Raw genomic sequence first — 115,343 nt, 5'->3', positions numbered from 1 at the left:
CGGCCTCCAGGCTGAGGGAGGGCATTGGGGTGGAGTCACCGACCAGCACCAGTGCGCCCTGGGGGTGGATGCCGTCGGCCCGGGCGAAATCGTGCAGGAGTGTGAAGGCGGAGCCGTCGGTCTTCAGGCGGAAGAGGGTGCCGAAGTCGTGGCTGCCTTCCTCGCGGGTCATGCCGTAGAGGAAGCCGTCGGCCCCGAGGGTGAGGCTGCCGACCGGTGCGCCGCCGCTGGTGGGAGAGAAGTCGTAGAGTTTCTGAAAGTCGAAGCCGTTGGTCTTCAGGCGGAAGAGGGTGCCCAGGTCGTGGGTGCCGCCGGCGCGGGTCATGCCGTAGAGCATGCCGCCAGGACCTTCGATCAATCCTCCGAAGGGGAAGGCCCCGTCGCTGCCTGCAAAATTGTGGAGGTTTTGCTTCATACTTCCGTCTTTCGACACTCTGACGAGGGCTCCCTGGGCGTAGGCACCTTCCGAGTTGAACATTGCGTAGAGCAGGTCGTCGCTCCCTTCCATCAGTTCGTGGGGCTCGAAACCGTATTGAGAGATGTAGTCATTAGGAAACTCTGAACGGAATGAGACAATCTCGGTTACAGTATCGCCATTCAGGGTTGCTTTAAGGATGGCAGCATCGTCACCGTAGCTAGCATCGGAGTGGCCTCCATTAGGAATGTAAAAATAACCGTCTGAGCCATAAATCAATCCAGACCACGGGTTTCGGGCGTATCCCCCCCCGCCATACGGAGGATAAAAGTTAGTGAGCTCGGTGAAGTTGCTGCCGTCCAGTCCAATGTGGTATACATTGATGGCAGAGCCATACGAACTGATGTCAACGCCGTGCAAATAATCGTTGATCACCACGCCGTAGAGCTGATCGTCGACCAGCGCCAGTTTTCCGCCCGGAAAACTGTAGGAATCGAAATCGTGTAGCTTCTCGAACGTACCGGACGGGATATGGTACCGAAAAAACGTTCCCCCCAGCGCCATGCCTCCCTGTCGGCAAGCACCGTATAGGTAATCGCTTACCTGGATTAACGTCTGCGCGTCGCAGTTTTCGCCATTGAAAGCACCCAGGCGATGCACTACTTCGGAGGAGTTGTCCTGCGGGTTGATCCGAAGAAAGAAACCGCCACTTTGCCTGGGGGAGGACAAAATACCCGATATGTATCGGTCGGTCAGTATGTACATCAAGCCGTCGTCGCCTACGGTGAAGCTACCGATCGGATGGTCGTTGACGCTAAGCTTTTTAACAAGTGAATACTCATCGTTTGCTTCGATGCGGAATATTACCGTCGCTCCTGCATAGCTGTTGCGTCCGCCATCGTACAGGCCTTCGTAAAAACCGTACAGCAATCCGTCCGGGCCGATGGTCAGGGACTTTAGGATGCGATCTGTTACGTAATTGGTTGCGGGAGTAAACACATCGTCGGCATCTAGATTTTCCCTGCCCACAATTGTGTAGTCTGAGCCATCGGGTTGCATTTTGTAGGTAACGTAGATGGACACATCCGCTGAAATGCGCCGACGCGCAATGCCGTATAAGTAGCCGTTGGGTGCCTGCACCACCTCGCCGACCGGGAAATAGGGAGACGCAAACAGGTGTACGGGTTCAAACTCGGTCCCGTCGGGACGCATGCGGAATACGCTGCCGGGCGTAGTATAACTCCAGTAAATGCTTTGGAAACTGCCCAAGGCCACCCCGTAGAAGTAGCCGTTCAGTTCCAGAAACTGGCCGATCGCCCGCCCCCCGTCTGCCTCCGACATATCCCGGAGCTTCTGGAACGCTGATCCGTCCGGCTTGAGGCGAAAGAGGGTACCCAGGTTGTTGGCACCGCCCCACGTCGTGTTCCCGTAAAAGTAGCCGTCCCGATAAATTAGACTGCCCACCGGTGCCTGGCCCTCCGACATGGAAAAGGAGCGTACGATACGAAAGTCTCCGTCCGGCGTGATCCGGTAAAAGGCGGTCGTGGTCATCCCGTACAGCGCCCCGTCCGGACCCTGGGTTAAGCCGGTCGCCCCGGCACCTTCTTCGGCCGAAAAAGCGTGCAGACGGGTGTAAGCGCCCGACGGGGCGGTGCTGAAAATGAGGCCATAGCCATAGTCACCGTCTTTGGTGGTGACGCTGTAGAACAGGCCGTTACTCGCCTGTACCGGGCGGTCGGCAGGACCGTAACTCAAATCGGGAAATACGTATTCGTTTCGATAGTCGCTCCCGTCCGGATTGATCGAGAACAGAGAACCGGTGCCCTGTGCGCCATAGGTGGTAGCGCCGTACAGGCGTGTTTGTGCGTACGTTGTGTGCAGGGGCAGATAAAACAGGCCTACCAGCAAAACCAGTACGATGCGGGGGAAATGGAAAAAGTGCGTCATGGTGAAAGTTGGGGTTGATGCGTAACGGGGGTGTTGCAAAAAGAGAAAGAACGGAACGCGTAAAAAGCGACCCCTTTATCGCGTGCGGTCACTGACCGGGGCGGTGAAGGAGAGTGCAGGGGAGGTAACAAAAAAGTCCCTGACTAACAGCGGATTAGTGACCAAAAGGTAATGAAATTAGGAATATGAGTTGACGGATGTTGGATTTATTTTTTAGCCCAGACCCCGGCATGCCACCACCGACAAAGGACCGGGCCGAGGGTGCGTACAACCCCCGTTTTTAAATGCACGTAGCTTACTCTAACGTCAATCGGCCGAGGTGAGTCAACGGCCCACCCTCGGCCACTTCAAACTCCACATTCCATGAAAATCGGATTCGTCATCAACAGCCTCGAACTGGAAGAGGCTGAATACTATACCACTACCTGGCTGGCACTGGCGGCACACCAAAAGGGCCACACGATCTACTACATCGAGGTGGGTGACCTGACCTACTACTCGGCGGGGCACATGGGGTCGCTGGCGCGGGTGGTAACCCCCCGTCAGAAATTTAAAACGCCGCACGAGCTGCTCGGTGCGATTAAAAGCGAAGATGCCAAACAGGTCACCATTACGTCGGAAGACCTCGACGTGCTGTGGCTGCGCTACAACCCGGTCGACGAACGCGACGACCGCGAGTGGATTCGCCAGGGTGGCCTAGTGTTTGCGCAGGTCGCCTCCGACGCGGGCGTGCTGGTGCTGAACGATCCCTACACGCTGTCGCACGCCATCAACAAAATGTATTTTCAGCATTTTCCGGAACTGGTGCGGCCCAAAACCATCATCACCCGGCGCAAAGAAGAGATCCTCAAGTTTTACGAAGAGAACAACCAGCACGTCGTCCTCAAACCCCTGATGGGCAGCGGCGGCTCTGACGTCTACATGCTCAACAAAGACCTGGCGAACATGAACCAGATCGTGACGGCACTGGGGCGGATGGGCTACATCATCGCGCAGGAGTACCTTCCCGAAGCCGCCAAAGGCGATGTCCGCATGTTTCTGATGAACGGCAAGCCGCTGATGCGCGACGGGAAATACGCGGCCGTGCGGCGTGTGAACGCCACGAGCGACTTCCGCAGCAATATCTCGGTGGGAGCGACGATCAAGAAGGTTAAAGTCACGAACAAGATGCTGGAGCTGGCCGAAGCCGTGCGTCCTAAAATCATCCGCGATGGGCTGTTTCTGGTCGGGCTGGACATCGCCGGCGATAAAATCATCGAGATCAACGTGATCAGTTCCGGCGCGCTGCAGTTCTGTGGCCAACTGGAAGAAACCGACTTTTGCGCCACCGTCATTGAGGCCATCGAAGAGAAGCTACGGATGCGCGACTATTACGAAGGAAAAATCAGCAACCGCGAACTGGCCGTGATGGAGTAAATACTAATCACCAAAAGCTAATCCCGGTGGGCACTTCTGTGGCTTACCGGGATTTTTGTTTGTAGGAAGTTAGGTGAAAATTCTAAAGAAGTGCTTAGATGCGTTTGATTGATTATCTTCCAGTGGAGAAATGTGCCACTTTTTGGTGTAACCTATACCCGATTTATGAAAAGGATCTGTGCAATACTCATTTTTGGGATACTGTCGACTTTTGGTAAGAGCAGTTACGCTCAGATAGATGAGCGTAAGAAGGTTGATACTGCTTACAGAATATCCGATCCAGAGCTAAAACAAGTGCTCGACAGTTTAATGGCACAAGGGTACTCTCTTGATACATGCGCAGCTTGTACTCCACCCGGAATGCTCGAAAGTCATGAGCTGGCCGGTATTACAGCATTTAATGAAAAAGGAATTTATTACAACAGACACCTGCCTATTTCTGAATTCGAGATCAGTGCTTTCACACTCAAACGACTAGACTCTGAAATTACGACGCGTTGTCATTGCTACAGAGACTCTAGTGAACTATCTATTTACCATTGGAAATTTATGGATGATGTACAAAGAGAAAAGTTTGAAAATCATGTTGAATACATCAACCGATATTTGTGGAAATACAAGGAGTGGTCAGCATTCTTTAAAGTTGGTAATCAATGGTTTCAGTATCAAGAAATGAGGTTCATCAAATAAGAGTGAAGAAGGGAGAGGTCTGTAAGTCAACCTTAGATAAAGGTACTTATGGATGAGGATTAACAAGAGAATCCTTTAAATTGTATATTTCTGAAGTGAATTAGGAACGCTGTCTCTATTGTATGACTTTTCAGTTTTAGTCAATAATCTATGAAACTACCTTTTCTCGTTTTTACCTTTTTACTGACGTTGCTGGTCGGACCGGTGGCGGGGCAGGCGTGGAAAACCTACCCGTACGCCCCGGAAAACAGCCGGATCTCGTTCCCTCAGGACGAGGGTGCGCACCTCGACGAACCGATCGAATGGTGGTACACAATGGGCCACTTGGTCGGCGATAGTTCAGGAACCCGGTACAGCTTTATGCTTACCTACTTCGACTACGAGGTGTATGGGTTCGATGGCTTCCGCATCCTGAACCTGAGCAACGATGATGCGGGCGAATTTTACCAGGAAACGCTACCCATCAACTTTACCGAACTGGCAGAAGACAGCCTCTACATCAAGGCCGCCGTCTTTAGCGGAAAGACAGAAACCTGGACACACAAAACGGCGGCCGACGGCCGGATGATCCCCTTCGAGTACGTGCTGAAAGCCTACTCGAAAAAAGGAGCCCTTGACCTGGCGTTTGTGGCGGAGAAACCTCCTCTCATTCTGGCCGACAGCGGCTTCTTCCACCAGGGCGCGGCGTCCTATACCTACTACTATTCCCAGACCACCAACCGGGTGACCGGCACGCTGACGATCAACGGCGTGCAGGAAACCGTCACCGGCACGTCGTGGATTGACCGGCAGTACGGCTCGTTCGATCCCAATAAGGGCGAAAACTACGAATGGTTCAGCGTACAGCTGTCGAACGGCATGGACCTGAACATCTTCAACATCTTTACGAAGGAAAATACCACGCCCGACACCCTCACGTACAAGACACTGGCCGCTTACGTAGATACCGCGCACCAGTACACCACGGCCGATTACCAGCTGGAGCGCCTGGCGTTTGCCTACACACCAGACAGCACGAGGTGCTATTCGCAGCGGTGGCGGCTCACCTCCCCCGTCAATCAAGTCGATCTGCTGATCGAGGCCGAGCATCCGAACAGCGAGGTGGCGCTGCCGTTCCGCTTTTACGAAGGCGCTACCCGTGTTTCCGGAACGGTCAACGGCGTGGCTGTAACCGGTTATGGGTTTGCCGAACTTCTCCATTCCTACGCCAGACCCGACATCACCCTCCTCGATCCCCAACCGGCTACCTGGGGGCCGGAAGTGCCAATGACCTGGCAATTGCACAACCCGGACGACGGCAGGGCGGTGTGGTACGATCTGGACTACAGTGTGGAAGGGAAGCAGTTTTTGCCCGTGGCCACGGCCCTCACGGATACCTTTTACTACTGGCAGGACATGCCCGCCCTCGCGGCAGACAGCCTGTGGATCAGGGTAACGGCCTATTCGGTGGATTCGACCCTGACGGGTTCCAGTACGTTGGGTGCCGAGGTAATCGCAACGCAGATTGCCGTGCAGCCGCTCCGTGCTTCCGGCATGGTCTATCCGAACCCGACGTCTGACTTCCTGTTGATTTCTCTGGACACGCCTGTCGAGCCAAACGCGCTATTGGTTACTGACGTGCAGGGAAGGGCCGTTGCGACAAAGGTGGTGCGGGAAGACAACGCGTTGAAGGTGGACGTAACCCGCCTGATGCCCGGCGTCTATCGGGCGCAGGTGACTCTGCCCGGTCGTGTACACACTTTCCGGTTTCTGGTGAACTAGAAGCCAGGGCCAGATCAAATCCGATAAATCGGCAGGCGCCGGAAGAGGGGAGACACGTGGGGTGGCGGCGTTTGGGTTCGTCTCCCCATAGGCTTCTTCATGAGCGAAGAAGTGCCGCAGCCGACATTGAACGTCGCCTGTGCGTTGCGGCTCCTGTAAGTAGGTGATGACTGAACGGCGGCAGAACCACTCCCGTGCCGAACGGCATCACGCCATCAATCAGTTACTTGTTCCTACCTGCGTCCTTGCTTCGTCAGGGGCATTCGATTCGGGCAGCCAGATGTGAAACGTGGTGCCAACGTCGAGTTGGGACGCGACGTAGACGGTACCGCGCAGCTTTTCTACCGATTCTTTCACGATGTAAAGCCCGATGCCCGAGCCGGTCGAGACCGTGCTGGCCCGGTAAAACATCTCGAATACTTTGTCGACCTGAGAAGGATCAATGCCCATTCCGTTGTCTTCCACGCGGATGTCGACGCCACCTTTGACGGCATTGGTGGTAACGTGGGTCCGCACGTACGAGACGGGCCGGTGCAGGTGCTGGTATTTGATGGCATTGGAAAAAAGGTTGCGGAAGATGATGTGCAGCCGCCGGGTATCGTTGAAGAAAGGCTTGGCGAGCGTCACCTCGTGGGTAAACTCGAGGCGCTGTGCATGCTGCATGTACTGAAGCTCTTCGGCGGTTTCCTGCAACAGGCGCAGGAAATCGATGGGCTCATGTTCCACCTTCAGGCGCGAGTTGCGCGAGTAGTTCAGGATGTCGTTGACGAACCCGTCCAGCTTGTGAATGCTCTGGCGTGCCATCTGGACGTAGACCTGCATCTGTTCGGAACACTCTTCCAGCTCCATCAACTGAATCAGCCCCAGCACTGACGCCAACGGCGCGCGCACGTCGTGCGAAACGCGGTAGACGAAGTTGTCCAGCTCTTCGTTCGATTTTTTCAGGTCGGCCGTTCGCAGCTCGACGCGTTCTTCCAGCTGGTGGTTGATCAACTGCACTTCGTAGTGGGTTTCAAACAACTCTTCCGCCTGGCTCTCAATTTCTTCCTTTTGTTCCTGAATCAGTTGGTTCATCTCGCGCAGCGTATCGTTGGCCTGTTGCAGGCGCAGCGTACGTTCCTGCACAAGCCGCTCCAGTTGTGCATTGCGCCGCCGGACAGCTCCCATCCGCAAGCGGTAGATCAGCGCCAGCAGGGCGAGGAATCCCAGCACCATCAGCACACGCGCCCACCAGGTGCTCCACCACGGCGGCAGTACGCGTATGGCCAGCGTACGCACCGGGCTCGACAGGCCTTTTTCCGGGACGATGGACACTTTGAACCGATAATCGCCCGGCCGCAGGTTGGTATACAGCGCTTTGCGTTCCTGCCCGACCTGCTGCCAGCGCTCGTCCACAAAGCCTTCGAGTTTGTACTGGTACCGTACCTGATCGGGAGCGTTGTAGCATAACGCCGCGTATTCGATGCTGAAGACCGAAGCGGTATGCGGCAGTTCGAGGTAGTGCGTCTGGTTGATGTGGGCCGAAAGCGGCGAACCGGGCGCACCCACCGGGACGGGCCGGTTGAACAACTGGAGGTCGGTGAACACCAGCGGAATCTGCGTTTGGACTTGTTCGAGGCTGTCGGGATGGAACAGGTTGAAGCCGTTGTTGCCGCCGAACAACATCTGGCCGGAAGCCAGCGTCAGGGACGCCTGCCGGTTAAAGTGCAACCCTTGCAAGCCATCGGGCAGGCCGTACGTACGAAGCACACCGGTTGCCGGATCGAAGTGGGCCAAGCCGTTGGTCGTGCTGATCCACAAAAAGCCCTGATCGTCTTCTTCAATGGCCTGAATGCTGTTGCTGGGCAAGCCGTCGCGGGTCGTGAAGGAGCGAAACGTTTGGGTATCGGGCTGAAACAGTTTCAGGCCGCCGCCTTCCAGTCCGACCCAGATGCGCCCTTGTGAATCTTCGAAGAGGGTGATCACCGAATAGTCGGCTTCGCCATGAAGCGGTTCCGAAAAAAACGTGCTTTGTTGTGTGATGGGGTCGATGCGTGCCAACTGCCCGCTGCCCGTGCCTACCCACAGGTCGTGTTGCCGGTCGACCAACAGCGACCAGATCATCCGGTCGTTGTGTTGCTCCGATGCGCTGTCGGTTCCGGCGGGCAACAGGGTGTAGGTGCGGAAAATGCCCGTCGACGGATCGAAATGATGCAGTCCGCCGCCGTATGTGCCGACCCAGAGGGTATTGTGGGCCGCCGGAGCAAAGCACATGACGTTGTTGTTGGTCAGGCGATGTGGACCCGGTTCGCGTTGGTAATGCACAAAGCGTTGAAATTCGGGATCGAAGTAGCCGAATCCGCCGCCCCAATACCCGACCCAAATGCGGCCGAGGCTGTCCTGCATCAGGGTTTTGACTTTGCCGTTCCCCGCCTGGGGGTTCTGCGGGAGGGGAGTCGTACGACCGGTGCCCTGTTCGAATACGTTGAGCCCCCCGCCGTCGGTCCCGACCAAGACCTGTCCGTGGGGAAGTTCCAGGAAGGCGCTGACGTCGTTGAGCGAAAGGGTGGGGTTTTCCAGCCCTCTGAAGTAATGGGCGAACTGTTGCGCGTGGACGTCGAGCAAACTGACGCCGCCGTTGTACGTGCCCGCCCAAAGGCGCCCGTCCCGGTCGACCGCAAGGCACTTAACCGAATTGGCCGTCAGGCTTTTGGGATTGACGGGATTATGCCGATAAACTTGAAACTGTTGGCTTGTAGGATCGAATCGGGCTAACCCGTTGTCGGTACCGACCCAGAGGCGCCCCTGTAGGTCTTCGGTCAGCGCCCAGACCTGATCGTTGGGCAAGCTGCGGGGTTGCGTAGAATCGTGCCGGAAGTGGACAAAGCCCTGCGTCGGTGTTGCCATCATGTGCAATCCGGCGTCCCAGGTCCCGACCCAGAGGCGATCCTGGCGGTCGAAAAAAAGCACGTATACATCGTTACTGCTCAGGCTCTTCGGGTCTTGTGGGTGGTGTTGGTAGCGGACAAACGATCCCGTTTCTGGGTCCAGTTGGTTGACGCCGCCGCCCAGGGTTGCGACCCAGATGTGCCCGTTGGGTCCTTCGGCAATGGAATAAACGCGGTTACTGCCCAGGCTGCGGACGTCGGCGCGGGCGTGCTGGTAAGCGGTCAGCCGAACGAGCGAATCGGCTCCGGTGGGTAGATCGCAGCGAACCAGACCGCCGCCGCCGGTGCCGATCCACATCCGGCCCTGCCGGTCGCAGAAAAGATCATAGATGTAGGGAGAAGGCAAAGGCACGTCGGTGGCCAGGGCATGAAAACGATCGAGCTGCCGGTCGTACACAAACACACCTCCGCCCCAGGTGCCTACCCAGATGTTGTGCGCCAGATCTTCGGCCAGCGCCATGATCGGATGGTCGGTAAGCGCCCCAGGCTGCCCCGTGGAGCCTCCCCGGTATGTTTGGAACTGGTACCCGTCGAACTTATTGAGGCCGTCTTCGGTCGCCAGCCACATCAGCCCGGTCGAATCCTGCAACACCTCGCGTACAAAGTTGTGAGAAAGGCCGTCGTCTACGCTGAAGTTCCGAAAAACAACCGGTGCGTTCGCCTGTGCCTGAAGCGTGCCCCACCCGCCCCCGACACTCAGGAGCAGTGCCGACAGAACGGCCCAAAAACTGCTTCGCACGTACATAAAAAAGGTACTAAAAATAAGAAATGGCACGAACGCGACTTGCGATCACAAGGCTACCGAACGGCAAAGCGGGAAGCGTGGCGAATAACAAGCGGAAGAAGTGCAGAAAAGAAGAAAGTGCAATAAACATGTACTGATTCGGTGAGCCGTGGTAAAACGCAGGTCGGTAGCGCACACGGCGCTATGCCGCCCGCCTGCAATTGATCGACAAGTAACCTCGTGTAACCTGTAAGTGCTGTAGCCTTGACCGGAACGCCCAGCCTGTCCGGTCGGCAGGAGTCAGAAGGAAATTGTGGCGTAAGGCGCACATCTCCATCGACTTACAAAGGTAGTGTATCGTAAAGATTGCTACCCCGAGCAATTTTAATCGAACATTCCGAGATAAAAAGCCCGTGCTGCGTTTTTTATGGCTGCAACTTTTACAAAAACACGACACACCCGAACAACGTATGGCACCGCCGTGATTATAACCCGACCGAAACAGTCCCTTTAGCAGTAGAAAAGCACCATAAGGCCTGGTCGACTAGGGAGATTGCCGCGCACGGCTGTCTAGCTGGAAGACGGCCTGCACACACCATCACAACATGACACCAGACCACGTATCTATGAACTGCCTTCGCCACCTTGCTGCCAGTGTTTTTGTAACAGGTACGCTCCTGATGGGCCCCGCCCTCGCCCAGAAAGCGCCCCTGACCGACGCCAACACTCCGCTCCACGCGCTGCAACCCGATTACCTAACGCCCTATCGTGAAGTCTCTCCGCAGGAAGTGAAGGGCGTGCTGGACCGTGTGCGTGCCTACCTGGAGGCCGTTACGCCGACCCAGGTGGTAGACCGCGCTACCGCGGCCGTCATTACCGATCGTAAAAAGCCCGTGCAGAATGCTGCGCTTCAGGCCGGCGATTTTCGACTGACGAGTTACGAATGGGGCGTGACCTACGGCGCCATGCTGCTGGCCGGGCAGGTAACCGGCGACAAACGCTACACCGACTACACAGCCGCGCGCATGAAGTTCCTCAGCGAGGTAACGCCTTACTTCCGCGCCTATCAGCAGAAATACCCCAACGAACAGAACCCGCTGCGGCAGATGCTGAGCCCCCATGCCCTCGACGATGCCGGGGCGATGTGCATGGCGATGATCAAGGCCGAGCGGGCGGGCGTCGGGGGCAACCTCCGGCCGCAGATCGACCTGTACATGGACTACATCATGAACAAAGAGTACCGCCTGGCCGACGGTACGCTGGCTCGTAACCGCCCGCTGCCCAACACCCTCTGGCTCGACGATCTCTACATGAGCGTGCCGGCCATCGCACAAATGGGGAAGCTGACGGGCGATACTAAGTATTACGACGAGGCCGTGAAGCAGGTTCGGCAGTTTTCGCAGCGGATGTTCAACCGCGAAAAAGGCGTCTACATGCACGGCTGGGTCGAGAGCATGGAGACGCATCCGCAGTTTCACTGGGGGCGGGCCAACGGCTGGGCGCTGATGACCAAGGTAGAGTTGCTGGAAGTGTTGCCCGAGAACCATCCGGGACGGGCCGAGGTGCTCGCGCTGCTGAAGGCCCACATCCGGGGACTGGCGTCGTACCAGTCGGGCGAAGGGTTCTGGCACCAGTTGCTCGACCGCAACGATTCTTACCTGGAAACCTCGGCCACGGCCATTTATGCCTACTGCATCGCGCACGCCATCAACCGGGGCTGGATCGACCGGCAGGCGCATGCGTCGATGGCGCTGCTGGCCTGGAACGCCGTCAGCACCAAAGTCAACGAAAAAGGGCAGGTAGAAGGCACCTGCGTCGGTACGGGCATGGCGTTCGATCCGGCGTTTTACTATTACCGTCCTATCAGCCCCTACGCGGCGCACGGCTACGGACCCGTGCTGCTGGCCGGAGCGGCGATGTACCAACTTCTGCAGGAACATCCCAACAAAATGAACGACAGTGCCATGATGTTCCCGAACTAAGCCACCGGTTCCCAAACTGATTTTCGATGTATACCTTTTTCTCTCGAGTACTGATCCTAATCGGTTGCGTCGTGCTGGCGGCGGCCGCTCCCCGCAAAGAAAAGCCCACGCTGGTCATCATCGGCGACTCGACCGTGAAAAATGGCCGGGGCGACGGCGCGAACGGCGAGTGGGGTTGGGGCGACTACCTGCACGAGTTTATGGACACCACCCGCATCCACCTGGAAAACCATGCGTTGGGTGGCCGCAGCAGCCGCACGTTCATCACGCAGGGATGGTGGGAGAAAGCTCTGGCACGGGTCAGGCCCGGCGATTTCGTGATCATGCAATTCGGGCACAACGACGCCAGCGCCATCAACGACACGTCCCGCGCTCGCGGCACAATCAAAGGCATCGGCGAAGAAACGGAGGCCATCGACAACCTGCTGACCGGCCAACACGAAGTGGTGCATTCGTACGGGTGGTACCTGCGGCAGTACATCCGCGAGACCAAAGCCCGCGGTGCGACGCCCATTGTCTGTTCGCTGGTGCCGCGCAACAACTGGGAGGACGGCGAGGTTAAGCGGGCCACCGACAGCTACGCCACCTGGGCCGAGCAAATCGCCGAAGAGACCGGCGTCTGTTACATCGACCTGAACGACCGCGTCGCCACGCACTACGAAGCCCTGGGACCCGAGAAAGTCGCCTCCTTTTTCCCCAACGACCATACGCATACCGACGAAGCAGGCGCACGCCTCAATGCGCAAGCCGTGGCCGAAGGCCTGAAGGCGCTTAAGCGCTGTGGCCTGAAAAAGTACCTGCGCTGAAACGGTACGGACAAGCAAGGGCGGGTTTTGGTTGAAAAATGCATCCGCAAACGCCTGTGGTGCTGCATGTCAACACCGCAAGATCCGGGTGTTGAGGGCCGGCGCGAGCCACTACCTTTGTTCTGTCAATCCGATAGAACTCCTCCGATCATGGAAAAATTAGCTGTCGCCTCGTCGCAGGCCTCCCTCGATTACGAACGCATCGAACGGGCCATTCTCTTTCTTGAATCGCACCACACCCAGCAGCCGAGCTTGCAGGACGTGGCCGATCATGTTCACCTGAGTCCTTTCCATTTCGAGCGGATGTTCAGTCGCTGGGCGGGCACCACGCCGCAGCGCTTCCTCCGATACCTGACCAAAGAATACGCCAAGCAACTGCTGAATCAGTCGCGCGACGTGCTGGACGTGAGCTATAGTGTGGGGCTGTCGAGTCCCGGTCGCCTGCACGACCTGTTTGTGACCTACGAGGCGCTGTCGCCCGGCGAATACAAGCAGAAGGCCAAAGGAATGGACCTATATTACGGAGTGCACCCCACGCCTTTCGGACCGGCGCTCGTGGCGGTGACCCGGCGGGGGGTGTGCGGGCTGGTGTTTCTGCAAGAGGAAGATCCGGCGACGGCGCTGGCCGGGTTGCAGGAGGAATGGCCAGATGCCCATTGGGCGGAAAATCCACTCCTGACCCGCGCCACAATCGACCAGATTTTCGCGCCGGCGCGTACCACGGTGCCCAAACCCATCCACCTTTTGCTGAAAGGCACCAACTTTCAGGTGAAAGTCTGGGAAGCACTCCTGAAAATTCCGGCCGGGCAACTGGCGCATTACGGACACATCGCCGAAGCGGTGGGAAATCCACAGGCGGTACGCGCAGTCGGCACGGCCTGCGGCAAAAACCACATCGCGTACCTGATTCCCTGCCACCGGGTGTTGCAGAAAGCGGGCCAGCTCGGCGGTTACCGTTGGGGAACGGCGCGCAAAAAAGCCATGCTGGCGTGGGAAGCCGCACAATACGGGCAGCTGGGCTGAGGACGATGATCGCGCACACCGATTTTCCTGAAACGCCGGCAGGACGTGCCCACCGATGGCGCGCCCTGCGTCAGGGGCAGATTCGCTGGGCCGGGAACCACACCCTGCACATCTACGGTACCCTGACCTGCCGCTCGGGCCGGCGCATGCGGCGGGAGAACCGGGTATTTTTTGCGTCGGAAGAGGAAGCACTGGCGCTGGGCTATCGGCCGTGTGGGCACTGCCTGCGGGCCGCGTACCGGCGATGGAAAGCACAGGCGGAAAAGGTCAGGGCTTCGGCGGAAGGCTAGCAGGCACGGCCAGGCTGCGCCAGAGGTAAAATACGAGGTAACTTTCCCACCCCGCAAACTGCCGGAACAGTGCGTCGAGTCCGGCGCGATCGTTCCGGTCCTGCATCAGGCCGTGATCGCGCAGCGCGTTCAACAAGCCGATGTCGCCATACGGAATGCAGTCGAGTGCCTTCAGGTTTTTCATCAGCGCGTAATTGGCCGTCCAGACGCCGATGCCTTTCACCGCCAGCAGCGCTTGGCGTCGGGCTTCGGTGGTTGGCAGGGTCAGAAGTTGGTCCCGACTGAGTGCCCCGTCGCGAAACAGCGCCGCCAAGTTCAGCACGTAATCGGTTTTTTGGCGGGAAAACTGCATCGCCCGTAACGTATCGGGAGGCACCTCGGCCAGCGTCCCTGGCGTTGGAAATACGTAGTGCCGCTCGCCTGCCAGCGTCACCGAGGTGCCGAACGCTTCGACCAGCCGCCGCTTGAGTGTGTAGGCAAACGTGAGGTTGATCTGTTGCCCGATGATGCACCAGCAGAGCGTTTCGAACAGGTCGGCAATGCCGATCAGCCGCAAACCGCCAAAGGCCTCGGGCATGTAGGCGAGGGTGGGGTGCTGCGAGAGTAACTGGTAAAAAGGAGCCAGATCCCGCTCCAGATCGAGCCAGTCCCGTACGTACGTCGCCAGTTGTTCCCGCCGCCGGGGCGTCGCCGATCCGTGCAGCAGCCGGATCTCCAACTGTTCGGCCGCCTCTTCCACCGAAAACACCACCAGCTCTTCGTCCAGCAGCACCGCTTTCGACAGGCCCTTGGGCGTGAGGCAGTGCAGGCAATCGTCGTAATTGCGGTTCAGAAACCAGCGACACTCGTCGAAACTAAAATGCGGAGGGAGGGGAAGGTACACGTCATTCATCGCCGCAAAGTTACGCAGCGGCCGGCGAGGGCGTCCACCCGTTTCTTGCGCTTTGCCTTGGGCGACTTCTGGTCAGGGCGGAAGAGAGAGCCTGCATCGGCTATTGATAGTGTGCGCGCCAGAAGCGTTTTTCGAGCGTCCGGACATTGGGCTCGCTACGGAGCGAAAGAAGGTAGTGGGTGAGGTGCCGTAACTCTTCGTCGGCCGGATCGCCCCAGAACTCTTTGACATAAATCGCATTGCCGTAATTGTACCGGCATTTGTAAGGCGTGTCATCCACAATCAGCATGCGTTCCAGCGGGATGCCCAGCCGCTTCCGGACTTTGCGGAGCTTCTTGACGTAGTGGTAGTGGCTGAACGGATCGTAGCTGCCGGTTTCTTCGAGTTGTTCGTAGTCGATCTGAAACGTGCAGCGACTGCGCCCCCAGACGAACCGCAGCGGATAGTGCGCCGGAAAAAGCTGCGCGACGACCTGTGCCACGTAATCGTCGGAGGCCGAGGACCAGACGGCCACCTCGAAATGTGCGGCCAGTGTCGCTAAAAACGCAGCGGCATGAGGACGGCGATACACTTTGTAGGGACCTGCCTCGAAATGCCACGCTGTATCGTGGGGCGTCGACGTGGCGAAAATCAGCGTTTCGTCCAAGTCGAGAATGACCAGGAGTTTGTCAGTATCATAACGGCGGGAGGTCACGTGGGCCATTTTAAAATTGCAGGGTTGCTTTCATCACCCCTTCGTCGGCATCGAACCGGACCTGAAACCCCACTTTACGCGCCAGTTGCTGCATGCCGGTGTTCTCGGTCATGATGTCGGCGCGCAGCGTATGGAAGCCTTCCCGTTTGCCGATGGCGACCAGCGTACGCAGCAGAGTACTGCCCAACCCACGCCGTTGAAAATCGTCGCTCAGCAGAAGAGCAAACTCGGCTTCGTCTTCCTGGCGGGTTTTGAACAGTTGCCCGGCCCCCACAATGCGATTAGCGGCGGGGTATTCGGCGACCAGCGTCAACTCACGGTCGTAGTCGGCAAAACACAAACGGGCCATGCGGTCGTGGGAGACCCGCTGTTCGTACGCGAAGCGGAAGAAAAACCGGAGGTAGATGGTCTGGTCCGACAGGGTCTGGTGAAACTTGACCATTTGGGGTTCGTCCTCCGGCCGAATGGGACGGATCAACAACGCGGTGCCGTCTGTCAGGGTAACGGCCTGTTCATATTGCGTGGGGTACGGGCGAATCACCGGCCGGGGCAGGGCGTCGTCGGGCACCGACCAGGGGTGCAATTCGATGTGGGCGTCGAGCACCATCACGCCCCGCGACGACACCGCCAGTGGGTTGACGTCGACTTCGCGGATGCGCGGGTGATCTACAACCAACTGGCTGAATAGCACGCCGACTTGTTCCAGTTGTTCCACGACTTCGGGCGTAAAGCGGTCGCGCAGGGCGCGAAAAATCCGGGTCTGCTCCATCAGCCGTCGCGCCAGCGTGGTGTTGAGTGGTGGCAGGGCCAGCGCCTTGTCGTCGTAGACTTCGGCCACGCGTCCGCCGTTTCCGAACAGCAGCACCGGCCCGAAGCCGTCGTCGACCGAACTGCCCAGGATGATTTCCAGCCCCCGGTAGTAGTACATTTTCTGCACCAGAACGCCCTCAAACGCCTCCGGGCGCACCCGTTCGCTGACGGTCCGCTCGATGCGCCGGTAGGCCAGTCGTACCGAGTCGGCGTCGGGCACCGAGAGCAGAACGCCGCCCGCTTCGGCCTTGTGAACGATCTGGGTGGAGTCTACCTTGAGCACCACCGGAAAGCCTAGCCGTTCGGCCTGTTGCACGGCATCGTCTTCGGTACGGGCACGAAAGGCCTCCACCACCGGAATGCCATAGGCGGCCAGCAGCTGTTTGGCTTCGACTTCCGGCAATACGGTCTGGGCCGTGTCGCGGGCGGCGTTCAGCAGCGTATCGCCGACTTGCCGGGCGCGGTGGAACAGCTCCAGTTCCCGCGGCGGGGCGGGGTCGGCTGCGGGTGTCGTTAGCAGTTGAGTCGCGGGGCGGGGTGTTTCGTAGATCCCACGCAGGTTGTAGGCGTACCGCCACAGGTAATTGAACGCCCGCACGGCCGTTTCGGGGTAATTAAACGTCGGAATGCCCGCCTGGCTCAACTGTTCGTTGGCCTTTTCAACGTAAGCGCCGCCCATCCAGCAGGTCAGAACCGGCTTTTTGACATGTGCCAGCGTGCGTTGCAGGGCCGCGGCGATGGCTTCCGGCCGTGCCGACTCCTGGGGCGTCAGAATGGCCAGGAGGCCGTCGACCTGCGGATCGTTCAGCACCGTGTCGACCGCCTGCGCGTAATGGGTAGGGCTGGCGTCGCGAAAGAGGTTCAGCGGATTTTCCGGATGGTAGACCTGCGCTCGGTCGAGCGCCTGCCGCGTGGTGTCCGAAAAGGTAGCCAGCTTACCGCCGCCCGCCAGGAGGGCATCCGTCGCCAGAATGGCCGGCCCGCCTGCGTTACTCACAATTGCCAGCCGCCGGTCGCGGGGGCGGGGTTGGTTGGCCAGCACGGCCGCCATGGAAAACAGCTCGGCGATGGTTTCGACCCGGAGGATGCCGCTACGCCGGAAGGCCGCATCGAAAATGGCGTCCTGGCTCGTCATGGCTCCGGTGTGCGTCGCGGTGACCCGACTGCCGCCTTCGGTGCGTCCGCCTTTGATCGCGATGATCGGTTTGGTATAGGAAACTTCCCGGGCGGCCGACAAAAAGCGCGACACATTGGGCAGCGTTTCGATGTAGAGCAGAATGGCTTTGGTCTGCGGATCGTCACCGAAGTACGTGATCAGGTCGCCCCAATCGAGGTCGAGCATGGACCCGGGCGACACAAATGCGCTGAAGCCGATGTTCCGCTGGGCGCTCCAGTCCAGGATGGCGTCGCCCAGCGAGCCGCTCTGGCTGAGAAACGCCACGTGTCCCGGTTGCGCCACCGGCCGAATGAACGAGGCATTCAGACCAACGTGAGGGCGTACCAACCCGATGGAGTTGGGTCCCAGCAACCGGATGTTGTACCGCCGGACGATCTGCTGCAAGGCCGCCTCACGCGCTAGCCCTTCGGGTTGCCCCGATTCCCGAAACCCCCGCGCCACCACAATCGCGCTGCGCACGCCCGCCTGACCGCACGCTTCCAGGACATCGGGCACCGTGGCCGCCGGAGTTGCAACAATGGCCAGATCGATGCGCTCGGGCAGCTCACCGATCGATGCGTAGGTGCGGATGCCCAGTACGCTGCGCCGCTTCGGGTTGACGGGATAGAGCGTGCCGCCGAAGGGTTGTGTGATCAGGTTGTAAAACAATTTCCGACCCACGCTGTCGGGCTTTTCCGAGGCGCCGATCAGGGCTACGGATTTCGGCTGAAACAAAGGATGCAGGCTGGCAGGCATGGGCACAACGGGACAGGTTCGCAGGAGGTGGACCCGAAAGGCAGACCGTCTCCGTTTCGTTTCCGCAAGCAGTTTAGGCGAATCGGGCGCGGCATGCAAGCCATAAAACCAAAAAGAAAGGCCCGACTCTCTGTGAGCCAGGCCCGATATAACGCTGTGTGGTGGAAATTACCGAGGGCGCCGTTGTCAGGAGGGTCTGCGTTCAGAAACCTCCTTGGTGCAGGAAATAGCACCCACAATTTCGTTCTGCCGGTTCCGTAGAGGCGACAGCGTAACTTCCAGCGGAAGCCCTTCCGCCGGCGTGATCCGTTCTTTCACCGTTTCGCCCTGCAGCACCTTTTCCATGCGGTCCCGATGCGCTTGTTGGGCAGCTTCTGAGTCCAACAGGGCCAGGAAATCGGCCCCGGGGGTGCAGGCTGCCGGCGAATCTTTGAATGAGGCTTCGAACGCGCGGTTGCAGGTAATCAAGCGATGGTGTGCATCCAGGGCGACCAGCGGTAGGTCGATCTCGTTCATGATCGACATGAGGACGTGCTCTTTTTCGTGCAGCTCTTCCAGCAGTTGCTCCAGTTGGCCTTGTTTCCCCGAAAGCGTTTCGACCTGTTGCCGGGCGTCCAGCTCGGCCGCTTTGATGGCCGTAATGTCGGTCGCCAGCTTCAGGACACGCACCACGTCGCCGGTATTGTCGCGAATGGCCGAGTAGCTGCCGCGCAGGTAGACGCGCTCGCCCTTCCGGTTGACGCGCATATACTCCCCGGATTTGGACTTTCCCTCACTCAATTCCTGCCAGAAAAGCTGGTAGTCGGCTGTGTGGGCTTGGTCGTCGGGCATAAAGATGCGGTGATGTTTGCCCTGAATTTCGTCCAGGCGGTACCCCATCAACTGGATAAAACTTTCGTTGGCGGCCAGGATGGTGCCGTCCGGGGTAAACTCGATGGAGGCGATGCCGCTGTTCTGAATCGCCTTGATCTGATGTTCGATTTCGGTACCCTTGCGCGCCATCTCCTCCTGCGTGGCGGAGAGTTCCTCCATATTCTGCCGCATTTCCTCCTCCTGCGCCTGTAACATCTCCGCCTGTTGCTGCGATTCCTGCAGCAGGCGTTGGGTTCGTTGGGCAATTCTTACCGACGCGAGCGTAGAGGCAATCGATTCGCCCAGGCGTTCCAGAAACTGCTGGCGGTAAGGGGGAATCAACGTAAACGAGGCCAGTTCGATCAGCCCATACATCTGGTCGTTTACCTTCAGCGGAATGATGACGATGTTGCGCGGAAGGGCCTTGCCGGTGCCGGACGTAATGGCCACGTAATCTTCCGGAATTTCGGTCAGGTAAAGTGGCTCTTTTTCCAGAAACGCCTGCCCGATCATGCCGGCGCCCAATTCCACCCGTTTGTGCAGGTATTTTTTACGGTTGTAGGCATAACAGGCACACATCTCCAGGAAAGGCTCGTCTTCCTCGTCGGTATTCAGCACGAACAAAGCCGCCTGGTTGATGCCCATGTAGTCGGCGAGGTCGCGCAGCAGGTGGTCCGTCAGTTCTTCGAGATCGTCGTTGTGCTGGCGCAGAATGTCAGCAAACTTGGCCAGCCCTTCGGTGACCCAGGTGCGCTCTTTTTCCTCTTTGGAAATCTTCTGCAACTGATCTTTCATGCTGACCAGCGCGGCGTGCAACTGGTCGTCGTCCTGTGCTTCCAACTGGAGATCCAGGTTGCCCTTCTCGATTTCTTTGATGAAAAAGGAGGCACGTTCGATCGTTTGTTCCTTTTTCGAAATGGTTTCTTGCAGGGAAGCGAGTTGCTTCTTTTGCACCAGTGTAACGGGAATTCCCATGAGCAGACAACGTAAAAGTTTGAAGTGTAGAAGTTTAGGGAGCGAACACACAAAGGTCGTCACTGCGCCGAGCCCAGATTGGGCAAGCGGGCACTAAACCTCACCGTGTACAGATAAATCCGAAAAAAGTGTACTATATGAAGAAATGAAACTATGATGCGCTCCGACGCTGTCGACACCGGACCAGCCCATTTTCTATCTTTACGCTCATCTACTTTTTGATCCCATGCCTACTTTCATGCGTGCGGTGCTGGTCCGCGAACCGGGCGGCCCCGAACAACTCTTGCTCGGCGAAGCCGAACGCCCCGAGCCAGCTTCCGACGAACTTCTGGTAAAAGTGGCCGCCACGGCGGTTAACCGGGCCGATACCTTGCAGCGCCAGGGCAAGTATCCACCTCCCAAAGGGGCCAGTCCTTTGTTGGGACTCGAAATGGCGGGCGAAGTGGTAGCCGTAGGCGCGGCGGTGACCCGCCATCAGGTGGGCGACCGGGTGTTTGGTCTGTTGCCGGGCGGAGGGTACGCCGAATATGCGGTGATCCACGAACAGATGGCGTTGCCTATGCCGGACGAGTGGAGCTACGCCGAAGCGGCGGCCGTGCCGGAAGTTTTCCTGACGGCGTTTCAGGCCCTGATGTGGCTGGGCGAGTTGCAGGCGGGCGAACAGGTGCTGATCCATGCGGGCGCGAGTGGCGTTGGGACAGCCGCCATTCAACTGGCCAAGGCGATGGAGGCAACGGTGCTGGTGACCGCTTCGGCGGGGAAGCACGCGCTTTGCCGGGAGCTAGGCGCCGACCACACCATCGACTACCAACAGGGACCGTTTGCCCCCGAGGTGCAACAACGGACCGGGGGCAGAGGCGTCGACCTGATTGTCGACTTTATCGCCGCGCCTTACTTTTCGCAGAACATCAGCCTGCTGAAAACCGACGGCAGGCTGGTCTTGCTGGCCACGCTGGGCGGCGGAAAGGTAGACGAACTGGACCTGCGTACGGTCTTGTCCCGCCGCCTCTCCATCAAAGGCTCTACCCTCCGGGCGCGCTCCCGGGCGTACCAGATTCGCCTGACCGAAGCGTTTCAGGAATTTGCTTTCAACCGCCTCCGCGAAGGGCAACTTCGCCCCGTGATCGATCGAGTGCTGCCCTGGTCGCAGGCTGCCGAAGCGCATCGCCTGATGGAAGCCAACGAAAATGCCGGAAAAATTATCCTGAGCATCGAAGAATGAGGGAATGAAATTGATACTGAGGGCGTTCGGCGTGTAACGAGCAATCGGTCAACGTTCCAGAGGAAGAAACAGAAGGGTAGAAGCTCCCTCACGTCTTTTCTGATAGACGGTTCCTCTACTACTTCACCCCTTCGTCAGGCCGCGCAATCGCGGATTTATCGTTCGTAGACCTCCAACGGCAGGCCGTCGGGATCGTCGAAAAAGGCAAACTTCTTTCCGGTGAGTTCGTCGACCCGGATGTCCTGCACGGCAATGCCCTGCGCTTCGAGGCTCGCTTTGGCCGCCGCTACGTCGTCAACCTCAAAGGCCAGGTGGCGCAGGCCGGCGGCTTCGGGGTAGGAGGGACGCGGCGGCGGATCGGGAAACGAGAACAGTTCGAGCTGGTAATGGTCGCCCACGGCCAGATCCAGTTTGTAGGAGTCGCGCGCGGCGCGGTACGTTTCTTTCACGACCGGCAGCCCCAGCACCTGCGTGTAAAAATGCTTGGAACGGGCATAGTCGGAGACAATAAGGGCTACGTGATGAATCCGGTTGATTTTAATCATGGGCTAGGGGGGATGGCGGTTGGTGCATACATTTGAGTCTTCCCAACCCTTAACGTACGTAATATGAGAAAAAGATACGCGTTGATTGCCGCGGTGCTGCTTTCGTCAGCCGCCTGGTCGCAGGATGCGGCCGATCTGAGTGCGGTTCACAAAATTAAGCACGAAGGCCTTGAAAACTCGCAGGTAGAGGAGATCGCCTTTCATCTGACCGATGCCTCCGGACCGCGCCTCACCAACTCGCCGGGCTACCAGCGGGCCGCCGAGTGGGCCGTCGGGCAGTTGACGGAATGGGGCCTGAAAAACGCTCAACTGGAAAAATGGGGCGAATTCGGCAAAGGATGGCAGACCGAGAAGTACTACGCCGCCATGACGGAGCCGTATTATTTCCCGCTGATCGGTGCGCCGAAAGCGTGGACGAGCGGCACCAACGGACCCATTTCCGGCGAGGTCGTGCTGATGAATGCCACTACGGAAGAGGACCTGGCGCAATACAAAGGAAAACTGGCCGGGAAAATTGTGCTGGTAAAGTCCACCGCCGAAACGGCCCCCACGTTCGAGCCCGACGGCACGCGCCTCACCGAAGAAGAGTTGCTGGAAAAGGGCAAACAGCCGATTGGGCACAGCAGCCGCTACACGCCGGAATTCATTGCCCAGTACCGGGCGCGGCGGGCGTTGCAACAGAAAATCGGGGCGTTTTTGCAGGAGGAGAACGCGGCGCTGATCATCCGCGGTACGCGTGGCAAACACGGCACGTTCTTTACGTCGAACGGCGCTTCGTACCAAGGCGATGCTGAACCGGCCCTCGCCGAAATCGAGATGGCCCCCGAGCACGCCGACCTGATGGCGCGTCTGCTGGAACACGACCAGCCCGTCAAACTGGAAGCCGACGTTCAGACCCGGTTTTTCGATCAGGACCTGGGTGCCTACAACGTGGTGGCGGAAATTCCCGGAACGGACAAAAACCTGAAATCGGAACTGGTGATGCTGGGCGGTCACCTTGACTCGTGGCACGCCGGAACGGGCGCGACCGACAACGCGGCCGGATGCATCGTGATGATGGAAGCCGTACGGATTTTGCAGCAGTCGGGCCTGCGTCCCCGGCGAACCATCCGCATTGCGTTGTGGTCGGGCGAAGAGCAGGGAATTTACGGGTCACGCAACTACGTGAAAAATCACTTTGCCGATCAGGCAACGATGCAACTCAAGCCGGACCATAGCAAGCTGTCGGCGTACTACAACATCGACAACGGGACGGGACGCATCCGTGGCATTTACCTGCAAGGCAACGACGCCGTGCGCCCGATTTTCGAAGCCTGGTTTGCACCGTTCAAGGACATGATTGACCACCCCACCGTGACGATCCAGAACACGGGCGGTACCGATCACCTTGGTTTTGATGCCGTCGGGTTGCCGGGGTTCCAGTTCATCCAGGACCCGATTGAGTACGGTACGCGTACGCACCACACCAACATGGACGTTTACGAGCGCCTGGTGAAAGAAGACTTGCAACAAATGGCCGTTATTGTGGCGTCGATGGTGTATCATACCGCCCAGCGCGACGAGAAGCTGCCCCGCGAGCCGTTGCCGCAGCCCGAAAAAAGCATGTTCGAGTAACCGGAATCGACCGGTAGCCCAACGCGGGGAAGATCGTACCAACGGCCTTCCCCGCGTTTCGTTTCAGGAACCCAGCATTGCCCGTACCAGTCCCTCGAACAGGCCGACGCCCCGGTCGAGCAATGCATCCGGAAAATCGTAGTCGGGACTGTGCAGCACTGGGCAATCCGGCCCCGCCCCCAGCCCAAAGAGCGCTCCCCGGTACCGCTCGGTGAACAGACCGAAGTCTTCTCCCCACGCAAACGGCGTGTTTTGTTGGTGGAAGGGAACGCCCAACCCGTCGGCCACCGTACGAATCAGCGCATCCGCGTCCGGGTCGTTCACCGTGGCTCGAAACGCTTCTTTCCATTCCCAATGCACCTGCAACCCCGGTTGTTGCTGCACCCGTCGCCCGATTTCCGCTTCGATGGTGGCTTTCATCCGGTCGAACCGTGCATTATCCCAGGTCCGAAAGGTATACCCCAACTGCGCCGCACCCGCCGAAATGCCGTAGGCCTCTTCGCCCATCGAAAGATGAATGGGAGTGCTGACAAAATAGGCATCGTCGGTAGGAACGGGGCAATGCAGCGTGGCGAAATACTGAATCAGGTCCGCCACGACCAACGCCGGATTGATGCCCTGGTCGGGTTCTCCGGCGTGGCTGGTGCGTCCCTGCAAGTGGATGCACACGCTTTCGACCGACGGCGTCAAGCGCCCGGTTTTGCTGACTACCTCGCCCAACGGGTAGCCCGGCAGGTTGTGGAGGGCAAAGGCGTAGGCAATCGGGTAGGCACGCAATACCCCGGAATCGATCACCGCCCGCGCGCCCTGGCCCGTCTCCTCGGCCGACTGAAACAGCAGTAGCACCTGACCGCACGCAGGCGGCGCTTCCTGCAATCGACGGGCGAGGCCCAGCAGAATCGCCATGTGTCCGTCGTGCCCGCACTTGTGTGAAACATCCGCCGTTTGCGACCGGTGGGCAAACCGGTTAAGCTCCTGGATCGGCAGGGCGTCCAGCTCGCACCGGAACAGCAGCGTGGGGCCGGGTCGGCCGGTCGTCAGCACAGCCAGCACCGAATGCTGCGCAAAACCGTGCAGAAGGTCGGTGTAGCCCAGCGCGCCGAGGTGATCCCGCACCAGGCGGCTCGTTTGTGCCTCGTGTCCCGACCGCTCAGGATGGGCGTGCAGGTGTCGGCGGAGGGCTACCAGATCATGAATCATGCGGTTGCGGGAGGATGTGGAACTGCATAAGTAGAAAATCGGGCGCAAACGGCGGACAATTGGGGAACGGGAGCGGGGAAATACTGAAAAATCAGTATTGCGACCGGTCAATTAATTCAGTAACTAGTGCCGTTTTCGCGAGAAGCCGCAAAAGTCGCCCCGACGTACCGTCCGCCCTTCCCGCGTTTCAGGAGTGCTGGCTCCTCCTGCCGCAGTGCGCAGGCCCGTTGTTCTGTTCGCGCCGCATGTCACGCACCGTTGCGTTTCCCCAGATAGCTTTCCGAATCCAGTTGTTGCGTGCGCAAAACGCACTGCTGTTGCCTTTGTTTTCGTTGTGAAACACCTGCTGGCTTTACTATTTCTGGCGCTGCTTACCGTTGCGGTGCTGCTGTTCCTCACCAATCCCCAGGTGCTGAGCGACCTCTGGCTCTGGCTGGTGGGGTTCATCGGGTACGTAGTGCTGCTGTTCGAAAAGGGCTTTCAGGCCGTGGCCGGAGCGTTTCGCCGTCCTGCAACGCGCCTGCCCGAAGGCGTGTCGGCCGCAACCGTCGCCGTCCAACCTGCGCCTCTCGCTGCGCCGGTAGCGCTTCCCTCTGTAACGCACATCGAGCGCCAACTGCAGAACGAGGCGGGCGTGCCCCTGGCCGCGAGTACGCTGACCGTGTTGCGCTACCTCGACGACGGGCAGACGACGCTGGGACTGCTCTTTCTGCGCAACAAGTTTTTCGCCTACACGCTCGAAGATACCTTTCGCGCAACGAAGGTGGCGGGCGAAACGCGCATCCCGGCCGGGCTGTATCCCCTCGATTTTAACCGGGCGCTCACCGGTCTGACGCAGACCTACCGGCAGACGCGCCCCTGGTTCGAGTACCATTTGGAAATTCAGGGCATCCCCGGTTTCGATCAGGTGTACATCCACGTCGGCAACACCCACGAGGACACGCGCGGCTGTCTGCTGATTGCCGACGGGGTCAACACCGCCAGCGCCGTAAAAATGGTCCAGTATTCCCGGCTGGCTTTCGAACGCTTTTATAAAACCATCAGCGCCCTTCTGAACGCCGGCGAAACGGTACAGATCCGCATTGTGGACGAAGACTGGTTCGAGCGCTGCAAACTCTCCCCTGCATGAAATCACTTCCCAAACAATTGTGGGTGCATGTGGCTGGCATTGTGGCCATTGCCCTGGCGTTGTGTGTCCTGATCGGGCAGAGCGATGCCCTCGAAAGCGCAAGTCGTTTCTGGGCCCTCGGGTTCGTGGTGGTGAGTGCGCTGGGCATTCTCTACGGCGTGCTGGTCAAGTACCTCAACGCCGAAGCCGACCACCAGCGCTACGGCGCGCATCCTTACCACCGCTTTTTTTTCGGGGGAACCGGGGTGTTGACCGTCACGCTGACGGTGCTGGGCCTCATCAGCGCGTTGTTTGTGTACTTCGATCATGAGAACATTTTCCAGGCGCTGGGACTGGTGGTATCGGTCACGTGGGTCGCCGTGTTTCTGCGGTACTTCATGTGGTCGGTCTACCATTACAACATCAATTATGGCCTGACCGACCGGGAATGGCAGCGGATTTTCGAGGCGCGCGAAAAACAACGCATGGGGTTTCCGGTGAGCCAGGAAGACCTGACGGCACCCGACAAAAATCCGTACCGCAGCCAGACGTTCGGGCTACCGCCGGGCACCGTACGCGGGATGATCGCCTTCACGCTGCTGATGGGTGGGCTCTCGCTCCTGATTGCCAGTTTTGGTACCGAGTATTCGACCAGCAACCAACTGGCGCTGATCCGGCAACAGTTCGAGTTTTTCGAGACGGCTTTTCTGATGATGATTGCCTTTTATTTTGGCGATAAATCGCTCAAGTACCTCCAACGGCGGTGGACCACCGGCGCGCCGTCGGCCACGGCACCCGCCGCCAAACCGCCGGCCCGGAAGGAGATGATGAGCGAGCTCGATGTCGACGACCTGGCACTGGCCGAAGAAGACCGCGAGCTGGAGCGGGTCGAACAGGAAAAAGGCGCGTCGGCGCTGACCGCCCGGCGCAAAGTCCTGTCGGCGGCCGTTGCGGACGAGCCAGCGGCGCGGTTGCAGGGCAGTTTCGTGCAGGTGAAAGACAACATCTTCGGCAAGGTGCTGAGCGACGAAGAGATCGAAGCGGCGTTGCATCAGTTGCAACAGGAAGAAGGCATTCGCCTGTCGCTGCCGGTCGTGAAGGCCATCCTGGAGGTGGAATCGTCGGGGCGCGGACACCTGCCCGACGGGCGGCCCAAAATTCTGTTCGAGGGGCATCGCTTCTGGTTCTGGCTGGAAAAGTTCGGGAAAAATCCGGCAGCGTTGCAGGCGCAGTATCCCGAGCTGATTTACCGGAACTGGACCACGAAGCACTACCGGCTGGGCGCGAAAGAGTACGAGCGGCTGGACGCCGCCCGGCAGATCGACGCCAAAGCAGCGGTGTACGCTACGTCGTGGGGCCTGTTCCAGATTCTGGGCGAAAACCTGGAGCACAACATCAAGGCGCGGCTCGATCCGGCCCGGGAGGCACGCGACCCTGACTTTTATAAGGACTACAACGATTTTGTCGAGAAGCAAGGCGTCTCGGAGTATTACCATTTTCTCGATTTTCTGGCCTTCATCAAAACCAAAACCGCCCGGGGCAAGCCGCTGATCGAGTACATTTCGGAAGCCCGCCAGGGTACGTACGACTGGGCCTCGTTCGCCTACGGCTACAACGGCAGCGGCTACAAAACCAACCAGTACGACGTCCGGCTACAGGCCGCCTACGCGCGCTACCGAACCCAGACACCAGCTTCGGAGGCAGGCGGGGGCTGGGTGCCGATGCTGGACGCCGGCCACGGGGGCATGAAAGACGGCGTCTACCAGACGCCCCCCGAGCGGGGCAAGCGCTACGAATTTGCCGACGGCACCAAGATTTACGAAGGAGACATCAACCGCCGCATCGGGCGAATGCTGATGGACCTGTTGCAGGAAGCGGGCATTCCCTTCTACGACCTGACGGTCAGTACCGTGGACGACACCAGCCTGACGGAACGCGTGGAGAAGGCCAACGCCCTCTACCGTGACCACCCGAACGCCTATTTCCTCTCCATCCACAGCAATTCCAGCTCGAAAGCGCTGACCGGCGCAGGCGGACAGGCCAACGGGTTCGAAGTCTGGACCAGCGTGGGCCAGACCAAGAGCGACGAACTGGCCAGCGTGGTGGCGCAGGCGTACAAGCAGGCGTTCCCGGAGTTTAAGTTCCGGCAAGACATGACCGACGGCGATCCCGACCGGGAAATGGAGGTAGAAAGCAAGTCGTTCTACGTGCTGCGCAAGACCCGCTGCCCGGCGTTGCTGGTCGAAAACCTGTTTTACGATAACCGGCTGGAAGCGCAGTTTCTGCTGAGCGAAGCGGGGCAGCGGCGCATCGCCCGCTGCCTGTTCAACGCCGTACGGGACATCCACCAAAACGTGCATGCCTGATGAAAACCCCTTCCGCATCGTGGAGTGCCCTGATCGGGTTGCTGCTGGGACTGATCGCCTGCCAGCCGGACGAGCGCGGGCTGGTGGTGGGGAAAATCCAGCAGGCCAGCGATCTGGCAACCACCGAATTTACGGTCGACAAGATTGTACACGGCACCAAAACCCGAAAGTTCTCCTGGTTTCTGAAACTCAGCGAAGCCCGTTTTCTGGCCTACTCGCAGGCGACGGTCAAAACCGGCATCGACCTGGGGCAGATCGCCGAACGTGATGTCGAAATCGAGGGCAAGCGCATTACGCTGCGGCTGCCGCCCGTGAAGGTCATCAACTTTTCGTATCCGCCCGCCGGGTTTGTGGAGGATTCGCTGATTTCTGATCCGAAGGCTTTTCTCAACAAAATCAGCCTCGACGATCAGGAAGAATTTTTCCGCCAGGCCGAACTCGACATCCGGAACAACCTGGCCTACATGGGCGTGGTGGAAACCACGCAGCAGCATACGCGCGCGCTGCTGACGCAACTGCTGCGCGCGTTGGGCTACCGCGAAATTTACATCTCGTTTCAAAGCGACGCGCTGCTGATCGACCCGGTGAACGTGTCGGGAGAGGAGGAAGGCAATGATTAGCCTGATCCTGAAAAACTGGCGCTTTCTGTTCGACGCCCTGTTGATCGTGGGGCTGGTGGTGCTGCTGTTCCTGTGGAATCCGTTCGGGATGTTCGGCGGTGGACTAAAGCTGGAAACCACCACCAACATGGTGACGGAAGTGCGGCAGATCGGCCAATTGATTACGGCCGAATATTACGGCGAAGTGATCGCTTCATTGGAAGAGTCGCGGCTGGAATTGGTGTTCGACGACTCGCTCAACGACGAAGCCCAGCAGCAGTACGTCGCCCTCAAACAAGCCCTCTTTCAGCTCTATCAGTACCAACAGCGCCCGAAAGACGAACGCACGCAGGAGTTTAAGGACAATCGTGCGCTTTTCGGCAATCCGACGAACTGGCGGCGGCTGGTGCGGCACGAGGTGGATCGCCAGAACATCCAGGACAAGCTGCATTTCCACGAGTTACTCCAGCCCAACGACGCTTCGTTCGACGACGTGCTGGAATACCTCTGGCGCGAGCGGATCGACCCGCAAAAGAAAAGCGACTGGGACCCTGCCGAGAAGGACAAAGGCCGCGTGCTGTTTGCGATCTACACGGAACTGGCCGACTACGCCCGGCGGCTGGCAGAACCGGCGCTGCAAGCGTACCTGCACGAAGGATTCGAAGAGACGCGTGCTTACAGTGCATTTTTTCACGAAGACCGGACGTCGAAACTGACGCGCGTAGAGCGGAAAAAGCGACTGGCGATGGTGGGGCGGGGCTGGGTAAAGGCGGGCTTTGACTTCGGCACGCTCGATGCGTCGTCGTTTTACTTTGACGAGGAGCACGGCGAATTGCACTTCTTCGGGCTGCAACCGCGCATCCTCAACGCCGACATCAACCCCTGGTTCATTCCCGAGCGGGGCGTGCCGGGGTTCGACATCATCGACTATGCGGGGCAGGTCAGTTTCAAAGACGCCAAGCAGGTAAAACTCCGTTGCCTCGAAAAGCTGGTCGCCTACGCGCACCGGGCGCAGATTCTGGCGCGTGCTCAGCAGCAGGGGGAAGCCACGTTGCAGGCTTTTTTTTCGCTCGTCACCGGCAAGGAGGTGCAACGGGTCTTTTTTCACAACGATGCGCTGATCGTGGCTGCCGACGACATGGCGCGCGACGAATACCTCAACGCATACGAAGCCCACCGCCTCGATTCGCTCGTGCGGCGGGAGGAGGCGGTGCTGGATTCGCTGGCGCGAGCACCGACCAATCGTTCGCGGAACCTGCAACTGATCGCACAAAAGGAGCAGCTGTTGCGCGCCACACTCGGAAAACTCCGCAAGCTTCCGTTCGAAGCGGTGCCCGGCACGTTTTCCTACTTTTCGGCCCTGGCCTACCGCGTGGGACAGGACTCCATCCTGGAGCCCCACGAAGAACACGAACTGGAACGAGCGTTTTGGATATCGGTCCAGCGCCCGGCCGAACACACGCGCGACTCCGTGTTGCCACGGCGCTTGCCCTACTGGCTGGACGACAGCCTGGCGTTTATGATGGACTACAACCGGGCCGTGGCTTACCTTCTGCGGACCTGCCCTCGCCGGGGCCAGCTGGAAACGCAGGGGCAGCGGGCCGATGCAGACGTGCAGGCGCGCCTGTTGCAGGACAGCGCGGTGGTAGATTACCGCCGGTTCGGCGATTCGGTGCAGGTGACCTACCTGCGGGGCGCGCAGGATGCCCGGCCGTACCTGCTGACACAACTGCATCCGTTCTATTACGATGCGGCGCATTTCGCGCAGGCGGTGGAAGCCAACGACTTGTTCGGGCCGGTGCTGACGCCCCGGGGCGATACGACGCTGGCCTACGTCAACGATAGCACGCTCTGGCTCTACCGGCAGGCGGCGGCCGGGTACGATACCCTCCAGGCGCTGCATCTGCCACCGGAGGAGTTTCTAAATCAGGCCCTGTGGCAAGCGGGGCGGGGAATACAGGCTCCCTTGGGAAGCGACACCTTGTACGTGTGGCGCGCGAAACCACCGGTGCCGGAGGCGCCGCCGTACCGCCTCACGAGTCTCCAGGCGCAGGAACTGGCGTCGTACTACGAACTGTTGGCCGCTGCCCAGGCGCAGTGGCAACACCAGGATCCCATCTTGAAGGCCAGTGCATGGGTGCAGGCGAAACTTGGGGCGCAGGAACGCGCCCGCCACAAACTCGCGGCCTGGCGGACCTACGTTCAGGGGCGCTGATCGTACCGCATCGGGGACGGCGAACCCCTGCCGGCGCAAATCCGTCAAAGGAAGAAATGCCTGTTCGTATGATTCCAGAACTGATCGCTTCCTTTTTCATCGGGTTGGGCCTGGCCGCCTCCGTTGGGTTTCGCGTCTTTTTGCCGCTGCTGTTCCTGAGCGTAGCCAGTTATTTTGGCGTTGTGCCGCTCAGCGAGTCGTGGCAGTGGGTCGGGACGCTCCCGGCGATGGTGGTATTCGGGGTGGCGACCCTTCTCGAAACGCTGGCCTACTTCATTCCCTGGTTCGATAACCTGCTCGATGCCATCACGCTGCCCGCCGCTACCGTTGCCGGTACGGCCGTAATGGCGTCCACCATGGTCGACATCGAACCCATGTGGCGCTGGGCCCTGGCGATTATCGCGGGGGGCGGCACGGCGGGGTTGGTCAAAGGGCTCAATGCCAAGACGCGGCTCGCCTCCACGGCCACGACTGGCGGGCTGGGCAATCCGGTGGTCTCGGCGACCGAGACAGTGGCTTCGGTCGGGTTGTCGGCACTTTCGGTGTTCCTGTGGCCCCTCGCAGCCCTTGTGGTCATCTTGCTGTTGGTCGGAATGGTCTTTTTCTTTCGTCGGTTGCAACGGCTTTGGAAACGCCCGGCGTCGCGCTCCTAAAGGCGTGGCACAACAAAAAAGCCCCACCGAAACGGCGGGGCTTTCTGTATCTGCAAAGGTATGACTATGAAATCTGAATCTCGCGGTTCGGCTTCACTTTGGCTTCCTCCCGTTTGGGCAGGCTAATCCGCAGGACGCCGTCTTCGTACTTGGCCTGAATTTTTTCGCCATCAACCGACTTGGGCAGCGTGAACGAACGCTGAAACGCGCTGTAGTTGAACTCACGCCGCGTGTATTTGCCTTCTTCTTTCTCTTCTTTGGTGTCTTCGAACTGCGAAGAGATGGTCAGCAACTCGTGGTTCACGTTGATTTTGAAATTCTCTTTTTTCAGGCCGGGGGCGGCTACTTCGACCGTAAAGGCCTCGGCGTGCTCTTGTACGTTTACCGCCGGCAGCGTAGCGCTGTAGTCGCGGTTAAAGAGGTTGGAGGCGTCGTCGCCAAAAAAGTTTTCCAACACACTGTTAAAGGTAGCGGCCGGGCTGTAGGGTTTAAATCTTACGAGTGACATAGTTTTAATCGTTTAAGGTGAACAATGAAGGGTTAAGTCCATTCTGTTTTCCGTGTCCTGCGAAAGACGTTCTGTCCGTATGCGCCTTCTTTTCGTCGGGACACTTCCCTGTAAACAACTTAAATGCCACTCGGATTTTAGGAGCGATTGGCCCATTTAATGTGTCAAATTGGCATTTTATGGCTTTTTTCTTGTAAAATTGGTGTCAAAATGTCTTTATTGAGGTGTAAACTTGTCCTGGACAAGTCGCGTATGACGTATCAAACCTAACGATTCCTTATGGGCTTAATTCTGAGTATTCTGTTATCGGCACTGGCGGTTATGGCGGGCGCTTACCTGTTGCCCGGCGTAACGGTCGATGGCTACGGCACAGCCATCGTGGTCGCCATCGTACTGGCCATTCTCAACGCTATCCTGCGACCGATCCTCGTGATCCTGACCATTCCCGTCACCATCCTCACGCTGGGGCTGTTCCTGCTGGTGATCAACGTGATCATCATTTACATCGCCGATGCGCTCATCGGAGGCTTCGAAGTGGCAGGCTTCTTATCGGCGTTGCTCTTCAGCATCATCCTGGCGCTGCTCAACGCGCTTATCGGAACGTTTGTGGATTGATAATCGACGAGACCACTGGCTCTACCCCCGACCCCTGATCGGCCTCCACAAACACGGCGTTCTCTTCCGGAACGTGCTTGCCGGTCTTTTTTCTGCGGCGGCCGGACGCCAACTGACGTTCGCGCACCATCACGGCATCCAGACCGACGTGGAACAGCGCATCGCCGCCGTTAACCACCGGGGTATAGTTGACGCCGATCACGTAGCCGTCGGTAGCCGCCCGAATCACGTACTCGTGCTCCCCGTACGGATCGGTCAGGCGACCGATCTTTTCTCCTTTGTCGATCTGGGAACCGAGCGGCACCAGCGGGCTGAACAACCCGGCCTGGCGCGCGCGCAACCACGAGCTTTCTTTCAGGAGCACCGACTGGCCCGTGCCCAGAATCATGTCGGCCTTCTTCTTCATGCCGAAATGCAGCATGACGCGTTGCGTGCCCCGGATGCCTTCCTGGATGGCAAACTCGTCGAAGCGCATCGATTCGCCGCCTTCGTAGACGATGATGTACTTGCCCATGCGGTCGGCGGCTTTCCGGAACGATTTGTCGATCAGCTTGGAGTTCATCAGAAACGGCGCGCCGAACGCCTTGCCCAGTTCCAGGTTTTGCGGAATGTCGGTAACGCACCGGATCTGCGGGTAGTTGCTGCGATTGGCGCCGCCCGTATGAAAATCGATGCCGTAGTCGATCGACGGAATGATCTCATTCATAATGGTATAGGCCACGCGTTGCGCCAGCGAGCCGCGCAGGCTGCCAGGGAAACTGCGGTTCAGGTCTTTGCCGTCGGGCAGGGCACGTGTACTTTGCAGAAATCCGTAGATGTTCACCAGCGGAATGGCGATGACCGAGCCCGCCGAGGGGTGCAGCATTTTGTGGCGAATCATGCGCCGGATGATCTCGATGCCGTTGGTCTCGTCGCCGTGCAGGCCGGCCGTTAGCAGCAGGACCGGGCCGGGGCGTTTCGAACGGAAAATGTAAATCGGCAGATCGATAACCGTGTGCGTAGGCAGCTTGTGGATGTACAGGTTGATGACGGCCTGTTCGCCGGGTTTGATCGCTCTTCCGTTGATGACGATGAGATCGGACATGCTTGCGTTGTTAGAATCCACGTAATTTTACAAAAAAAGACCAGAGGATGAGCACGTTACATTTCCCTTTCCCCAAAGCGGACGTGTAATGTTGCCGAAACAGTCCCGGAAAAATGAGTATGGCAGAACTAGGGAAGATCAATTACATGCCCGTAAAAAAATGGGTCGATTTCGGTGTGTACCTGGAAGCGGGCGAAGACGAAATTCTGTTACCGATTCGGTACGTACCCGAAGGAACCGAGCCGGGCGATACGCTGAAGGTGTTTCTCTACCGCGATTCGGAAGACCGCATCATCGCCACGACCGAGCTGCCGCTGGTGCAAGCCGGCGAGTGCGCCTACCTGGAAGTGGTGCAGACCACTGCGGTCGGTGCGTTTCTGGACTGGGGGCTGCCGAAGGATCTGCTGGTGCCGTTTCGTGAACAGGACCAGCGCATGGTGGTGGGCATGTATTATCCGGTCTATGTTTACATCGATCCGGAATCGCAGCGCCTGGTCGGCTCCAGCCGCTTGAACCGCTTCATCAGCAACGACACGCTGACAGTGGCCGAAGGCGACGCCGTGAAACTGCTGGTGGTGCAGGAAACCGACCTGGGCCTGAAAGTGGTGATCAACCACCAGCATTGGGGCCTGCTGTACCACAACGAGGTGTTCCAGGACCTGGGGCCCGGCGACGCGGTGCGGGGCTACATCAAAAAGATCCGCGAAGAGAACAAAATCGACGTGAGCCTGCGCCGCGAGGGCTTCGATGAGATGCCCTTCGCGATCGATCAGCTCGTGCGTGCCTTGCGGAAGGAGGGAGGCTACCTGCCGCTGCACGACAAAAGCCGACCCGAAGACATTTACGATGCGCTGGGCATGAGCAAAAAAGTGTTTAAAAAGGCGGTGGGGATGCTGTACCGCGAACGACGGCTATTGCTGGAGAAAGAGGGCATCCGCCTGATGCCGGAAGAGTAGCCATAAAAAAAGAGGAACCGACGGGATTCCTCTTGCGAACGATTTTCTTTCTGTGGCTTTACCAACCGTAGGGACGCGGAGCAAACCCGCCGTACGGGCTGCCGAAGCTCCCCATGCCGGGACCGTATCCGTAGGGGCTACCTCCGTAGGGGCTACCGTACATGCCGTAGCCGTTGCCCCGCCGACTGGAGACACCCACCCCGATCGAGAAGTTTTTCGTGACTTTGTATTCAGCGTTGAACGAAGCGCCCATGTTCGGCTGGGTAAAGGCCGCCGGTGCGCCCGCGTAGTTGCTGGTCAGCATGTCGTAATAGGCATAGCCCGAGAGCAAAAGCCGCTCAGATGCCTGGTAAGAACCGCCGACATAGGCCATGGTCGATACCCGGTTTCGGGCGAACGGTGCGGCCTGACTGCCTTCTGCATTCGCGTAGCCGAAGGGCATCGTCGTATTGACCAGCGCCAGCCCGCCGTGCAGTTGCCAGCGGTCGTTCAGGTCGTAACTCACCTGCGGGGCCACGTACGTGTTGAACCCGCTGCCCCACGCGCCCGTGAAAAACGAAGCGCCTATATTCGTGGCATAGTGCCAGCGCGAAGGCGTAATTTTTTCCAGTTCGGTGGCGTGCTCGGGGTTGTAGTACTCAACCTCTTCCTCCGGCGTTGCGTTGGTAGTATGATCGGCTGACTGCGCGAAAAGGCCCAGCGGAGCCATCGCAAAAAGCAGTATCCAGAATTTTTTCATATGACAAGGTACTAAGATCAACAGCGACTAAAGGTACAACGACGAGACGTGAATAACAATTTCGTCGTTCGTAAAACACTACCATGAATTTCGGAAAACTGACCGACCTGCAGGGCGTCGATTTTCAACTGCCGCCCGACCATCCGTCGACGGCTTCGGTGCTGGCGCAACACGCCACCGATACACCGCCCGCCACCTACCTGGGTTGCCCCATCTGGAACAACAAGAAGTGGGTAGGCTACCTGTATCCGGAGGGGACCAAAGACAAAGATTTCCTGAAGCATTACGTGCGCCGCTTCAACACCATCGAGCTGAACGTAACACACTACCAGATTCCGACGACGGAAACCATTCTGCGCTGGCGGCAGGCCGCCGAGGGCACGTCGTTCCGGTACTGCCCCAAGTGGCCGCAGGTGATCTCGCACGACAAACTGTTGCAACACACCGACGCGGAAACCGAAGCCTTTTGCGACGCCATTCTGCGTCTGGATACGCACCTGGGCATCTCGTTTTTGCAACTGCCGCCCCACTTTGCGCCGGCACAGCGGCATTGGTTGGAGCAGTTTCTGGACCGGCTGCCGGCTGCCATACCGCTGGCTGTGGAGTTTCGCCACCCGGACTGGTTCGGAAGCGATACTTCGGGCTTCGACCTGTTGCGCGAGCGGGGCGTGACGGCCGTGATCAGCGATACGGCGGGCCGTCGCGACGTGGTGCATCAGCACCTGACCACCCCCGTAGCCTTCGTTCGGTTTGTGGGCAACGACCTCCACACTACCGACTTCACGCGGGTCGATGCGTGGGTGCAGCGGCTGCACCAGTGGCGGCAGAAGGGCCTGCAGGACATCTACTTTTTCGTGCACAGCCCCGACAACGACACCGATCCGTACTTGTCTGCCTATGCCGTTCTGGCAATGAACGGCCACCTGCGTGCCGGACTTCAACCTCTGACGCAAAAGCCTCAACCGGTGCAAGGCTCGTTGTTTTAAACAAGTTGCCTAAGGGCTGAGGTTGGGCGAGCCGCTGGACTAGAAGTTACTACTATTTAGCTTGCTTTAACTTCATGGTAGCTTCGAACGGAATCTGATCGGTTGGGATTTCTGACGAAGTGAAAATTCTTGCCATGGAGCTGTCAGAGTACTGAATTTTTATAGAATATTTAAATTTATCCTTTTCCATCGAATACTCGAGGGCAGGAGAAGCGGTTTCCTCAAATTCTTCTATTTCATAATCCATATCAGAATATTGATTGGTCGCCACTCCTGTTACTTTTCCGCTGCCTAGCACATTATTATAATCTACTTCGAACCAAATGGAAGTGTCTGATAAAAAAGATACTTTTAGGGTTTGTGCATACGCTTCGATTTCTGCTGCATCTGATTTTACTTCGTAATAAAGGGTGTCCTTGTTTTGAAGACTTTTGGCTTGATGCGTTGGATTTAAGGTTTTTTCTGGTAATGACGCGCTTGTGTGCAAAGAAAGTATGCTGTCTTCTTGAAGCATCGTAGCACCTTCTTTCTGATCAGAGTAGTGTGTGCAGTTGCTAAACAAAATTGTGATCAAGCCTATCCTTAAAAAAGTTTTCATTTTTGAAATCTATAGTCTAATTCATATATTCCTCTTTACTTCAAATATCTAGTCACAAGCACTGATGAGAACTGAGGGGCATCCTTAGCGCATTGAAACGAGGTCTTCAATGATTTCTATATCAAAAATGTGTAGGCTATAACGATCGTAACTAAAACTAGTGGTGCCGTTAACAGCGAAATTGCTAATGTTTTTTTCTTTTTTATATATGTTTTTGCGCTGATTTCTCCATTAGCGATTAGTAGCATAGGGTATGAGTTTAGAAGAAGAAATATGAGTGTGCTGGTTATACTGTTCTCGAAATGATCAGATACATAAACCATAGATCCTAACAACACGTAAGGCCATAAAATAATAGGTGATAAGCTTGCTAGCCATAATAATTTGAATCCTATTGGAAGGCTGTTTTGGCTCAATTTTATATTGCTTTGATAAGTGAATAATTACGCTATATCTTCTTGGTGAGCAGCTTTTCAAAAAAGCTTTACTAATTGATGGGCTTTGTTTAAATGATAATTTTGGCCGATATCATCGCCCACATCATTGTTACTAGCCAATGATGTGGGCTGGTTATTTGCGGATTTGAATCCATTAACAGTGTAGTCACAGCTTCCCTTCTCAAAACGTATAGCGTAATCCCAGGCTGCCCTGGCCTCGCAGCGAAGGATAGTCGACGAGTTCCAGAAACAGGTTGAAATCGGTGAATAGGGATAGGGGAACCTCCGGGATAAAGTATTCTACACCGATCACGCCATCCAGGCCCAGATCGAGGTTGGTGTACTGTTCCCGGTCCACGTAAATCCACTCGCCTTTGTTCTCGTTCCGATAGCGGTACGAATAGTAAAGCGTTTGCCAGCGGAGTTGCGCTCCCGCGCCATAGTACCACTGCAACCCTTTGACATCGAGCTGAGTAAGCGGCTTTTGGCGCAGGAAATGCACCTGAAGCCCCCACGGAAAGGTGTTATGGTATCCGTAGAAGTTATAGTACTCGTAGCCGTGTTTTTTGAAGTACCAGTCGGTAAAGTGCTTCTTGTAGTACTGCGAACCGCTGAAAAAATAGGCGCGGCCAAAGTTGATTTCCAGGGCCTTGCCGGGCTGGTAGTGTTTGAGGGAGAAGCCCGCCGGATCGCCCAGCCGTCCTCCAATTCCCCAGTTGACCTGTTGTGCCTGCGCGGAGCCGAGCATGCCCCCCAGCAGGAAAAGGGTGATCAAAAATCGTTTCATACAACTATCGGTAACATTTAAAAACCGAAACGAAGATACAGGGTGGTTCCGCAGGGTGAGTCGCAGAGAGGGAGGGGATTCTTACGCGGCTAAGTTTCGTCCTACAAACTTCTGTTCACAGCGAATGAAACGGATAGTTACGTGTAAAAAGTGATAGTTTTTTGAGGCTGGACCCTATTTGTGCTTGACGTAGCGGGAGTCCTGATGGTAGAGGTGAGGCGGCTTGGAAGGCCCGGATTGGGTGCGGCAGGCGCTCAGGCACCCCGTCAGGAGGAGTAATAGGAAATAACGCCGCACGAACATGCTGCAAAGTAAGATTTAACGCGGGCAGGAAAAAGAGGCTTATACGGCAAACAGCCGTACGCCTTCGCCTAGGGCAAAGGACGTACGGCTGAGCAGGAAGCTGTAGGAGCATTTAGCGCGCCACGATACCGGCGGGGGTAGGGTCCAGGTCCATGATTTTACCGAGCGAGGCCAGGCTCCCGTCCATTTGCACGGCGAATCCGCTGATGCTCCCCTCAGCGTTGAGGGCGTAGAGAAACTTGGAGGAACGACTCAGCGCCAGGTCGATCGGGCGGCTGTCCAGGCCGGTGTCGCCGTCGTTGCCACTGGCCGACAGGCGACCTAGCTCGCCGGTGGAGGCAATTTTGTAGCCGGTCAGGTTGCCGCTGCCCGTGTTGGTGGTGTAGGCGTACCGATGGTCGTCGGTGATGGCCACCCAGCAGGCCGCGGTCTGATCGGTGCCGACCGAACCGGAGAGTGTCGCCAAGGTGCCGTTGGGTTTGATGCGATAGGACGAAAGTGCGCTGGCGTTTTCAGCCCCGCCGAAGGCTTCGGATACCACGAGTTGATCGTCGGTGTTGAACGCAAAACCGAACGGCGTTTGGCCGGACGACATGCTGATCTGCCGGTTGCCCAGCGTGCCCAGGGGCAGCACCGAAAAGGTCAGGAGGTAGTTGGTAGCGCGTTCGGTCGCGACGAGGGTGCGGCCGTTGGGCGAAAATTCGATCTGGGCCGGTGCCGGGGCGGGGCCGGTGCCGTCATTGCTGAAATAACGAGTCGACGACGGAATGAACTTCAGGGTGCCGTCGTCTCTGACGCGGAAACCGGTCAGGTTGCCTTCGCCGCCCGCGTTCATCACGTACAGCAGATCGTTGTGCACCGTCAGGCTGGTGGGCATCATGCCGCCCGAAGCCACCCGCTCGACCAGCGTCAGTTCATAGCCGTCGATCTCGAACACCGACACCTCATTGCTTCCGGCGTTGACCACAAACAGACGTCCGTCGTGCATCACCAGCGCGCCCTGCGAACCGAGTCCACCGTCGATGCCTTTTCCCCCGGTCGGGTAACTGCCGTGGGGCATAAGCGTGCCGTCTTTCTCTCTTTTGTAGACCATGATGGCATTGCCCGACGGTTGGTTGGTCGAAACGAATACCACGTTGGCGGCCGGACCCTGCCCGTGTCCGGGGGGCGGGGTAAAATCCTCGAAGTATTCGCACGACGAAAAGAGGCCCAGCATCAGGACCAGCAGCAGTGGAAGGTTAAAGACGTTTTTCATGGGAGTTGTACGTTTATAAGGTTGAATGGGGGACAAGGTAGACGGCAGCGGTACCAACGGATGTCGTGTGCCTGACACTTCCAGGCCTCGACCGGAAAAGGTGGGGGAAGTGTCGTGTAGCGGACAAATGGCTGGTGCTCAGGCGTGTTGCTCAACCGGGGGGCGGTAGAAAATACTGAAAAAACAGTATTGACTCCTCCGCCGAAATCTTCTTTCTTTGTCTGAGAGGTGCCCTGCCCTTGCGCCGGGAAATTGCACCGCGTGGCCATCCTCAGGCCATAGCGCTACCTCGTGGCCTGTCGTCAGGCAGCGTCTACCGGGTCGCACGCACCGTTTCATCCGGCCCTTTCGCTCATCCTGCTACGCCAGGTCACCGCAAGCCTTCTCGTTCTCAGCGGTAGCCGGTCGGTTTTCAGAGAAGCCCTGTCCTATGTCACAGACCGTTAACATCCTGTCGCTCGACGGAGGAGGCACCCGGGGGCTTTTCCCCGCCACCCTCCTCGATTGCCTTCGGCGGGATACCGGCATGCCTCTTTCGGCCTTGTTCGACGTCATTGTGGGGTCTGCCACCGGGGGCATCATTGCGGCGGCGCTGGCGTGTGGCGTAGATACCGCCGAAATCGTGGACATTTACCTGAACCGGGCGGGGTTCATTCTGCCTGCCACTCGTTTTCGTCGCCTCTGGAATCCGCTCAACCTATTCGCCCCCAAGTATCCCAACGCAAACCTGAAACAACTGCTGACGCAAAAATTCGGGACCACAACGTTGCAGGACGTCGCGGCACAACACGGTACCCGTCCCGCTTTTCTGCTGGCCGCGCTCGACCTGAGTCCCGACCTGGCGCCGGACGAGCCGCCTGCCTTTCGGGTAGAGATTTACAATTCGGCATTGACGGCCCATCAGGACGAGCGGATGGTGAATCTGGCCCTGCGTACGTCGGCGGCGGCGGTGAACCTGCCGCTCCACGGCCGATTTTCGGAAGGAGGCAACTACGCGAACGATCCAGCCCTTATCGGGTTGGCCTTTGCGCTGAACGATAAAGTGGCCCCCTCGGAAGGCATGAGTCGTCTGCCGGGCCATCGGCTGGGGTTGGGCGCCTCCCTAAAAGACATCCGGTTGTTTTCGCTGGGCTGTGGCTCCACAGGAAGTTCGTTCGTGTCGCGCCGCAAAATCGGCAACGGCAACTGGGGGCTGCTCAAGTGGACCGGGCACCTGGTGAGTCTGGTGATCGACACCAACATGGTGGCCGTGCAACACTACCTCCGCGAAATGCTGCACCCGGCGCACTACTACCGCCTGAATCCCTACTACAGCGCGGCCGATGCGCCTGCGGTGCTTCGGAACCAGGCCTTGAAAATCGACGTCACCGACGCTGCGCAACTCGCCGCCATCCACGCCTACGCGGAAGCGCTGTACCAGCAGCAGAAAGCCGCGATCTACCGTTTTCTCGACCTCTCGTAACCCTCTCATGTGTATGGTCTTATGAATGCCCGCCTTGCTTCCATCTCCAAAACCCGCGTGACGTGGAAAAACACCACCCGCAACGTAGAAGTCTCTCCGTTGCGCTACTTCTTCCCCCGCCAGGTCGACGATCTGGTGGCCATTGTGCAAGACGCCGACGCCCACGGGCTGCGCGTGCGGGCCGTCGGATCGGGCCACTCGTTCTCGGAAGTGGCGAAGGGGCGCGATTACCTCCTGAACATGCAGTACCTCGACAAGGTAGCGCAGGTCGATCCGCAGGGGCTGCACGAACGGCATCGCGGGCAGGGCGATAACGCGCGTTATTACGTAGAGGCCGAAGCGGGCATCACCATCAAAAATCTGAACATCGTCCTGGATGGGATGGGCCTGGCGCTCCTGAACATGGGGGCGGTCAACTTTCAGACGGTTTCGGGCGCGCTGGCCACCGCCACGCACGGTTCGGGCATCACGATGCCCGCCTTTCCCGACATGGTGCGGTCCATCCTTCTGGTGACAGGCGGGGGGCAACTTATCCGGCTCGAACCTGCCGACGGCATCACCGATCCGGCGACGTTTACGCCCCGGCACGGCGAGGCGCTGGTGCAGGACGACGACCTGTTTTACAGCACGCTGGTCAGTTTCGGCGCCATGGGCATCATGTACGCCCTGACGCTGGAAGTGGTGCCAGCCTTCATGATCAAAGAGCAGCGGGTGATGATGGACTGGAACGTGTTGCGCGAGGAACTGATTCGGGGCGATTTCATCGAAAAAGTGGTGCGGAATTACGACTACGTCTCGTTTCGGGTTAACCCGTACGAGGTAGACGGCCAGCACCTGTGCTCGGTGGTGTTGCAGGAGATCATTCCGGGGCCTCCCAAACTATCGTTGAACGCCCGGTACAAAAACCTCAAAACGTCGATTCTGGGTAATATTCCGTTGCTGCCGCTGTTCACCATCTGGTACCTGAACCGATTTCCGAAGGCGATTCCGGGCTCGATCAACAGCTTCCTCAAAGGAACTAAAGACAAAATCTTTATCGGGAAAAGCTACCGCACGTTGTTTCAGAGCGGCACCAACATCCGGCGGCACGGCATCAGTTCGGAGTTTGCTTTTCCGGTCGATGGCGCGTTGATCGTTTCGGTGGTCGAAACCATTTTCCGGCAGGCGCTGGAAAACGTCGCCAGGGGCAACTTGTACCAGTCATCGCACATCCCGGTACGCTTTGTGCCCGCCTCGCAGGCGTACCTGTCCACGGCCTACGGACGTGAAACCGCCTACGTCGACATCCCACTCCTGCAAAATACGGTCGGCGACTACGAGATTCTGGAGCGGTACCAGGACCTGATTTTCACACACGGCGGCATTCCGCACTGGGGGAAAATCAACAACCGGCTGTACGGAAAGATTGACATCACGCAGAAGAATTTCCCCAGGCTCGGCATCTGGCAACGGGTGCGGGCGCAACTCGATCCCAAAGGGACGTTTATCTCGGTATTTATGGAGCAGGCCGAATTGATTCCGCGTCATCTAGATACAGTGGCAGTCAACCCCGGCGTCTTGCACGAAGAATAGCCGACCGTGCACGCGACTTGGCGCGTAACTTCCGAACAAGGCCGGCTTATGTGCATGAAACCGGAAGCGGCTACTTGACCAGCGCCTGGTAAACCGAGCGTTGAAACAGCCGGTTGAGGGCCAGTCCGTTTGTGGGGCGCAGTTGCGTCATGATGATGCCGATCAGGCGTTCTTTCGGGTCGATCCAGTAAATCGGATAATAGGCGCTGCCCCAGCCGTAAGCCCCCTCGGTGCCCAGTTCTCCGTACTTCCCCAGGTCGTTCAGTACCCAGAATCCCAGGCCGAAGCCTTCGCCCGGATAGGCGGGGTACTTGTCCCCCAGATGATCCTGATGCATCAGTTCCACGGTTTTAGGGCCGAGGAGGCGCACGCCGTCCAACGTGCCGCCGTTGAGCAGCATCTGCAACAACCGGCCGTAGTCGGATGCCGTCGAGAGGAGTCCCGCCCCTCCCGAAAAACACTTGCGCGGTCCGTGAAGGTAGTCGGTGGTGTCGTTGGCTTCGGTTTTGACCAGCTTGCCTTCGTCGGTCAGACCGTAGACCGGCGCCAAGCGGTTCGCCTTTTCGGCCGGTAGGTAAAAGTAGGTGTCGTGCATCTGCAGCGGCTTGAATATCCGTTCGGCGAAAAACTGATCGAGGGGCATTCCGGAGACCTGCTCTACCAGATACCCCAGCACATCCGTCGAATAGCCATACTGGTAACGGTCGCCCGGTTGCGCCAGCAGCGGGAGCGTCGCCATACGTCGGATCGCCTCGCCAATGGTTTCGTCTTTGTCGGCAAAGTACCAGCCCACCAGCCCGGCTTCGCGGTAGGTCTCTTCGGCCATGCCGTAGCCGTAGGTCAGCCCCGAGGTGTGCGTCAGCAGGTGCCGGATGGTGATCGGACGTTTGGCCGGAACGGTGTAATACGGCATGCCGGCGGGCATCTCGGCGGCGGTTTCCGCCACAGTTACGTCTTTAAACTCAGGAATAAACCGATAGACCGGATCGTTCAGTTGGAAGCGGCCTTCTTCGTAGAGCATCATGACGGCGATGCTGGTCACGGCTTTCGACATGGAGGCAATCCGGAAAATGGCGTCCGTGCGCATCGCCTGATTCATTTCCGGGTCCATCTGCCCGAACGCTTTGTGATGCACGGCTTTGCCGTCGCGCAGCACCATCGTCACCACCCCGGCGACTTGCTGACGGTCGACGTGATCCTGCAACAGGGCATCGACACGGCTCAGCCGCTCCGGCGAGAAACCGGCCGCTGCGGGTTTGACAGTCGCGAACTGGGCCTGAACAGGGGAGACAACAACGAAAAAGAGTAACAGAAAAAGGGTGGGGAGGGAGAAACGTTGCATACGATAGGTTTGTGAGGGCGTCAAGTTACAGGGTCGTACCTTGATTTTCAACCCTTGATCTCCCGACGGACAATCGTTACAATGCGCGTCAGGTCCGCTTCGGAGAGGGCGCTTCCTGAAGGCAGACACAACCCCCGCCGGAATAGGTCGTCGCTGATGTGGCGGGTGGTATAGTACGGATACGCGGCAAAGACGGGCTGACGGTGCATGGGGTACCACAAGGGGCGTGCCTCGATCTGATCGGCCGCCAAGGCCTGCCGAAGGCCCTCCGGGGTTGCCGAAGTCTGTGCCGGATCGAGCAGCAGGCACGTGAGCCAGCGGATGCCGCGCGTGCCGGGCAACTCGGGACTGAAGGCCACGCCGGGGCAGTCGGCCAGCGCCTGTTGGTACTGGGTAAAAATGGCCCTTCGTCGGGCAATGCGGTCGTCGATTGCTTCCAGTTGGGCGCAGCCGAGGGCAGCGCTGACGTTCGAGAGGCGGTAATTGTAGCCGAGTTCAGAGTGCAAGTAATGCGGTGCGTCGTCGCGCGCCTGGGTAGCGAGTTTCCGGGCGCGTTCGGCCCAGTCGGCACGTGAGGTGACCAGTGCCCCACCCCCCGAGGTCGTGATGATTTTATTGCCGTTGAAAGAGTAGACGCCAAGGTCCCCGAAGGTGCCCAGTGCCTGCCCTTCGTACGTAGCGCCGAACGCCTCTGCGGCGTCTTCGATGACGGGGACATTCCACTGACTTGCCACGTCTACCAGCTCGCAGATCTTGGCCGCCTGGCCGTACAAATGCACGACGATCAGGGCTTTGGGGCGGCGGCCCTGCGCCGCGCGATCTTCCAGCGTACGTTGTAGCTCCTTCACACAGATATTCCAGGTCGATACGCCACTGTCGACGAAAACGGGCGTGGCACCCTGGTAGAGAATCGGAAAAACGCATCCTGCAAAGTTGAACGTCGGGCAGATCACTTCGTCGCCGGGGCCGACGTCCAGCAGGCGCAGGGCCAGGTGCAGCGCTGCCGTGCCCGACTGGAGCGCGACGGCGTGAGGCGCACCGGTATAAGCTTCGATGCCTTCTTCAAAACGGCGTAAGAATGGGCCTACCGGCGCAATCCAGTTGCTGTCGAGGGCTTCCTGCAAGTAATGAGATTCCCGGCCGGTACGGTGCGGAGGTGACAGAAAAATCCGGTCAGGCATCAGAGGGTTTCCAGTTTGCGAATCACACGGCCCGGCACGCCGGTCACGACCACCCCGTCGGGAATGTCGCGGACTACTACGGCCCCGGCCCCGATCTTGGCCCAAAAGCCGATGCGTACGCCCGGTGCTACGGTGGCGCCGGCACCGATCAACGTGCCTTCTCCGACCGAGACGTTGCCACACAGCACCGCGCCCGGACCCACGTGCACAAAGTCCTCCAGTTCGCAATCGTGGTCGACAATGGCACCGGTGTTGACAATGACGTGCTGACCCAGGAAGGCACCCGTCTGAATCGTCGACTGGTGCATCACCATGCTGCCCTTGCCCACTTCGGCGCGGCAACTGATTACGGCCGAGCGGTGACGGGCCGCGTCGGCAAACGGGTGGTAGACACGAGATGCCAACTGGCGCCGCAGGCGGTTGTCGCCCACGCCGATCAGGATCGCGTGTTCGGCGAAAAGATCGCGCTGGTACTGGTGGTGGACGTCCATCTTGCCGAAACGCTTGACTTCCGGATTGTCGTCGAACACCGCGACGATGCGCCGCTCCTGGCAATGCAGGCATTCGGCGACGACACGCGCGTGCCCGCCGGCGCCGTACAACAAGATTTCTTCGGTTACCTTCATGGCGCAGAAGGGGCTAGGTCGGCAGACAGGTTGCCCTGAAAACGCTCCGAGAGGCCGTGCTCTGGAGAGTGCAACGGTCCCGGAAAAATCAGCCGAAAAATCGTCGACATCAGGATTTGCAGGTCCAGCCCCGGCGAAATGTGTTCGACGTAAAACGTATCGTAGCGGAAGCGATGCGCCCAGCGTAACGCGTTGCGGCCGCGCACCTGGGTCAGGCCGGTGATACCGGGTTTGACGTCGAGGCGTCGGCGTTGGGCGGTGTTGTAGAGCGGGACGTATTCGGGCAACAGCGGGCGGGGGCCAATCAGGCTCATGTCACCCTTCAGCACGTTCCAGAGCTGCGGCAGTTCGTCGAGCGAGAGGTAACGCATCCAGCGCCCGACCGGGGTGATGCGGGCCGCTTCGGAGAGCAGGTTCCCCGGCAGTTCGTAGGCGTGGCACATGGTCCGGAACTTTACCAGCCGGAACAGGTGGCCGTGGCGACCCGTGCGGGGTTGCACAAACAGGAGCGGACCGCGTTGGCTCAGGGCCAGCAGCCCCGCGCACAGCAGCAGAAGCGGCAGGCACAGCAGCAGAAGCGCCAGGGCGGCCAGCCGGTCGCAGGCGGGTTTCAGGAAAGAAGTGTACCAACGCATCGTATGTGCAAGATAACAGAACTGCGGGGGTGCGGACAAGGGGGCTTCTCAAAATCCCGGAATCGTGTAGTTTTGACTGCCTATGATTTCTTTCCCGAACGCTAAAATCAACCTGGGGCTGCATGTCGTGCGTCGTCGTCCGGACGGATTCCACGACCTGACCACCGGTTTTTACCCCATTCCCTGGACCGACGCGTTGGAAATTCTGCCGGCCGAAGCGCTGCACTTCAGCCAGTCGGGCCTGCCCATTCCCGGCGACCCGGCGCAAAACCTTTGTCTGCGGGCCTACCGGCTTTTGAGCGACCTGCGGAGCCTGCCGCCGGTGCAGATGCACCTCCACAAAGTAGTGCCGACCGGCGCGGGCCTGGGGGGCGGCTCGGCCGATGCCACCTTTGCGTTGAAAATGCTGAACGATCAGTTTGCGTTGCAGCTAACGGTGGAAGAACTGGAACGCTGCGCGGCGCAATTGGGCAGCGATTGTGCCATCTTCGTGCGTAACCAGCCCATGCTGGCCGAAGGGCGGGGGGAACTACTGACTCCCTGTGCCGTGGACCTGAAGGGGTGGTACATCGCGGTGGTACATCCGGGGTTTGCCATTGCTACGCCCGAAGCCTTCCGGGCCATCCAACCGGCTGAGCCTGAGCGACCTCTGTCGGAGGTTCTGGCACAACCGGTCGAAACGTGGCGCGAAAACTTACACAACGACTTCGAGGCGGCTCTTTTTCCGGCGTACCCGGTGCTGGCCACCCTCAAAAATCAACTCTACGAAGCGGGAGCGGTCTATGCCGCCATGTCGGGATCGGGGTCGGCGGTGTTCGGATTATTTCGGGCGTTGCCCGATTTAAAGCAATCTTTCTCAGAAAGTTACACTCTCTGGCAGGGGGTATTATAAATTTATACTTTGGTGCCGGAATTTAAATGGTCCGATTATTGTCTTCCTTTCGTCAAATTAATAGCTTTGTTTAATTCAACCATTAACAGCTACGTCATGAAAAAATTTGCTGCGTTGGTTTTTCTGTTTCTCTTCGGAGCAGTGGCCGCTTTCGCTCAAGAAAACACCGTTACCACAACCGATCCGAATGCGCCGGTAATCACGTTCAAAGAAACCAAACACGATTTTGGGGATATCAAGCAAGGAGACGTGGTGACGTATGTATTCGAGTTTGAGAATACAGGCAAGTCGCCGCTGATCCTGTCGCAAGTGCAGACGACCTGCGGTTGCACAACGCCGAAGTGGCCCCGCGAGCCCATCGCACCGGGTACCAAATCGTCGATCACCGCGCAGTTCAACAGCACCGGGAAAATGGGGCATCAGAACAAGGTCATCACCGTGATCTCGAACGCTTCCAATTCGCCGGCTCGCGTAAGCATCGTTTCAAACGTACTGCCGAAAGACGACTCGGCGACCGGTTCTAAATAAAAGACCTTGACCTTGGCAATAAAGAAGCCCTTCCCGACGGAAGGGCTTTTTTGATTTAAGGCTGATGCGCCACCGCTTTGACAACCAGTTCGTAGTAGCCGCTGGTCGGATCGGGCTCGCGCGTAAAACGCTGGTGGGGCAGTGGGGCGATCACGATTTCGGCGGTTGTGTAAATGCGGGAACCGTCCATCAGGTGTCCGCCGAGCGTTTTGCCCGTAGAGTCGGAAACGGCCAGGTGCAGATGCGAACCGTTGACCGAAAGCGTACCCGACAGCGCGATGATTTCGGCGTGGCCTTCGTAGACCGTAGCGTCGGGTTGGTTGGCCAGGCGCAGGGCCGTGGTCGACACGCTGCCTGCACAACTCACGATGCAGGCAGCCTCCCAGCCGTTTTGCTCCGTCAGGCGAAGCAGTTCCTGCCGCAAGTCCTGGCCGGGTGTGAGCCGTACGGTGGTCGGAACTGCGGCGGGCATTGGCAGAGCCGACGACTGGCGGAGACCACCCAGCGACGATTGGCTGACGCCGATCAGCAGCAGCACCCATCCGGCGATCAGGGCAACGCCCCCCAGCGGCGTGATGGCGCCCATCCATCGGATGCCCGTCAGGCACAATACGTAAAGGCTACCCGAGAAAATCACGATACCCGCCAGAAACGCCCAGCCCGACCACTCCAACAGGCGGCTTTGCGTATGCAACAGCAGCACTCCGACCAGCAGAATGGCCAGCGTATGGTAGAACTGGTACTTCACGGCTGTTTCGAACGTGTCGAGGCGACCCGAGGCTTCCAATGTTGCGCGCAGGGCATGGGCTCCAAAGGCGCCGATCATGACCGAAAGTGCTCCCAGCGCGGCACCCAGCAGTAAAAACGATTTATACATAGTTCGATAGAAAGTTAATCCCTCTCAGGGGTGAGCTTGACAAGTGCGGCCTATGGTGAGCACCGCCTGCCACAAAGCTAACTTCCGACGGCGGAAGCGGCAGCGATTTGCTCACCGGAAGTCGCTCTGTTTCCCGTACGCTCTAAAGAATAATCATCGGATAAGATAAGCGCTAAATCGGGTGTGAGATGAGTGTAACTTCGGAAATGGCTTGCTTGAGTCGTGTGAGCGTGGATTTTGACGAGGCAAAACTGGAAAAAGGAACAACCTCGTATGGCGACTTTGCGTTAACCCCTCTGAAAACTAAACGCTAACTTTTTGAACTCATGAAAAAGATCGTATATGTAGGCGCGCTGGTAGGGACCCTGTGTTGGGCGACCGCGTGCGAAAACAATAGCCGCAGTGACGATAGCGTCGAGAACGCAGAAGAGATGAACGAACAGGCCATGGACATGGGCGAATCCGAGGATGAAGACATGGCCGAATTTATGGTGGAAGCTGCCAACGGGGGCTTGATGGAGGTCGAATTGGGCCGCATTGCCGCAGAAAAAGCTACGAATCCGCAGGTGAAGGAATTTGGCCAGATGATGGTCGACAACCACTCCAAAGCCAACGACAAGCTGAAAACCCTGGCGAGTCAGAAGGGCATCACCCTGCCTACTTCGGTGGGTGAAGAGCACCAAAAGGAAATCAACCGCCTGACCGAATTGTCGGGCGAAGAATTTGACCGGGAGTACGTCAAGCTGATGGTGAAAGACCACAAAGCAGACATCGACGAGTTCCAGGAAGCCACCGACGAGGTGGAAGACCCGGACGTAAAGGCGTTTGCTTCCCAGACGTTGCCCACGTTGCAACGACACCTGCAACGCGCCGAGCAAATTGAAGACAGCATCGAAAATCAGTCGTAACACGACCGGCACATGAAAGCACAATCCCTGTCCGTTTTGGGCAGGGATTTTTTATGAAAGCATGTACCAACCCCGCAGGCGTTGCCGTTCTACTGCTGTTTGGTGTATACTTGCGCTTGCAAACCAACAGAGAGTCAGGGAAAAGCCTCATGAATCCCTAAAAAAGGTGTTTTGTTGATCGGAAGATGGTTACTTCTGCCCGTTTGGCGGCATTAAGTACCAGTAATTCAGTTGGGCTTCTGATCTGCCGCCTACAATCATTTTCAAGTTATGAAGTGCGATTTACGTGCACAGCTCATGCCGATCTTCCGATACGGACAACGTCTGTGTATTGGTGTGATGCTTTCTGCTCTAGTAGTAGCCTGCGGAGGTAGTGATGAACCCAACAGCGACGCCGTGCGGTTTTTCCGGCGGGCGAATACCGAGCTGAAGCGTCGGGAATACAAAGAAGCCTTGCGGCTGTACGACGAAGCCATTCACGAATCGGGCAACTTCTACGAAGCGTTCAACAACCGGGGCATCACGTACTTCGAACTGGGCGATTACGAGCGGGCGCTGCAAGACTATAATCAAGCCATTCTGTTAAATCCGGATTACGGCGAGGCATACTACAACCGCGCGAACACGTTCATCGCCATGGGGCGCTATGCGCAATCCATTCAGGACCTGAACCGACTGACGCGCACCAGCTATGTCGATACGGCCCGTGTCTATTACGCCCGCGCCATGAGTTACCAGAGCCAGGACGATTATGAAGCGGCCCTGACCGATTTCGGGCGTGCGGTTCGTCTGGACTCGACCTACGAAGAAGCCTACATCAACCGGGGGCTGTTGCAGTACCGGCTGAAGAACTACGATATGGCCGAGCGCGATTTTCAGAAAGCCATTGCGATCAACCCGGAGCAGGACTTCGCCTGGAACAACCTCGGCATGTTGAAGATGGCCGCGGCCGACTACAAGGCCGCCGAAGAGTATTTTAACCGCGCCATCGAACTGAACCGTCGGCAGGCGTATTACCTCAACAACCGTGGCTTTGCGCTGTTGCAACAAGATTCGCTCGAAGCCGGGCTGGCCGACATCGAGCGGTCGCTGGAACTGGACAAGCGCAACGGCTGGGCCTACCGCAACCGCGGCATTTACTACCTCCGCACCGAACAGCCCGAAGAAGCCCTCAAGCAGTTTCAGCGGGCCGTCAACCTCGACCAGACCGTCGAGAAAATCTACTTCTACCTCGGGGAAGCGTACCGCGCCGTCGGAAACCAGCAGGAAGCGTGTCAGGCCTGGCGCCAGTCGGCCGCCCGTCACGAAGCCGAAGCCGAAGAGCGCCTGAAAGAACTCTGCCTCTAGCGAATCACGTCCGTATCGACCGGCGTATAGCCCAACTGCCGACTCATCGACAGAATCTGCCCCTTGTGGTGAAATTCGTGCGTGATGACGTGGGTAAAGAGGGTTAACGGGGTGATCTCCAGCCGCTTTCCCCGAATGGTGTTGATGACGACATCGCTCCAGCGCCCCTCGTACGTCTGCATAAATTCGTCGACCAACTGATCGCTGGTCATGAACAGGGCACGCAGGTCTTCTACGGTCTGGCAGGCCTCAGGGTCGAAGTAGGGGCGTTCCTGATGCAAACCGAAATTTTCCAGCCAGTGACGGTACGCGTTGGCGATGTGGACCATCAGGTCGCGCATGCTGCTGTCGTTAAAACTCGGAAGGGGTTGGAGAAGCGCCGCGGGCGGCAGGGTTTCACAATAACGCAGCAGGGCGGCACGGCTGCTCTGCACAAGCTGGTACATAAAAGCGACTTCCATACAAGGTTAGCCCTACACAGCCATCGGTACGGGCCCGTTACCGAAATCGGGTGAAGCCAACAAGGTAACGCAAATTTCGACGCTACTCGCCGGGGCCTCCTTTTAATTTTTGGGGATCTGTGGCGTACGGACAAAATCCCTACTGACGCATAGGAACGGTACGTCTCTGGTTCGGCGATACCTTATCCCTGCCAGGTGCTAAGCAGGTAGATGATCATGATGAAGCAAGTGTAGATGATGAACGACAGGACGTTGGAAATCACCTTGAGCGTGGTGTGTCCTTTGCCCCACCACCAGAACTTCCATTCGCTCACGGCCACGTGTTTCGACAGTTGAAACAGCGCGTAGAGCGTGTACTTGCCCGGCACGAACGGAAAACGCGTCCCGTTGATTCTGTTGAGCAGCGTCCAGTTGATCGCCCAGCGCACCATGAACAGCGTCAGGGCAACGGACAGGAGCGTGTAAAGAAGGGTCGCGAGGTTCATGAGTGACGGCGGGTTTCCATTATTCTACCCGGATGAGTCGTGTGGGTTTGGCTTCCGCCGTCAGAAACGTATTGTCGAAAGGATTGTAATGTACTTCTGAATAAATGGTGGGAATCAGCGAGCGTCCCTGCGCATTGAATACGCCCCAGAAATGGTTGCGCCGCACCAGCACTTTGCCCTGGGGTAACTCGGAAATCAGGTCGTATTTCGAAGGAACGATCTGCAGTCCCTGCCCGTTGACCAGCCCGTACCAGCCGCCCTCCTGCACAATGTAGTTGCCGTTTTCGGTGCGGTCCATTTGCGTGTTGCGGGTCGGCAGCACTTCTTTGCCGCTTTTGTTTACGAAGCCCCACAGCCCGTTGCGCTGCACGCGGGCGATGCCGTTCCGAAACGGGTCGGCCACCTCGTAATAGGGTTGGATTCGCAGTTTTTCGCGCTGGTCGATGTAGGCCCACCGGCCGTTGATCATGGCCGCGGCCATGCCTTCGGAGAAAGGCCGGACGGCGTCGTAGCGGTTGGCAATCAGTAGGCGACCTTGTTGGTCGACAAAGCCCCAGCCGCGGTCGATGTGGACGCCAACCATGCCCTCGCTCAGGGGCTGCATGTTCTTGTAGCGGGTGTTAGGAGCCAGCACTACCTTGCCGCTGCGGTTGATCAGGCCCCACTTCTCGCCCAGGCGCACCACAAACAATTCGTTGCGGCTCAGCGGAGCAATCGAGTCGTATTTGGGAGGAACGACCAGCCGATCGTCCGGGGCAATCAGACCCCATTTTCCCTCCTTTTTCATTTGAACGTAGCCTTCGCTCATGGGGCGTAGGGTGTCCGCCTCGTAGCGGAACAGGCCGTTGGCGTCGATCAGGCGGTGGGGGCCACCCGTCAGGGCGATGTAGCGATCGGCACCGGCCGGAATCAGGGCCAGGTACTGCGGTTGCACGCGCCACTTGCCGTCCGGACCGATCAGCCCCGTTCGTCCGCCGATGTAGGCCTGTGCCCGCTCGCCGAGGAAGTTGGTGGCGCTGTCGAAACGCGCAGCGATGATCTCTTTACCCTGTGCATTGGCAAATCCGTAGTGTCCGCGCTTCTTGACGAGGCACCGCCCTTCGTGAAACGTGCCGATGCTGTCGTAGACCGGCGCCAGAATCTGGTGCCCCAGCGAGTCGTAGAGCCCCCAGTAACGGTTTTCGCGCACGCGGAAAAAGCCGCCCGAGTCTGTTACGGTGATGGCGTAGGCCACCGGCAAGACTTCCTTGCCCTGCAGGTTGATGACGCCGAACAGTGAGTCGCGACGGACCAGGGCTTTCCCGCCCCGAAACGTACCGATGCTGTCGTAAGTGGGTGCCACGAGCGGCTGGTCGTCGGCGGTGGTCAGGCCGATGCGATCCCCGATCTGGTAAGCGTAACGGTCGGGGCCTACGGGGTAAATCGATTCGTAGACAAACGTTTTGAGCGAATGGTTGGCGCTGTCGACCAGTTGCCACTGCGGGTAAGGTTCCACAAGGTAGCCCTCGCCGCCTTTAGGTTCCACCGAGCGGTACTGCGGCTTAACAATGAAATTGCCGGCGGGGCCGATTACGCCCCAGCGGAACTGTTGTTTCACCACCGCGTGCTGCCGGTTAAACTCGCGGACATCCTGCCAACTCTGGTTCGACCAGGCCGTTCCTTCGAGGGTGTACAAGTGCCACTGGCCGCTCGGATCTTGTGCGGCGAACGTCCCGTCGGGCGATTGCCGCACGGCGATGTAGTCCAGGGGCAGCACCAGTTCGCCTTTCAGATCATACACCCCGAACCGAAACGCCCGTGCTTCGCCCTGGCTTACCACCAGGCGCGTCATGTTGTAGTTCGGTGAAATGGATGCAAACTGCGGAGGAAGAATCTCCCGCCCTTTCTCGTCCACCAGGCCGTAGCGCATGCCCGCCGCCGACCGGATGCCTACTTGAAAGAGGCCTTCGCGCAACGAGCGGATTTCGTCGAAACGTGCTTTTGTCAGGGCTTTGCCCTTCACGTTGATCAGTCCCCAGCGCCCCTCGCGCTTGTACGCCAGCACACCCCCGGCCGGAGGATGAAAACGGAGCGGCCCTTTCTGACGCGGGTCGAGCAGATAGCGGTCATCAGACCACCCCAGGTACTCGTAGCGTGTGGGAATTAACTGGGCTCCCGATAATTTTTCCACCAGTCCCCAACGTCCGTCGGTTACTTTTTTGGTGTATCGGTCGGTAAAGTCGAGAAGTTCCTGGCTGGCCCACGCCGGTGCAGACAGCAGGAAGAGAAGCGAAAAAGTGATAGAAAGTCGCAGAGAGACAGTTCGTTGAGAGCGCACCATGAAACAAATGTAAGAAGACGCCAGCAAACAGAAAGAAAGCAAATACAGGAAAAAAGCGTTGGTCACTACCGATGTAGGTTCTGAAGAATCCCTGCACTAAAAAGTTGGACAATCTTACCGGAAGGAGTAGTTTTGCTGCCGCCTTTAAGGCCTCGGGGTGTAGCGCAGCTTGGTAGCGCGCGTCGTTCGGGACGACGAGGTCGTGGGTTCAAATCCCGCCACCCCGACCTAAAAAGCCTTCGCAATGATCTGTTGCGAAGGCTTTTTTATTGCTGTCCGCTGAGTAACGAGCGGGTTCCCTACCCAGAGCGCTCGTTCGTCGCCAATCCGGTTCACGTTTACCTTGATCCAAAGGTGGCGATCTCCAGCGCCGTTGTGCGTGGATCGATACGTGCTTTGAGCATGTTCAGAAAGTCGGAGAGCTGGCCTTGCTTTTCGAAGTCCGTCAGGGGCAGCCTTGTTTTCTGACGCCGGGACACGACGCGCATCACCAGCCCTTACGAAATGACGCCCGCACCACAAACAGGCCGAACACCAACGGCAGAAAGGGCACCAGCAGTTCTTCGAGATAAACGTGTTGCGGCGCGTCGTCGGTGAACACCTCGTACAGCACCAGCGTGTAAAAGGCCGAAAACAGAAGTGACGCTATCCCCAGCATCAGCAGCCAGAACCCGTGGTTGGCCAGATGGGCGCGCTCAATGCGCAGCCGGTCGATCTGATGAAAATGGATTGTCGCGTAGTTGAAGCGACTTCTCAGCAGGTGAATGCCTTCGTCTGATAGCCCGAATTCGTCGGTTTCAAAAAGGTACGTGCGCATACGTTCGTTTGGCAGGGAAGCCGTTGCCGGAACGCAAGTAGACGCGTTGGTCGTAGGTCGGGCAGATCGCTTTTGCGGCTGAACTTACGTCAGGAGTACTGATGCCGGATGTGCAAGCGGCAAGCTTGTAAACCGGGAGAAAACAGGGTCAGGAAATCGACAGAGCTTGTGCGGATGACGTGAGAAGCAACACGCGGCCGCAGCTCGCTTCAGGGCTGAACCATATTCTCTTTGTTGAACCATTTTGGGCCTTCCTGGCGAAGAATTTCGAGCAGAATCCAACAGCCGATGCAAAGACTAAGAATCGCAATCAGGTTAAAAATTACGGCGATGAGTTGGAGGCTCAGAGCGGTATTCATGAGGAGCAGACGAGGTGACAGACAGATTCAGGGCACAAACCTACCGAAAATCTGCCCGTTTGCCCCGCTGAATTCCCGGTTGCGGCCAGCGGTGCAGGGCTAAGTTGCTGAGGATGAAGCCGAAAAAAAGCGAAGAATAAGGCAGACGCCGCGGCCACCTCAGACGAACAAGGGAGCCATCTCGCGCCAGTAGCGACCCCGGTGTGCGCGTCCGTGCCACTCGTGCAGCGCGTGGCCAATGCCCTTTTCGCGCAGCAGCTGGCTGAGGTAGCGGTTGCTTGAATAAAACGGATCATCCCGCCCGATGGTGAATACCATGTCCATGTTGCGCAGGTAGTGCAGGTGTTCTTCGCGGTGCAGGTTCGGCAGGTAGTGCAGGGGCGTGTGGAAGTAGATGTTCTCGTCGTAGTAGCCTTCGAACAGATTCGAGAAAAATTCGACCGCGTGGGTCAGGTCGTAACGCCCCGAAAAAGCGCACAGTTTCCGGAACAGGTGCGGGTGTCGAAACGCCAGGTTGGTGGCCAGATAGGCGCCAAGGCTGCAACCGTGGGCGATGGTGCAGGGGTGGTGGTTTTTGCGGGCCATCAGCGGCATCACTTCCTGCAGAATGTACTCTTCGTACTGAATGTGGCGCTGGATGCGGTCGGCCGGGTGTCGCCAGTGGCAGTAGAACGTTTCGCCAGCGAGGTTGTCGAGGCAGTAGAGCTGAAGTTGCCCCGCGTTGATTTTCGGGGCCAGCGCCTGCACCAGCCCCAGGTTTTCGTACTCGTAGAAGCGCCCGTCGCGGGTCGGGAAGATCAGCACTTTGGCCCCGGCGTGTCCAAACACCAGCAGCTCCATGTCGCGCCCGAGGCGGTGACTGTACCAACGATGGTATTCACGGTTCATAGGTCATGAAAAAAAGCGTTGAGGTCCTGCAGTAGTTCTTCCTCTTCTTGGGCCTGGCCTTCGTATTCCGCGTGGCCGTGCCGCAGCACGTAGCGTTGTTTGGGGTGGGGAAGGGCGTTGTAAATGGCAAATTGTCCGGGCGGCGTCACCATGGGGTCAGAGAGGGCGGCCGCCACATGGACGGGCACCTGCACGAACCGGGCCGCCACGGCCGCGTCGTAATAGGCGAGGGTAGAGAGCGCATCGCCGTGCCGCTGCTGGTAACTTTGCAGGGCCGCCCCGCTGCCGTAGGTCGGGTACTGCATCCGGAGCGGATGATGGCCGAACGTAGGCACGTTGAAGTGCGCCCGCCGGATGCGCAGATCCCACGGCAGGGCCAGCGCCCCGATGCCTCCCCCGAAGCTGATGCCCAGGTAACCTACGTGCCCGGCTACGGCCGGAAACAGGTGCAGCAATGCCGAAACGCCCAACCAAAGATCTTCGGTACAACCCCGCAAAATGTAGCGGTCGGGGCGGTCGATGTCGTGCAGCACGTGGTACTGCGGATCGGGGGAAATCGGTGGGTGAGGGCTGCGCGAAAGGCCCCGGAAGCAGGGAAACAACAGCGCCGCTTCCCGAATCGGCAGGTGAAAATCGGGTGCATCGCGGCCGCCGTAGCCGTGCCCGACCACCACGCCACGCCGCACCGGCTCGTGTTTCGGAATCAACACCCATCCCCCGAGGGTGACCTGATCGGTCGATTGGTACTGAAGGTCGTAAAGTTCGAAGTCGGGATGTGCGGTGCCGGTATGAATGATCCGCGGTTTGGGGTGGACGGCCCGCGCCTGACGGTAACGCTCCCGCCAGACAGCGGCAAAATCGTCGGGCGTGGGAGGCGGTTCGATCTGAAGAAGTTGCGAAAGCGGGAAGGGGTGCGCAGGATCGGGCAGCGAGACAGATTCGGGCATGAATGCGTTGGGTTTCACCGGTGTGACAGAATGCCGTGAAACTACCGGAAAACCCAGTGCCCGTTCGGACGATGTAGCGCGCTTGGTCATACGCAGGGCAGCCCGCGAGGGCGTTTGCAGCCGAAGAAGGGTGGGAGCAGCAAGCTAAAAAACGGGTAGGAGAGAAGACAGTCCCGCACCGAGAATTAACAGAAACCTAAACCTGACGTCACAAGACCCGCCCCGGCGTGCGCCCTTACGGAATCGGTTTGCCGACCGCCTGTTTGTTGCTGTACTGTTTGCCCAGCAGCGAGGCCAAGGTACTGGCGAACTGGTTCTGCCACCACTGCCCCTGGGTTTTCATTTCGCCTTTGGCCGGCGTGTCGGGCCCGATCATCGCAAACCAGATGGCATCGGCCCCTGGGTGGTCGGTGCCGTGGTGCTTCCAGCCGTCGCGCGTAGAGCCGCGTCCGTGGTCGGTGGTGATGAGGAACGTCGTGTTGCCTGCGTAAAATGGATCCGACTGCACGTAGTCCCACAGCGCCTTGATGAACGCATCGGTCCGTTGGGCAGAACGCAGGTACTGGTCGTAGTGGCCGCCATGCGCAAAGTCGTCGGTTTCGCCGTAGGCAATGTACACCACGCGCGGATGCTGCCGCTTCATGTACTCGAGGGCGTAGTGGTGCGTGAAGGCATCGAGGCGCACCGATCCCCAGGGCGACGGAATTTCGGGTTGCAGCTCGTTCAGAAACCGTTCTTTGTCGCTCAGGCCTGAGCCGGTGGCGGTCTCGAAACCGGCGTTGACCGGCACACCGCTCCGCTTTTCGTTTACGATGTAGGGAAACACGTCCCACGACCCAAAGGCCGCCACTTTGCCGCGGAAGTCGGGCTGTTGGTTGAGCCATTCCAGCACGGTCACGTTCGGGTTCTCCACCTTGTCGTTCGAGTGGATGCGCGGGTCTGCAAACCCAGTCAGAATTTCGTTGTAGCCCGGGTACGAAAACCAGTGCTTGTTGGAAACGTTGACCTGGTTGCCCAGCCAGCGGTTGCCGTACAACTGCCCTTTTTGCTGCAGCGTGCTCCAGAACCACGGCATCAGCTTTTCGCGGCGCTGTGCGGGCGTGGCGGCCGAAAATTGCGCATACAGCCCGGCCGTATCTTCGACAAATTCCCGGTTCAGCATCAGGCTATCGACCGCTCCGCCGAACACTTCCTGCCAGCGCATGCCGTCGAGCGTGATCAAGACTACGTTTTGGGTTTTGTGTTGCGAAAAAAGCGGGCCGGAAAGAAAGAGCAGCAGGAGCAGGGCAAGGGAGCGTGTCATGGGTACTGAGCGTTAGAACGTGATTAAGTTACGAATTCGGAACGGTGCGAGGTGGCCGGTGAAGCCGAGGGGTAAGCTAGCAGAAGAAGCGGGGAGGCCATCGTACAGATAAGGCCTCAACGCAGCGAAAAGGCTTTTCTTCCGCGCAGGCACTACTTCGTCTCACCCGCCACCGATTTGGTTGCGAAGCTAAACGAAGCGGCCGGGTCGTGCTAGTAAGAACTCAACAACCACTGATGAAGTTGTGCGGCCGGCGGGCCCGGGTTACGGAGAATTAACAGTTCGATAACCTGCTTCTTCCGCTGCCAAAGGCGATTCCTCTGTTCCTTTGTGGCTTCATTGCTACTTATGGAAATCACTCTACGCCCTACGCACGTTACCCACGAGACGTTCAACGAGTTATTTCTAGCGCACTGGCAGCAGTGTTTTGCGCTGGCCTACCGGCTGCTGCAGGACCAACAGATGGCCGAAGACTTGGTGCAGGAAATTTTTATGGACCTCTGGCACCGCCGCCGCGAGCTCTCCCTGCAAAATCCCGAGGCGTTTCTGATCCGGATGATCAAAAACAAAGCCTTCACGGCCCTGTCGCGGACCCGCCTCCACGAACGCAACCTGGAAATCCTGGAAAAACTGGCCCGGCACCCCTCGCCAGAAGAGCAGTACGTCGCCCAGGAACTGGAGGAACTTCTGCACGAGACGGTGCAGGAACTGCCGCCCCGCTGCCGGGAGGTCTACCAACTGAAACGGGAGGAAGGGCTGAGCACCCGCGAGATCGCCGAGCGCCTTTGCATTTCGGACCGGACGGTCGAGCAGCACCTGTACCAGGCCAATAAGTTACTGCGAAGCAACCTGAAGCCTGTTATCGTAGGGTTACTTCTGCTGTCGTTTTCTTAACAGTTTCTTAACCGGTTTGCACTACGTAGTCGGGGTGGTTTTGGAGACTTCCTGATGAGACGCGAACCCCATGAGCAAACAACGCCACTGGCAGTCGGCACTGCAACGCTACCTGAACGGAGACGCCACCCCGCACGAACGGGAGGTGCTGGACCGTTGGGTAGCCCGGCAGCAGCAGGACCCCGCCGAAGTATTTAAAGAACTGCCCGAACCGGCCGAGGCGATCCGCGACCGCATGTTGCGGAACCTGCACCGGGCGCAACGCGCAGAGAAAACCGCGCGCCGCCTTGCGCCGCGCTGGTGGGTCGCCGCTTCGGTGGTGTTGCTGGCCCTGTTGGGCGGCGTGGTGGGGTATTACCTGCCGGAAGAAACTCCCGTGGCGGCGCTGCCGGCGTCTCCGCAGCAGCACCGAATCGTTACACAAGCGGGCGAACAGCGCGCGGTCACTCTGCCCGACGGTTCCGAGGTGCAGTTGAACTACGACAGCGAGTTGCGCTACGAAGTGCCCTTCGGGGCGGTGCAACGCCGGGTTTATCTGCGGGGGGAAGCGTTTTTTAACGTACAGCGTGACACGACGCGCCCGTTTTTTGTCGACACGGATCAGGTGCAGACGCAGGTACTAGGCACTTCGTTCAACGTGACGACCCACGATCAACACTACGCCGTCGCGGTGGCCACCGGGCGTGTAGAGGTGACCACCGCGGGCCATGCCGTCCGCTTGCAACCCGACGAAAAGGCTACGCTCGACGCGCAGACGCATCGCCTGGTAAAACAACCCGGTTCGCCCGACGACTACGGATGGACCCGAGGCGTACTGATCTTCGAGAATCTGCCGCTGGCACAGGCCCTGACGCAACTGGAGCGTTGGTACGGCGTCGAAATCATTTCGCGTGCGCGTCCCACCACCCGCACCATCACCGCACGCTACGAAAAACAACCCCTCGACCAAGTGCTGGAAAGCATGACGTTTCTGCTCAATCTCCACTACGAAATCGGAGACCACCAACGCATTTTTCTGACAGAACCTAATCCATAACTGAGTTTACCCATGAACACACACGTACGTACCCGACTGTTCGGTCCGGGGTGCAGGATCGTATTGATCTGGCTTTCCTGCCTGGGCCTGTGGTCGCAGCCTCTGAGGGCGCAACCGTTGCCGCTGGCTTTCTATGGCACGTCGCCACAGCAGGACCCCAACGCCTTTGCACTCACCCTGCGCAACGCCCGCCTGCCCGAGCTGTTTCGGGCCATCGAAGCGCGCTCCGGCTACCGCTTCGCGTATACCGACGAGGTGGCGCAGCTTGACCAGACGTTCTCCATCGTGGGGAATCACCTGACGTTGAAGGAGGTCCTCAGCCAATTGCAGGCTGAAGCGCCGCTGCGGTTCCGGCAGCGCGAGGAGTTGATTTCGGTAGCGCTGGAGCGTCCCGGCGTTCAGCCGAAGGCGGTGGAACGAGACGTGACCGGTCGCGTGCACGACGAAGCCGGCGAGCCCATTCCGGGCGTATCGGTGCTGGTAAAAGGCAGCACACTGGGCACCATCACCGACATTGACGGGCGGTTTGTGTTGCGCGTGCAGGACGAAGGCACGCCCACCCTGGTGATCTCGTTTGTCGGCTACCAGACGCAGGAGCTGACGCTCGGGACGCAGAACGAACTGGACGTAACCCTCTTCGAAGACGTACAGAGTCTGAATGAAATCGTGGTGGTCGGCTACGGCACGCAGAAAAAAGCGAACCTGACGGGCGCGGTGTCGCAGGTGGAGCCCAAAGACATCGAGCGCCGCCCCAACCCGAACCTGACGCAAAGCTTGCAGGGGACCATGCCCGGCCTCAACATTGCGCGCACCAGCGGGAACCCGGGTGCGACGCCCCGCATCAACATCCGCGGTTTTACGTCCATCAACGGGGGCAATCCGCTCGTCCTGGTCGACGGGGTGGAAGGTGACATCAACAAGATCAACCCGAACGACGTGGAGTCCGTCACGGTGCTGAAAGATGCCGCCGCCTCGGCCATTTACGGCGCGCGGGGCTCGTTCGGCGTGATTCTGGTCACCACCAAGGCGGCACAGTCGGGGCGGATGCGCGTTAGCTACAGCAACAATTTTGCGTGGCAGACCACCACGACCAACACCGATTTTGTGAAAGACCCTTACCTGGCTACCCAACTGGTCGACGAGTCGTTCCGGGTCTCCACCGGGCGGAACTACACCGGTTACAACGCCGCCGACTACGAAGAACTGCAACGGCGCTCGACCGATCCGTCGCTGCCCGACGTGGTGGTCGACAACCGGGGCGGCCGCGACCAGTACATCTACTACGGCAACACCGACTGGTGGAACACGATGTTCCGCAAGTGGCAGCCTACGCAAACGCACAACCTTTCGCTGACCGGCGGGACCGACCGCCTGAGTGTGCTGTTGTCCGGCCGCTTTTACAAGCAGTTGGGCATCCTGAACGTGCAGAAAGACACGTACGACTCGTACAACGCGCGCGGCAAAGTCGACCTGAAAGTAAACGACTGGCTGACCTTGTCGGAAAACCTGCAGGTAAACACGAGCGATCAGCTTTCGCACGGCGGCAGCATGTACGGCTGGGGCGAGCCCTGGGGCAGTCTGATCTGGGTACACGCGCTGCCGTCGTACGTGCCGCAGAACCCTGACGGAACGGCCACGTTCCGTACCGAACTCAACAACTACACCATCGGCGACGGCGTGTTTGCGTCGTTGCTCTACGGCAAATCGATCGAAACCATCGGCCAGCAGCAGCTCATCAACACGGTGGGAGCCACCCTGGCCCCTACGCCCGTGCCTGGCCTGAGCGTCAAGTTCAACTACACGAATCGCTGGGATTTTCTGCAACAGACGCAGCGCAGTACCCTGAGTCCGTGGTCGATCTACCCGGACCAGATCAGCTACCTGGGCAACGACCAGCTGCGGAAAGTCTCCGGCTTCGATACCTACACGGCGCTGAACCTCTACGCCAATTACGAGCACAACGCGGGGCGGCACCACTTCAAAGAGATGGTCGGCGTGAACCGCGAGTACAAAAAATACACGACGCAGGATGCACGGAAGAAAAACAACCTGTCCGACGACCTGAACGAACTTGACCTGGGCAGCAGCGATCCCGAAGCGTACGGCACCGCCTCCGAGTGGGCCATCCGCGGCTACTTTTTCCGCGTCAACTACGACTTCGACAACCGCTACCTGCTGGAAGTGAACGGTCGCTACGACGGGACGTCGCGGTTCCCGAGTCAGTACCGCTGGGGATTTTTTCCGTCGGTATCGGCGGGGTGGAACGTGAGCAACGAACCCTTCCTGTCCGGGCTGAAAAACGTGTTCGACGAGTTGAAATTCCGGGCGTCGTACGGAGGGTTGGGCAACCAGCAGGTGGGTACCTACGCCTACATCCCGACGCTGAACAAAGCTACTTCGGGGTCGTATGCCATCAATGGCAGCAAGCTGGAGTACATCACGCCTCCGGGCCTGAATCCGGTCGACATTACGTGGGAGCGCGTCACGACGACCAACGTCGGCATGGACGTGGCGGTGCTGCGCAATCGCCTGAGCGCCAACGTGGACGTGTTCCAGCGCAACACCATCGGCATGCTGACCCAGGGCCGAACCCTCCCGGCGGTGCTGGGCACTGGCTCGCCGCAGGAAAACGCCGCCGACCTGCGGACCCGCGGCTTCGAGCTGACGCTGACCTACCAGCAGAGCATTCCGCTGGGCAACAAGCCCCTGCATCTGGTGTTTACCGGCAACCTGGCCAACCAGTTGACCAAAATCACGCGCTTCGACAATCCTAATAACTACCTGGGCGACTACTACGTCGGCCAGACCATCGGCGAAATCTGGGGCTACCACATCGACGGTCTGTTCCAGTCGGATCAGGAGGCGAGCGACTACCCGGTCGACCAACGGCGGGTAAACGGCCGGATCAACTCCTCGCCGGGCGAGAACGGACACCTGCTGGCGGGGGACATGAAGTTTGCCGACCTGAACGGCGACGGCGAAATCAGCCAGGGCAACAACACGCTGGCCAACCCCGGCGATCGCCGCATCATCGGCAATGCCGCGCCCCAGCTTCCGTATAGCTTTTCCGTACGTGCCGACTGGAATAACTTCGACTTCTCGGTCTTCTTCCAGGGCATCGGCAAGCAGGACTGGTACCCGGGCAACGATTCCCGCCTGTTCTGGGCGATGTACTGCCGTCCGTACGTGTCGTTCATCCGCAAAGACCTGGTCGACGAGATCTGGACCCCCGAAAATCCTGACGCCTATTTTCCTCGCCTGCGCGGGTATACGGCCCTGAGCAGCGGCAGCGAACTCTACGAACAGAACGACCGCTACCTGCAAAATGTCGCGTACCTGCGGCTGAAAAACCTCAGCATCGGCTACACCTTCCCGACGCAACTGACACAGCGCGTCCACCTGGACCGTGTACGCATCTACATCAGTGGCGAAAACCTGCTGACGTTCAGCAAGCTGACCGACTACGTCGATCCCGAGGCAGCCTCCAGCGGCGTGGACCTGTCGCGCACCGTCACGGCCGACGACCGCTCCAATGCACAGACGTATCCGTTCAGCAAAGCGTATTCGTTCGGACTGTCCGTCAATTTTTAATCATTCTTCGATTTACTGAACTCATGAAAACTTTCCTGAAATCCTTCGCCACGTGGGTGTGTCTGGGGGCGGCGCTGACCTTCTTGGGCAGTTGCGAGAACGACCTGGACCTGGAACCGCTGGCGGAAGTGACACCCGAAACGTTCTTCCAGAAAGCGAGCGATCTGGAACTCTATACCAACTCGTTTTACCTGACCTTTCCGGCCGAAGGCATCTACAACGGCGATGCCGATTCGGACAACATCATTCAGAACTCGCCCTCCGAACGGGTGCGTGGCGCGCGGGTGGTGCCGACCGATGCCTCGGGGGCTGGCTGGACGTGGAACGACCTGCGGGAGATCAACTACTTCCTGATCAACTACCAGCGCTGTCCCGACGAAGCGGCCAAGAAGCACTACGGTGGCGTGGCCCGCTTTTTCCGCGCCTACTTTTACTACAACAAAGTGCGGCAGTTCGGCGATGTGCCGTGGTATTCGGAGCCGGTTGATCCGACCGACGAAGCGGCGTTGCTCAAACCGCGCGACGCGCGTCAGTTGGTGATGGATTCGGTAATGGCCGACCTCGACTTCGCCATCGCGAACATGAACAGCGGGGCGGAAGTGTACCGCGTGACGAAATGGACCGCGCTGGCACTCAAATCGCGGGCGGCGCTTTACGAGGGCACGTTCCGCAAGTACCACGGCCTGGACGGGGCCGAGAAGTTTCTGGAAGCGGCCTGGCAGTCGGCCGACGAACTGATGAACTCCGGCACGTACCAGCTGTATATGGGCGATCCTGCCACGGTTTACCGGGAATTTTTCGCGTCGCACGATGCCATCGGCGCGGAGATGATTCTGGCGCGGGAGTTCAATACGGAGCAGGCCATCGACCACAACGTCAACTACTACACGATTACGTCGTCGTACGGCATGCCGGGGATGCCCAAAGATCTGGTGAATAGCTACCTGATGGCCGACGGCTCGCGCTTTACGGACCAGCCCAACTACAACCAGATGCCGTTTGTGGAGGAAGTTGCCAACCGCGACCCGCGTCTGTCGCAGACCATCCGCACGCCCGGCTACCGTCGCATCGGCACGTCCGAAGTGGTGCCGCCGAACCTGGGCGCAACGGTGACGGGTTACCAACTGACCAAGTACGTGACCGAGCCGCGCTACGACAGCAACGACGAGTCGATTACCGACCTGCCGCTGTTCCGGTACGCCGAGGTGCTGCTCAACTTTGCGGAAGCCAAAGCGGAGCTGGGTATCCTGACGCAGGGCGACCTGGATCGGTCGATCAACTTGCTGCGCGACCGCGTGGCGATGCCGCATCTGGACATGGCCGCGGCCAATGCCGATCCCGACCCGTTTCTGGCGGCGCAGTACGTCCACGTCGCGCAAGGGGGGAACCAGGGCGTTATTCTGGAGATCCGTCGTGAGCGGCGCATCGAATTGTTCATGGAAAACCTGCGCTGGGACGACCTGATGCGCTGGAAAGAAGGGCAGAAGCTGCTGCAACCTTTCCGGGGGATGTACTTCCCCGGTCCGGGTGAGTACGACCTGGAAGGCGACGGCGATGTGGACGTGGTGCTGTATACCGAAGAACCTGCCTCTAAACCCAACGGCATCCAGTTTCTGAAGCTGGGCGAAAACGTGGTGCTCGACGCCAACGGGCTGATCGACCCGCAACCCGGCATCAGCCGGGCGTTTGACGAAAGTAAAGACTACCTTTACCCGCTGCCGATCACGGAACTGTTGTTGAACCCGAACCTGGAGCAGAATCCGGGCTGGTAGCCCCAACGCGTTGGTCATGAGGTACCGCTTTTTTTGTAGTGTGTTGACAGGAGCCGCTCTGGGAGGAATCGTCCTCGGGGCGGCTTCCTGCACTTCGGCGTCGGATGCGCAGGCCACCTCGGCCGATACGGCGGCGGTTGCCGGGGGCGCAACGTTGCGCGTAATGACGTACAACATTCACCACGCCAATCCGCCGGGGCAGCCCGACCAAATCGACGTGGAAGGCATCGCCGACGTGATTCGCCGGCAGCGCCCCGATCTGGTGGCGTTGCAGGAGGTAGACGTCCGAACGGCACGGGCGGGGCAGGTCGACGAAGCAGAACGCCTGGCGGCAGCGCTGGACATGCACGTCTATTTCGGGAAGGCGATGGACTACGACGGGGGCGGCTACGGCGTGGCCCTTCTGTCGCGCTTTCCTCTGTCGGAAACGCAGGTGATGCCTTTGCCCGCCCAACCGGCACCGCCCAGCGAACCGCGGGTGCTGGCCACGGCGCGGGTGCAGTTGCCCAACGGCCGGGCGATTCGCTTTGCGTCGACGCACCTCGATGCCGGTCGCGATTCTACCAACCGCCAGTTGCAGATCGACGCGATTGTGCAACGGACCGCGGCCGATTCGCTGCCGTGGCTGATCGGGGGCGATTTTAACGCCACGCCCCATTCGGGCGTGATCCGTACCCTCGATGCCGCCTTTACCCGTACCTGCCACGACTGCGCGCCGACCATTCCCATCGACCGGCCGGAAAAAGCCATCGACTTTCTGGCGTTTCGGGGCGAGCCTCCGTTTCGGGTGGTAGACCATCAAGTGATCAACCACGAGGCAGCATCCGATCATTTGCCCGTCGTGGCCGAGCTTACGTATTAATCTGAGTACTTCTTTATCCCAATTTTCATTTCATGTCCCGTACCTTTCTTTTCCCCTTTGTGCTGATGTCTTTGTTGACCCTGAGCAGCCTTTGTTCGCAGGATCTCCGCGTCGCGACCTACAACATCCGCTACGATGCTGCCAGCGACACCCTCGACCGCTGGTCCAAACGCCATCCGTTTGTCGCCCAACTGGTGCAGTTCCACGACTTCGACATCTTTGGCGTGCAGGAAGCCCTGCACCATCAGATGCAGGACCTGAGCGGAAAACTGCCTGGCTATGCCTTCATTGGCGTAGGCCGCGACGACGGCAAACAGAAAGGCGAGTATTCGGCCATTTTCTACAAGAAAGATCGCTTCGAGGTGCTGAAGCAAAGCACGTTCTGGCTGGCCGAAACCACCGACAAGCCCGTGAAAGGCTGGGACGCGGCGCTGCCTCGCATTTGTACGTGGGGGCAGTTTCGCGACAAAGCCACGGGCAAAACGTTTTACTTTTTTAACACCCACTTCGACCACGTAGGCGTGGAGGCGCGCAAAAACAGCGCGAAGCTGATCGTCCGGAAAATCAAGGAGATTGCGGGCAATGCGCCGGTGGTTCTGACGGGCGACCTGAACCTGGGGCAAGACAGCGATGCTTACAAAATCTTCCGCGATTCGCCGGAGTTGCACGATACCCACGACACGGCGCAGCGGGTCTACGACAACAACGGTTCGTTTAACGGATTCGGCTACCGGCCCATCGACGACCAGCGGATCGACCACGTGTTTGTAAGCGACCAGTTTCAGGTGGCCACCTACGGACTGCTGACCGATACCTACTACGGCCGCTACCCGTCCGATCACTTTCCGGTGATGGCTGTATTGCGGTACTGAGCGCAATACACCGGTCGTGTTAGCAAAAGGCGACGTGCGTCGGAGCGGGCCAGGCCTGACCGACGGGCGTCGCCTTTTCGGTTGTGGGACAGCCGTCGGACCCACGGGCGCTGGCTGCCCTGGAAGGAGCCCTTTTTGCGGTGCGGGCGAAACAAAATGGAAGTAGGTGGGTTAGGAAAGGAATAACCAGCGAAACAAGAACGTGCACAGCACACACGGATAACTTTTTCTCTTGCCGAAAAGCCGACGTCAGAACGACTCACCTCCCGGACGAAAGCGCCACCACCGCCATCGAACGGACGTTCGCGACGTTCGGAGCCACAACAAAATCGGGTTTACCTACGAACGACGGGTCCGCTGCGTAACAATGCGACGCCACTCACCACGCGTTTCATGCTTATTTGGGCCAGCACAGGCCTGTTGCACCAACGCATTGATCTACTGCGCTGAGCATACAGCAGCAGTTTCCGGGGTAGCGTTTCGTCGGTGGGGAACGTGGGGGATGTATTGCCCCGACCGACCTTGCCGGCGAAAGCTCCCTTTCTTCCGGCTCCTGCACGGGCGTTCCAAAAATGATGTGTAGAAAAGGTAGCCGCGCGTCGGCCCTCAAAAAAAAGTGGACACCTGCCGGGGTATGCGTGCTGCAGGCAGGTGCCAAATGCGGTCAGATTGTGGTTAGCTTCTCGGTAACGTCGGCGTAAAGCGCCTCGACCAGGGGCGTAAGCGCGTCGCGCCACCGTTGCCAGTCGTGCTGGGTGGGGCGAGGGGTGTCACTTACTTCCACAAATAATTCGTGCAGCGCGCGGTTTTCCGGCGGATACTGGCACGATTGTAAAAACGCAAGCTCCTGCAACAGAATGTCGCGGCGGTGGTACAAAAAGATGGGGACCAGCATGCGCCGCGTGGTTTTGAGTTTATTCTTGATGGTGCTTACGGCTTTGCGGTGAATTTCTGCGTTGTTGCGAAGAATGTAGTGTTTGGGTGGTGAAGTCGTTACAGTGCTCATGTGGTGGTGGTACTGGTAATACTAGCGATCATAAAAGTTAGATAATGCATGCTGATGGCACAAGGCGCCATTTTTGTAAGATAAAGATACCAAATCAGTTGACCTGACCCAAGCGCCCCCTGCCCGAAACCGTTCAGTGCGGGGAGCTAATCGGTAACCCGCTTCGCTTACCCGTTCAGTGGTGAGCCAGCCCGTGCCGTGGGGCGTGTGTCCTGCCGTACATCTGCTTCGAGTGTACGGGCTCCGAACGCCCGGGTTACTTCTTGCGTACTCAGAAAAGACCGATCTGCAAAAGCCCTCCGGCTAAGTAGCTGACGGTCATACTTTTTACCGCTCCACAATTCCTCAATCTTTTTACGCACCATGACGAATGCACCCCTTTCGCCGGACGAGCTACGCAAAATGGACGCCTACTGGCGGGCGGCCAACTACCTCTCGGTCGGGCAGATCTACCTCTACGGCAATCCGCTCCTGAAAGAGCCTCTCACCCTCGACCACGTCAAACCCCGACTGCTGGGCCACTGGGGCACCACACCGGGCCTCAACTTTGTCTACGTTCACCTGAACCGACTCATTCGGCAGCACGACCTCAACGTGATCTACATCACCGGGCCGGGGCATGGCGGGCCGGGCCTGGTGGCCAACACCTACTTAGAAGGAACCTACAGCGAATTATACCCGGACGTATCGCAGGACGAAGCCGGGATGCAGAAATTATTCAAGCAATTTTCGTTTCCCGGCGGGATTCCGAGCCACGTCGCGGCCGAAGTGCCCGGCTCCATCAACGAAGGAGGTGAACTGGGCTACTCGCTGGCGCATGCCTACGGGGCGGCCTTCGACAATCCCGATCTGCTGGTGGCCTGCGTGATCGGCGACGGCGAAGCCGAAACTGGAGCTTTGGCGACGAGCTGGCATTCCAACAAATTTCTGAATCCGGTCCACGACGGCGCGGTGCTGCCCATCCTCCATCTGAACGGCTACAAGATTGCGGGACCGACGGTGCTGGCGCGCATTTCACGCGAAGAACAGGACGCCCTGTTTCGGGGCTACGGCTACGACCCTCACTTCGTGGAAGGCGACGATCCGGAGACGGTGCATCAGCAATTTGCCGCCACGCTCGATACCGTCCGGGAAAAGATCTACCAGATTCAGCACCGGGCGCGTAACGAAGGCTTTGCGGAGCGACCGCGCTGGCCAATGATTGTGCTGCGGACGCCCAAAGGTTGGACCGGTCCGGCCGAAGTGGACGAAAAACCGGTGGAAGGGACGTGGCGGGCGCATCAGGTGCCGCTGTCGGAGCTGGCCTCGAAACCCGAACACCTGAAGCAACTGGAAGCCTGGATGAAGAGCTACCGACCGGAGGAACTGTTCGACGCGAACGGTACCCTGATTCCCGACCTGGCCGAACTGGCCCCTCGGGGCCATCGGCGGATGGGGGCTAACCCGCACGCGAACGGCGGTTTGCTGCTGAAGGCCCTGAAAATGCCCGACTTCAAAGCCCATGCGGTCGAAGTGAAGAAGCCGGGCGCAACCACGGCAGAGGCCACGCGGGTGATGGGTGGCTTGCTGCGCGACGTGATGAAACAGAACTGGGACCAGCGCAACTTCCGGGTGATGGGGCCGGACGAAACGGCCTCGAACCGCCTCAACGCCCTGTTCGACGTCACGGACCGGACCTCCACGGCAGCAATTTATCCTTCGGACGACGACGTCTCGCCAGACGGGCGGGTGATGGAAGTACTCAGCGAACACCTCTGCGAAGGCTGGCTGGAAGGCTATCTGCTGACGGGTCGCCACGGCTTTTTCTCCTGTTACGAGGCCTTCATCCACATCATCGACTCCATGTTCAACCAGCACGCGAAGTGGCTGAAGGTCACCCGCGAAATCGAGTGGCGTCGGCCCATTGCCTCGCTCAATTACCTACTCACTTCGCACGTCTGGCGGCAGGACCACAACGGCTTCTCGCACCAGGACCCGGGCTTTCTGGACCACGTGGTCAACAAAAAGGCGGACGTGATCCGCGTCTACCTGCCGCCCGATGCCAACACGCTGCTGTCGGTCACCGACCACTGCCTGCGCAGCCGCAACTATGTGAACGTGATTGTGGCGGGCAAGCAGCCTTCACCGCAGTGGCTCGACATGGACGCCGCCGTGAAGCACTGCACCGCTGGGTTGGGCATCTGGGCGTGGGCCAGCAACGACGAGGACGGAGAGCCGGACCTGATCATGGCCTGTGCGGGCGACGTACCGACGCTGGAAACCCTGGCCGCCGTCACCGTGCTGCGATCCCTCGTTCCCGACCTGAAGATCCGGGTGATCAACGTCGTCGACCTGATGACGCTCCAGTCGCCGGACCAGCACCCGCACGGTTTGAACGACCGCGACTTCGACCGCCTCTTCACGACCGACAGGCCCGTCATCTTCGCCTTCCACGGGTATCCGTCGCTCGTCCACCGGCTGACCTACAAGCGGACGAATCACAAGAATTTCCACGTCCACGGTTACCAGGAAGAAGGCACGACCACGACTCCGTTCGACATGGTGGTGCGCAACCAACTGGACCGTTACCACCTGGCCGGTAACGCCATCGACCGCCTGCCGCAACTCGGAGCGCACGCCGCCTACGCGAAACAGTTCCTTCGCGACAAGCTGATCGATCACAAAAACTACGTCACGCAACACGGCGAAGACATGCCGGAGATCAAAGACTGGCAGTGGAAATGAGTGAATGCGTGAATAGTGCGTGGAGTAGAGGCAGAGGGCATAGAGCAACGTGGGCAGTCTTCAGTAGGCAGCAAGCAGACGGCGAAGTGTGAAGTGCGAAGTTTGAGGTGTGAAGTGGCAGGGGGCTAAGCGCATAGCGAGGGCATGGAGCGTTTGGCGCTGAAGTAACGTGGTATCCATTTTGTCATCCTGTCAAGGATCTTTTTGCCACTGGAAAGGAGCTGCCTTCCGGTGGCGGATGCTGGCCTAGTTACTTCCAAGGCAGGGCTTTTCTCTTGCGTTACGCGTGCAACCTTTAACTTTCGAACCTTGAACTTTTTCGCCCGAAAAAGAACGGAGTAGGGAAGTGGTACCGGGCTACTCTACTTCATACCAGCCGATGTTGTTCCTATGTCCCAACCGTTGACGATTTCCCCCGCGCCTCCTCCGGCGTCGGCGTTGCAGGCCACGCCGACCCGCCTGGCTTCCATCGACATCCTCCGTGCTCTCACGATGGTGCTGATGATTTTCGTAAACGACCTTTGGTCGCTGCGCGATGTGCCGACCTGGCTAGAGCACGTGCCCGCCGGGGTGGACGGCATGGGCTTGGCCGACACGGTCTTCCCGGCATTTCTGTTCATCATGGGCATGTCGATACCCTTCGCCATCGCTAGTCGGCGGAAGAAGGGCGAGCGGGAGGGACGGCTGGTGCTGCACGTACTGAGTCGGACGCTCGCACTGCTGGTAATGGGCGTCTTTCTGGTGAACGGCGAAAACCTCCACGAAGCGGCCACCGGCATGCCCCGTGTGGTGTGGAATACGCTGGCATGCTTGTCGTTCATTCTCATCTGGCACGTCGACCGTCCCGGGACAAATCTCCGGGTACACCGAGGGCTGCAACTCGTCGGTGTCGCGATCCTGATGACGCTGGCGATCCTCTACCGGGGCGAGGCGGGCACTACCCGTTTCTCGACCTACTGGTGGGGCATTCTGGGCCTGATCGGCTGGTCGTACGTGGTCAGCGCCCTGGTGATGGTCGCGGCAAAAGAGCGCTTCTGGGTGCCACTGGTTGCGTGGGGCGTCTTCACGGGCCTGAGCATGCTCGCGAGTGCAGGTTTAGTACCAGACGGTGGAGGGTGGGACGTGATTCCGGGTGCGATTCGGGGCGGCACGCTCGTCGCGTTCTCGCTGGGGGGCGTCTTAACGACGCTGCTCTTCCAGTATTTTCAACGGCGACAGGCGATGCGAAACGCGATGCTCACCTTCGGGGCCCTTGCGCTGACGCTGCTGATCCTGGGGTTTGTGACCCGGCCGCTGTGGGGCATCTCCAAAATCGGAGCGACGGCGCCCTGGCTGTTCCTGTGCAGCGGACTGACCTTGCTGGCGTTCATGGCGGTCTATGGGCTGGTCGACGTGGCGGGCAAGGCGCGGTGGTTCCAGCCCCTCCGACCCGCCGGAACCGATACCCTCCTGTGCTACCTGATTCCGTATTTTGCTTACGCGTTCGTGGTGCTGCTGGGCATCCACTGGCCCGGCTGGATGCTGACCGGCGCGGTCGGTTTACTGAAAGCCTTTGCCTTCGCGTTGTTGTGTGTCGGCATCACGTACCTGCTGCGTCGCATCGGCATTCGCCTGAAAATTTGATCGAATCTTTATTTTCCGTTTTTCTCCTATGAACCCTCGATTCTCCCGCTCACTTCTTCTGCTTTTCTGGATCCTCCTGTGGGCCCGTCCTTCCCTGGCGCAGCTGCCACTCGACAGCCTACTGCTGGTGCGGGGCTTTTGCATCGGGAGTCCGCAGGCGGACGGAGTCGCTGATTTTGTCAAGTTCATCGACAACGAACTGGCCCCCCGGCAGGTGAATACACTTATTCTGCGGATCGATTATAACTACCAGTACGAGAGCCACCCGGAACTGCGGGACGAAGGGGCCTTGTCGAAGGCCGACGTGAAGAAGATGGTCGAGGCCTGTAAGCGCCACGGCATTCGGCTGATTCCGCAGATTAACCTGCTGGGGCACCAGTCGTGGGCGAGTAAGGTAACCAATCTGCTGCGCGTTTATCCGCAATTCGACGAGACGCCCGCCGTGCAGATGCCCGCGCACTACGAATGGCCGAACGAAGATGGGCTTTACTGCAAGAGCTACTGCCCGCTGCATCCGGACGTACACGACGTGGTCTTTGCCCTGGTCGACGAAATTACGGAGGCGTTCGAAACCGACGCGTTTCACGCGGGCATGGACGAAGTGTTTTACCTCGGCGAGGACCAGTGTCCGCGCTGTTCGGGCCGCGACAAAGCGGAGCTGTTCGCCGGCGAAGTAACGCGCATCCGCAACCACCTGGCCATGACCGGAAAGGAACTGTGGATGTGGGGCGATCGCCTGATCGACGGCAAAACGACGGGGCTTGGCATCTGGGAGGCCAGCTTCAACAACACTCATCGGGCCATCGACCTGATTCCGAAAGACGTGGTGATCTGTGACTGGCATTACGAACGGCCCGACCCCACCGCCGCTTACTTCGCGATGAAAGGCTTCCGGGTCATCACCTGCCCGTGGCGCAATCCCGACGTGGCCCTGGTGCAGGTCGACGACATGCTGCGGTTTCGTGCCGCTGCCACCGACGAGATGAAAGACCGCTTCTACGGGATGATGCAAACCGTCTGGTCCGGGGCCGACGATTTTCTGGACGGTTTTTACGGGCGGAAGAAAAGCAAGGAGGCGGATACCCAAACCGCCTGGAATACCTTCCGAACGATGTACACCAAAATCAATGCGCTGGACAAAGGGAAATGAGCGAATGAATGAATTATTGAATGAGTGAAGGGGGCGGGGGGCTTAGCGCGGAGAGCATAGGGCTAGAGAGTTTAAAGTTTAAAGCTCAACGCTTAACGTAAAAAGCAATAGTGACGCATCTGACTTTAAGCCTTAAGCTTTTAACTCAGAACTCTAAACGCATAACGCTAAACTTTCTAAAACCTGCAACCAAGAACTTCTTACCTTAACCGACTCACATTTCTCTCGTCTTCCGATGGTACGCTGGCGCTGGTTTTGGGTGGGGTACTTGATGCCGCTGGCGCTGGCGGCGCAGCTTCCGGCCATTTCGTTCGAGACCATTACGACGGAGGACGGCCTACCCAGCAATCTGGTGCTGTCGGCCACGAAAGATCACCAGGGCTTCATGTGGTTCGGGACGCGGCGCTGCCCGGTGCGTTACGACGGCAATACCTTCCGGCCTTTTCTGGAACCGGAAACCGAACTGGTGTCGGGGCTGGCCGAAGATTCCAGCGGCCGCCTGTGGGTTTCGACCGACCTGAACGGTGTCTGCACGATCGACCCGATCACCCTGCAGCTTCGGCCCGTGCCGAGCGCGCAACCGACCCCTGCCCCTCAAACCGGCCACTTTTTCCGGGCCTCGGATGGCTACGGGTGGTACGGCGACTGGTACGGCGCCAACCGCATCAACCTTACCACGGCAGAGGTACGCCACTATCCGTTCCGGCCGACCAACTACGTGATGGTCAAAGCCTCGTTTCTGGAAGATCGGGAGGGAACCGTTTGGGTACTCGGGGCCGACAACGGCCTGTTTCGCTACGACCGGGCGGCCGATACGCTCGTGTGTGTGCTGGGGCGGGATTGTCCTGATACCACGCGTCGGCTGGAAACCGTGTTTACGCAGGGGTGTGTAGACCGGGCGGGTCAGCTCTGGATCGGCACGCAGCGGGGTGGGTTGCTTCGGTACGACCCCCACACCGACGACTACGAACTTTTCCCGACCGATCCGGCCGTCTTGTCCGTTGCCGAAGGAGAAGACGAAAACGGTCGGCCGCTGTTGTGGGTTGGTGATGACGAAGGCTTGAGCGTGTTCCGGCCGGAACAGGGGCAATTCTACCGCTTTCCGGATCTCTTCCCCGACGCTTACAGCGTCAACGCCCTCTACCGCGACACGACCGAAGGCATCGTGTGGGCTTGCACGTCGGAAGGAATTCTGAAATACCATCCGCGCAGCAACCTGATTCAGACCATCCGCCTGCCGGAAGGGCTGGTCGACATGCCCGTCACCGTCACGACGATCGTGCAGGACCAGGCGGACGCAGATGTCTACTGGCTCGGGTTGTCGCACACCGGTATGGTGCGGTGGCATCGCCCCAGCAATCAGTTTTCGCTCGTACGTTTTCCCCCGGCGGGCACCGCACCGGAAACGCGGTGGATAGCCCAGCGCGACGACGGCACGCTGTGGATTGGCGTGAACCAGTGGCACTACAACGGGCCGGGCCTGCTGGTGTACGATCCGGCGTGCGCCACCTTTCTGGAAACGCCGCTGTCGCGCCTGGCGAACCGGTACTTTTCGGTGGCCTTTTTCATGTACGGATTCTTCGATCCGCAGCAGCGCCTCTGGATCGGCAATTCGGACGAGGGGATTCACGTGCTGGCCGAAACGGCCGACGGTGAAGCGCAGGAGGTGACGCCCTGGAGCCAGGCACAACAGCAGGAACTGTTGCAGCACAACAACCTGATTAACGACCTGCTGCTGGACCGCCGGGGGGGCGTCTGGCTGGCGACGTACAACGGCATCTACCTGGCCGACGAAGCCCGCCGTCGTTTCACGCTGTTTGATTCGGTCGGAGGGGACTACCCGACGGTCAACACGCTGTTGGAAGACCAGAAAGGCCACCTGTGGGCCGCACGCTGGGGCGCGATTACGGAAACCGACACGAACGGCCGACGCCTCAGCCAACTGACCACGGCGGGCGGCTTGCAGGACCGTGAGAACCGGGGACTGGTGGAAGACCGGTACGGCCACCTGTGGATCGGGAATTACGAGGGGCTGCACGCGTACCGGACCGATACAAAACGCCTGTTCCATTTCTCCGTCGGTGACGGTTTGCTGAGCAACAACACGATGGACCGTCTGTTTACCAACCGGGCGGGCGATGCACTTTTGATCGGGCAGAAAAACGGGTTCAACGTATTGCGGGTCGACCTGCTCCGGCAACCGTACCCGGCGCCGCCGCTGGCCGTGAGTAGCCTCAGGGTGCAGGAACAGGAACGCCCCTTTTTAGGATCGACACCGATTCACCTGAAGCGTTCGGAAAATGCCTTTTCGGTCGATTTTGTGGCTCTCAACTATCCCAAGCTGCCCACCAACCAGTACGCCTATTACCTCGAAGGGCTGGAAACCGACTGGAAGTACAGCGGCCCGCAGCACCTGGCGTCGTACACCAACCTGAGCCCCGGCCCCTACACGCTGCACCTGAAAGCGGCCGACGCGTTCGGCAACTGGAACGACCAGACCCTGCAACTGCATTTTCGGGTGGCCCCCGCCTTTTACGAGACATGGACGTTCCGCCTGTTGGTGGTGGTGGCCGTGCTGGGCCTGCTCTACAGCCTCTACCGCTACCGCATCAACCAGCTCCTCCGGCTCCAGCAGGTCCGCAACCGCATTTCGGCCGACCTGCACGACGAGATCGGCGCTTCGCTCAGCGGCATCAGCATCATGGGTACCATGGCGCGGCAGCACCTGCCCACCCCGCATCCGTCGGTGACCTTTCTGGAGCGGATTGTGGACGATGCCCGCCAACTCAGTACCTCGCTCGACGACATTGTGTGGAGCGTCAAACCCGAAAACGACGCGCTGGCGCACCTCATCGCCCGCATGACGCGCTACGCCTCCGAGCTGCTGGAAGCCAAGGGCATCGACTACCACGTGCAGGTGCCGGAACAGGTCGACCACCTGACGCTCTCGATGGAACAACGCCGCGACTTTTACCTGATTTTCAAAGAAGCGCTCAACAACCTGGTGAAGCACGCACAGTGCAGCTACGCGCGGATTGAGATTCGTGTCGATCGACAATCACTCCACCTCGCGATCCAGGACAACGGGATCGGGTTCGACCTGAATGCGCCCTCTGAAAAGGCCCGCGAACGCAACGGATTGGGCAACCTGTACCAGCGAGCGCAGCAATTGAACGGCACGCTGCGCATCGACTCGGCCGTGGGAGAGGGCACGCGCATCGCCCTGACGTTTCCGGTGTGAGGGGAAGTGATCCGATGACCCAAAAGGGTTATTGACCGCTGTCCTAAAATCTTCTTCCTTTGTACGAACGTCCTAACGCCATCACGGTCATGCCTCCGATCCGCGTATCCCTTTACGAAGACAACGATAAGTTGCGCGGCCTGCTGGAACTGATGATCGGCACGACCGACGGACTGGTCATGGTCGGCGCTTACCCCGATTGCCGCACCATCGTGACCGACCTGCAACAGCACCCGCCCGACGTGGTGGTGATGGACATCGACATGCCGGGATGCAGCGGCATCGACGGGGTGCGGATGGTCAAAGAATACGACGCCCGCATTCGGGTCTTAATGCACACGGTTTTTGCCGACGACGAAAAGCTGTTCGCCTGTCTCAGCAACGGGGCCAACGGTTACCTGCTCAAAAAAGACTCGTCCACCCAACTGATCGCCGCCATCCGCGATGTCTTCGAAGGAGGCGGTCCGCTCTCGCCCGGCATTGCGCGGCGCGTACTGGAAGCGTTCCACCAACCCCTGCGCGCCCCCGGTGTCGAGTACCACATCACCCCCCGCGAACGGGAAATCCTGGAACTACTCGCGCGTGGGTTTACCTACCGGATGATCGGCCTGGAACTGGCAATCTCGACCGAAACGGTGCGCCGTCACCTGAAGAACATCTACCAGAAACTGCACGTGCAGTGCGGCCCCGAAGCCGTGGCCAAGGCCATCCGCGAACGAATCATCTGATGGATACGTGTGGCGCTTTCATCTCCTAATAACTTCTCTTCTCCTTTTCCTCTCATGAAACGAAATCAGTTTGTGCGGACGCTGCTGGCGGCGTTTCCGGCTACGGCGTATGCCTCCCGGTGGAACTTCCGCGGGCAGAATGCTAAAGGCTTCAAAGTAGCGGCGGGCGAGGGACGGTACCACGGCCACATCCTGTTGAAAGGCGTGAACGCCAACGTGCTGGACGTGAAAATCTCCGGTAAAGACACCGCCGGTGCGCTGGCCGTTTTCGAACAAACGTCACGGTCGCCAGGGCGGGGCACTCCGCTGCATGTGCATCTGGAGCAAGACGAGATTTTTTACGTGCTGGCGGGCGAGTACCGCTTTCGGGTCGGTGACGACGTATATGCGCTCCAAGCAGGCGACAGCATTTTCCTACCCCGCCGTGTGCCCCACGCCTGGACACAGGTGAGTGCGCGGGGCAAAATGACCGTACTCCTGCAACCTGCGGGCCAGCTCGAAGAATTCTTTGTGACCCTGGCTTCCCTCCAATACGAACCTACGCCCGACGAAATCGCCCGGATTTTTGCAGACCACGGTATGCAAGTCGTAGGACCGCCCCTTTCGCTCGACTGACTCGCCGCTATACGTGCCGCGCGCTTGCCCCTACCGAGGGGTCGCCCAACGTGTGTGTAAAGGGTTATTGCGCTCCGTGGCGTATCGCCTCATTTTTACAATTCCAGCCGCACCGAAAAAAACGAGGTGCGATCTTCCTCTCCCGTGCTATGAAACGTGTGTGCCGACCGCCTTTTTTGTTGCGAGGGCTGTGCCTGCTGGCCGGGTTCGGCTGGCTGATCGGGTGCGCCGGCATTTTCGATTTACCCGAACCCCTGGCCCCGCCGCGGGTGGTGAGCCTCATGCCCGATTCAGGAGCCGCCGGCACCACGGTGGTGATCGGGGGAGAACAGTTCAGCACGCAACCCGACCTGAATCTGGTGCGCTTCAACGGCAAGGTGGCTACGCTGCTGGCCGCCACCGCCACGCAACTGACGGTCGTGGTGCCTGAGCACGCCGGGTCGGGTCCCGTGGAGGTCGTGGTCGGACCCAAAGCGACCGACGGCCCGCTTTTTACCTTCTTTGAACGTCCGGTTATTCAGCGCATTGAGCCCACGCAGGGCGCACCCGGGAGCTGGGTAACGCTCTACGGACAGTATTTCGATACCATCGCTGCCCAGAACACGGTAGCCTTTGGCGGCCAGATCGGTACGGTCGATTCCCTGGCGACCGATACGCTCCTCCGCGTCGCCGTTCCGGCCGACGCAGCGACAGGGCCCGTTTCTGTCACGGTCCATGGCATCACCGGTATAGGTCCGCAGTTCACCGTCCTTTCTTCCTCCCTCGACTCGGCCCATACCGTGATCTCCATTGACCCCACCCACGGCAGCGCCGATACGGTGGTCACCATCACCGGCAAAAACTTCAGGCCCGTGCCGGACGAAAACCTCGTGCAATTCAACGGTACCCCGGCGCCGGTCCTCACCGCCACTTCCACGCAACTAACGGCGCGGGCACCGGCAGGGGGGACGACGGGGCGGGTGAGCGTCACCATCGATGGCAAAACGGCGAACGGCCCGGTCTTTACCTACGAGGACGATACGCCGCTACTCACCATCAGCCACTACGACCCCATCGCCGGTTCGGTGGGCGATGGAATTACGATTGTCGGGACAAATTTCGATCCCGAGCCTGCGAAGAATCTGGTCCGGTTCAACGGCACGGCAGCAACCGTGCAGGAAGCCTCACTCACGTTGCTGCGGGCCGTTGTGCCTCCGGGGGCCACTACCGGACCGATCAGCGTCACGGTAGGAACCCAAACCGCCACCGGTCCCGAGTTCACCGTCGTGGACGAGGCACTGACCCTGACTTCCTTCGCGCCGACCAACGGCCCTGTCGGTACAACGGTCACCCTGACCGGCACCGGTTTTGGCAGTGATACCAACGCTCTGCACGTCGCGTTTAACGGCGTAGTGGCGTCCGTAACGTCGGTGCAGCCCACGACCCTCACCACCACGGTCCCGCAGGGTGCCACGACCGGTAAAATCGCCGTGACGGTGGGCAGTCAGACTGTGTACAGTACCTCCGATTTTACCGTGATCGTCCCGAGACAATGGGTCTATACGGGAAGTATGAACCAGGGGAGGTCTGAGCATACCGCCACTTTGCTTGCCAACGGCAAAGTGCTGGTTACCGGGGGGTATGGTATCCAGGACAACACGAGCGTTACGCTCACCTCCTGCGAATTGTATGACCCTGCCACCGGCCAATGGACCACAACGGGATCGTTAGTGGAAGCTCGCTTCCGGCATCAGGCGACATTGCTGGCGGACGGGAGAGTGCTGGTCACCGGGGGCAAAGACTACCCGGCTGGCGCTCTATACAGTTGCGAATTGTACGACCCCGCTACCGGGCAGTGGAGTGTAGCGGCACACATGCTTCAGAACCGGGTGCTGCACAAGGCCATTCTGCTGGAAAATGGCAACGTACTGGTTGTGGGAGGTAGTAATGAAGCGTATTACGGAGTACAATCCACCTGTGAACTTTATGACCCGACCACCGATAGCTGGACCGCCACCGGCTATCTGCCGCAAGCCAAAATCGGCTTCGGCCTTTCCAGGTTGCTAGACGGAAGAGTGTTGGCCACGGCTGGGGAGACTAACGGCTACAATGGCTTTACCGGTACCTGCTTCCTTTTTGATCCGGCCACCGGCCAGTGGACCGCCACCGGGTCGCTGGCATCGGTACGAAGTTCCTGCCAAACGTTTACCCAACCTAACGGCAAAGTATTGGTGATTGGCGGGTCTGGCGGTGCCAATATCAGTGTCTATGGATGTGAGCTGTACGATCCCAACCAAGGCACTTGGTCGCCTTCGCTTTCGCTGCTGTCAGGGCGTTACCAGGCTTTTGCGAGTGCCATGTTTCCGGATGGATCTGTCCTGGTAACCGGAGGCGTCAATAGCGGCAATGCGGTGGAGTTGATTAGCCTGAAGTCCGAGTTTTCCCTCAACGAACCCGGCATGTTGCAAGTCAGAGCTGCACACACCGCCACCGTGTTGCCGGATGGAAAAGTATTGGTCACCGGCGGGGGGTATGTTGATCGTAGCTGTGAAGTATTTACCCCATGAACCAGATGGCCAAGAAGCTGATGAGAAAAATGGATCTCTTCGTAGTAGCGGGAGGAATTGCCTGGATGCTTTGCCTGCCGAGAGGACTACCGGCGCAGGACCTGGCGACGCTGGGGCAACAGAAACCCCTGACTCTCACGGGAGGGCTGAGTGTGCGCACCGTTTTCTACCAGGCCCACGGCATCGAAGCACGGCGGAAACCCTTCTCGTACGTGGTGTCGGGTGCGCCGGTGTTGAGCGTCTACGGCTGGAGCATTCCGGTCTCGTTCGTTTTTTCCGAACAGGAACGCAGTTTTCGCCAGCCCTTCAACCAGTTCGGGATGAGCCCAACCTACAAATGGCTGACCTTCCATGCGGGGTACCGAAACCTGCAGTTTTCGCCCTACACGCTGGCCGGGCATACGATCCTGGGCGGAGGCGTGGAAGCCACCCCCGGGATTTTGCGCTTCGGGTTTGTGTACGGTCGCCTGCAACGTGCCACGGCCGTCGACACCACGTCGGGATCGTTGGAGCCGTTCGCCTACACGCGTCGCGGCTACGCCCTGAAGCTGGGGATCGGGAAGGGGGGGCGGTCGCTGGATTTTTCCCTGATGAAAGGCAAGGACGACAGCACCAGTGTAGAGCACGCCCCGCTGATGTCGTACGCGTTGAATCAACGCCCCGTCACCCCCGCCGAAAATACCGTGTTTGGCGTCTCGGTCCGGTTGCCGTTTCTGCGCACCTTCTTTTGGGAAGCCGACGGCGGCCTGAGTTTTTACACCCGCCACCTGGGTTCTTCCGTCGCGCTCGATAGCGCAGAAACCCTGCTGCCCAGCCTGTTGACCCATACGCTGGGGCGGCTGATGCACATCAACGGGACCAGCGAGTTTTACAGCGCCTACCAGACGTCGGTAGGGTACCGGGGCAAAGGCTTCTCGCTGCGGGTGCAGTACCGGCGCGTCGATCCGGGCTACCAGTCGATGGGGGCGTACTTCTTCAATAACGACGTGGAGAACCTCACCCTCGCGCCTTCTTTCGTAATGCTCAAGCAACGCGTGCGGTTCAGCGGCAGCGTAGGCGTACAGCGCGACAACCTCCAGCAACAGAAACAGGCCACCAGCCGCCGGGTGATCGGTGCGGCCAACCTGTCGGCCGACATCACGGAACAACTGGGCCTGGACATCAACTTTACCAACTTTTCTACCAACCAGCGCGCCCGGACGATCCTGATCGCCGACAGTTTCCTGCTGGCGCAGACCACCCGCAATCTGTCGATCACGCCGCGCTACATCGTCACGCACGAAACGACGAGCCACGCCCTGATGCTTTCCTACAACCGCACCTCCCTGCTGGATCAGAATCCCCGCTCGGAAGCCGACAATACCCTGCAATCCAGCAACGCCTTCCTGAACTACCAGCTGACGTTCGTGCAGCGAGGATTATCGCTGTCGGCCAACCTGAACCGCACCCAATTGAAGCGGGCGGCGGGTGTGGACGGGAACCGGGGCGTGACGCTCAACGCCTCGCAACGGCTGGCCGATAATCGGCTTTCGGTGGGCGTGAATGCTTCGTTTCTGCGCAGCCTCCAACAGAACCAGCCCGGGAAGATCCTGAACCAGGGAGTCCGCCTCGACTGGCAGGCCCACCCGATGCACCGGTTCAATGCCCTGGTGAACCTGATCGGCAACTACCCCGATGCACCGACCGCCGAGTCATACAACCGCCGCTACACCGAGTTCCGGGGAGAACTGGGTTACCATTTCAGTTTTTGAACGCCATGAAAAATGCATTGAGGAACAACGTCGGGAATCTTAACCCACGCCGCACCACCCGTTTGATTCTGCGAACACTTCGGCTCTGCGTAGTGACGGGATTGTTTGCGTCGCGTTGGATGACCGCCCAGGCACAAACCGAAGTCACCGCTACGATCCAGGTGCTGCCGCCGTATTCCACCAAACTGGCCGACTACGCCGACCATCCCGAACGGACCCTCCTGACCCTCCGCAACACCACGCCGCAGACCCTCCAGGTGCAACTGCTCGGCACCATCACCGGCGAGAACGGCATCGTGCTGCGCACCGCTCCGCAATTCAAATCGCCACAACCGCTGGAGCTGGCTCCTTTCGAGGTCAAAAGCCTGAATGGGGACGCGTTTCGCGATCTCTACGACGTGGACCGGCTGCAACTGGCGGGCGTGACCAGGCAGGAGTTGGTACAGGGCAACGGACTGCCCGAAGGAATTTATACGGTGTGTGTACAGGCTGTGCAGTACCAGACGGGCGAGCCACTTTCGCTGGAGGCCCCGATGGGGTGTAGTAGTCCGATTCAACTGACGAACCTGGAGCCCCCGTACCTGATCAGACCTTTTTGCGGAGAAGATACCATCCGGGGCTTCACGCCGCAGAACCTGCTGTTTACGTGGTCGTTCCCGGCCGGTGCGCCCCCTACGACCGAGTACACGCTGAAGGTGGTGGAGATGATCGATCCGACCAAGAACCCGAACGATGCGTTTCTCTCGGCCACCACACCCGCCTTTTTCGAAGAGACGGTTAGGAGCAACGCCTTGCTGCTGGGACCGGCGCAACCCGCTCTGGTGTTCGGGCGGCGGTACGCCTTCGCCGTGACGGCCAGCGATCCGTTCGGGCAGGCCGTCTTCCGCAACGGCGGCCGTAGCGAGGTCTGTTCGTTTGTCTACCTGGGCGCGACGATGCAGACGCTCTCCGCGTCGTTGCCGGAAGGAGTCGCGGCGGCTCCGGCCGGACCGGCCGTGTGCGCGTGTCAAGCCCCATTACCTGCGGGAAGTGTGAACCATGCCGGGGTGAAGGTGGGCAGTAAGGTGCAAGTCGGCGCGTTTGAGATGACTGTGGTGCGCGTGACGCCCGACGGCAACAAACTCAGCGGCGAAGGCAAGATTCCCATGCCCCTGGCCAACAGCCGTTTGATTCCGGTGCGGGTGCAGTTTTCGGAGATGCAGGTCAACGCCGAGAACCAGATGCTCGCGGGTGTAGTACAGGCGCGGGTTAAAGCCGACGTCGATTTCCTGCCCAGCGCTCCGGCCCCCAACCTGAGCGCCATTCCGTTCAGTTCCAGCGACATCGACCAGTTGGGCAGCTACTTTGACCGGAACCGGGAGCAACTCGTGTCCAGCCTGACCAGCGCTACTGACGCGGCCGGATTCGACTTGCCGCTGGGCCTCGACAAATCCGTGGGAGGCATCGGGACGGTAGTCGCCATCACCGGCGCGACCTGGACGCCCACGCAGGCGACGTTCGATGCGGCCACGGTGGTCGATCTGGTCGAGGCGGGCATGAAAGCGGCGTTCGGGGCAAAAGGCGTCTGTTTGGAGGCATCCCACTTGTGCGGACAGGGCACCCTGTACCTGGCGCAGGACTTGAACGTAGCCTCCACCGGACTGGTGTTGAAAGGGGCGGCCCCGACGTTCGCGACGCCCGCCGATTCGGGCACCTACGTCGTCTTTGACCGGGAAGGCTTCCAGCAGTTGCGCATCCGGGCCGACTATGCGTTGCCGACCGATCTTTTTTCCAACCAACTCGATCCCGGGCAACCCGTGGTCACGACCTTGCTCGCCACCACCACCTCGTGGAGCGACTGGCTGGCCGCCGTCACTTTCGATCCGTTTACCCTGGCGGGGAACACCGATTTTGCTTTCTCGCTCCGGCCTGGCACGGTGGGCATCTACGACCACTCTTCGCTGAAAAATCCGACGGGCCTGCCGGTTATAGCCGAAAAGCCCAACCTGACCACGCCCGACTGGAACGGCATCTACCTGCCCGAGGTGCTGGTGGACCTGCCGCCGTTTGTTAAACAGATCAACAGCACGACCCCCGTCACCGCCACGGCCAATCACCTGATCATCGATGGAATGGGACTGACGGGGGCTGTGCAGGCCAATAACCTGCTGGCTCTGGGCGACGGCAGCCTCGACAGCTGGTACTACTCCATTGACCACCTGAACGTCACGTTTCTCAACAATTCGTTCAAGGAAGGCGGCATGGCCGGGCGTGTGCTGCTGCCCCTGTCGGGAGCGAACGTGAACGACCCGACCACCCAACTTAACTACACCTGCACATTAAGTCAGCCGGGGGCGGGACCCGTGGGATTTCAGTTTGTGATGCAGCCCAAAACCGACGTGGCCGTGCCGCTGTGGGTAGCCCGGATGCATCTGTTGAATACGTCGAATATTCAAGTTACTGCGGGCGGCGCAGGAAATGACTTTCTGGCCCGTGCCGTGCTGAACGGCAGTGTCGACCTCCACGCGAACCTCAAACCCGTGGCGGAAATCGACTTCAAGGCGGTGGAATTTGAAGAGTTGGTGGTGCAGAGTCGTGCGCCTTACGTGCAGGTCACGACCTTCCGGGCCGGACTGGCCAGTCCGCAGAAGTCGGTGGGTGATTTCCCGGTTTCACTCAAAGATCCGCAACTGCTGGCCTCGACCGAAACGATCGGCTTGCGCTTTGCAATGGACGTCGAACTGGCCGATATGCCCACGCTGCCCAGCGCCTCGTTTCAATTCGACCTATTGGGTAAAATCCGCCTCCAAAACGGACGACCCGATTGGGGATGGGAACTGCCGGAGGTCAAGGCCAGCAAAATCGCGTTGGATGGTCCCGTCGGGCCGGTCAATGTCAACGGATTCGTCGAGTTTTTCGACGAAGATGCCACCTACGGCAACGGTGTGCGCGGGGCCGTGAAAGCCACCATGCTGAGTGGGTTAGCCATCGACGGCAACGCGCTGTTCGGGCGAAAAGGCTTTGCCTACTGGTACGTCGATGCCCGCCTGAAACTACCGCCACCAGGCCTTCCGCTGGCGGCACCGCTGCCATTGAGCGCGTTTGGATTCGGGGGGGGCGCGTATTACAACCTGCGGCAAAAGCCCCTGCCTTCGCCTAAAGAATTGTTTGACCAGAACTTCACCGCGACGAGTCTGTACGAGCCCGCGCCGGGTGCTATCGGCTTCAAGGCGTCGGTGATCATGGGCATCAGCGACGGGCAATTGTACCAGGCCGAGGGCACCCTGGAGGCCACGCTCAACCACCACACCATGGCCCTGCAACTCCTGAAGATCGACGTTCGGGCGGCGATGCTGGCTCCGCTGATGCAACCCGAACAGGCGGTGATCCGGGGCGTGGGCATTGTGCAGTACGATTTTGCGCACGACGTCTTCGACCTGACCACGTCCATGCAGGTGGCGCTGAAACCAGATGGCGTACCCCTGATGGAGGGCGTCGGTGGCTTTGCGCTGCACATCAACGGCGGTACGGGCGAATGGTTCATGAAGATGGGTGATCCCGTGCAACCCAACGAGCTTGTGCTGCTCGATTTCGCCAGTTTCAAGTCGTACTACATGGCGGGCTCGTCGCACCTGTTGCCCGGCATGCCCGAGCCGCCGCAACAGGTCATCGAACAGACCGGGTACGTCAGTTCCCGCCCGTTCTATTCGTCTGGGCAGATGCAGGGACTGAAGCTGGCGTTCGGGGCCAGCATGCAGTTCACCGATAAAGGGCCGTACGATTTTACGTTCCTGATTTTCTACGCCAAGGTGGGCGCGGGCATCGGGTTCGACGTGGCCCTGCAACAGTACACGGTAGGGTGCGACGGGTCGGAAAACCTGCCCGGCATCAACGGCTGGTACGCCAACGGGCAGCTCTGGGCGTGGCTTTACATCGAGGCGGGGCTGGACGTAGACGTCTGGTTTTTCTCGGGACGTGTCCCGGCGTTTAAAATCGCGGCGGCGGCCTTGCTGCGGGCGGGGTTGCCCAATCCGGTCTGGTTCGAAGGGTGGTTTGGTGGGGAGTACAGCGTGCTGGGAGGGCTGATTTCGGGGCATATGCGGTTCAACATGAATTATCCGAAAAAGGGAGCTACGTGTGTACCGGAAGCCAATCCGTTTGCGGGCGATCCGCTCATCAGCCAGATCAACCCTACGGGGGCGGGCATCTCGGTGATGGCCAATCCGCAGGTGGCGTTCAACTATCCGGTGGAAGAAGACCTGTTCATCGAGATGTACAACTCGCAGGGCGATCCGGTGGTACGTCAGTTCCGGTTGTTCATCACGCAGTTCCAGGCTGTCAACCTCACCACGGGCGCACCGATGTACGGCAACCAGCTGATATCCGGCGACCATTACGCTGCGACGTTGTTCACCACGACCGCGCTCGATCCGCAGACCCGCTACCGCATCGAAATCAACGTGAAAGTGCAGGAGTGGCTGCCCGACCAAAACCGCTACGTCGACTACGTGTTTCGCAATGCGGTGGTGCAGCAATTCGACGACCGGACGATCTTCAGAACCGGCGATTGCATCAAAACCTTGTTCGAGCGGGGGGTGATGTTGGCCTCGTATCCGTTCAACAAACAGCGCTACCTGTTGCAGGACGAATCGCGCGTCGGGCGGATCATCCTCCAGAAACCTATCCCCTGTCTGTTCGGTGACAATACCTACGAACTGAAGGCGCTGTTCATCTCCCACGGCGCGGCCGGTCGGACCGAACAGGAGGTGCCGGTGCAGATGGTCGCCGGTGGGCAACAACTCGCGTTCGCTATCCCCACGCTTCCCAACGACGCCATCACCGAGTTGCAGATCATCCAGCGCATCGTGCCGAAGCCGCTCCTCAGCGTGCTGGCCAATGCCACGCTCCTCACGTCATTTAAAACCCGCAACCTGTACGCAACTCAGGTCACCAGCGCCCTGCGGCAGGATGAACTGTACCTGAACCAGAGCACCGTCGTGACGCGACAGACCTCACTGTCCGGCTTATCGCTCACCAACAAGAAGATGGCGGACGTTAAAATCTACAGCTACTACTTCAAGACCAGCAAGTTCAACACCCTGGAAGAGAAAGTGCGGAATGCCAACTCGGGCGTTATCGCGACGCGCAAAGCGTTTGGACTAGCCGAAAGCTACGATATGCAATTCAACGCGGCCGAGGGGTTCGACGAGTACGATGTATACGGCGGGCGGTTTCAGAATTCCGGCGGCATGCAGTTTTCGATGGCGCCGCTCGTGTTGCTGACCGAGACCGACCGCTGGTACGAACGCTATGCCCGCGACTATCTCTACCGCAGTTACTGGACCGCCCTGTTCGGCGGGTATTACGGCATCAGCCTCGCTTACATCCGCGACCTCGTGTTGCAGGGCGCGCCGCCGACGGTGCCCGTTTCACTGACGTACCCCGATCCGCCCTTGACGGCGAACGAACTGTTCCAGGTACGGCCCATCGGGGACGTGCTCGGCCGGGCCATTGATCGCCAATTTCAACTACGCATGCCATGAACCTATTCTTCAAGCTTTGCGGGGCGCTTGTTTTCGGCAGCTTGGCCCTGACCGCACCGGTTTCGCTACGAGCGCAATTCATTACAAAATTACCCTCGAATGCGGCGGTGGGGCTGGTCAATCCCGGCAGTACGGTGAAGCAGATTCCGACCTACGTAAGCCTGGGCGGAGGAAAACCGCTGGTGAGTCTGGGCAGTTTGCCCGTGGTGAGTGGGGTCGGTTTTATGCCGGAAGTCGTCAACATCTACCAGTACCCGCTGGACAAATCGTGGCACGTGAGCCATAACGTTCCGTTCGTAATCGCCTTCGACTACGGCTACCTGAAAGCGCGCATGGCAGCCGCCTACGTCGAGAATCCCGGACTGTACTGGAATGGTTCGGACGCGTTTAAACAGGCCTGCGACATTCTGGAGCTGACTGAGTTTATTCCGCCCTCGGCGTGGGCAACGGTGAGTTGCAACCTGGAGTTTCGGTTTGCCACCCCGGACCTGCGACCGGGCCTCACGCGTGCTCCGGAAGCCTGGCGGTATCCCGTCCGGGGGACGAAAAAGTTTCTGATTCAGTAAGCGTATCAGCGGTGGAGACTGGAATCGAATCCAACCCAAACTCTACTGTCTTCCGGCGAGAATCTGCCAATCAGTAATTTGTCAATTTGAAATTTGTCATCTGCAATCAAAATCACCATGAAACGATGGAGTTGGCTTCTCTTCTGCCTGGTTAGCGTCAACGGGATGACTCAGTCGCTCTCGGCCCTGCAAGATTCCGCGTTGGTGGCCCCGCCGCGTGCGTTGTACCTCGTGGCCCGCAACTACGGCGATTCGGTGGTGTTGCGCTGGGCACCGCGGCAGGCTGTGCTCTGGCAAGGCGCGAACCGGGCGGGCTATGGGGTGCGTCGCCTGGAGATGCGGGATACCACGCGAGCCGAACGGCAAACGCCCGTGTCCCTTACGTCGTCGCCCCTGCGGCCCTGGACCCTCGACGAGTGGAAGGCGCGGGCGCGACCCGACGACACCCTGGCGGCGCTGGCGGCACAACTCCTGTACGGCAAAACGCCTTCGCCGCAGGACCCCAAGCACGGACCCAACTGGCAGGAACTGATGGACGCCAAGTACGACCAGGACAACCGCCACGGCTTTGCCCTGGCGCTGGCCGATCAGTCGGCGTTTCTGGCCACGGGCATGGGGCTGCGGTGGGTCGACCACACGGTGGAGAAGGGTAAGTCGTACGTCTACTTGCTGCATACCCTGGCCGACCCTGCGGTGTATCCGTCCGATACGGCCGCGGTGTTTGTCAACACCGCGGTACGCGACCCGCTGCCGGGCATGCCGCCCGTAACGGTGGAACAGGGCGACCGGGAAGTGAAATTCTCGTGGGACCGGGCGCTGGCCGGACGCTTTTTCACCACCTACTTCTACGAGCGGTCGGACGACGGGGGGAAAACCTACCGCCGCCTGAACCGACAGGGGTTTCTGCAACCGGTCCATGGCCAGCAAAACCAGGCCACTGTGGCCCCGCCGCCCATTGTGCTGACCGACTCGCTGCCCGAAAACTACCGTCCGTATTTCTACCGCATTGTGGGGGTGACGCCGTTCGGGGAAGAAGGGCAGCCGACCGATCCGCTCCCCGTCATGGGCCGCGACCTGACCCCACCCGCACAGGCCACCGGAGTCCGTGCGGAAAACCTCAACGGCAACGACGTGCGGATCACGTGGGAGATGCCGAATCCATCGCCCGACCTGATGGGCTACCTGGTGGCCCGGGGACAACAGGCCAGTGGCCCTTTCGAGCCGCTGCATCTGCACATCTTGTCCAACACAACGACGGCGTTTGTCGACACCGGTGCCGTGGCGTGGGGCACCAACTATTACGTGGTCGCGGCCCTGGACACCGCTCAGAACTCCGCGCTCTCGATCCTCGCCTACGTAGTGATGATCGATTCGATTCCTCCACAGGTGCCACAGGAAGTAACGGGCCAGGTCGATACGACCGGCATCGTCACCCTGCGTTGGAGATTAGGGCAGGAGCCCGACCTGATGGGCTATCTGGTCTACTACGCCAATGCCGCCGACCATGCGTTCACGCCCCTGACCGAAGATTTTCTGGTCGATACCACCTTTACCGACAGCATTTCGTTACGCACCCTGACCGAGACGATCTACTACCGCGTGGTGGCTTACGACCTGAACCGCAACCCGAGTGCGCCTTCCGTCCCGCTGGCGTTGCAGAAGCCCGACAAGCTGCCTCCAGTTGCCGGGGTGTTCACCCGGTTCGAGGTGTCGGATACCAGCGTGGTGCTGCACTGGAACCCCAGCAGCAGCGCCGACCTGGCCGAACAGTGGCTCTACCGCCGCGCCGCGCCCGACACCGTCTGGCAGGAGTACCGGCAAATCACCCACGCAGATACGGTATTTACTGACCGACACGTGAAGGCACGCTCCTGGTACGAATACCACCTGGTCGCGGTGGACGACGCCGGGCTGCGCTCCGAGCCTTCGTTTCCAATCCGAGTGCGCGTGTATGACTCCGGACGGCGGAATGATGTTGAAGCGTTTTCTGCCCGGCCCGATCAGGAAAGTAATGGCATTCGCCTGTCGTGGAAACCTCCGGCAGGGGAGGGATTTCGCTACCTGTTGTATCGTGCTTTCAACGGGAGCGGTTTCCTGATGTACCGTTCCCTCACGGCCGATCAGTTGACCTTTACCGATCCCAATCTCTCGCAAGGCACCTATACGTACGCGCTCAAAGCCCTCTACGACGACGGCGGTGCATCGCGCCTGGCCGAATCGGCTCCGTTGCATTGGAGGCCCTGACCCGTAGCGTGTTCCTGCCTGTAGAAAGACTGGCTTTTAGGACGTTAAGGGAGGAGCGGGCTTTCGTGCGGAGCTCATTCGCTGGGCAATGACGCTGACCACCAGCAGCTGAAACGCGTGGTAAAACATCAGCGGTACCAGAAAAATACTCGCACTGGCCATCTGGGTAAACAGGACGTTGGAGAACACCGTGCCGTGTACCAGCGATTTTTTAGAGCCGCAGAAGAGGGCCGTAATTCTGTCGTCGCGCGTGAATCCCAGCAGGCTGGTGAAGACATAAATGAGTCCGTAAACGGCGCCGAACAGCGCAAACGCACTGCAGGCTACCACGCCCAGCGACACAAGGTCGATGCTTTGAAAAACGCCCGTGGTGAACGACTCGCTGAAGCTGTTGTAGACAATCAGCAGAATGATCGATTTGTCGAACAGGTTGAGCTGTTTTTTGTAGTGGCTGGCCCAGGTGCCCAGAAAGCGGTGGAGCAACAATCCCAAAAAGACGGGCAGCAGGATCTGCACCAAAAGTTTGACTACCACATCGCCGTAGTCAAACCCGGCCTGCGCACCTTGCAGGAACAGACTCATCCAAAGCGGGGTGACCACGATGCCGATCAGGCCGGAAATGCTGGCGTTGAAAATGGCTGCCGGAATGTTGCCCTCGGCAATGGACACCATCACGACCGATGACGAAACCGTGGAGGGAAGCGCGGCCAGAAAAAATACCGCCAGCCATAACAATTGCCCTTCTTCGTGCGAAATCAGCGGGCGAAACAGCAGCACCAGCAGGGGGAACAACAGGAACGTAGACGCCTGGATGAGCAGATGAAGCTTCCAGTTGTGCAGTCCCTCTTTCATCTTGCGGGGGCTGAGTTTCAGGCCGTAAAAGAAAAAAATACCGGCGACCCCGTAGGTGCTGATGGCTTGCAGAGGCAGGAAGTCCCCCAGGGTGGGGATCAGATAAGCAAGCACAATCATACCCACCAAGGCGATGATAAATCCGTCCAGCTTGACGTTCCTCATAAAATGGTAATCCTAGTCTAAACGTGAGTGCTCCGGGTACCCTGTCAACCCTGTTGCATGCGTGGTGTGGCGCGCAGAAATCCACGGGGAAGTGTTGGCGAAAAAGCGTTGCAAATTAAGGCGTAACGCGCGAACGGTCAGGCATCAAGGCGTTTTCTCGCACATTTGGCTCAAAATATCCTGCCCAAATATTACGTTCTTTGAGAAGCTTCGAAAACAGGGGGCTTCTGGTCGCGTACCTGGGGGCTAACGCCGCTCAGCACCACCGGAGCGGGCTTTGGTGGAATCCACGGCACTTTTGGGCCCGGCCCACTGCTGCACTGAGAACGTAACGTAACCCTGAGAAGCGCAGCGAAAGGGCCTAAAAAGGCTAAATGGCCATTTTTTTGGGAATGTAACCTTGCTTCAAGATTGTGTTCAAATTTTTAAGGATGCATTAGGTATGATGGCAACATTTTATATTAGTGCTCAGAAATTGCTAATGTTCAGGCTGTTACAACCTGCACGGTCATTTGCTTACAAAATTTACACTATATGATTCTGTTTCAGAAACCCTATCTCACCCTCGAACTTGTTGAATCGTCAGGTCTGCTGATCCAGCACTGGAAAGGTTTTGCGACCTCACAACAATTTCGGGAAGGCATTGAAAAGTCGATCGAAGTTTTTCAGAAGGGGAAGGCCGACAAGCTGATCAGCGATACGAAAGAAGCAGCAGTAGTGAAAAGAGAAGACACCGACTGGGTGGCCAATATCGCTACGCCGAAGCTGGTGCAACACGGGCTACGGGGAATGGCGTTTGTACTGCCTACCAGTGCGTTTACCAAAATTTCGGTGGGAAACTTCCAGAGCCGGGCCGACGAAATCCTGAAAATTCAAAATTTTGATAATCTGGACAAGGCCAAAGAGTGGCTGAACAGCATCTAGTAACGGAGCTCCACATAGGGACGATATAACAAAAGAGCCGACGTGTGATAAACAGGTCGGCTCTTTTTCTGTCTTTTCGCGAAGGGTTATACCTGGCGGCTGGCCATCATCAGGGCCACAATCGGCGTACCTTCGAATTCGGTGGTCACCACGTTCAGTTGGTCTTTGTATTTAAGGGTCAGGACCGAATGTTCCAGGTCTTCGACCAGCGGGTGCAGGTTGAAGCCGGCTTCGGTCAGGCGGCGGGCCCAGGCCTGGGCGGGCTCGTGCTTCTCGGAGCGCTTGGCTTCGTCGTTCCCCAGAATATCTTTGATCTCCCGGCCAAAGAACGTGTATTTGATGGCCCGCGCTTCGTGTTCCTGCAAACCGGCCCGGTCGATCAGTTTAAAGATCGTACCGAAGTTGTGCCAGCAGTTGACCAGGCGCTCCGGCAGGTTTTCGGTAAAGTGATCGGAGTCGGGCTCAATCAGCACGAATAGCAGCGGATCGCAGTCCGATATTTTTTTCATGACTTCCGAACGTTGGGCCAGCGTCGGGATGTGGTGCAGCGTAAAGGCAGAAACCACGCCCAATACGTCGGCGCCGTGGTTGCGCACCATGTCCCACACCCCGGCCGGAATGTGCTCTACAAAAGCGCAGATCGGAATGTATTCTACCGTAGTAGTCGCCGGAATTTTCTGGTCGATGACCTGCTGGAGGCGTACGCCGGTATCGTAAAGCGACTCTTCGTCGATGTCGATGCCGATAATTTTGATTTTGCTGGGCAGCTTTTCGGGCTGTAGCGCCATTTCTTCCAGCAACTTGGCTTCAAAGAAACCTTTTCCAATGCCAATGTTCAGGTGCGTGATCGATTCCATGCCCTGGCAGTAGAGCTCCTTCATCACCTGCAGTCCTTTGCCACTCAGGACTTGTACCGGTGGAACGGCCTTCAGCACCAGATCGAAAACGTTGATTTGCTTGTCGGCCTCGTCGGGCGTAGCGGCATACAACGGCGTATGCAACGTGTTTCGGTCACGTAACGATTGAGCGCACAAACGGGCGATGTCATTGTCGGGCGTGAAGCCATCGAGTAACTCATTGGCGAGATCTTGCTTGCCTTCAGCAATCAGTTGGCTAATACTGGCTAGGTACTGTAGGCTTGAACTCTGAACTTGTGGCATCGTTAGAAGAAATTAATGTTTAACATGTGCTTGGAGATCTCCGTCGATCCTCAGATTGCGTAGAGATATGCTAAACTAGTTCAGGTTCGTCTAAATAAAATAGTTAAAAAGCGATTTTCATTACGCTTGTATTTTCGCAGAAGGCAGGTTTTATGTTTAGTATAGTTCAAATTACGCTGCATATAGTTCTATTTTAAAAAGCCCCTTTCAGATATTGAAAAAATGGATACAATGCAATTTTATTTTTGTTAAATCAGTACATGATGATGTATTTGTTTAATTGAGAAAATCGCCTTTTGGGTAGGGTTTATTTGCCTGATCTGAACCTGAACTACGATCATGAGGGCATTTTACAGCGTTACGTGTGTCTGTTTATAGTCTAATTTTATTTCCGGAGTAACGCCCTTTGCAAACACACCGGCCCGCCTTTCCCCGGCAGCAGAGGGAACGAAGCCGATGGCCGCCGCCCACAAAAGGAACCGGAAAGCACGGGGAAATCGGACAAAGAAGGGTATAGCGGCAGATTCCCGCCCTCTTTCTTGGCAGCCGTCGCACAGAGCGTGCGGCCGGCAAAAGATACGTTTCGGACACTTTTAATCTTCCTTCCGTTATGCTGGAGCGCCTGACGAGGCCATTGCACTTCTCTTCGCTACTGCTGATCGGCATCCTGTGCCTGGGCAGTACCATCGCGTTTGCTCAATCGGTTACGGTCACCCACCTGACGATCGAATCGCGAGAAAATCCCCTGGGCCTCGACGTGCGGCAGCCCCGTTTCGGATGGGTGCTTGCTACCGACGAGCGCGACGTGGTCCAGACGGCCTATCACATCCTTGTGGCCTCTTCGGCAGAAAAACTGGCGAACGGTGAAGGCGACCTGTGGGATTCCGGGAAGGTTGCTTCTGCGCAGAGCGGGCAGGTGCCGTACGCAGGGCGTCCTTTGGAAAGCCGTATGCCGTGCCATGTGAAAGTAAAAGTCTGGACCAACCGGGGCGAAACGACCTGGAGTGCGCCTGCGCACTGGACGATGGGACTGCTGTATTACAAGGACTGGCGGGGCCGGTGGATTGGGTTCGACCATCCGTTCCCCTGGGATTCGATCGCGACGATTCCGTCGCTTTCCGCCCGGTACTTCCGCAAAGAATTTCAACCGAAAAAAGAAGTCGCCTCGGCCACGGCCTATATCATGGGGCTGGGGCTGTACGAACTTTACCTGAACGGCCAAAAAATCGGCGACCAGGTGCTGGCCCCGACGCCGACCGATTATACCGAAAACGTGAAGTACAATACGTTCGACGTGACCGAAGCCGTCGTTTCGGGAGACAATGCGATCGGTGTGACCCTGGGCAACGGGCGGTATTTCACGATGCGGCAGAACTACAAACCTTACAAGATCAAAAATTTCGGCTTTCCGAAACTGCTTTTGCAACTCGAACTCACGTATACCGACGGCTCGACGGAAGTGATCAAGACGGATGGGAGTTGGAAAGGCACCGCCGACGGGCCCATCCGGAACAACAACGAATACGACGGAGAGTTTTACGACGCCCGGAAAGAGATGCCCGGCTGGAACCGCGCCGGCTTCGACGACCGGGCCTGGCTGGCTGCCGAATACGTGCAGGAGCCGCGCGGCGATTTTGAGGCACAGCTCAACCCGAACATGAAGGTGATGGACAGTCTGAAGCCCGTCTCCCTGCGTCCGTTGGCAGGCAATCGCTACGTCCTCGACCTGGGGCAAAACATGGTCGGCTGGCTGAAGATGCGCGTCGAAGGGACGCGGGGCGACACGGTGCACCTGCGGTTTGCCGAGTCGTTGCAGGACAACGGCGACCTGTTCGTAGCGAACCTGCGCGACGCCCGCGCTACCGACACTTACGTGTTGAAGGGCGGGGGCGAAGAGGTCTGGGAGCCGAGTTTTACCTACCACGGCTTTCGCTACGTGGAAATTTCCGGCTACCCCGGCACGCCCTCGGTCGACGATTTCGTGGGACAGTTCGTCTACGACGACATCGCGACGACCGGCACGTTCGAAAGTTCTGATCCGCTTCTGAATCAACTGTTTCGGAACGCGTGGTGGGGCATCGCGGGCAATTACAAAGGGATGCCCGTCGACTGTCCGCAACGCAACGAGCGTCAACCCTGGCTGGGAGACCGCGCCATCGGGGCCTACGGCGAAAGTTTTCTGTTCGACAACCAGCTCGTTTACGCCAAGTGGCTGGACGACATCCGCCTGTCGCAACGGGCCGACGGAGCCTTGCCCGACGTGGCTCCGGCCTTCTGGCGTTATTACAGCGACAACATGACCTGGCCCGGCACGCTGATTCTGGTGGCGCAGATGCTCTACCGGCAGTACGGCGACCGCGCCGCCATTGCCGAGAACTATCCCGCCATGAAACAGTGGCTGGCGTACATGCAGGAGCGCTACATGACCGAGGCGTTCATCGTGACGAAAGACAGCTACGGCGACTGGTGCGTGCCGCCCGTTTCCATCGAAGCGGGGCGGGGCAAAAGCGCCGACCAGAAGCACCCCAGTGCGCTGATTTCCACGGCGTATTACTACCACTTCATGCAACTGATGACCGACTTTGCCCACCTGCTGGGCGAAGAAAAGGACGCCGCCGCGTTTCAGGCCCTGGGGGGGCAGATCAAAGAAGCATTCAACCGGGAGTTTTACCATCCGGACCGGGGCTACTACGACGAAGGGCAGTTGACGTCCAACCTGTTGCCGCTCGCCTTTGGGCTGGTGCCGGAGGCCAACTGCGAACAGGTATTCGACGAGATTGTGAAGACCATTGAAGTGGAGCACCAGGGTCATCTGAGTTCCGGCCTGATCGGGACCCAGTGGCTGATGCGGGGCCTGACCGAAAATGGCCGCCCCGACCTGGCCTACCAACTGGCCACGAACACGACCTACCCAAGCTGGGGCTACATGGTAGAGCACGGTGCCACGACCATCTGGGAGCTCTGGAACGGGAACACGGCCGCGCCGAGCATGAACTCGCAGAACCACGTGATGCTGCTGGGCGATCTCTTGATCTGGTACTACGAACACCTGGCCGGCATCAAGTCGGACGACGAAGCGGTGGCCTTCCGAAAGATCATCATGAACCCTTATTTCCCGGACGACCTGCGCTACGTGAATGCTTCGTACCAGTCGGTGCAGGGCCTGATCCGCAGCCATTGGCAGAAAAGCAAGAATCGCCTGACGTGGGACATCACAATCCCGGCCAACACCAGCGCGCGCGTCTACCTGCCGACCGACGAGGTGAAAAACATCAAAGTCGGCAACGCCCCGCTCAATCAGGTTCCGGCCGTTCGGGTGGTCGGTACGGAAAACGGCAAAACCGTGCTCGACGTCGCCTCCGGCCACTATCAATTTACCATCCGAAATCCCCGCTAAGTACTATCTTTCCGGCATGTTCCGATTTTCCTCTTCCTTGCTCTTCCTGGCTTTGCTTTGTTCATGCTCCGTGGCTGCGTTGGCCCAAGACAACCCCTGGCGGGCGGGCATCGTAACCGACGAGTTTATCTACACCGAAGCGCCGTTTCCGTCGTGCCACGCCTCTACGCTGGCCGAAACGAAAGAAGGCATCGTGGCCGCCTGGTTCGGCGGTACGTACGAGCGCCATCCCGACGTCGGCATCTGGGTGAGCCGTTTGGTGAAAGGAAAGTGGACCAAGCCCGTTGAAGTGGCGAACGGCGTGATCACGCCCAATTTCCGGATGCCGACCTGGAATCCGGTCTTGTTCCAGATTCCGAACGGCGACCTGATGTTGTTCTACAAAATCGGGCCGGACCCGCGCCACATGCAGGGGTACTTTCGGACCAGCGCCGACGCCGGCAAGACCTGGAGCGAACAGAAACGCATGCCCGACGGCTTTTCGGGACCGGTCAAAAACAAGCCGGTGCTGCTGGACGACGGAACGCTGCTGTGCGGGTCCAGCACGGAAATCGACGGCTGGATGGTACACTTTGAACGCACACGCGACTTTGGGAAGACGTGGGAGAAGAGCGGCCCCATCAACGACACGCGCGACTACGAGGTGATTCAGCCCAGCATTTTGCAACACGGCAACGGCGTTTTGCAGATTCTGTGCCGCAGCCAAAACGCCGTCGTGGCCGAATCGTGGTCGTACGACAACGGAAAAACCTGGACCTTGATGCAGCCCAGCGGGTTGCCCAACAACAACTCCGGTACCGACGCCGTCACCCTCGCCGACGGCCGCCACGTCATCGTCTACAACCACGTCAAAACCGCGATCAACGCCAGCCGCGGCCACCGCACGCCCCTCAACGTCGCCATCTCGAACGACGGCAAACAGTGGGACGCAGCGCTGATTCTGGAAGACTCGCAGATCAAAGAGTATTCGTATCCGTCGGTCATTCAGACGTCCGATGGGATGGTGCACGTGACCTACACCTGGCGGCGCGAACGCATCAAGCACGTGGCCTTCGATCCGAACCGACTCAAGACCAAGCCCATCGTCGACGAAAAATGGCCGCAGTAGCGGTGCCAAGTCGCTCGGTAGGAGGGGCGACGTAAACCCGTGCTTGCACCGACGACCCCTTCGTCCGTACTATTGCGGATATCCTTCAGCAACCTCATGCATCGATTCTTCGGCCTGACCCTCTGTGGCCTGTTCCTGCTGTCGTGCAGCACCGACACCCCGCCGCGTACCGCATCGTCCGCCCCCGAGTCTCCCGCGCTCACCGGCACCTGGCAGCTGCTGTCGGGAACCGTGATCGAAAACGGCGATACCACCGTCACCGACTACACCGAGGGCGTTTCGTTTATCAAGATCATCAACGCGACCCACTTCGCTTTTCTGCAACATGCTGTGGGAGAGCATGCCGATTCGGCCGCTGCATTTGTGGCGGGCGGGGGACGCTATACGCTGGCGGACAGCACCTACACCGAGCACCTCGACTATTGCAGCGCACCAGAGTGGGAAGGGAACGACTTTACGTTTACCGTTTCGTTGCGTGGCGATACGCTCGTGCAACAGGGCCGCGAAGAAGTGGCAAGCGCGGGCATTAGTCGCCTCAACATCGAGAAGTACCGCCGGGTGCACTAAGCGAACCGGGTTATTTCTGCAGGAACCGCTCGGTCTGCGCGCAGAGTTCTTCGATTGTCTCCCGAAACAGCCAGGTCTGGGCATTCAGGTAAATCAGATGATGCTGGTCGTCTTCCAGCATGCAGTCGTACGCTTTGTCGTTCCAGAGGTCGGGGTGGTGGATAATCGCCGCCGTGGCTGCCTGCAACCGTGTGGCCTCTTCAGGACGCAGCAAATGAAGGTGTTGCAACTGAAGGCGGGGATACACTTTGCGTCCGGAGGCGGAAGCGAGTGGCTGCGTCCCTTTAGCAAAGACCCAGATGCGTTGCCGCGTGGCCAGCAGAACCGTGTCGGTTGCCACAAAGCGACCTTCGGACGAGGAAAAAGCCACCGTTCCCGGGGTCGACTTGGATGGGGAAGGGGTGCCCGTCGAATCAAGCCGTGTTCTTTCTCCGTCGCGCAAAGCGGGCAATGCGACCAGTTCATCGTACGCCACAAACCGAAGCGTATCGGCATACGTGGTGTCGATGGTGAGGTGGTAGCCTTGGGTTTCCAGCTGTCCGAGGAGGTGCTCCCACACCCGGCAGGTCGACTGTCCCTTTCCGGCCAAGCTGATCAGACAGAGGGCGGTAAGCATACACCCTCGCTTGGTGAAATTCCCTATTCTTTTTTCTGTTGGCATACGCCAGTCCCTATCAAGTTCTGGTTGCATCGCTCGTCATGGCGAGGTAAAGATGCGGCCTTATTGCCCGCATAATACTGAAATTTCAGTATTGCCCTTTTGCTTAAATCTGGTGTAGTTTACGCGCACCCTACCCCGGGGAGGGCTCCCTGCCGCGGCCTACGCCTTGCACTGCACCGTGCTCCACCACGCGACTTCCTGCATACGGACCGCGCTTTCCCTGTCTTTCTTCTCGTATCGCTTTTCCTGTTCTCGCCCATGATTGACCTGAACGAAGTGGGGGCGCACCCCCAGCAAGACGCCCACGGCCAGTGGCAGATCCGGTTCGGGATCTACCTGCCCCACATCACCTATGCCAAAGGATACGGAGTGAAAGTGCGCATCATCCACGCCTACGACCAGTTTGTGCGCGGCATCGAGCCGAAAGATGTTTGGATGAACTGGCAGAACGGGTCCGCCTACGACCGCTGGGAGGTGACCGTCCCGCTTACGGTCGACCTGCAAAGCCGTTTCGGGCAGCCGGGAGAGTACCTGTATCGCTTTCAACTGTTTCGCCACGCGCAGGAGGTGACCTTCTGGTTCGCCGATCCGTTCGGGCGGGCGTCGGGTTTCGGGACGCTTTCGTCCGTGACGGTCGATCCGGCCGCGGTGCCTTTCGCCTGGACCGACCACGCCTATCAAACCCCGGAGGTAGACCGGATGGTGGTCTACGAAGTCAACGTGCGGGAGTTCAACCGCGATTTCGACGGGCTCGTCATGCAGCTGGATTACCTGTGGGACCTGGGCGTAAATGTGCTGGAGCTGATGCCGATCAGCAACGTGAAAGAAGACGTCGAGTGGGGCTACACCCCGCTGGGGTACTTTGCGCCGGACGAGCGGCTGGGCGGCCCTGTCGGCCTGAAGCAACTGGTCGATGCCTGCCACGGGCGGGGCATGGCGGTGATCCTCGATGCCGTCTATGCCCACGCACATCCGGAGTTTCCCTACAACCTGGTGTACAGCACCACGGGCGAACCCAACCCCATGATGGGCGTGTTCGAAGGCGAATTTTTCGGGAACGACAAGCCCGGGACCGACTACCGGAAGACCTTCACACGCGATTACTTCTTCGCCCTCAACCGGTATTACCTGGCCGAATACCACGTCGATGGGTTTCGCTACGACTACGTGCCGGGCATGTACGACGGCTTTTTGGGGCAGGGCTACGCCGACCTGGTGTACCGGACGTACCAGTACTCGCGGCAAATTCCCCGCTTCCAGGCCGATGGGCGCAGCCGTATTCTCCAGTGTGCTGAGCATTTGCCCGACCCGCGGCAGATTCTGGCCAAGACCTACTCGAATGCAGCCTGGCAGAACGAACTGCTGGAGGCGGCCCGCGGCCACCGCATCGACGAGCGGCTGGCGCACCTGCTCGATCCTGAACTGGTCGGCTATCCGAGCGCATACCGGAACGACATGACCGGCGACACGTTTCCGGTGGCGCCGTTTCAGTACGTCGAGTCGCACGATCACGAACGCTTTCTCAATACGTTCGGCACGTTACCCCAGCAGGACCTGCTCAACGAATCGTACGGCGATCGTGCCCGTTTCTACCAAACGCAGCCGTACATCATTGCGCTGTATACGGGCAAGGGGATTCCGATGCTCTGGCAAGGGCAGGAATTCGGTGAAAATTGGGGCGTACCGGGAGACGGCATCGGGCGCAATCTGTTCGAGCGTCCGCTGCACTGGGAGTATTTCTACGACGCGCCCGGCAAAGCCCTCGTGCGTCTGTACCGCAAGCTGGGGCAATTGCGGCGCGAACTGCCCGCCCTGAGTAGCCGCAGCTACTTTTATTATTACAACAATGCCGATCATCTGCACAACCAAATCATCGCCTACCGCCGCGGCGTCGACGACCAGGGCGCCGGTAGCGTGATGATAGCGCTGAACTTTTCGGACCAGGCGCGTCAGGTGTGGCTGCCGTTTCCGGCCGTCGGGACGTGGACCGAACAACTGGAGGGCACGCATCCGCCACTTCAGGTAACCCATCCCGACCAGTGGCTGCCGTTCAGCGTACCTAGCCACTACGGCGTGGTGTTCCGGATCGCCTGACGTGGCCGGACGGTCGCCTGTCCTGTTAATTTTTTGTTGTGCAGTTGATTATGCAGGGCGAAGTTACTACGTTCGTGACCTACAGTCTCCACCTTTAACTTCCCCTCCTCTTATGAAAAAAATTGATGCCACCATCCGGTCTTCCAAATTTGATGACGTCAAAGAAGCACTCCACCGCATCGACATCGACTACTTTACCTTCTTTGAGGTGAAAGGGGTGGGGAAAGAGAAAACGCCCGGCGGTTTTTACCGGGGTGCGTACTACGACATGGGCTCGATTCCGCGGCTGATGCTGGAAATCGTGGTGCCGGCCGAAAAAGTAGACGCGGTGGTGGATTGTATCCTGAGAGCCGCCCGTACCGGCGAAGTCGGCGACGGCAAAATCTTCATCTACGACGTTGAGCAAACGGTGCGCATCCGTACCGGCGAACTCGACGAAGCGGCGCTGTAAAGCATTTGTGACCTACTGATCTTGGGGACGGGTTTGCACGAATCTGTCCCTTTTTTTAGGCCCGCGCGGCCCTTACCGAACGACCAGCGTGGTGCGGTAGATCAGTTCCTGGCGGTGGTTGCGTACCAGTCCCGCGTACACGCCCGCCGGCAGCGACTGCACCGACAACACCGGCTGAAGCGGATGCTGCCACACCGGTTGCCCGTCCGCTGCGTAGAGCGACAGCGTCCCGCCCGGCAACACCCGATCACTTTGCCAGTACAAGGTTTTATGAAACGGATTCGGGTACAGCAGAAAACCCCGCGGTTCGCGGACGGGCGAAGAAGAAATCACGCTCCGAAACGTCTCCATCATCAGGTGGACCCATTCCTGATACTGCACGCCCGACGGATGTAACCCATCTGCCGCCACCAGCTCGGGGCGTTGCAGCCCTTCGCGCGAGAGGGGCGTAATGTCGAAGCGAGTCACTCCGTACTCGGCCGCAATCTGCCGGTTCACGGCGTTGAAGCCATCCAGTTCGGCGGAGATTTTCGACGGATTCCGCGTCTGCCCAAACGGCGTGTAGGCGTAATCGGGAATCGACACGACAAACACGCGCTCCTTCCGTCCGCCGACGTAGGCCAGCGCCGAATCCAGCAACTGCCGAAACTCCTGCGCGTAGGTGTCGACGGACCGCCCCTGGTACTGGTTGTTGACGCCGATCAGCAGCCCTACCAGGTTGTAGCCGGCTTCGTCCAGTCCCTGACCCGCCACCGCGTCGCGCAGTTGGTCGGTGCGCCAGCCCGTCTTGGCAATGATCCGCCGGTACTCGACCGTTACGCCGGCCGCCTTCAGCGAATCGGCCAGCTGGTGGGGCCATCGCGCCTCTTCCGCCACGCTCTCACCAATCGTGTAACTATCGCCCAGTGCCAGCAGCCGCACCGGTTGCGTCAACGTAAGCGACTGCGCCCAGAGGCCCGACGAAAGCAGGCCCAACAGAACGAGGTAAACTGATTTCATACGGCAATCTACGAGGGAAATGAGAAAGCAGATGACCACAGGTGGTTAGCGCGATTTTGTAGAGGGGGCGCGTAACTGTGGCAGGGCTACATCGGCGCAGCGCTGATTTCGGTCTTCAAAAACCGAGACTATAAAATCCACTCGAACATCGTAACCAAGCAACTGAAAAAAGACGCGGAGCGGATTTCGATTATCATCGGGGTGGGCCACATCGACTCCTTAAAAAGCATTTTTAGAGATGACTCGGCCTGCGAACTCGTCGATGCCAATACCTATTTGAAATAAAAGTAGCTTACTGTCCTTGGGGCGAATACCCTACTTTCTCACTCCAGTGCGCTCTGTGCTCCCCCTCGCTACTTGGTTGATATAGTCCCTACGCCAGAAAACGTCAACCAATCCACATCGTGCAGTTATGCCTTACAAGGCGCAATTTGTCCTATAAAAATATCTACTTATGTTAAGTGGTGTCTGGGAAAGATGTCGGCACCATAATGATCGTTGAGTTTTTTAGGTAATATGCGTATACAAGCGGATAGAGGAAGCCTTTTTAGATCAATCGGTCAGATTAACGGTAAGAAGCCATTGAAGACATAACGCCACTATGTGTTACGCATACGTAGTGCGCCATTTAAGAGACGAATGTTAATAAAAAAATATACATCACATTGGGTTCAACATTTTGCGGAATTAAAACGTGAACTTGACAAGGGACTAAAGGGGCTTGAATACCAAATCGAACACGTTGGAAGTACATCAATCCCCGAATTGGACTCAAAACCAATTATTGATATTGACGTTGTCCACAAAACGACAATGGAATTTGAAGGAATTAAATCTAAACTAATTGGAATCGGTTATTATCATAACGGAAATCAAGGAATTGAAAATCGAGAAGTATTTAAGCGAAATGGGCGCTTGTTGAACAGTATTTTGGACTCAATTTCACATCATCTTTATGTTTGTCCATCTAACAGCGAAGCATTGGAAAGACATGTTCTAATGCGGAATTATTTGAGAAAAAATGATTTGGCTAGAATAAAATATCAGGAAATGAAATACCAATTGGCTGAAAAAGCAAATCAGGATAAAAAACTATATGCGGAGTTAAAAGAGTTGCATGTCAATGCATTTATCAACGAAATAATAGAAATAGAAAAACGAATGTACAACAATAGCTATAAGTAATTGCTTGTCCTCGCATTTTTCTGAAAATCCGCAAGGATTCTTAGTTTGGTGTATGCTTGCCAAGTTTAGTGCTAACCCACGCAACTACCCATAGCCGAGACGGTTGCATGCCATCTGTAAAAAACAGTATATCAAATACATGAGCTACTCAATAAATCAAATACCAATTTTCGAAGAGTTAAAAGAAAGTAAATCTATTTTGCTTGCAGGTGCAGGAGGGGGATTTGATATATTTGGTGGAATTCCTTTGTATTTCAATTTAAAAAAACAGGGCAAAAAAGTAATACTTGCCAACCTTTCGTTTACGTGGTTGATAGAAACAACCTCTGAGCAAGTCTTTCCATTTTGCTATAAAATAAGAAGCGGAGACAGTGACGTATCGGGTAGAAATTACTTCCCAGAAAGGTATTTAAAGTTGTGGTTTGGGTTACAAGGTGAAAATGTAGAAATCTATGGATTTGAAAACACTGGTGTAGTTCCTCTGAAAAACGCTTATACATATCTAATCAAAAAGCATGAAATAGATACTGTTCTATTAGTTGACGGAGGAACCGACAGTTTGATGTTTGGAGATGAAGACGGCTTAGGAACACCACAAGAAGATGTTTGTTCAATGGCAGCGGTTTACAGAAGTGGAATAAAAAAGCAATTTCTTTTAAGTGTTGGATTTGGAATTGACCATTTTCATGGAGTTTCTCATTTCAGATTTTTAGAGAATGTTGCTCAACTAGCGAAAGAAGGAGGATACTTGGGGATGTTCCAGCTCACAAAAGAAATGGAAGAGGCCCATAAATATATCGAAGCTGTTAGATTCGCAAATGAAAAGATGAGTGGAAAAGAAAGTATCGTTTCAAATTCAATCGTAAGTGCATTAGAAGGTGAGTATGGAAATCAGCATCGAACAATAAGGACCACGGGAAGCGAATTATGGATAAATCCTTTGATGACAATTTATTGGTGTTTCGATTTAAGAAAAGTAATTAGAAAAATAAAATACTATGATAAGATCAAAGATGTAAATACGATTGGAGAATTCAATGGAAAACTTTCTGAATACCGAAATGAATTGAGTGAATTAAGGGATAAAAAACAAATACCAATTTGAACAAAGAAGACGGTTTGTAGCAAGGAATATGTGTTCCTGTCGAGTAAAAGCTCGCCATTTCATATATACGAAACCGTTGAGGAGTATTTCTCGCTTTTTACGATCTCGCGATCTACATAACACCCGTCCGGATGTTCACATTGTGTTTGAAAACAGAGTAGGAACACTAGGGCGTGTATGCAAACTAAGCGAAGAATTTGATGGCTGCGATTAGGATGACGGTTGCGTAGTTTGTAAAGCTCTTTGTCACAAGGTCCACCTCTATGTTCAGTGCTACGATGGGGAATTTGGTATAGCGAAGCCCGCGTCGGCGCAGAGAACGGAGTAACTTCTTACTGCCGTGCCACGGTGGCTGTAGCCTTGGTCATCCACAATGCGTCCCGGCCGCTGCCAGTTTCGTCCTGATTCAGCAGCTTTCACCGCACCTCTTTTTATAATTGACTCAGTGACGGTGAGTTCGTGACGTTCGCCCCTTGTCAAGTATGTAAACCCATATAGTTGTTATGTAAGGGCCTCTATGTTAAAGACCCTTGATACAGATCTACCGTAATATTTCTCTTACAAATCAGGCCGCTAGTTGAAGTTTTTCTCGCTAGCTAAGTCAATAAATATTCATGTTTTCTACCTCTGGCTAGCGCACTAGTTGCGGAAATGATGATTACATGGCTGGTGCATTACCAAACGAATGTCAAACTTGCCATTTGTCTATGAAGAGTGGATATTTTTAGATGAGCTATTGTTCACCAATTAAACAATTTAGTAATTGGTGAAAAGTATCGCCTAAATTTCATCAATCATCTCTTTCGATTTAAGCTATGTCTCGCTTTCCCTCTTGTATCGTGCTACTAAGTCTGCTCCTGTTCAGCGGGTGCGATTGGTTTAAAAAGGAACCTTCTCCGAAAGAAGAACTGCCCGCTGCCACGCAAGAAGGCCGTCACAGTTTCGGCGTCTTGCTCAATGGCGAAGTGTGGCAACCTAAAGGCTCTTCTGGCCGATTTGGTCAAGGTAATCTTATTGCCTCGTACCAATTTGATGGTACTTTTAATATAAGCGCTTATCGAAGGGAAGGTGAAAACGAGTCCGCTTTATCGATTTATTCAGACAGTATCTATTCTGAAGGTGTTTACCGGTTGAATAATCCATCTCGTCAGTCAGTAAGCTATTTACCTATGGATTGTTCGTATGATCAGGATAGTACTGTCTATCACGAAGGTAAGTTAACCATCACTCGCTTCGATTTGGAAGCCAAAGTGATCGCCGGAACCTTCGAGTTTGTATTAGCCCGTCCGGGCTGTGATACGATTCGTGGTACCCAGGGTCGTTTCGATATACGCCTTTTCTGATTTCTTCCACTTTTCCTTTTCTCTAACCCCACTACTTCCTACCATGAACATGTTTCGCTGGTTAGCGATCAGCTACCTGATCGCCGGGACTCTCTGTGCCCAATCTACCCCTGACGCGCTGCGCACGCGCCTCGACTACATCTTCCAGCCCCTCAATAAAAGCCGTGTGCCCACTGGCTTTTTACAGGAGTATGGCGTTGACCTGGTCCCCTTGGATAACTTCAAAGGCGTACGAAACGGCAGCAGCCTGGTCAACATCGACGTATGGCGCGCGCTTTACGCCACCTAATAATAGATTACATGGTTTGGCAATCTGGTTTCTAGCAAACAGAGTTCTCTGACGAATTCATTTGCTATTTGCAATTGCTCGATTACTTCACCATCTCTCCTGATCAATGATTCATGTATTACCGCTCTTGACTGCTCTATATCCGTAATTTCTTGTGGATCTAGCGATTCTACTAGCTCTTTGATGACTTGTAATTGTTGCGGTGTTTGAAACTCCAATCGTTTTCGCAGTTCTTTCATCCCAAGCGATTCTAAGAAATGTCGCAAATCACGAAGATCTATGTGCTCTCTTAATTCCTTCATCTTAAAAGAATCATGCAGGGATTGTAGGTCTTGAGGAACATGTAAATAGAGTGAATAATATAAGTGATACAAAATCGGTGTCGACTTATTTAGGATGGTTATTTGGTGTAGTTTGGGGATGACTCTTAACCTTGCCAGATTGATGCTGGAAAACGTGTTTATCTGTATTGTAGAAACGCTGTCTAGTTGGGGCAAGTCTAATTGCGACAGCTTGTTGAGTTTATGACTTGTTGCTCCTGTATATTCTCCGTCTGTATTCCTTAAATCTTCTAATAGCATTTCCTTACAAAAACGCAGTGCCGTATCCATTCCTGTAAAGTTGAATTCTAATGCAAATTCCTGATCTTTAGCGAATTTCTTTGCCAGGAAGAACTCAAGGATAGATTTGTGGGCGAACTTATACTCTCCTGCGGCATTGCGATTAAGAAGCGATTGCGTCTTTCCTACTTGTTCTGTTAGACTTATGTACTCACTTTCTATATCGGATAGGCTTAGGACATCTTCTTGAAAAGGCTCATCATTGCTAATGAAATACCCGCCTCTTTCATCCCGATTCGAGTAGAGATTTGTTGCCAATTTTAATGAAAAGTCGTGCAGTATCTCTTTGAATCTACTTTCACTCCCATATTTTTGACGTATGCCTGGTTTTCTGGACTCGCGTACCAGCCACCGCTCAATCAATTCCGCGTAAACTTGAAATGAAAATTCGTAGCTCTGTTCCGAAACTACAAGCTCTTTGATATGGCTAAGCAACATGGGGCGTACCAACAAAGTAGAGCTTTGAATTACAATCTTTTTTGCAAGCTTTCGCTCCTTAACATGCAAAACATTGAAGCGCTTGTGTAGATATTTAGTGATGTCTTTGTTGTCGAAAATCGATATATATAGCTTTTGAAACTTGTACTCTCCATGTTCCCCTGCCGAGAAGTAACCTGTTTCGTGGGGTTCTTCTTTTTGAGACGGGAAAAACTGCGTCCGGCACGTGAGCACGATGATGCGGAATGGATTTGCATGCGCCAGCAATTCATTTAATCTTGCCCTATAATCTTTGATAGCTTCTACGTCTTCGTCAAAAGCGTCTAGTAGTAGAATAGTGTGTTCCTTGTCAGAAATTTCACTGATCCTTTTTACTATCTCTGGTTGCCCTAAAGGCAAGAGTTTGATTCTGAATTTTGGAACAGCAAGAGGGCTGTGCCACTGGTTTTTATAAGCCAAGTAAAGATTGATTAGAAATGTACTTTTTCCCATACCTGTGTCGGCCAGGATCAAGTAGTACTTTGCATCTTCCTTACTTTGAAAAGCCTTTTTTAGGAAGAGTGGGATCAACTTTTCTTTGGCAGATGCAATGTGTTTTCTGCCGGGTTCTTCATCTTCTGAAGGTGATACTTTCTGGTACTTTGTCGCAATGAAGTAACGTGTGGCATTATCTACATCACCAGGCGTATAGTAAGGATGTAAATCCCGATTGAGAATTTTCCGATTACGCCAAAGCGCTATTTTCTGGACAACGCTCCAGGAAACTTTTAACGAACCACAAAGCAATCCCACTATCAAAAACCAGTAGAGATTACCTGTTAGCCAAATTGGGCAATTTAATGATTCACAAATCTCTTTGAGTAGCGAAGAGATTTCTGTGGGGTTCATAAGAGGATTTAAAATGACAGTTACCTATTTATTCCTCCACCATGCTCATTTTTTCGCGTTCCAGCGCCTCGTAGGCGATTTGCATCACGCCCGTGCGGATGTTCATGTTACTGAGTTTCGGGTTCTCGCGGGTGGGGTAGACCCGGTTGGAGAAGAAGACGTAGAGGAGGCCGTTGGTCGGGTCGGCCCAGGTGAACGTGCCGGTAAAGCCCGAGTGGCCGAAGCTGTCCATGCTGGCGCTCAGCGGGGCAGGGCCGTTCATCGACGGATGGAGGCTTTGCTTGTCGAACCCGATGGCGCGGCGGTTCCCCTGGTCGCAGAACTGGCACCGGGCAAATTCCTTGAGGGTCGCTTCATTCAGGTAACGTCGGCCGCCGTAGGTACCGCCGTTCAGGTACATCTGCATCAGTTTGGCGAGGTCGTTGGCGCTGCCGAACAGCCCGGCGTGTCCCGAGAGGCCCGACAGCAGCGCGGCCCCTTCGTCGTGCACTGTCCCCTGAATCTGCGTGTGGCGGAACAGGGAATCGTATTCGGTCGGCACGATGCGGTCCATCGGAAAGTGACGGTAGGCGTTGTAAGTCAGCGTGGTCGCGCCCAGCGGTTGGTAAAATTTCTGTTTCAGGTAATCCTCAAATTGCTGCCCTTCCAGACACTCGGTCAGAATCGGGTAGAGGTAGTAAGACAGGTCGCTGTAGACGTACTTGGTTTCGGACAGAAGGGGCGTGTCGCGAATCGACCGGTAGATGCGCTTGCGGTACTTTTTGTGCAGGTAGAGGTCGTCGGTGATGCGGACGGGATATTTGTCGGACGAGTCGGCCGAGAAGTAACGCGATTTGAGGGAACCGTCTTTTTTGAGCGTGTTCTTAAGCTTGCCGTTGCGCCGCACCAGACTTTTCCAGAAGGGTACCCAGGCCGTGAGGCGTCCCTGGTGGGCCAGAATCTCCCGAAAGGTGATGTCCTTTTTGTTCGAGCGGCGGTACTCGCTGAAGTAGTCGGCGGGGGTCTTGTCCACGTCGAATTTGCCCTCGTCGGTCATCCGCATCAGGGCAGGCAGCGAGGCGCTGATCTTGGTCACCGACGCAAAATCGTAGATGTCGTCGTCCTGCACCGGAATCTTTTCGTCGTAGGTGTGGTAGCCGTACGACTTCCGGAAAAACACGTTCCCGTCTTTGGCCAGCAGCACTTCCGCCCCCGGTGTGGCCCCCGAATCGATGGCGAGGTGGACGAGCGAGTCGATGCGGCGCGTCAGGTACTCGGAGTCGATGCCCACTGCTTCGGGCAGGGTGTAGTGGAAACGGTTGAGGCTTTCCAGGCGTAACCCTTCTTTCAGCGAAAACTGGTCGCCGACCGGGACGGGCAGGCGTCCGTTGGTCGCAATGCCCCCGAATACGGCCTGCGCGGCGGCTTCTTCCGCCAGCGGATGGTCCTGGTAGGTCAGCAACAGCGCCTGCGCGGGTTCCAGCCGAAATTGCGGCAGGGTGTAGGCATTCCCGAAGTAACAGACCACCGTTTGGCTGACCCCGGTCAGGGCCTCGACGGCGGCTTGCAGTTCCGGCGTAATCTGGTAGTTGCGCGTCGGGCGGACGCTCGGTACGTGTACCCCCAGAATCACGAGGTTGAAGGCAGGCAGAATGGTTTTCAGGCGGTCGATGTCGGCCTGTGAAGGCTTCACCGGCAGGGTGTAGTGCGACATGCCCGTGTAATTGTCGAGCATTTTCTGAAACGCCGTCACCGTGTCGGAACCGATGGATACCGTGGCGATGCGCAGCGTATCGAGGCGTTGCAGGGGCAACAGCCGATCGGCGTTGCGCAGGGTGGTGACCGCGCTTTCGAACAGCCGCTGGTTGAGGAGCTGGGCGGCGCCGGGGTTCAGGTCGTGCACCAGACTGTCGAGCACCACGGGCTGGTAGCGGTTCAGGCCGAGCCACTCCTTCGCAGCCAGCACTTTTTTACAGCGAGCGTCCAGGTCGCGCTGGCGGATTTTCCCCTGCCGAATCAGCTTCTTGACCTCGGCAATGGCCTTGGGCACATCCTGCGTGAACTCCAGCAGGTCGTTGCCCGCGTAGAGCGCCATCGCGTCGGCCACGCCGGGCGGGTAGTGGTCGGCCACCGCCTTCATGTTCATCGCGTCGGTGTAGATCAGCCCGTCGAATCCCAATTCCTCGCGCAACAGATCGGTCACGATGGGTTTCGAGAGGGTCGAGGCGAGGTCTTTCGTCGAGTCGAGCTGCGGAATGCTGAGGTGCGCCACCATCATGCCGCTCAGGCCGGCGTCGATCAGTTTCCGGAACGGATACAGTTCGAGGGAATCGAGCCGCTGGCGGTCGTGGGTGATGACGGGCAGGGCGTAGTGCGAGTCGGTACCCGTGTCGCCGTGGCCGGGGAAGTGCTTGGCCGTGGTCAGCAGCCCGCCGTCCTGCATTCCGCGCATGTATGCAATGCTTTTCTGCGCTACGTTTTCGCGGTCGGAGCCGAACGAACGGTAGTTGATCACCGGGTTGTTGGGGTTGTTGTTCACGTCGGCGACGGGCGCAAAGTTGACGTGGATGCCCATGCGCCGTGCTTCGCGGGCCACTTCCCGCCCCATCTGGTAAATCAGGCTGTCGTCGGCCAGTGCGCCGAGCGTCATCTGGTACGGAAAGCGGATCGTGCTGTCCAGGCGCATTCCGAGACCCCATTCCCCGTCGATGGCGACCAGCAGCGGCACGTCGGCCTTCGCCTGGTAGCGGTTCGTCAGGGCCGCCTGCCGCACCGGACCTCCCTGGAAAAAGACCAGCCCGCCGATCTTCTGCTCGGTAACCAGCTTTTCAATCTCCTGCGCATGCGCCTCATCGCGGTTCGAGTACGCCGCCACCATAATCAATTGCGCGATGCGCTCGTCGGGGGTGAGGCTGTTGAACACCGAATCGACCCAGCGCGAGGGCGTGTCGGTCAGGTACGGCGGACGGGCAGATTGGGCCTGGGCGGTGCAAAAGGACAGGGCGCTCAGGATCAGGAGAAAAAAAGTCTTTTTCAAGGGAACGAAGGAGGTAAGGTTCAGATCAAACCTAAAGGTGCACCAAAACGACCGGAATGTAAAGACTGCGGCCACAACCGGGTGCCGCCTGGCCTTTGGTACAGCACCGGCGGGTCAACGTCAGCAAGACGGCGTTTTTGTATTGTTTCAAGAGGAACTTTCTCAGTGTCTGTGGGTTATGAGTGAGGTTTTACTTCTTTCAACATGCTACGATCTTTTTGGCGGAACGCCTTGCTGGCCGGGGTGCTGTTCGGCATACGTGTGGACATCGGCTCGGCGCAAACGCTTCCCTCCGCGGTGCAGACGCGGCTTCAGGCGGTGCTCGACAGTTTTCAACGTAACCCCGCAAACCCGTACATCGGCGGCATTTCGGCCGCGGTGCGGATCGAAGGGGTAGGGCAGTGGGAAGGAGCGACGGGCTTCGCGGCACGGAACATCGATGCCCAGAACAACCTGTTGCCGGGCGGCACGCCGTTCGCACCCGATACGCTGGCGCGGATGTACAGCGTCACGAAAACCTTCACCGCCGCGCTGATCCTCGAACTGGCCGAAGAGGGCTATTTCCACCTGGGCGACTCGATCGGCACCTACCTGCCGCTCCGGACGATCAACCCGCAGTTGAGTGGCGCGGTGACTATCCGGCAGTTGCTGTCGCACCAGTCGGGCTTTTCCGATTACGTGTTTGAGCAGGAATTTCTGGCGCTGACCGCGGCGCAACCCACCCGGAACTGGGAACCGGAAGAAATCGTGGCGACCGCCCGGAAGATCGACGAAGTGGGAGCACGGCGCAAGTATTCGAGCACGAACTACATCCTCCTGGGTATGCTGGCCGAAGCGGTGACCCAGACGCCGGCCGCCGAACTTTACCGGACGCGCTTTTTCGAACCGCTGGGCCTGTCGTCCATGTACTTTGCTGCTACCGAACCGCGCGGCAACCGGGGCAAGCTGGCGGCGCCGCACGAAAACGTGTCGCAGTTCAACCCCATCTTTCAACTTACCCAACAGCCGCTCTTTCCCGATACGGTGACCAACATTTCGCGCCTGCCGTTCGAAGGGGTGGCGTCGGCGGCCTATACGGGTGGAGCGATGGTGTCCACCGCACGCGACATGGCCGCGTGGGGGGCGGCCCTCTACGGGGGGCGGGCCACGTCGCAGGCCGTGCTCGACACGATGGTGAACTCGCTCTACGACGCCATCAATGCCGGCGGCGACTACCTGGGGTACGGCATCACGGCCGACCAGCGCATCAACGACCACGAATTTTTTTACGGACACGGCGGCGCGGCCCCCGGCTATCGCGCGCTGTTGGGCTACCAACCTGACAAAAGAATTACCCTGGCGGTGATGTCGAACTACGGCGGTGGCGATCCGTTCGAAGTGGCGCGCCGGCTGTTCGAAGTGCTGCCCGCCGACCTGGTGACGGCGCTGGACGCGGCCGACCTGTCGGGGTCGGGTGCGATGCAGTTCTTCCCCAATCCGGCGACCGACCACGTGACGTGGCAGTTCACGCCGGCGCACCCGATGCCGGTGCAACTGGAGGTGTACGACCTGCGGGGTGTGCGCGTCAAGACGCTGTTTCGGGGCATGGTGCACTCGGCGACGGAACAACAGTTTTCGACCGTCGGGCTGTCGGCGGGTACGTATGTAGTCCGGTTGCAGACCGCCGCGGGGAGCTTCTCCCGAAAACTGGTGATCCGGTAGGCCGCTCTTCCAAAAACGAAGGCGGAAACCCGTGGGGGCGTGAGGAATTTACCGGGCGATTGCTCACCTTTAGGGGCAACTGCGCCGCCGGCGTTTACCCCCGGTTCCTTACTCCCTCGTCCGATGAAACACCGCTTTACCCGCCTTCTTGCCTGGCTGTACGCGTGCCTGATGCTCGCCTCTGGAGCGCACAGTCAGACCCTTACGCCCGCGCTGCAAAGCCGCCTCCAGGCCGTACTGGATAGTTTTCAACACCACTACGTCGGCGGAATGGCCGTGGCGCTTCAGACCAGCGACGGCACCCGGTGGCACGGCGAAACGGGCTACGCGGCGCGGAACGTCGACGCACAGAACAACCTGTTGCCGGGCGGCACGCCCTTCACCGTCGATACCCTGTCGCACCTCTACAGCATCACCAAAACCTTTACGGCCACCCTGATTCTCGAACTGGCCGAAGAAGGCAAATTCAGTCTGGACGATTCGGCCGGCACGTACCTGGACCTGCGGGCGATCAACGACCAATTGAGCGGTGCGGTGACCCTCCGGCAACTCCTGGCGCACCGTTCGGGCTTTTCCGACTACGTGGCCGAAACCAACTTTCAGGTGGCAATCGCGGCGCAGCCGAGCCGTTTCTGGCAACCTGAAGAGGCACTGACCTACGCGAAGAAAACGTACGAAGTCGGTGTGCGCTACCTCTATTCCAGCACCAACTACACGATTCTGGGCCTGATTGCCGAGCAAGTCACCGGCCAGTCTGCCGCCGACTTGTACCGCTCGCGCT

At 58.1% G+C, this 115,343-nt stretch carries 85 protein-coding genes, 1 tRNA gene and 2 pseudogenes (2 of these 88 only partly in view); 54 read left to right on the top strand and 34 right to left on the bottom strand.

Annotation, left to right across the window (positions count from 1 at the left end):
• On the bottom strand, nucleotides 1–2,362 hold the 5' portion of the coding sequence (locus tag BLR44_RS24855; protein WP_089687311.1) for a choice-of-anchor tandem repeat GloVer-containing protein. The gene continues 1,169 nt to the left of window position 1, outside the view; the window shows 2,362 of its 3,531 coding nt (coding positions 1–2,362); the start codon lies at nucleotides 2,360–2,362; its stop codon lies off the left edge, out of view.
• A 363-nt stretch (nucleotides 2,363–2,725) separates the two neighbouring features.
• On the opposite strand from BLR44_RS24855, the gene BLR44_RS24850 reads away from it, so the two are divergent.
• The 3 genes from BLR44_RS24850 to BLR44_RS24840 all read left to right on the top strand — a co-directional run bounded on the left by BLR44_RS24850 (nucleotide 2,726) and on the right by BLR44_RS24840 (nucleotide 6,229).
• Complete coding sequence (locus BLR44_RS24850; protein WP_089687309.1) at nucleotides 2,726–3,778, top strand: glutathione synthetase; 1,053 nt, start codon at nucleotides 2,726–2,728, stop codon at nucleotides 3,776–3,778.
• 165 nt (nucleotides 3,779–3,943) lie between these two features.
• A complete protein-coding gene (locus tag BLR44_RS24845; protein WP_143017462.1) occupies nucleotides 3,944–4,468 on the top strand; it encodes a hypothetical protein in 525 nt (174 codons plus the stop codon).
• A gap of 150 nt (nucleotides 4,469–4,618) precedes the next feature.
• Nucleotides 4,619–6,229 carry a lipocalin-like domain-containing protein gene (locus BLR44_RS24840; protein WP_089687305.1) on the top strand — a complete coding sequence of 537 codons (1,611 nt, stop codon included), beginning with the start codon at nucleotides 4,619–4,621 and terminating at the stop codon, nucleotides 6,227–6,229.
• A gap of 219 nt (nucleotides 6,230–6,448) precedes the next feature.
• On the opposite strand, the gene BLR44_RS24835 is transcribed toward BLR44_RS24840, so the two are convergent.
• Nucleotides 6,449–9,895, bottom strand: a complete 3,447-nt coding sequence (locus tag BLR44_RS24835) for a two-component regulator propeller domain-containing protein (protein WP_176956198.1) — start codon at nucleotides 9,893–9,895, stop codon at nucleotides 6,449–6,451.
• A 611-nt stretch (nucleotides 9,896–10,506) separates the two neighbouring features.
• Here BLR44_RS24835 and BLR44_RS24830 point away from each other — a divergent pair.
• The 4 genes from BLR44_RS24830 (at nucleotide 10,507) to BLR44_RS24815 (ending at nucleotide 13,981) form a co-directional block, all read left to right on the top strand.
• Nucleotides 10,507–11,862: a glycoside hydrolase family 88/105 protein gene (locus tag BLR44_RS24830; protein ID WP_089687301.1), complete on the top strand. Its 1,356-nt coding sequence runs from the start codon at nucleotides 10,507–10,509 to the stop codon at nucleotides 11,860–11,862.
• Between the two features lie 26 nt (nucleotides 11,863–11,888).
• The gene (locus tag BLR44_RS24825) at nucleotides 11,889–12,668 is read left to right on the top strand and encodes a rhamnogalacturonan acetylesterase (protein ID WP_089687299.1); all 780 of its coding nucleotides are present in this window, start codon (nucleotides 11,889–11,891) and stop codon (nucleotides 12,666–12,668) included.
• Nucleotides 12,669–12,818: 150 nt separating this feature from the next.
• Nucleotides 12,819–13,691, top strand: a complete 873-nt coding sequence (locus BLR44_RS24820; protein ID WP_089687297.1) for a methylated-DNA--[protein]-cysteine S-methyltransferase — start codon at nucleotides 12,819–12,821, stop codon at nucleotides 13,689–13,691.
• A 5-nt stretch (nucleotides 13,692–13,696) separates the two neighbouring features.
• On the top strand, nucleotides 13,697–13,981 hold the full coding sequence (locus tag BLR44_RS24815; RefSeq protein WP_089687295.1) for an Ada metal-binding domain-containing protein: 285 nt from the start codon (nucleotides 13,697–13,699) through the stop codon (nucleotides 13,979–13,981).
• On the opposite strand, the gene BLR44_RS24810 is transcribed toward BLR44_RS24815, so the two are convergent.
• From BLR44_RS24810 to BLR44_RS24795, 4 genes are all read right to left on the bottom strand, one after another.
• A complete protein-coding gene (locus BLR44_RS24810; RefSeq protein ID WP_089687293.1) occupies nucleotides 13,959–14,873 on the bottom strand; it encodes a DNA-3-methyladenine glycosylase family protein in 915 nt (304 codons plus the stop codon). The genes BLR44_RS24815 and BLR44_RS24810 overlap by 23 nt on opposite strands.
• 100 nt (nucleotides 14,874–14,973) lie before the next feature.
• Nucleotides 14,974–15,576, bottom strand: coding sequence for an HAD family hydrolase (locus tag BLR44_RS24805; RefSeq protein WP_089687291.1), 603 nt, complete (start codon nucleotides 15,574–15,576; stop codon nucleotides 14,974–14,976).
• A 1-nt stretch (nucleotide 15,577) separates the two neighbouring features.
• Nucleotides 15,578–18,289 carry a bifunctional acetate--CoA ligase family protein/GNAT family N-acetyltransferase gene (locus BLR44_RS24800; protein WP_089687289.1) on the bottom strand — a complete coding sequence of 904 codons (2,712 nt, stop codon included), beginning with the start codon at nucleotides 18,287–18,289 and terminating at the stop codon, nucleotides 15,578–15,580.
• Between the two features lie 186 nt (nucleotides 18,290–18,475).
• The gene (locus BLR44_RS24795) at nucleotides 18,476–20,116 is read right to left on the bottom strand and encodes a PAS domain S-box protein (protein WP_089687287.1); all 1,641 of its coding nucleotides are present in this window, start codon (nucleotides 20,114–20,116) and stop codon (nucleotides 18,476–18,478) included.
• Nucleotides 20,117–20,342: 226 nt separating this feature from the next.
• Here BLR44_RS24795 and BLR44_RS24790 point away from each other — a divergent pair, with 226 nt between their 5' ends.
• Nucleotides 20,343–21,338, top strand: coding sequence for an NAD(P)H-quinone oxidoreductase (locus tag BLR44_RS24790; RefSeq protein WP_245706163.1), 996 nt, complete (start codon nucleotides 20,343–20,345; stop codon nucleotides 21,336–21,338).
• A 155-nt stretch (nucleotides 21,339–21,493) separates the two neighbouring features.
• Here BLR44_RS24790 and BLR44_RS24785 read toward each other — a convergent pair whose 3' ends face one another.
• Nucleotides 21,494–21,883: an SMU1112c/YaeR family gloxylase I-like metalloprotein gene (locus BLR44_RS24785; RefSeq protein ID WP_089687283.1), complete on the bottom strand. Its 390-nt coding sequence runs from the start codon at nucleotides 21,881–21,883 to the stop codon at nucleotides 21,494–21,496.
• A gap of 63 nt (nucleotides 21,884–21,946) precedes the next feature.
• Here BLR44_RS24785 and BLR44_RS24780 point away from each other — a divergent pair, with 63 nt between their 5' ends.
• Nucleotides 21,947–23,497 (top strand): M20/M25/M40 family metallo-hydrolase, encoded by a 1,551-nt coding sequence (locus tag BLR44_RS24780; RefSeq protein ID WP_089687281.1) that lies wholly within the window; start codon nucleotides 21,947–21,949, stop codon nucleotides 23,495–23,497.
• 63 nt (nucleotides 23,498–23,560) lie between these two features.
• On the opposite strand, the gene BLR44_RS24775 is transcribed toward BLR44_RS24780, so the two are convergent.
• Nucleotides 23,561–24,697, bottom strand: a complete 1,137-nt coding sequence (locus BLR44_RS24775) for a M20 metallopeptidase family protein (RefSeq protein ID WP_089687279.1) — start codon at nucleotides 24,695–24,697, stop codon at nucleotides 23,561–23,563.
• Nucleotides 24,698–25,031: 334 nt separating this feature from the next.
• Between BLR44_RS24775 and BLR44_RS24770 the strand changes: the two genes are divergently transcribed.
• The 5 genes from BLR44_RS24770 (at nucleotide 25,032) to BLR44_RS24750 (ending at nucleotide 31,638) form a co-directional block, all read left to right on the top strand.
• Nucleotides 25,032–25,826 carry a DUF5675 family protein gene (locus tag BLR44_RS24770; RefSeq protein ID WP_089687277.1) on the top strand — a complete coding sequence of 265 codons (795 nt, stop codon included), beginning with the start codon at nucleotides 25,032–25,034 and terminating at the stop codon, nucleotides 25,824–25,826.
• Entirely contained in the window at nucleotides 25,823–28,171 is a 2,349-nt protein-coding gene (locus BLR44_RS24765) for an N-acetylmuramidase domain-containing protein (RefSeq protein WP_089687275.1), read from the top strand. Before BLR44_RS24770 ends, BLR44_RS24765 begins: the two co-directional genes overlap by 4 nt.
• Nucleotides 28,171–28,791 (top strand): DUF4230 domain-containing protein, encoded by a 621-nt coding sequence (locus BLR44_RS24760; RefSeq protein ID WP_089687273.1) that lies wholly within the window; start codon nucleotides 28,171–28,173, stop codon nucleotides 28,789–28,791. The genes BLR44_RS24765 and BLR44_RS24760 overlap by 1 nt, the downstream gene beginning before the upstream one ends.
• Complete coding sequence (locus tag BLR44_RS24755) at nucleotides 28,784–30,985, top strand: DUF4230 domain-containing protein (protein ID WP_089687270.1); 2,202 nt, start codon at nucleotides 28,784–28,786, stop codon at nucleotides 30,983–30,985. The genes BLR44_RS24760 and BLR44_RS24755 overlap by 8 nt, the downstream gene beginning before the upstream one ends.
• A 68-nt stretch (nucleotides 30,986–31,053) precedes the next feature.
• Nucleotides 31,054–31,638 carry a DUF4126 domain-containing protein gene (locus BLR44_RS24750; protein ID WP_089687268.1) on the top strand — a complete coding sequence of 195 codons (585 nt, stop codon included), beginning with the start codon at nucleotides 31,054–31,056 and terminating at the stop codon, nucleotides 31,636–31,638.
• Between the two features lie 64 nt (nucleotides 31,639–31,702).
• Here the strand turns inward: BLR44_RS24750 and BLR44_RS24745 are convergent, their stop codons facing one another.
• Nucleotides 31,703–32,146 (bottom strand): Hsp20/alpha crystallin family protein, encoded by a 444-nt coding sequence (locus BLR44_RS24745; RefSeq protein WP_089687266.1) that lies wholly within the window; start codon nucleotides 32,144–32,146, stop codon nucleotides 31,703–31,705.
• Between the two features lie 279 nt (nucleotides 32,147–32,425).
• Between BLR44_RS24745 and BLR44_RS24740 the strand changes: the two genes are divergently transcribed.
• Nucleotides 32,426–32,761: a phage holin family protein gene (locus BLR44_RS24740; RefSeq protein ID WP_089687264.1), complete on the top strand. Its 336-nt coding sequence runs from the start codon at nucleotides 32,426–32,428 to the stop codon at nucleotides 32,759–32,761.
• Here BLR44_RS24740 and BLR44_RS24735 read toward each other — a convergent pair.
• Entirely contained in the window at nucleotides 32,739–33,845 is a 1,107-nt protein-coding gene (locus BLR44_RS24735; protein ID WP_089687262.1) for a succinylglutamate desuccinylase/aspartoacylase family protein, read from the bottom strand. The two genes, BLR44_RS24740 and BLR44_RS24735, sit on opposite strands and share 23 nt — an antisense overlap.
• A 119-nt stretch (nucleotides 33,846–33,964) precedes the next feature.
• On the opposite strand from BLR44_RS24735, the gene BLR44_RS24730 reads away from it, so the two are divergent.
• Nucleotides 33,965–34,801, top strand: coding sequence for a CvfB family protein (locus BLR44_RS24730; protein WP_218127178.1), 837 nt, complete (start codon nucleotides 33,965–33,967; stop codon nucleotides 34,799–34,801).
• Nucleotides 34,802–34,859: 58 nt separating this feature from the next.
• Here the strand turns inward: BLR44_RS24730 and BLR44_RS29335 are convergent, their stop codons facing one another.
• Nucleotides 34,860–35,540, bottom strand: a complete 681-nt coding sequence (locus tag BLR44_RS29335; RefSeq protein WP_317042811.1) for a hypothetical protein — start codon at nucleotides 35,538–35,540, stop codon at nucleotides 34,860–34,862.
• A gap of 83 nt (nucleotides 35,541–35,623) precedes the next feature.
• Here BLR44_RS29335 and BLR44_RS24720 point away from each other — a divergent pair, with 83 nt between their 5' ends.
• Entirely contained in the window at nucleotides 35,624–36,526 is a 903-nt protein-coding gene (locus tag BLR44_RS24720; protein WP_089687258.1) for a DUF72 domain-containing protein, read from the top strand.
• Nucleotides 36,527–36,578: 52 nt separating this feature from the next.
• On the opposite strand, the gene BLR44_RS24715 is transcribed toward BLR44_RS24720, so the two are convergent.
• The 3 genes from BLR44_RS24715 to BLR44_RS24705 form a co-directional block, all read right to left on the bottom strand.
• On the bottom strand, nucleotides 36,579–37,124 hold the full coding sequence (locus BLR44_RS24715) for a hypothetical protein (RefSeq protein ID WP_089687256.1): 546 nt from the start codon (nucleotides 37,122–37,124) through the stop codon (nucleotides 36,579–36,581).
• Nucleotides 37,125–37,742: 618 nt separating this feature from the next.
• Entirely contained in the window at nucleotides 37,743–38,348 is a 606-nt protein-coding gene (locus tag BLR44_RS24710; protein ID WP_089687254.1) for a hypothetical protein, read from the bottom strand.
• Nucleotides 38,349–38,763: 415 nt separating this feature from the next.
• Nucleotides 38,764–39,906: a lactonase family protein gene (locus BLR44_RS24705; RefSeq protein ID WP_089687252.1), complete on the bottom strand. Its 1,143-nt coding sequence runs from the start codon at nucleotides 39,904–39,906 to the stop codon at nucleotides 38,764–38,766.
• A gap of 430 nt (nucleotides 39,907–40,336) precedes the next feature.
• Here BLR44_RS24705 and BLR44_RS24700 point away from each other — a divergent pair, with 430 nt between their 5' ends.
• Nucleotides 40,337–41,368, top strand: a complete 1,032-nt coding sequence (locus BLR44_RS24700; RefSeq protein ID WP_089687250.1) for a patatin-like phospholipase family protein — start codon at nucleotides 40,337–40,339, stop codon at nucleotides 41,366–41,368.
• Between the two features lie 21 nt (nucleotides 41,369–41,389).
• Nucleotides 41,390–42,940: an FAD-binding protein gene (locus BLR44_RS24695; protein ID WP_089687248.1), complete on the top strand. Its 1,551-nt coding sequence runs from the start codon at nucleotides 41,390–41,392 to the stop codon at nucleotides 42,938–42,940.
• 70 nt (nucleotides 42,941–43,010) lie between these two features.
• Here BLR44_RS24695 and BLR44_RS24690 read toward each other — a convergent pair whose 3' ends face one another.
• Genes BLR44_RS24690 through BLR44_RS24675 form a run of 4 tightly spaced genes read right to left on the bottom strand, consistent with a single transcriptional unit; the run spans nucleotide 43,011 to nucleotide 46,724 of the window.
• The gene (locus BLR44_RS24690; protein ID WP_089687246.1) at nucleotides 43,011–44,282 is read right to left on the bottom strand and encodes a serine hydrolase domain-containing protein; all 1,272 of its coding nucleotides are present in this window, start codon (nucleotides 44,280–44,282) and stop codon (nucleotides 43,011–43,013) included.
• Nucleotides 44,283–44,329: 47 nt separating this feature from the next.
• Nucleotides 44,330–45,463 carry a DegT/DnrJ/EryC1/StrS family aminotransferase gene (locus tag BLR44_RS24685; protein ID WP_089687244.1) on the bottom strand — a complete coding sequence of 378 codons (1,134 nt, stop codon included), beginning with the start codon at nucleotides 45,461–45,463 and terminating at the stop codon, nucleotides 44,330–44,332.
• Complete coding sequence (locus tag BLR44_RS24680) at nucleotides 45,463–46,089, bottom strand: acetyltransferase (RefSeq protein ID WP_089687243.1); 627 nt, start codon at nucleotides 46,087–46,089, stop codon at nucleotides 45,463–45,465. The genes BLR44_RS24685 and BLR44_RS24680 overlap by 1 nt, the downstream gene beginning before the upstream one ends.
• The gene (locus tag BLR44_RS24675; RefSeq protein WP_089687241.1) at nucleotides 46,086–46,724 is read right to left on the bottom strand and encodes a sugar transferase; all 639 of its coding nucleotides are present in this window, start codon (nucleotides 46,722–46,724) and stop codon (nucleotides 46,086–46,088) included. The genes BLR44_RS24680 and BLR44_RS24675 overlap by 4 nt, the downstream gene beginning before the upstream one ends.
• Nucleotides 46,725–46,806: 82 nt before the next feature.
• On the opposite strand from BLR44_RS24675, the gene ispE reads away from it, so the two are divergent.
• Nucleotides 46,807–47,616: a 4-(cytidine 5'-diphospho)-2-C-methyl-D-erythritol kinase gene (ispE, locus tag BLR44_RS24670; RefSeq protein WP_089687239.1), complete on the top strand. Its 810-nt coding sequence runs from the start codon at nucleotides 46,807–46,809 to the stop codon at nucleotides 47,614–47,616.
• A 96-nt stretch (nucleotides 47,617–47,712) separates the two neighbouring features.
• Complete coding sequence (locus tag BLR44_RS24665; protein WP_089687237.1) at nucleotides 47,713–48,144, top strand: DUF1573 domain-containing protein; 432 nt, start codon at nucleotides 47,713–47,715, stop codon at nucleotides 48,142–48,144.
• A gap of 55 nt (nucleotides 48,145–48,199) precedes the next feature.
• Here the strand turns inward: BLR44_RS24665 and BLR44_RS24660 are convergent.
• A pseudogene (locus tag BLR44_RS24660) lies at nucleotides 48,200–48,583 on the bottom strand (PPC domain-containing DNA-binding protein); the annotation flags it as partial.
• 87 nt (nucleotides 48,584–48,670) lie between these two features.
• Nucleotides 48,671–49,021 (bottom strand): annotated as a pseudogene (locus tag BLR44_RS24655) (DUF423 domain-containing protein); the annotation flags it as partial.
• Between the two features lie 326 nt (nucleotides 49,022–49,347).
• On the opposite strand from BLR44_RS24655, the gene BLR44_RS24650 reads away from it, so the two are divergent.
• Nucleotides 49,348–49,929, top strand: a complete 582-nt coding sequence (locus BLR44_RS24650; RefSeq protein WP_089687235.1) for a DUF4142 domain-containing protein — start codon at nucleotides 49,348–49,350, stop codon at nucleotides 49,927–49,929.
• A gap of 339 nt (nucleotides 49,930–50,268) precedes the next feature.
• Nucleotides 50,269–51,276 (top strand): tetratricopeptide repeat protein, encoded by a 1,008-nt coding sequence (locus BLR44_RS24645; RefSeq protein WP_176956197.1) that lies wholly within the window; start codon nucleotides 50,269–50,271, stop codon nucleotides 51,274–51,276.
• Here the strand turns inward: BLR44_RS24645 and BLR44_RS24640 are convergent.
• The 3 genes from BLR44_RS24640 to BLR44_RS24630 all read right to left on the bottom strand — a co-directional run bounded on the left by BLR44_RS24640 (nucleotide 51,273) and on the right by BLR44_RS24630 (nucleotide 54,542).
• Nucleotides 51,273–51,737 carry a DinB family protein gene (locus BLR44_RS24640; RefSeq protein WP_089687232.1) on the bottom strand — a complete coding sequence of 155 codons (465 nt, stop codon included), beginning with the start codon at nucleotides 51,735–51,737 and terminating at the stop codon, nucleotides 51,273–51,275. The genes BLR44_RS24645 and BLR44_RS24640 overlap by 4 nt on opposite strands.
• A gap of 182 nt (nucleotides 51,738–51,919) precedes the next feature.
• The gene (locus BLR44_RS24635; RefSeq protein ID WP_089687229.1) at nucleotides 51,920–52,222 is read right to left on the bottom strand and encodes a hypothetical protein; all 303 of its coding nucleotides are present in this window, start codon (nucleotides 52,220–52,222) and stop codon (nucleotides 51,920–51,922) included.
• A 19-nt stretch (nucleotides 52,223–52,241) separates the two neighbouring features.
• Nucleotides 52,242–54,542, bottom strand: coding sequence for a WG repeat-containing protein (locus BLR44_RS24630; RefSeq protein ID WP_143017461.1), 2,301 nt, complete (start codon nucleotides 54,540–54,542; stop codon nucleotides 52,242–52,244).
• Nucleotides 54,543–54,695: 153 nt separating this feature from the next.
• Here BLR44_RS24630 and BLR44_RS24625 point away from each other — a divergent pair.
• A tRNA-Pro gene (locus BLR44_RS24625) sits at nucleotides 54,696–54,769 on the top strand.
• A gap of 260 nt (nucleotides 54,770–55,029) precedes the next feature.
• Here the strand turns inward: BLR44_RS24625 and BLR44_RS24620 are convergent.
• From BLR44_RS24620 to BLR44_RS24600, 4 genes are all read right to left on the bottom strand, one after another.
• The gene (locus BLR44_RS24620) at nucleotides 55,030–55,359 is read right to left on the bottom strand and encodes a hypothetical protein (protein ID WP_089687227.1); all 330 of its coding nucleotides are present in this window, start codon (nucleotides 55,357–55,359) and stop codon (nucleotides 55,030–55,032) included.
• A gap of 518 nt (nucleotides 55,360–55,877) precedes the next feature.
• Complete coding sequence (locus BLR44_RS24610; protein ID WP_089687223.1) at nucleotides 55,878–56,606, bottom strand: esterase family protein; 729 nt, start codon at nucleotides 56,604–56,606, stop codon at nucleotides 55,878–55,880.
• On the bottom strand, nucleotides 56,603–57,553 hold the full coding sequence (locus BLR44_RS24605; RefSeq protein WP_089687358.1) for an acetylxylan esterase: 951 nt from the start codon (nucleotides 57,551–57,553) through the stop codon (nucleotides 56,603–56,605). The genes BLR44_RS24610 and BLR44_RS24605 overlap by 4 nt, the downstream gene beginning before the upstream one ends.
• A 235-nt stretch (nucleotides 57,554–57,788) precedes the next feature.
• Complete coding sequence (locus BLR44_RS24600) at nucleotides 57,789–58,856, bottom strand: sulfatase-like hydrolase/transferase (protein ID WP_089687220.1); 1,068 nt, start codon at nucleotides 58,854–58,856, stop codon at nucleotides 57,789–57,791.
• Nucleotides 58,857–59,204: 348 nt separating this feature from the next.
• Between BLR44_RS24600 and BLR44_RS24595 the strand changes: the two genes are divergently transcribed.
• From BLR44_RS24595 to BLR44_RS24570, 6 genes are all read left to right on the top strand, one after another.
• Nucleotides 59,205–59,750 carry an RNA polymerase sigma-70 factor gene (locus BLR44_RS24595; RefSeq protein ID WP_089687218.1) on the top strand — a complete coding sequence of 182 codons (546 nt, stop codon included), beginning with the start codon at nucleotides 59,205–59,207 and terminating at the stop codon, nucleotides 59,748–59,750.
• 70 nt (nucleotides 59,751–59,820) lie between these two features.
• Nucleotides 59,821–60,786, top strand: a complete 966-nt coding sequence (locus tag BLR44_RS24590; RefSeq protein ID WP_089687216.1) for a FecR family protein — start codon at nucleotides 59,821–59,823, stop codon at nucleotides 60,784–60,786.
• 12 nt (nucleotides 60,787–60,798) lie between these two features.
• Nucleotides 60,799–64,377: a SusC/RagA family TonB-linked outer membrane protein gene (locus BLR44_RS24585; RefSeq protein ID WP_089687214.1), complete on the top strand. Its 3,579-nt coding sequence runs from the start codon at nucleotides 60,799–60,801 to the stop codon at nucleotides 64,375–64,377.
• A 23-nt stretch (nucleotides 64,378–64,400) separates the two neighbouring features.
• Complete coding sequence (locus BLR44_RS24580; RefSeq protein ID WP_089687212.1) at nucleotides 64,401–66,149, top strand: RagB/SusD family nutrient uptake outer membrane protein; 1,749 nt, start codon at nucleotides 64,401–64,403, stop codon at nucleotides 66,147–66,149.
• Nucleotides 66,150–66,165: 16 nt separating this feature from the next.
• Nucleotides 66,166–67,011, top strand: a complete 846-nt coding sequence (locus BLR44_RS24575) for an endonuclease/exonuclease/phosphatase family protein (RefSeq protein ID WP_089687210.1) — start codon at nucleotides 66,166–66,168, stop codon at nucleotides 67,009–67,011.
• Between the two features lie 32 nt (nucleotides 67,012–67,043).
• The gene (locus tag BLR44_RS24570; RefSeq protein ID WP_089687208.1) at nucleotides 67,044–67,883 is read left to right on the top strand and encodes an endonuclease/exonuclease/phosphatase family protein; all 840 of its coding nucleotides are present in this window, start codon (nucleotides 67,044–67,046) and stop codon (nucleotides 67,881–67,883) included.
• 664 nt (nucleotides 67,884–68,547) lie between these two features.
• On the opposite strand, the gene BLR44_RS24565 is transcribed toward BLR44_RS24570, so the two are convergent.
• Complete coding sequence (locus BLR44_RS24565) at nucleotides 68,548–68,889, bottom strand: hypothetical protein (protein WP_089687207.1); 342 nt, start codon at nucleotides 68,887–68,889, stop codon at nucleotides 68,548–68,550.
• Nucleotides 68,890–69,252: 363 nt separating this feature from the next.
• Here BLR44_RS24565 and BLR44_RS24560 point away from each other — a divergent pair, with 363 nt between their 5' ends.
• The 11 genes from BLR44_RS24560 (at nucleotide 69,253) to BLR44_RS24510 (ending at nucleotide 91,599) form a co-directional block, all read left to right on the top strand.
• A complete protein-coding gene (locus BLR44_RS24560) occupies nucleotides 69,253–71,613 on the top strand; it encodes a phosphoketolase family protein (RefSeq protein WP_089687205.1) in 2,361 nt (786 codons plus the stop codon).
• A gap of 390 nt (nucleotides 71,614–72,003) precedes the next feature.
• Nucleotides 72,004–73,236 (top strand): heparan-alpha-glucosaminide N-acetyltransferase domain-containing protein, encoded by a 1,233-nt coding sequence (locus BLR44_RS24555; RefSeq protein WP_089687203.1) that lies wholly within the window; start codon nucleotides 72,004–72,006, stop codon nucleotides 73,234–73,236.
• Nucleotides 73,237–73,264: 28 nt separating this feature from the next.
• Nucleotides 73,265–74,386 (top strand): family 20 glycosylhydrolase, encoded by a 1,122-nt coding sequence (locus tag BLR44_RS24550; RefSeq protein WP_089687201.1) that lies wholly within the window; start codon nucleotides 73,265–73,267, stop codon nucleotides 74,384–74,386.
• 235 nt (nucleotides 74,387–74,621) lie between these two features.
• A complete protein-coding gene (locus BLR44_RS24545; RefSeq protein WP_089687198.1) occupies nucleotides 74,622–77,627 on the top strand; it encodes a sensor histidine kinase in 3,006 nt (1,001 codons plus the stop codon).
• 59 nt (nucleotides 77,628–77,686) lie between these two features.
• On the top strand, nucleotides 77,687–78,355 hold the full coding sequence (locus BLR44_RS24540; protein WP_089687197.1) for a response regulator: 669 nt from the start codon (nucleotides 77,687–77,689) through the stop codon (nucleotides 78,353–78,355).
• A gap of 54 nt (nucleotides 78,356–78,409) precedes the next feature.
• The gene (locus BLR44_RS24535) at nucleotides 78,410–78,970 is read left to right on the top strand and encodes a cupin domain-containing protein (RefSeq protein ID WP_089687195.1); all 561 of its coding nucleotides are present in this window, start codon (nucleotides 78,410–78,412) and stop codon (nucleotides 78,968–78,970) included.
• Nucleotides 78,971–79,119: 149 nt separating this feature from the next.
• Entirely contained in the window at nucleotides 79,120–81,516 is a 2,397-nt protein-coding gene (locus tag BLR44_RS24530) for an IPT/TIG domain-containing protein (protein ID WP_089687193.1), read from the top strand.
• Between the two features lie 29 nt (nucleotides 81,517–81,545).
• Nucleotides 81,546–83,267 carry a hypothetical protein gene (locus tag BLR44_RS24525; RefSeq protein ID WP_218127177.1) on the top strand — a complete coding sequence of 574 codons (1,722 nt, stop codon included), beginning with the start codon at nucleotides 81,546–81,548 and terminating at the stop codon, nucleotides 83,265–83,267.
• A gap of 5 nt (nucleotides 83,268–83,272) precedes the next feature.
• Nucleotides 83,273–88,789, top strand: a complete 5,517-nt coding sequence (locus BLR44_RS24520) for a hypothetical protein (RefSeq protein WP_143017460.1) — start codon at nucleotides 83,273–83,275, stop codon at nucleotides 88,787–88,789.
• Entirely contained in the window at nucleotides 88,786–89,355 is a 570-nt protein-coding gene (locus BLR44_RS24515) for a hypothetical protein (protein ID WP_089687187.1), read from the top strand. The genes BLR44_RS24520 and BLR44_RS24515 overlap by 4 nt, the downstream gene beginning before the upstream one ends.
• A gap of 117 nt (nucleotides 89,356–89,472) precedes the next feature.
• The gene (locus BLR44_RS24510) at nucleotides 89,473–91,599 is read left to right on the top strand and encodes a fibronectin type III domain-containing protein (RefSeq protein WP_143017459.1); all 2,127 of its coding nucleotides are present in this window, start codon (nucleotides 89,473–89,475) and stop codon (nucleotides 91,597–91,599) included.
• Between the two features lie 36 nt (nucleotides 91,600–91,635).
• On the opposite strand, the gene BLR44_RS24505 is transcribed toward BLR44_RS24510, so the two are convergent.
• The gene (locus BLR44_RS24505) at nucleotides 91,636–92,616 is read right to left on the bottom strand and encodes a bile acid:sodium symporter family protein (protein ID WP_089687183.1); all 981 of its coding nucleotides are present in this window, start codon (nucleotides 92,614–92,616) and stop codon (nucleotides 91,636–91,638) included.
• 534 nt (nucleotides 92,617–93,150) lie between these two features.
• Between BLR44_RS24505 and BLR44_RS24500 the strand changes: the two genes are divergently transcribed.
• Nucleotides 93,151–93,540, top strand: a complete 390-nt coding sequence (locus tag BLR44_RS24500) for a hypothetical protein (RefSeq protein WP_089687181.1) — start codon at nucleotides 93,151–93,153, stop codon at nucleotides 93,538–93,540.
• 86 nt (nucleotides 93,541–93,626) lie between these two features.
• On the opposite strand, the gene BLR44_RS24495 is transcribed toward BLR44_RS24500, so the two are convergent.
• Nucleotides 93,627–94,700 (bottom strand): GRAS family protein, encoded by a 1,074-nt coding sequence (locus tag BLR44_RS24495; protein WP_089687179.1) that lies wholly within the window; start codon nucleotides 94,698–94,700, stop codon nucleotides 93,627–93,629.
• A 610-nt stretch (nucleotides 94,701–95,310) separates the two neighbouring features.
• Here BLR44_RS24495 and BLR44_RS24490 point away from each other — a divergent pair.
• The 3 genes from BLR44_RS24490 to BLR44_RS24480 all read left to right on the top strand — a co-directional run bounded on the left by BLR44_RS24490 (nucleotide 95,311) and on the right by BLR44_RS24480 (nucleotide 99,772).
• Entirely contained in the window at nucleotides 95,311–98,097 is a 2,787-nt protein-coding gene (locus BLR44_RS24490) for an alpha-L-rhamnosidase (protein WP_089687177.1), read from the top strand.
• 70 nt (nucleotides 98,098–98,167) lie between these two features.
• Nucleotides 98,168–99,205 carry a sialidase family protein gene (locus BLR44_RS24485; RefSeq protein WP_245706162.1) on the top strand — a complete coding sequence of 346 codons (1,038 nt, stop codon included), beginning with the start codon at nucleotides 98,168–98,170 and terminating at the stop codon, nucleotides 99,203–99,205.
• Between the two features lie 96 nt (nucleotides 99,206–99,301).
• Nucleotides 99,302–99,772: a lipocalin-like domain-containing protein gene (locus tag BLR44_RS24480; protein WP_089687173.1), complete on the top strand. Its 471-nt coding sequence runs from the start codon at nucleotides 99,302–99,304 to the stop codon at nucleotides 99,770–99,772.
• Nucleotides 99,773–99,782: 10 nt separating this feature from the next.
• On the opposite strand, the gene BLR44_RS24475 is transcribed toward BLR44_RS24480, so the two are convergent.
• Nucleotides 99,783–100,388 (bottom strand): hypothetical protein, encoded by a 606-nt coding sequence (locus BLR44_RS24475; protein ID WP_089687172.1) that lies wholly within the window; start codon nucleotides 100,386–100,388, stop codon nucleotides 99,783–99,785.
• A 303-nt stretch (nucleotides 100,389–100,691) separates the two neighbouring features.
• Between BLR44_RS24475 and BLR44_RS24470 the strand changes: the two genes are divergently transcribed.
• Together BLR44_RS24470 and BLR44_RS24465 are read left to right on the top strand one after the other, a co-directional pair.
• Nucleotides 100,692–102,527, top strand: coding sequence for an alpha-amylase family glycosyl hydrolase (locus tag BLR44_RS24470; RefSeq protein WP_089687170.1), 1,836 nt, complete (start codon nucleotides 100,692–100,694; stop codon nucleotides 102,525–102,527).
• A 112-nt stretch (nucleotides 102,528–102,639) separates the two neighbouring features.
• Nucleotides 102,640–102,978: a P-II family nitrogen regulator gene (locus BLR44_RS24465; RefSeq protein ID WP_089687168.1), complete on the top strand. Its 339-nt coding sequence runs from the start codon at nucleotides 102,640–102,642 to the stop codon at nucleotides 102,976–102,978.
• A 72-nt stretch (nucleotides 102,979–103,050) separates the two neighbouring features.
• Here the strand turns inward: BLR44_RS24465 and BLR44_RS24460 are convergent, their stop codons facing one another.
• On the bottom strand, nucleotides 103,051–103,977 hold the full coding sequence (locus BLR44_RS24460) for a GDSL-type esterase/lipase family protein (RefSeq protein WP_089687166.1): 927 nt from the start codon (nucleotides 103,975–103,977) through the stop codon (nucleotides 103,051–103,053).
• 75 nt (nucleotides 103,978–104,052) lie between these two features.
• On the opposite strand from BLR44_RS24460, the gene BLR44_RS29435 reads away from it, so the two are divergent.
• From BLR44_RS29435 to BLR44_RS24440, 5 genes are all read left to right on the top strand, one after another.
• Nucleotides 104,053–104,262, top strand: coding sequence for a DUF5694 domain-containing protein (locus BLR44_RS29435; protein WP_410493122.1), 210 nt, complete (start codon nucleotides 104,053–104,055; stop codon nucleotides 104,260–104,262).
• A gap of 318 nt (nucleotides 104,263–104,580) precedes the next feature.
• Nucleotides 104,581–105,162, top strand: coding sequence for a GrpB family protein (locus BLR44_RS24455; RefSeq protein WP_143017458.1), 582 nt, complete (start codon nucleotides 104,581–104,583; stop codon nucleotides 105,160–105,162).
• 139 nt (nucleotides 105,163–105,301) lie between these two features.
• A complete protein-coding gene (locus BLR44_RS24450) occupies nucleotides 105,302–106,267 on the top strand; it encodes a DUF1152 domain-containing protein (protein WP_089687162.1) in 966 nt (321 codons plus the stop codon).
• Nucleotides 106,268–107,082: 815 nt separating this feature from the next.
• On the top strand, nucleotides 107,083–107,610 hold the full coding sequence (locus tag BLR44_RS28725; RefSeq protein WP_143017457.1) for a Riean_0653 family protein: 528 nt from the start codon (nucleotides 107,083–107,085) through the stop codon (nucleotides 107,608–107,610).
• Nucleotides 107,611–107,659: 49 nt separating this feature from the next.
• Nucleotides 107,660–107,899 (top strand): hypothetical protein, encoded by a 240-nt coding sequence (locus BLR44_RS24440; protein ID WP_218127176.1) that lies wholly within the window; start codon nucleotides 107,660–107,662, stop codon nucleotides 107,897–107,899.
• On the opposite strand, the gene BLR44_RS24435 is transcribed toward BLR44_RS24440, so the two are convergent.
• Together BLR44_RS24435 and BLR44_RS24430 are read right to left on the bottom strand one after the other, a co-directional pair.
• A complete protein-coding gene (locus tag BLR44_RS24435) occupies nucleotides 107,896–109,845 on the bottom strand; it encodes an NACHT domain-containing protein (RefSeq protein ID WP_143017456.1) in 1,950 nt (649 codons plus the stop codon). The two genes, BLR44_RS24440 and BLR44_RS24435, sit on opposite strands and share 4 nt — an antisense overlap.
• 28 nt (nucleotides 109,846–109,873) lie before the next feature.
• Nucleotides 109,874–112,861 (bottom strand): serine hydrolase domain-containing protein, encoded by a 2,988-nt coding sequence (locus tag BLR44_RS24430; RefSeq protein ID WP_089687155.1) that lies wholly within the window; start codon nucleotides 112,859–112,861, stop codon nucleotides 109,874–109,876.
• 204 nt (nucleotides 112,862–113,065) lie between these two features.
• On the opposite strand from BLR44_RS24430, the gene BLR44_RS24425 reads away from it, so the two are divergent.
• The gene (locus tag BLR44_RS24425; protein ID WP_089687153.1) at nucleotides 113,066–114,562 is read left to right on the top strand and encodes a serine hydrolase domain-containing protein; all 1,497 of its coding nucleotides are present in this window, start codon (nucleotides 113,066–113,068) and stop codon (nucleotides 114,560–114,562) included.
• Between the two features lie 123 nt (nucleotides 114,563–114,685).
• Nucleotides 114,686–115,343: the beginning of a serine hydrolase gene (locus BLR44_RS24420; RefSeq protein WP_089687151.1), read on the top strand. It continues 824 nt past the right edge of the window; the window shows 658 of its 1,482 coding nt (coding positions 1–658); its start codon is at nucleotides 114,686–114,688; its stop codon lies off the right edge, out of view.

The organism is Catalinimonas alkaloidigena, from assembly GCF_900100765.1.
Lineage (GTDB): Bacteria > Bacteroidota > Bacteroidia > Cytophagales > Flexibacteraceae > Mooreia > Mooreia alkaloidigena.
Note: the sequence above shows the minus strand (reverse complement) of the source record. Positions and strands in the feature narration are given on the sequence as shown.

Coding starts and splice junctions, on each gene's coding strand:
- BLR44_RS24850 (WP_089687309.1), top strand. CDS start 2,726: ATGAAAATCGGATTCGTCATCAACAGCCTCGAACTGGAAGAGGCTGAA.
- BLR44_RS24845 (WP_143017462.1), top strand. CDS start 3,944: ATGAAAAGGATCTGTGCAATACTCATTTTTGGGATACTGTCGACTTTT.
- BLR44_RS24840 (WP_089687305.1), top strand. CDS start 4,619: ATGAAACTACCTTTTCTCGTTTTTACCTTTTTACTGACGTTGCTGGTC.
- BLR44_RS24830 (WP_089687301.1), top strand. CDS start 10,507: ATGAACTGCCTTCGCCACCTTGCTGCCAGTGTTTTTGTAACAGGTACG.
- BLR44_RS24825 (WP_089687299.1), top strand. CDS start 11,889: ATGTATACCTTTTTCTCTCGAGTACTGATCCTAATCGGTTGCGTCGTG.
- BLR44_RS24820 (WP_089687297.1), top strand. CDS start 12,819: ATGGAAAAATTAGCTGTCGCCTCGTCGCAGGCCTCCCTCGATTACGAA.
- BLR44_RS24815 (WP_089687295.1), top strand. CDS start 13,697: ATGATCGCGCACACCGATTTTCCTGAAACGCCGGCAGGACGTGCCCAC.
- BLR44_RS24810 (WP_089687293.1), bottom strand. CDS start 14,873: ATGAATGACGTGTACCTTCCCCTCCCTCCGCATTTTAGTTTCGACGAG.
- BLR44_RS24805 (WP_089687291.1), bottom strand. CDS start 15,576: ATGGCCCACGTGACCTCCCGCCGTTATGATACTGACAAACTCCTGGTC.
- BLR44_RS24800 (WP_089687289.1), bottom strand. CDS start 18,289: ATGCCTGCCAGCCTGCATCCTTTGTTTCAGCCGAAATCCGTAGCCCTG.
- BLR44_RS24795 (WP_089687287.1), bottom strand. CDS start 20,116: ATGGGAATTCCCGTTACACTGGTGCAAAAGAAGCAACTCGCTTCCCTG.
- BLR44_RS24790 (WP_245706163.1), top strand. CDS start 20,343: ATGCCTACTTTCATGCGTGCGGTGCTGGTCCGCGAACCGGGCGGCCCC.
- BLR44_RS24785 (WP_089687283.1), bottom strand. CDS start 21,883: ATGATTAAAATCAACCGGATTCATCACGTAGCCCTTATTGTCTCCGAC.
- BLR44_RS24780 (WP_089687281.1), top strand. CDS start 21,947: ATGAGAAAAAGATACGCGTTGATTGCCGCGGTGCTGCTTTCGTCAGCC.
- BLR44_RS24775 (WP_089687279.1), bottom strand. CDS start 24,697: ATGATTCATGATCTGGTAGCCCTCCGCCGACACCTGCACGCCCATCCT.
- BLR44_RS24765 (WP_089687275.1), top strand. CDS start 25,823: ATGAAATCACTTCCCAAACAATTGTGGGTGCATGTGGCTGGCATTGTG.
- BLR44_RS24760 (WP_089687273.1), top strand. CDS start 28,171: ATGAAAACCCCTTCCGCATCGTGGAGTGCCCTGATCGGGTTGCTGCTG.
- BLR44_RS24755 (WP_089687270.1), top strand. CDS start 28,784: ATGATTAGCCTGATCCTGAAAAACTGGCGCTTTCTGTTCGACGCCCTG.
- BLR44_RS24750 (WP_089687268.1), top strand. CDS start 31,054: ATGATTCCAGAACTGATCGCTTCCTTTTTCATCGGGTTGGGCCTGGCC.
- BLR44_RS24745 (WP_089687266.1), bottom strand. CDS start 32,146: ATGTCACTCGTAAGATTTAAACCCTACAGCCCGGCCGCTACCTTTAAC.
- BLR44_RS24740 (WP_089687264.1), top strand. CDS start 32,426: ATGGGCTTAATTCTGAGTATTCTGTTATCGGCACTGGCGGTTATGGCG.
- BLR44_RS24735 (WP_089687262.1), bottom strand. CDS start 33,845: ATGTCCGATCTCATCGTCATCAACGGAAGAGCGATCAAACCCGGCGAA.
- BLR44_RS24730 (WP_218127178.1), top strand. CDS start 33,965: ATGGCAGAACTAGGGAAGATCAATTACATGCCCGTAAAAAAATGGGTC.
- BLR44_RS29335 (WP_317042811.1), bottom strand. CDS start 35,540: ATGAAAAAATTCTGGATACTGCTTTTTGCGATGGCTCCGCTGGGCCTT.
- BLR44_RS24720 (WP_089687258.1), top strand. CDS start 35,624: ATGAATTTCGGAAAACTGACCGACCTGCAGGGCGTCGATTTTCAACTG.
- BLR44_RS24715 (WP_089687256.1), bottom strand. CDS start 37,124: ATGAAAACTTTTTTAAGGATAGGCTTGATCACAATTTTGTTTAGCAAC.
- BLR44_RS24710 (WP_089687254.1), bottom strand. CDS start 38,348: ATGAAACGATTTTTGATCACCCTTTTCCTGCTGGGGGGCATGCTCGGC.
- BLR44_RS24705 (WP_089687252.1), bottom strand. CDS start 39,906: ATGAAAAACGTCTTTAACCTTCCACTGCTGCTGGTCCTGATGCTGGGC.
- BLR44_RS24700 (WP_089687250.1), top strand. CDS start 40,337: ATGTCACAGACCGTTAACATCCTGTCGCTCGACGGAGGAGGCACCCGG.
- BLR44_RS24695 (WP_089687248.1), top strand. CDS start 41,390: ATGAATGCCCGCCTTGCTTCCATCTCCAAAACCCGCGTGACGTGGAAA.
- BLR44_RS24690 (WP_089687246.1), bottom strand. CDS start 44,282: ATGCAACGTTTCTCCCTCCCCACCCTTTTTCTGTTACTCTTTTTCGTT.
- BLR44_RS24685 (WP_089687244.1), bottom strand. CDS start 45,463: ATGCCTGACCGGATTTTTCTGTCACCTCCGCACCGTACCGGCCGGGAA.
- BLR44_RS24680 (WP_089687243.1), bottom strand. CDS start 46,089: ATGAAGGTAACCGAAGAAATCTTGTTGTACGGCGCCGGCGGGCACGCG.
- BLR44_RS24675 (WP_089687241.1), bottom strand. CDS start 46,724: ATGCGTTGGTACACTTCTTTCCTGAAACCCGCCTGCGACCGGCTGGCC.
- ispE (WP_089687239.1), top strand. CDS start 46,807: ATGATTTCTTTCCCGAACGCTAAAATCAACCTGGGGCTGCATGTCGTG.
- BLR44_RS24665 (WP_089687237.1), top strand. CDS start 47,713: ATGAAAAAATTTGCTGCGTTGGTTTTTCTGTTTCTCTTCGGAGCAGTG.
- BLR44_RS24650 (WP_089687235.1), top strand. CDS start 49,348: ATGAAAAAGATCGTATATGTAGGCGCGCTGGTAGGGACCCTGTGTTGG.
- BLR44_RS24645 (WP_176956197.1), top strand. CDS start 50,269: ATGCTTTCTGCTCTAGTAGTAGCCTGCGGAGGTAGTGATGAACCCAAC.
- BLR44_RS24640 (WP_089687232.1), bottom strand. CDS start 51,737: ATGGAAGTCGCTTTTATGTACCAGCTTGTGCAGAGCAGCCGTGCCGCC.
- BLR44_RS24635 (WP_089687229.1), bottom strand. CDS start 52,222: ATGAACCTCGCGACCCTTCTTTACACGCTCCTGTCCGTTGCCCTGACG.
- BLR44_RS24630 (WP_143017461.1), bottom strand. CDS start 54,542: ATGGTGCGCTCTCAACGAACTGTCTCTCTGCGACTTTCTATCACTTTT.
- BLR44_RS24620 (WP_089687227.1), bottom strand. CDS start 55,359: ATGCGCACGTACCTTTTTGAAACCGACGAATTCGGGCTATCAGACGAA.
- BLR44_RS24610 (WP_089687223.1), bottom strand. CDS start 56,606: ATGAACCGTGAATACCATCGTTGGTACAGTCACCGCCTCGGGCGCGAC.
- BLR44_RS24605 (WP_089687358.1), bottom strand. CDS start 57,553: ATGCCCGAATCTGTCTCGCTGCCCGATCCTGCGCACCCCTTCCCGCTT.
- BLR44_RS24600 (WP_089687220.1), bottom strand. CDS start 58,856: ATGACACGCTCCCTTGCCCTGCTCCTGCTGCTCTTTCTTTCCGGCCCG.
- BLR44_RS24595 (WP_089687218.1), top strand. CDS start 59,205: ATGGAAATCACTCTACGCCCTACGCACGTTACCCACGAGACGTTCAAC.
- BLR44_RS24590 (WP_089687216.1), top strand. CDS start 59,821: ATGAGCAAACAACGCCACTGGCAGTCGGCACTGCAACGCTACCTGAAC.
- BLR44_RS24585 (WP_089687214.1), top strand. CDS start 60,799: ATGAACACACACGTACGTACCCGACTGTTCGGTCCGGGGTGCAGGATC.
- BLR44_RS24580 (WP_089687212.1), top strand. CDS start 64,401: ATGAAAACTTTCCTGAAATCCTTCGCCACGTGGGTGTGTCTGGGGGCG.
- BLR44_RS24575 (WP_089687210.1), top strand. CDS start 66,166: ATGAGGTACCGCTTTTTTTGTAGTGTGTTGACAGGAGCCGCTCTGGGA.
- BLR44_RS24570 (WP_089687208.1), top strand. CDS start 67,044: ATGTCCCGTACCTTTCTTTTCCCCTTTGTGCTGATGTCTTTGTTGACC.
- BLR44_RS24565 (WP_089687207.1), bottom strand. CDS start 68,889: ATGAGCACTGTAACGACTTCACCACCCAAACACTACATTCTTCGCAAC.
- BLR44_RS24560 (WP_089687205.1), top strand. CDS start 69,253: ATGACGAATGCACCCCTTTCGCCGGACGAGCTACGCAAAATGGACGCC.
- BLR44_RS24555 (WP_089687203.1), top strand. CDS start 72,004: ATGTCCCAACCGTTGACGATTTCCCCCGCGCCTCCTCCGGCGTCGGCG.
- BLR44_RS24550 (WP_089687201.1), top strand. CDS start 73,265: ATGAACCCTCGATTCTCCCGCTCACTTCTTCTGCTTTTCTGGATCCTC.
- BLR44_RS24545 (WP_089687198.1), top strand. CDS start 74,622: ATGGTACGCTGGCGCTGGTTTTGGGTGGGGTACTTGATGCCGCTGGCG.
- BLR44_RS24535 (WP_089687195.1), top strand. CDS start 78,410: ATGAAACGAAATCAGTTTGTGCGGACGCTGCTGGCGGCGTTTCCGGCT.
- BLR44_RS24530 (WP_089687193.1), top strand. CDS start 79,120: ATGAAACGTGTGTGCCGACCGCCTTTTTTGTTGCGAGGGCTGTGCCTG.
- BLR44_RS24525 (WP_218127177.1), top strand. CDS start 81,546: ATGGATCTCTTCGTAGTAGCGGGAGGAATTGCCTGGATGCTTTGCCTG.
- BLR44_RS24520 (WP_143017460.1), top strand. CDS start 83,273: ATGAAAAATGCATTGAGGAACAACGTCGGGAATCTTAACCCACGCCGC.
- BLR44_RS24515 (WP_089687187.1), top strand. CDS start 88,786: ATGAACCTATTCTTCAAGCTTTGCGGGGCGCTTGTTTTCGGCAGCTTG.
- BLR44_RS24510 (WP_143017459.1), top strand. CDS start 89,473: ATGAAACGATGGAGTTGGCTTCTCTTCTGCCTGGTTAGCGTCAACGGG.
- BLR44_RS24505 (WP_089687183.1), bottom strand. CDS start 92,616: ATGAGGAACGTCAAGCTGGACGGATTTATCATCGCCTTGGTGGGTATG.
- BLR44_RS24500 (WP_089687181.1), top strand. CDS start 93,151: ATGATTCTGTTTCAGAAACCCTATCTCACCCTCGAACTTGTTGAATCG.
- BLR44_RS24495 (WP_089687179.1), bottom strand. CDS start 94,700: ATGCCACAAGTTCAGAGTTCAAGCCTACAGTACCTAGCCAGTATTAGC.
- BLR44_RS24490 (WP_089687177.1), top strand. CDS start 95,311: ATGCTGGAGCGCCTGACGAGGCCATTGCACTTCTCTTCGCTACTGCTG.
- BLR44_RS24480 (WP_089687173.1), top strand. CDS start 99,302: ATGCATCGATTCTTCGGCCTGACCCTCTGTGGCCTGTTCCTGCTGTCG.
- BLR44_RS24475 (WP_089687172.1), bottom strand. CDS start 100,388: ATGCTTACCGCCCTCTGTCTGATCAGCTTGGCCGGAAAGGGACAGTCG.
- BLR44_RS24470 (WP_089687170.1), top strand. CDS start 100,692: ATGATTGACCTGAACGAAGTGGGGGCGCACCCCCAGCAAGACGCCCAC.
- BLR44_RS24465 (WP_089687168.1), top strand. CDS start 102,640: ATGAAAAAAATTGATGCCACCATCCGGTCTTCCAAATTTGATGACGTC.
- BLR44_RS24460 (WP_089687166.1), bottom strand. CDS start 103,977: ATGAAATCAGTTTACCTCGTTCTGTTGGGCCTGCTTTCGTCGGGCCTC.
- BLR44_RS24450 (WP_089687162.1), top strand. CDS start 105,302: ATGAGCTACTCAATAAATCAAATACCAATTTTCGAAGAGTTAAAAGAA.
- BLR44_RS28725 (WP_143017457.1), top strand. CDS start 107,083: ATGTCTCGCTTTCCCTCTTGTATCGTGCTACTAAGTCTGCTCCTGTTC.
- BLR44_RS24440 (WP_218127176.1), top strand. CDS start 107,660: ATGTTTCGCTGGTTAGCGATCAGCTACCTGATCGCCGGGACTCTCTGT.
- BLR44_RS24435 (WP_143017456.1), bottom strand. CDS start 109,845: ATGAACCCCACAGAAATCTCTTCGCTACTCAAAGAGATTTGTGAATCA.
- BLR44_RS24425 (WP_089687153.1), top strand. CDS start 113,066: ATGCTACGATCTTTTTGGCGGAACGCCTTGCTGGCCGGGGTGCTGTTC.